Source organism: Bradyrhizobium sp. CSA112 (assembly GCF_029051645.1).
Taxonomy (GTDB): domain Bacteria; phylum Pseudomonadota; class Alphaproteobacteria; order Rhizobiales; family Xanthobacteraceae; genus Bradyrhizobium.
Window position 1 is genome coordinate 57,141 of the sequence record NZ_JAACFS010000008.1, and the last position, 112,214, is coordinate 169,354.

The 112,214-nt window shown below is 62.7% G+C and carries 116 protein-coding genes, 2 tRNA genes and 1 pseudogene (2 of these 119 cut by a window edge); 53 read left to right on the top strand and 66 right to left on the bottom strand.

The features are described 5' to 3' along the window. Positions 1-169: the start of a GntR family transcriptional regulator gene (locus tag GWE18_RS16965; protein ID WP_275186843.1), read on the bottom strand. The gene continues 500 nt to the left of window position 1, outside the view; 169 of the gene's 669 nt are visible here — the first part of the coding sequence; its start codon is at positions 167-169; its stop codon lies beyond the left edge, outside the window. Between the two features lie 183 nt (positions 170-352). Between GWE18_RS16965 and GWE18_RS16970 the strand changes: the two genes are divergently transcribed. The 4 genes from GWE18_RS16970 (at position 353) to GWE18_RS16985 (ending at position 4,256) form a co-directional block, all read left to right on the top strand. Next, positions 353-976: a TRAP transporter small permease gene (locus GWE18_RS16970; protein ID WP_275187003.1), complete on the top strand. Its 624-nt coding sequence runs from the start codon at positions 353-355 to the stop codon at positions 974-976. Beyond that, on the top strand, positions 976-2,241 hold the full coding sequence (locus GWE18_RS16975) for a TRAP transporter large permease (protein ID WP_275186844.1): 1,266 nt from the start codon (positions 976-978) through the stop codon (positions 2,239-2,241). The genes GWE18_RS16970 and GWE18_RS16975 overlap by 1 nt, the downstream gene beginning before the upstream one ends. A gap of 28 nt (positions 2,242-2,269) precedes the next feature. Next, complete coding sequence (locus tag GWE18_RS16980; protein WP_275186845.1) at positions 2,270-3,253, top strand: TRAP transporter substrate-binding protein; 984 nt, start codon at positions 2,270-2,272, stop codon at positions 3,251-3,253. A gap of 76 nt (positions 3,254-3,329) precedes the next feature. Beyond that, entirely contained in the window at positions 3,330-4,256 is a 927-nt protein-coding gene (locus tag GWE18_RS16985) for a dihydrodipicolinate synthase family protein (protein ID WP_275186846.1), read from the top strand. 5 nt (positions 4,257-4,261) lie between these two features. On the opposite strand, the gene GWE18_RS16990 is transcribed toward GWE18_RS16985, so the two are convergent. The 4 genes from GWE18_RS16990 to GWE18_RS17005 all read right to left on the bottom strand — a co-directional run bounded on the left by GWE18_RS16990 (position 4,262) and on the right by GWE18_RS17005 (position 10,070). Beyond that, positions 4,262-5,170: a hydroxymethylglutaryl-CoA lyase gene (locus GWE18_RS16990; RefSeq protein ID WP_275186847.1), complete on the bottom strand. Its 909-nt coding sequence runs from the start codon at positions 5,168-5,170 to the stop codon at positions 4,262-4,264. After that, positions 5,170-7,176, bottom strand: a complete 2,007-nt coding sequence (locus tag GWE18_RS16995) for an acetyl/propionyl/methylcrotonyl-CoA carboxylase subunit alpha (RefSeq protein ID WP_275186848.1) — start codon at positions 7,174-7,176, stop codon at positions 5,170-5,172. The genes GWE18_RS16990 and GWE18_RS16995 overlap by 1 nt, the downstream gene beginning before the upstream one ends. Positions 7,177-7,178: 2 nt before the next feature. Continuing rightward, complete coding sequence (locus GWE18_RS17000) at positions 7,179-8,783, bottom strand: carboxyl transferase domain-containing protein (protein WP_275186849.1); 1,605 nt, start codon at positions 8,781-8,783, stop codon at positions 7,179-7,181. A 114-nt stretch (positions 8,784-8,897) separates the two neighbouring features. Beyond that, positions 8,898-10,070, bottom strand: a complete 1,173-nt coding sequence (locus GWE18_RS17005; RefSeq protein WP_275186850.1) for an isovaleryl-CoA dehydrogenase — start codon at positions 10,068-10,070, stop codon at positions 8,898-8,900. Between the two features lie 184 nt (positions 10,071-10,254). Here GWE18_RS17005 and GWE18_RS17010 point away from each other — a divergent pair, with 184 nt between their 5' ends. Together GWE18_RS17010 and GWE18_RS17015 are read left to right on the top strand one after the other, a co-directional pair. Continuing rightward, positions 10,255-10,923 carry a TetR/AcrR family transcriptional regulator gene (locus GWE18_RS17010; protein WP_275186851.1) on the top strand — a complete coding sequence of 223 codons (669 nt, stop codon included), beginning with the start codon at positions 10,255-10,257 and terminating at the stop codon, positions 10,921-10,923. A gap of 18 nt (positions 10,924-10,941) precedes the next feature. Continuing rightward, the gene (locus tag GWE18_RS17015) at positions 10,942-11,439 is read left to right on the top strand and encodes an Lrp/AsnC family transcriptional regulator (RefSeq protein WP_275186852.1); all 498 of its coding nucleotides are present in this window, start codon (positions 10,942-10,944) and stop codon (positions 11,437-11,439) included. 53 nt (positions 11,440-11,492) lie between these two features. Here GWE18_RS17015 and GWE18_RS17020 read toward each other — a convergent pair whose 3' ends face one another. Further along, on the bottom strand, positions 11,493-11,798 hold the full coding sequence (locus GWE18_RS17020; protein ID WP_275186853.1) for an ETC complex I subunit: 306 nt from the start codon (positions 11,796-11,798) through the stop codon (positions 11,493-11,495). Positions 11,799-12,028: 230 nt separating this feature from the next. Between GWE18_RS17020 and GWE18_RS17025 the strand changes: the two genes are divergently transcribed. Continuing rightward, a complete protein-coding gene (locus tag GWE18_RS17025) occupies positions 12,029-13,174 on the top strand; it encodes an OpgC domain-containing protein (protein ID WP_275186854.1) in 1,146 nt (381 codons plus the stop codon). A gap of 31 nt (positions 13,175-13,205) precedes the next feature. On the opposite strand, the gene GWE18_RS17030 is transcribed toward GWE18_RS17025, so the two are convergent. After that, positions 13,206-15,020: a carbamoyltransferase C-terminal domain-containing protein gene (locus GWE18_RS17030; protein WP_275186855.1), complete on the bottom strand. Its 1,815-nt coding sequence runs from the start codon at positions 15,018-15,020 to the stop codon at positions 13,206-13,208. A gap of 338 nt (positions 15,021-15,358) precedes the next feature. On the opposite strand from GWE18_RS17030, the gene GWE18_RS17035 reads away from it, so the two are divergent. Further along, a complete protein-coding gene (locus GWE18_RS17035) occupies positions 15,359-15,640 on the top strand; it encodes a hypothetical protein (RefSeq protein WP_275186856.1) in 282 nt (93 codons plus the stop codon). Between the two features lie 140 nt (positions 15,641-15,780). On the opposite strand, the gene GWE18_RS17040 is transcribed toward GWE18_RS17035, so the two are convergent. The 3 genes from GWE18_RS17040 to GWE18_RS17050 are packed head-to-tail and all read right to left on the bottom strand — an operon-like array spanning position 15,781 to position 18,725. Then, positions 15,781-16,878: an amidohydrolase family protein gene (locus tag GWE18_RS17040; protein ID WP_275186857.1), complete on the bottom strand. Its 1,098-nt coding sequence runs from the start codon at positions 16,876-16,878 to the stop codon at positions 15,781-15,783. Between the two features lie 39 nt (positions 16,879-16,917). Further along, a complete protein-coding gene (locus tag GWE18_RS17045) occupies positions 16,918-17,694 on the bottom strand; it encodes a cyclase family protein (RefSeq protein WP_275186858.1) in 777 nt (258 codons plus the stop codon). Positions 17,695-17,741: 47 nt separating this feature from the next. Beyond that, positions 17,742-18,725, bottom strand: a complete 984-nt coding sequence (locus GWE18_RS17050; protein WP_275186859.1) for a fumarylacetoacetate hydrolase family protein — start codon at positions 18,723-18,725, stop codon at positions 17,742-17,744. An 87-nt stretch (positions 18,726-18,812) separates the two neighbouring features. Here GWE18_RS17050 and GWE18_RS17055 point away from each other — a divergent pair, with 87 nt between their 5' ends. From GWE18_RS17055 to GWE18_RS17075, 5 genes are read left to right on the top strand one after another with little or no spacing between them, the layout of a single operon-like run. After that, positions 18,813-19,736: an ABC transporter substrate-binding protein gene (locus tag GWE18_RS17055; protein ID WP_275186860.1), complete on the top strand. Its 924-nt coding sequence runs from the start codon at positions 18,813-18,815 to the stop codon at positions 19,734-19,736. Between the two features lie 11 nt (positions 19,737-19,747). Next, positions 19,748-20,446, top strand: a complete 699-nt coding sequence (locus GWE18_RS17060) for an FCD domain-containing protein (protein ID WP_275186861.1) — start codon at positions 19,748-19,750, stop codon at positions 20,444-20,446. Between the two features lie 42 nt (positions 20,447-20,488). Continuing rightward, entirely contained in the window at positions 20,489-21,253 is a 765-nt protein-coding gene (locus GWE18_RS17065) for an ABC transporter ATP-binding protein (protein ID WP_275187004.1), read from the top strand. After that, on the top strand, positions 21,250-22,014 hold the full coding sequence (locus GWE18_RS17070) for an ABC transporter permease (RefSeq protein WP_275186862.1): 765 nt from the start codon (positions 21,250-21,252) through the stop codon (positions 22,012-22,014). The genes GWE18_RS17065 and GWE18_RS17070 overlap by 4 nt, the downstream gene beginning before the upstream one ends. Further along, positions 22,011-22,778: an ABC transporter permease gene (locus tag GWE18_RS17075; RefSeq protein ID WP_275186863.1), complete on the top strand. Its 768-nt coding sequence runs from the start codon at positions 22,011-22,013 to the stop codon at positions 22,776-22,778. Before GWE18_RS17070 ends, GWE18_RS17075 begins: the two co-directional genes overlap by 4 nt. On the opposite strand, the gene GWE18_RS17080 is transcribed toward GWE18_RS17075, so the two are convergent. The 8 genes from GWE18_RS17080 to GWE18_RS17115 form a co-directional block, all read right to left on the bottom strand. Continuing rightward, positions 22,749-23,000: a hypothetical protein gene (locus GWE18_RS17080; RefSeq protein ID WP_275186864.1), complete on the bottom strand. Its 252-nt coding sequence runs from the start codon at positions 22,998-23,000 to the stop codon at positions 22,749-22,751. The genes GWE18_RS17075 and GWE18_RS17080 overlap by 30 nt on opposite strands. Before the next feature lie 124 nt (positions 23,001-23,124). Then, the gene (locus tag GWE18_RS17085; protein ID WP_275187016.1) at positions 23,125-23,349 is read right to left on the bottom strand and encodes a hypothetical protein; all 225 of its coding nucleotides are present in this window, start codon (positions 23,347-23,349) and stop codon (positions 23,125-23,127) included. A 73-nt stretch (positions 23,350-23,422) separates the two neighbouring features. Beyond that, on the bottom strand, positions 23,423-23,968 hold the full coding sequence (locus GWE18_RS17090; protein WP_275187005.1) for a CAP domain-containing protein: 546 nt from the start codon (positions 23,966-23,968) through the stop codon (positions 23,423-23,425). A 123-nt stretch (positions 23,969-24,091) separates the two neighbouring features. Continuing rightward, a tRNA-Pro gene (locus GWE18_RS17095) sits at positions 24,092-24,168 on the bottom strand. Positions 24,169-24,235: 67 nt separating this feature from the next. Continuing rightward, positions 24,236-24,682 (bottom strand): DUF192 domain-containing protein, encoded by a 447-nt coding sequence (locus GWE18_RS17100; protein ID WP_275187006.1) that lies wholly within the window; start codon positions 24,680-24,682, stop codon positions 24,236-24,238. Between the two features lie 180 nt (positions 24,683-24,862). After that, positions 24,863-25,528: a cold-shock protein gene (locus GWE18_RS17105; protein WP_275186865.1), complete on the bottom strand. Its 666-nt coding sequence runs from the start codon at positions 25,526-25,528 to the stop codon at positions 24,863-24,865. A 200-nt stretch (positions 25,529-25,728) separates the two neighbouring features. Next, positions 25,729-26,490, bottom strand: coding sequence for a Sir2 family NAD-dependent protein deacetylase (locus GWE18_RS17110; protein ID WP_275187007.1), 762 nt, complete (start codon positions 26,488-26,490; stop codon positions 25,729-25,731). 147 nt (positions 26,491-26,637) lie between these two features. Next, entirely contained in the window at positions 26,638-26,874 is a 237-nt protein-coding gene (locus GWE18_RS17115; RefSeq protein WP_275186866.1) for a hypothetical protein, read from the bottom strand. A gap of 187 nt (positions 26,875-27,061) precedes the next feature. Between GWE18_RS17115 and GWE18_RS17120 the strand changes: the two genes are divergently transcribed. Beyond that, positions 27,062-27,229 (top strand): hypothetical protein, encoded by a 168-nt coding sequence (locus GWE18_RS17120; RefSeq protein WP_275186867.1) that lies wholly within the window; start codon positions 27,062-27,064, stop codon positions 27,227-27,229. Between the two features lie 452 nt (positions 27,230-27,681). Here the strand turns inward: GWE18_RS17120 and GWE18_RS17125 are convergent, their stop codons facing one another. After that, entirely contained in the window at positions 27,682-27,867 is a 186-nt protein-coding gene (locus GWE18_RS17125; RefSeq protein ID WP_275186868.1) for a hypothetical protein, read from the bottom strand. Between the two features lie 353 nt (positions 27,868-28,220). On the opposite strand from GWE18_RS17125, the gene GWE18_RS17130 reads away from it, so the two are divergent. Next, positions 28,221-28,367: a hypothetical protein gene (locus GWE18_RS17130; RefSeq protein WP_275186869.1), complete on the top strand. Its 147-nt coding sequence runs from the start codon at positions 28,221-28,223 to the stop codon at positions 28,365-28,367. A 173-nt stretch (positions 28,368-28,540) separates the two neighbouring features. Further along, complete coding sequence (locus GWE18_RS17135) at positions 28,541-28,735, top strand: hypothetical protein (RefSeq protein WP_275186870.1); 195 nt, start codon at positions 28,541-28,543, stop codon at positions 28,733-28,735. Positions 28,736-28,787: 52 nt separating this feature from the next. On the opposite strand, the gene GWE18_RS17140 is transcribed toward GWE18_RS17135, so the two are convergent. Both GWE18_RS17140 and GWE18_RS17145 read right to left on the bottom strand, forming a co-directional pair. Then, positions 28,788-29,015 (bottom strand): hypothetical protein, encoded by a 228-nt coding sequence (locus GWE18_RS17140; RefSeq protein WP_275186871.1) that lies wholly within the window; start codon positions 29,013-29,015, stop codon positions 28,788-28,790. A 37-nt stretch (positions 29,016-29,052) separates the two neighbouring features. After that, the gene (locus tag GWE18_RS17145; RefSeq protein ID WP_275186872.1) at positions 29,053-29,208 is read right to left on the bottom strand and encodes a hypothetical protein; all 156 of its coding nucleotides are present in this window, start codon (positions 29,206-29,208) and stop codon (positions 29,053-29,055) included. Positions 29,209-29,453: 245 nt separating this feature from the next. Between GWE18_RS17145 and GWE18_RS17150 the strand changes: the two genes are divergently transcribed. The 4 genes from GWE18_RS17150 to GWE18_RS17165 all read left to right on the top strand — a co-directional run bounded on the left by GWE18_RS17150 (position 29,454) and on the right by GWE18_RS17165 (position 31,438). Next, positions 29,454-29,606: a Flp family type IVb pilin gene (locus tag GWE18_RS17150; RefSeq protein WP_275186873.1), complete on the top strand. Its 153-nt coding sequence runs from the start codon at positions 29,454-29,456 to the stop codon at positions 29,604-29,606. A gap of 277 nt (positions 29,607-29,883) precedes the next feature. Further along, the gene (locus GWE18_RS17155) at positions 29,884-30,336 is read left to right on the top strand and encodes a VOC family protein (RefSeq protein WP_275186874.1); all 453 of its coding nucleotides are present in this window, start codon (positions 29,884-29,886) and stop codon (positions 30,334-30,336) included. Between the two features lie 171 nt (positions 30,337-30,507). Further along, positions 30,508-30,633, top strand: coding sequence for a hypothetical protein (locus GWE18_RS17160; protein ID WP_275186875.1), 126 nt, complete (start codon positions 30,508-30,510; stop codon positions 30,631-30,633). Between the two features lie 157 nt (positions 30,634-30,790). After that, positions 30,791-31,438, top strand: a complete 648-nt coding sequence (locus tag GWE18_RS17165; RefSeq protein ID WP_275186876.1) for a glutathione S-transferase — start codon at positions 30,791-30,793, stop codon at positions 31,436-31,438. 1 nt (position 31,439) lies between these two features. Here the strand turns inward: GWE18_RS17165 and GWE18_RS17170 are convergent, their stop codons facing one another. Then, positions 31,440-31,691, bottom strand: coding sequence for a porin (locus GWE18_RS17170; protein WP_275186877.1), 252 nt, complete (start codon positions 31,689-31,691; stop codon positions 31,440-31,442). Between the two features lie 36 nt (positions 31,692-31,727). Further along, entirely contained in the window at positions 31,728-31,982 is a 255-nt protein-coding gene (locus GWE18_RS17175; RefSeq protein ID WP_275187008.1) for a PilZ domain-containing protein, read from the bottom strand. A gap of 236 nt (positions 31,983-32,218) precedes the next feature. Between GWE18_RS17175 and GWE18_RS17180 the strand changes: the two genes are divergently transcribed. From GWE18_RS17180 to GWE18_RS17205, 6 genes are all read left to right on the top strand, one after another. Further along, positions 32,219-32,293: transfer RNA gene (locus tag GWE18_RS17180), tRNA-Glu, on the top strand. A 66-nt stretch (positions 32,294-32,359) separates the two neighbouring features. Next, on the top strand, positions 32,360-32,584 hold the full coding sequence (locus GWE18_RS17185) for a hypothetical protein (RefSeq protein WP_275186878.1): 225 nt from the start codon (positions 32,360-32,362) through the stop codon (positions 32,582-32,584). A 333-nt stretch (positions 32,585-32,917) separates the two neighbouring features. Continuing rightward, entirely contained in the window at positions 32,918-34,150 is a 1,233-nt protein-coding gene (locus GWE18_RS17190) for a Zn-dependent hydrolase (protein ID WP_275186879.1), read from the top strand. Positions 34,151-34,168: 18 nt separating this feature from the next. Beyond that, a complete protein-coding gene (locus GWE18_RS17195) occupies positions 34,169-35,383 on the top strand; it encodes an MFS transporter (protein ID WP_275186880.1) in 1,215 nt (404 codons plus the stop codon). Positions 35,384-35,496: 113 nt separating this feature from the next. Beyond that, a complete protein-coding gene (locus GWE18_RS17200; RefSeq protein WP_275186881.1) occupies positions 35,497-36,534 on the top strand; it encodes a PrsW family glutamic-type intramembrane protease in 1,038 nt (345 codons plus the stop codon). A 291-nt stretch (positions 36,535-36,825) separates the two neighbouring features. After that, the gene (locus tag GWE18_RS17205) at positions 36,826-37,911 is read left to right on the top strand and encodes a 3-deoxy-7-phosphoheptulonate synthase (RefSeq protein WP_275186882.1); all 1,086 of its coding nucleotides are present in this window, start codon (positions 36,826-36,828) and stop codon (positions 37,909-37,911) included. 78 nt (positions 37,912-37,989) lie between these two features. Here the strand turns inward: GWE18_RS17205 and GWE18_RS17210 are convergent, their stop codons facing one another. Genes GWE18_RS17210 through epmA form a run of 4 tightly spaced genes read right to left on the bottom strand, consistent with a single transcriptional unit; the run spans position 37,990 to position 40,633 of the window. After that, positions 37,990-38,253 carry a hypothetical protein gene (locus GWE18_RS17210; RefSeq protein ID WP_275186883.1) on the bottom strand — a complete coding sequence of 88 codons (264 nt, stop codon included), beginning with the start codon at positions 38,251-38,253 and terminating at the stop codon, positions 37,990-37,992. Positions 38,254-38,279: 26 nt separating this feature from the next. Then, on the bottom strand, positions 38,280-38,486 hold the full coding sequence (locus GWE18_RS17215) for a hypothetical protein (protein WP_275186884.1): 207 nt from the start codon (positions 38,484-38,486) through the stop codon (positions 38,280-38,282). Positions 38,487-38,492: 6 nt separating this feature from the next. Further along, positions 38,493-39,584 (bottom strand): lysine-2,3-aminomutase-like protein, encoded by a 1,092-nt coding sequence (locus GWE18_RS17220; protein ID WP_275186885.1) that lies wholly within the window; start codon positions 39,582-39,584, stop codon positions 38,493-38,495. After that, positions 39,581-40,633 (bottom strand): EF-P lysine aminoacylase EpmA, encoded by a 1,053-nt coding sequence (gene epmA, locus GWE18_RS17225; RefSeq protein WP_275186886.1) that lies wholly within the window; start codon positions 40,631-40,633, stop codon positions 39,581-39,583. The genes GWE18_RS17220 and epmA overlap by 4 nt, the downstream gene beginning before the upstream one ends. 453 nt (positions 40,634-41,086) lie before the next feature. Here epmA and efp point away from each other — a divergent pair, with 453 nt between their 5' ends. Together efp and GWE18_RS17235 are read left to right on the top strand one after the other, a co-directional pair. Beyond that, a complete protein-coding gene (efp, locus tag GWE18_RS17230; RefSeq protein ID WP_275186887.1) occupies positions 41,087-41,653 on the top strand; it encodes an elongation factor P in 567 nt (188 codons plus the stop codon). A 43-nt stretch (positions 41,654-41,696) separates the two neighbouring features. Further along, complete coding sequence (locus tag GWE18_RS17235) at positions 41,697-43,268, top strand: peptidoglycan DD-metalloendopeptidase family protein (protein ID WP_275186888.1); 1,572 nt, start codon at positions 41,697-41,699, stop codon at positions 43,266-43,268. Between the two features lie 50 nt (positions 43,269-43,318). On the opposite strand, the gene GWE18_RS17240 is transcribed toward GWE18_RS17235, so the two are convergent. From GWE18_RS17240 to GWE18_RS17250, 3 genes are all read right to left on the bottom strand, one after another. Further along, positions 43,319-44,824, bottom strand: a complete 1,506-nt coding sequence (locus tag GWE18_RS17240; RefSeq protein WP_275186889.1) for a L,D-transpeptidase family protein — start codon at positions 44,822-44,824, stop codon at positions 43,319-43,321. A 22-nt stretch (positions 44,825-44,846) separates the two neighbouring features. Further along, positions 44,847-45,476: a L,D-transpeptidase gene (locus GWE18_RS17245; RefSeq protein ID WP_275187009.1), complete on the bottom strand. Its 630-nt coding sequence runs from the start codon at positions 45,474-45,476 to the stop codon at positions 44,847-44,849. Between the two features lie 178 nt (positions 45,477-45,654). Further along, positions 45,655-46,134, bottom strand: coding sequence for a carboxymuconolactone decarboxylase family protein (locus tag GWE18_RS17250; protein WP_275186890.1), 480 nt, complete (start codon positions 46,132-46,134; stop codon positions 45,655-45,657). A 50-nt stretch (positions 46,135-46,184) separates the two neighbouring features. Between GWE18_RS17250 and GWE18_RS17255 the strand changes: the two genes are divergently transcribed. Both GWE18_RS17255 and GWE18_RS17260 read left to right on the top strand, forming a co-directional pair. Continuing rightward, on the top strand, positions 46,185-46,775 hold the full coding sequence (locus GWE18_RS17255; protein WP_275186891.1) for a MarR family transcriptional regulator: 591 nt from the start codon (positions 46,185-46,187) through the stop codon (positions 46,773-46,775). Between the two features lie 66 nt (positions 46,776-46,841). After that, a complete protein-coding gene (locus GWE18_RS17260; protein WP_275186892.1) occupies positions 46,842-48,074 on the top strand; it encodes a lytic murein transglycosylase in 1,233 nt (410 codons plus the stop codon). A gap of 34 nt (positions 48,075-48,108) precedes the next feature. Here the strand turns inward: GWE18_RS17260 and GWE18_RS17265 are convergent, their stop codons facing one another. After that, positions 48,109-48,798 carry an NAD(P)H-dependent oxidoreductase gene (locus GWE18_RS17265; protein WP_275186893.1) on the bottom strand — a complete coding sequence of 230 codons (690 nt, stop codon included), beginning with the start codon at positions 48,796-48,798 and terminating at the stop codon, positions 48,109-48,111. Positions 48,799-48,924: 126 nt separating this feature from the next. On the opposite strand from GWE18_RS17265, the gene GWE18_RS17270 reads away from it, so the two are divergent. Continuing rightward, positions 48,925-49,797 carry a LysR substrate-binding domain-containing protein gene (locus GWE18_RS17270; protein ID WP_275186894.1) on the top strand — a complete coding sequence of 291 codons (873 nt, stop codon included), beginning with the start codon at positions 48,925-48,927 and terminating at the stop codon, positions 49,795-49,797. A 49-nt stretch (positions 49,798-49,846) separates the two neighbouring features. Here the strand turns inward: GWE18_RS17270 and GWE18_RS17275 are convergent, their stop codons facing one another. Then, positions 49,847-50,656, bottom strand: a complete 810-nt coding sequence (locus GWE18_RS17275; RefSeq protein WP_275186895.1) for a glucose 1-dehydrogenase — start codon at positions 50,654-50,656, stop codon at positions 49,847-49,849. Between the two features lie 33 nt (positions 50,657-50,689). Continuing rightward, positions 50,690-52,531, bottom strand: a complete 1,842-nt coding sequence (gene recJ, locus GWE18_RS17280; protein ID WP_275186896.1) for a single-stranded-DNA-specific exonuclease RecJ — start codon at positions 52,529-52,531, stop codon at positions 50,690-50,692. Between the two features lie 287 nt (positions 52,532-52,818). On the opposite strand from recJ, the gene GWE18_RS17285 reads away from it, so the two are divergent. Continuing rightward, positions 52,819-53,880, top strand: coding sequence for a methyl-accepting chemotaxis protein (locus GWE18_RS17285; protein WP_275187010.1), 1,062 nt, complete (start codon positions 52,819-52,821; stop codon positions 53,878-53,880). Positions 53,881-54,007: 127 nt separating this feature from the next. On the opposite strand, the gene GWE18_RS17290 is transcribed toward GWE18_RS17285, so the two are convergent. The 5 genes from GWE18_RS17290 to GWE18_RS17310 all read right to left on the bottom strand — a co-directional run bounded on the left by GWE18_RS17290 (position 54,008) and on the right by GWE18_RS17310 (position 59,075). Then, complete coding sequence (locus tag GWE18_RS17290) at positions 54,008-54,727, bottom strand: haloacid dehalogenase type II (protein ID WP_275186897.1); 720 nt, start codon at positions 54,725-54,727, stop codon at positions 54,008-54,010. Positions 54,728-54,854: 127 nt separating this feature from the next. After that, on the bottom strand, positions 54,855-55,856 hold the full coding sequence (glpX, locus tag GWE18_RS17295; protein ID WP_057850503.1) for a class II fructose-bisphosphatase: 1,002 nt from the start codon (positions 55,854-55,856) through the stop codon (positions 54,855-54,857). Positions 55,857-55,936: 80 nt separating this feature from the next. After that, complete coding sequence (locus GWE18_RS17300) at positions 55,937-57,256, bottom strand: homoserine dehydrogenase (protein ID WP_275186898.1); 1,320 nt, start codon at positions 57,254-57,256, stop codon at positions 55,937-55,939. A gap of 27 nt (positions 57,257-57,283) precedes the next feature. After that, positions 57,284-58,504 (bottom strand): LL-diaminopimelate aminotransferase, encoded by a 1,221-nt coding sequence (locus GWE18_RS17305; protein ID WP_275186899.1) that lies wholly within the window; start codon positions 58,502-58,504, stop codon positions 57,284-57,286. 277 nt (positions 58,505-58,781) lie between these two features. Continuing rightward, complete coding sequence (locus GWE18_RS17310; RefSeq protein ID WP_275186900.1) at positions 58,782-59,075, bottom strand: hypothetical protein; 294 nt, start codon at positions 59,073-59,075, stop codon at positions 58,782-58,784. 287 nt (positions 59,076-59,362) lie between these two features. On the opposite strand from GWE18_RS17310, the gene phaC reads away from it, so the two are divergent. The 3 genes from phaC to GWE18_RS17325 all read left to right on the top strand — a co-directional run bounded on the left by phaC (position 59,363) and on the right by GWE18_RS17325 (position 62,643). Then, positions 59,363-61,168 carry a class I poly(R)-hydroxyalkanoic acid synthase gene (gene phaC, locus GWE18_RS17315; RefSeq protein ID WP_275186901.1) on the top strand — a complete coding sequence of 602 codons (1,806 nt, stop codon included), beginning with the start codon at positions 59,363-59,365 and terminating at the stop codon, positions 61,166-61,168. 82 nt (positions 61,169-61,250) lie between these two features. Further along, the gene (locus GWE18_RS17320) at positions 61,251-61,649 is read left to right on the top strand and encodes an MAPEG family protein (protein ID WP_275187011.1); all 399 of its coding nucleotides are present in this window, start codon (positions 61,251-61,253) and stop codon (positions 61,647-61,649) included. Positions 61,650-61,770: 121 nt separating this feature from the next. Next, positions 61,771-62,643, top strand: a complete 873-nt coding sequence (locus GWE18_RS17325; RefSeq protein ID WP_275186902.1) for an ornithine carbamoyltransferase — start codon at positions 61,771-61,773, stop codon at positions 62,641-62,643. A 116-nt stretch (positions 62,644-62,759) separates the two neighbouring features. On the opposite strand, the gene GWE18_RS17330 is transcribed toward GWE18_RS17325, so the two are convergent. The 6 genes from GWE18_RS17330 to GWE18_RS17355 form a co-directional block, all read right to left on the bottom strand. Further along, positions 62,760-64,175, bottom strand: coding sequence for an outer membrane beta-barrel protein (locus tag GWE18_RS17330; protein WP_275187012.1), 1,416 nt, complete (start codon positions 64,173-64,175; stop codon positions 62,760-62,762). Positions 64,176-64,329: 154 nt separating this feature from the next. After that, on the bottom strand, positions 64,330-64,923 hold the full coding sequence (locus GWE18_RS17335; protein ID WP_275186903.1) for a class I SAM-dependent methyltransferase: 594 nt from the start codon (positions 64,921-64,923) through the stop codon (positions 64,330-64,332). Between the two features lie 14 nt (positions 64,924-64,937). Then, complete coding sequence (gene argC, locus GWE18_RS17340) at positions 64,938-65,987, bottom strand: N-acetyl-gamma-glutamyl-phosphate reductase (RefSeq protein ID WP_275186904.1); 1,050 nt, start codon at positions 65,985-65,987, stop codon at positions 64,938-64,940. After that, a complete protein-coding gene (locus tag GWE18_RS17345; protein WP_275186905.1) occupies positions 65,987-66,667 on the bottom strand; it encodes an FMN-binding negative transcriptional regulator in 681 nt (226 codons plus the stop codon). Before GWE18_RS17345 ends, argC begins: the two co-directional genes overlap by 1 nt. Positions 66,668-66,907: 240 nt before the next feature. Further along, the gene (locus tag GWE18_RS17350; RefSeq protein ID WP_275186906.1) at positions 66,908-67,897 is read right to left on the bottom strand and encodes an MBL fold metallo-hydrolase; all 990 of its coding nucleotides are present in this window, start codon (positions 67,895-67,897) and stop codon (positions 66,908-66,910) included. A gap of 196 nt (positions 67,898-68,093) precedes the next feature. Beyond that, positions 68,094-68,624, bottom strand: coding sequence for a DedA family protein (locus GWE18_RS17355; RefSeq protein ID WP_275186907.1), 531 nt, complete (start codon positions 68,622-68,624; stop codon positions 68,094-68,096). A gap of 501 nt (positions 68,625-69,125) precedes the next feature. Here GWE18_RS17355 and parE point away from each other — a divergent pair. Together parE and GWE18_RS17365 are read left to right on the top strand one after the other, a co-directional pair. Further along, positions 69,126-71,180 carry a DNA topoisomerase IV subunit B gene (gene parE / locus GWE18_RS17360; protein WP_275186908.1) on the top strand — a complete coding sequence of 685 codons (2,055 nt, stop codon included), beginning with the start codon at positions 69,126-69,128 and terminating at the stop codon, positions 71,178-71,180. Positions 71,181-71,412: 232 nt separating this feature from the next. Next, positions 71,413-72,228: a porin family protein gene (locus GWE18_RS17365; protein WP_275186909.1), complete on the top strand. Its 816-nt coding sequence runs from the start codon at positions 71,413-71,415 to the stop codon at positions 72,226-72,228. Positions 72,229-72,239: 11 nt separating this feature from the next. On the opposite strand, the gene GWE18_RS17370 is transcribed toward GWE18_RS17365, so the two are convergent. After that, positions 72,240-72,416: a hypothetical protein gene (locus tag GWE18_RS17370; RefSeq protein WP_275186911.1), complete on the bottom strand. Its 177-nt coding sequence runs from the start codon at positions 72,414-72,416 to the stop codon at positions 72,240-72,242. 161 nt (positions 72,417-72,577) lie between these two features. Here GWE18_RS17370 and GWE18_RS17375 point away from each other — a divergent pair, with 161 nt between their 5' ends. The 4 genes and pseudogenes from GWE18_RS17375 to GWE18_RS17390 all read left to right on the top strand — a co-directional run. Further along, complete coding sequence (locus GWE18_RS17375) at positions 72,578-72,763, top strand: hypothetical protein (protein WP_275186912.1); 186 nt, start codon at positions 72,578-72,580, stop codon at positions 72,761-72,763. Positions 72,764-72,879: 116 nt separating this feature from the next. Continuing rightward, positions 72,880-73,650: a glucose 1-dehydrogenase gene (locus GWE18_RS17380; RefSeq protein ID WP_275186913.1), complete on the top strand. Its 771-nt coding sequence runs from the start codon at positions 72,880-72,882 to the stop codon at positions 73,648-73,650. A 101-nt stretch (positions 73,651-73,751) separates the two neighbouring features. After that, positions 73,752-74,678, top strand: coding sequence for an outer membrane protein (locus tag GWE18_RS17385; protein ID WP_275186914.1), 927 nt, complete (start codon positions 73,752-73,754; stop codon positions 74,676-74,678). Positions 74,679-74,770: 92 nt separating this feature from the next. Further along, positions 74,771-75,110: pseudogene (locus GWE18_RS17390) on the top strand (SDR family oxidoreductase); the annotation flags it as partial. 92 nt (positions 75,111-75,202) lie between these two features. Here the strand turns inward: GWE18_RS17390 and GWE18_RS17395 are convergent. From GWE18_RS17395 to GWE18_RS17405, 3 genes are all read right to left on the bottom strand, one after another. Then, positions 75,203-75,985, bottom strand: coding sequence for an outer membrane beta-barrel protein (locus tag GWE18_RS17395; RefSeq protein WP_275186915.1), 783 nt, complete (start codon positions 75,983-75,985; stop codon positions 75,203-75,205). A 210-nt stretch (positions 75,986-76,195) separates the two neighbouring features. After that, on the bottom strand, positions 76,196-77,401 hold the full coding sequence (locus GWE18_RS17400) for an FAD-dependent oxidoreductase (RefSeq protein ID WP_275186916.1): 1,206 nt from the start codon (positions 77,399-77,401) through the stop codon (positions 76,196-76,198). Between the two features lie 524 nt (positions 77,402-77,925). Continuing rightward, positions 77,926-79,374 (bottom strand): caspase family protein, encoded by a 1,449-nt coding sequence (locus GWE18_RS17405; RefSeq protein WP_275187013.1) that lies wholly within the window; start codon positions 79,372-79,374, stop codon positions 77,926-77,928. 435 nt (positions 79,375-79,809) lie between these two features. Here GWE18_RS17405 and GWE18_RS17410 point away from each other — a divergent pair, with 435 nt between their 5' ends. Both GWE18_RS17410 and GWE18_RS17415 read left to right on the top strand, forming a co-directional pair. Then, positions 79,810-81,288, top strand: a complete 1,479-nt coding sequence (locus tag GWE18_RS17410; protein ID WP_275186917.1) for a DEAD/DEAH box helicase — start codon at positions 79,810-79,812, stop codon at positions 81,286-81,288. A gap of 140 nt (positions 81,289-81,428) precedes the next feature. Then, complete coding sequence (locus GWE18_RS17415; RefSeq protein WP_275186918.1) at positions 81,429-82,496, top strand: GGDEF domain-containing protein; 1,068 nt, start codon at positions 81,429-81,431, stop codon at positions 82,494-82,496. An 11-nt stretch (positions 82,497-82,507) separates the two neighbouring features. Here GWE18_RS17415 and GWE18_RS17420 read toward each other — a convergent pair whose 3' ends face one another. The 10 genes from GWE18_RS17420 to GWE18_RS17465 form a co-directional block, all read right to left on the bottom strand. Further along, positions 82,508-82,954, bottom strand: coding sequence for a TfoX/Sxy family protein (locus tag GWE18_RS17420; RefSeq protein WP_275186919.1), 447 nt, complete (start codon positions 82,952-82,954; stop codon positions 82,508-82,510). Positions 82,955-82,981: 27 nt separating this feature from the next. Beyond that, positions 82,982-83,371 carry an iron-sulfur cluster assembly accessory protein gene (locus GWE18_RS17425; RefSeq protein WP_275186920.1) on the bottom strand — a complete coding sequence of 130 codons (390 nt, stop codon included), beginning with the start codon at positions 83,369-83,371 and terminating at the stop codon, positions 82,982-82,984. A 129-nt stretch (positions 83,372-83,500) separates the two neighbouring features. Beyond that, on the bottom strand, positions 83,501-83,914 hold the full coding sequence (locus GWE18_RS17430) for a VOC family protein (RefSeq protein ID WP_275186921.1): 414 nt from the start codon (positions 83,912-83,914) through the stop codon (positions 83,501-83,503). A 9-nt stretch (positions 83,915-83,923) separates the two neighbouring features. Beyond that, entirely contained in the window at positions 83,924-84,295 is a 372-nt protein-coding gene (locus GWE18_RS17435) for an SUF system Fe-S cluster assembly protein (protein WP_057850527.1), read from the bottom strand. Beyond that, the gene (locus tag GWE18_RS17440; RefSeq protein WP_275186922.1) at positions 84,292-85,539 is read right to left on the bottom strand and encodes a cysteine desulfurase; all 1,248 of its coding nucleotides are present in this window, start codon (positions 85,537-85,539) and stop codon (positions 84,292-84,294) included. Before GWE18_RS17440 ends, GWE18_RS17435 begins: the two co-directional genes overlap by 4 nt. After that, positions 85,536-86,861 (bottom strand): Fe-S cluster assembly protein SufD, encoded by a 1,326-nt coding sequence (gene sufD, locus GWE18_RS17445; protein WP_275186923.1) that lies wholly within the window; start codon positions 86,859-86,861, stop codon positions 85,536-85,538. Before sufD ends, GWE18_RS17440 begins: the two co-directional genes overlap by 4 nt. 17 nt (positions 86,862-86,878) lie before the next feature. Beyond that, the gene (sufC, locus tag GWE18_RS17450; RefSeq protein ID WP_275186924.1) at positions 86,879-87,631 is read right to left on the bottom strand and encodes a Fe-S cluster assembly ATPase SufC; all 753 of its coding nucleotides are present in this window, start codon (positions 87,629-87,631) and stop codon (positions 86,879-86,881) included. A 23-nt stretch (positions 87,632-87,654) separates the two neighbouring features. After that, complete coding sequence (locus GWE18_RS17455; protein ID WP_275186925.1) at positions 87,655-87,960, bottom strand: hypothetical protein; 306 nt, start codon at positions 87,958-87,960, stop codon at positions 87,655-87,657. Between the two features lie 20 nt (positions 87,961-87,980). After that, on the bottom strand, positions 87,981-89,462 hold the full coding sequence (sufB, locus tag GWE18_RS17460; RefSeq protein WP_275186926.1) for a Fe-S cluster assembly protein SufB: 1,482 nt from the start codon (positions 89,460-89,462) through the stop codon (positions 87,981-87,983). A gap of 88 nt (positions 89,463-89,550) precedes the next feature. Further along, positions 89,551-90,705 (bottom strand): cysteine desulfurase family protein, encoded by a 1,155-nt coding sequence (locus GWE18_RS17465; protein WP_275186927.1) that lies wholly within the window; start codon positions 90,703-90,705, stop codon positions 89,551-89,553. Positions 90,706-90,982: 277 nt separating this feature from the next. On the opposite strand from GWE18_RS17465, the gene GWE18_RS17470 reads away from it, so the two are divergent. After that, complete coding sequence (locus GWE18_RS17470) at positions 90,983-91,630, top strand: alpha/beta hydrolase (protein ID WP_025589847.1); 648 nt, start codon at positions 90,983-90,985, stop codon at positions 91,628-91,630. Between the two features lie 163 nt (positions 91,631-91,793). On the opposite strand, the gene GWE18_RS17475 is transcribed toward GWE18_RS17470, so the two are convergent. Continuing rightward, a complete protein-coding gene (locus tag GWE18_RS17475; protein ID WP_275186928.1) occupies positions 91,794-92,471 on the bottom strand; it encodes a glutathione S-transferase family protein in 678 nt (225 codons plus the stop codon). A 116-nt stretch (positions 92,472-92,587) separates the two neighbouring features. Beyond that, positions 92,588-93,688, bottom strand: coding sequence for an anhydro-N-acetylmuramic acid kinase (locus GWE18_RS17480; protein WP_275186929.1), 1,101 nt, complete (start codon positions 93,686-93,688; stop codon positions 92,588-92,590). A gap of 175 nt (positions 93,689-93,863) precedes the next feature. Between GWE18_RS17480 and tyrS the strand changes: the two genes are divergently transcribed. Together tyrS and GWE18_RS17490 are read left to right on the top strand one after the other, a co-directional pair. Beyond that, complete coding sequence (tyrS, locus tag GWE18_RS17485; RefSeq protein ID WP_275186930.1) at positions 93,864-95,117, top strand: tyrosine--tRNA ligase; 1,254 nt, start codon at positions 93,864-93,866, stop codon at positions 95,115-95,117. 69 nt (positions 95,118-95,186) lie between these two features. Further along, positions 95,187-96,434 carry an MFS transporter gene (locus tag GWE18_RS17490; protein ID WP_275186931.1) on the top strand — a complete coding sequence of 416 codons (1,248 nt, stop codon included), beginning with the start codon at positions 95,187-95,189 and terminating at the stop codon, positions 96,432-96,434. On the opposite strand, the gene GWE18_RS17495 is transcribed toward GWE18_RS17490, so the two are convergent. Beyond that, the gene (locus GWE18_RS17495; RefSeq protein ID WP_275186932.1) at positions 96,435-97,349 is read right to left on the bottom strand and encodes a LysR family transcriptional regulator; all 915 of its coding nucleotides are present in this window, start codon (positions 97,347-97,349) and stop codon (positions 96,435-96,437) included. 102 nt (positions 97,350-97,451) lie between these two features. On the opposite strand from GWE18_RS17495, the gene bla reads away from it, so the two are divergent. Further along, entirely contained in the window at positions 97,452-98,345 is an 894-nt protein-coding gene (gene bla / locus GWE18_RS17500; protein WP_275186933.1) for a class A beta-lactamase, read from the top strand. A 175-nt stretch (positions 98,346-98,520) separates the two neighbouring features. Beyond that, complete coding sequence (locus tag GWE18_RS17505) at positions 98,521-98,775, top strand: hypothetical protein (RefSeq protein WP_275186934.1); 255 nt, start codon at positions 98,521-98,523, stop codon at positions 98,773-98,775. A gap of 71 nt (positions 98,776-98,846) precedes the next feature. On the opposite strand, the gene GWE18_RS17510 is transcribed toward GWE18_RS17505, so the two are convergent. Further along, entirely contained in the window at positions 98,847-102,527 is a 3,681-nt protein-coding gene (locus tag GWE18_RS17510; RefSeq protein ID WP_275186935.1) for a DUF3971 domain-containing protein, read from the bottom strand. Positions 102,528-102,743: 216 nt separating this feature from the next. Between GWE18_RS17510 and GWE18_RS17515 the strand changes: the two genes are divergently transcribed. Further along, positions 102,744-103,490, top strand: a complete 747-nt coding sequence (locus tag GWE18_RS17515) for a peroxiredoxin (protein WP_275186936.1) — start codon at positions 102,744-102,746, stop codon at positions 103,488-103,490. A 100-nt stretch (positions 103,491-103,590) separates the two neighbouring features. After that, complete coding sequence (locus GWE18_RS17520) at positions 103,591-104,946, top strand: M23 family metallopeptidase (protein ID WP_275186937.1); 1,356 nt, start codon at positions 103,591-103,593, stop codon at positions 104,944-104,946. 44 nt (positions 104,947-104,990) lie between these two features. Here GWE18_RS17520 and GWE18_RS17525 read toward each other — a convergent pair whose 3' ends face one another. Together GWE18_RS17525 and GWE18_RS17530 are read right to left on the bottom strand one after the other, a co-directional pair. Then, entirely contained in the window at positions 104,991-106,154 is a 1,164-nt protein-coding gene (locus GWE18_RS17525) for a DUF5666 domain-containing protein (RefSeq protein ID WP_275186938.1), read from the bottom strand. Further along, positions 106,154-107,023, bottom strand: coding sequence for a DUF6502 family protein (locus GWE18_RS17530; RefSeq protein WP_275186939.1), 870 nt, complete (start codon positions 107,021-107,023; stop codon positions 106,154-106,156). Before GWE18_RS17530 ends, GWE18_RS17525 begins: the two co-directional genes overlap by 1 nt. 114 nt (positions 107,024-107,137) lie before the next feature. Between GWE18_RS17530 and GWE18_RS17535 the strand changes: the two genes are divergently transcribed. Both GWE18_RS17535 and GWE18_RS17540 read left to right on the top strand, forming a co-directional pair. Further along, the gene (locus GWE18_RS17535; RefSeq protein WP_275186940.1) at positions 107,138-107,662 is read left to right on the top strand and encodes a hypothetical protein; all 525 of its coding nucleotides are present in this window, start codon (positions 107,138-107,140) and stop codon (positions 107,660-107,662) included. Positions 107,663-107,951: 289 nt separating this feature from the next. Beyond that, entirely contained in the window at positions 107,952-108,401 is a 450-nt protein-coding gene (locus GWE18_RS17540) for an SRPBCC family protein (protein WP_275186941.1), read from the top strand. A 42-nt stretch (positions 108,402-108,443) separates the two neighbouring features. Here the strand turns inward: GWE18_RS17540 and GWE18_RS17545 are convergent, their stop codons facing one another. Continuing rightward, a complete protein-coding gene (locus tag GWE18_RS17545) occupies positions 108,444-109,667 on the bottom strand; it encodes an ABC transporter substrate-binding protein (RefSeq protein WP_275186942.1) in 1,224 nt (407 codons plus the stop codon). Positions 109,668-109,854: 187 nt separating this feature from the next. Between GWE18_RS17545 and GWE18_RS17550 the strand changes: the two genes are divergently transcribed. After that, positions 109,855-112,017, top strand: coding sequence for a carbamoyltransferase C-terminal domain-containing protein (locus GWE18_RS17550; protein ID WP_275186943.1), 2,163 nt, complete (start codon positions 109,855-109,857; stop codon positions 112,015-112,017). 38 nt (positions 112,018-112,055) lie between these two features. Here the strand turns inward: GWE18_RS17550 and GWE18_RS17555 are convergent, their stop codons facing one another. Then, on the bottom strand, positions 112,056-112,214 hold the end of the coding sequence (locus tag GWE18_RS17555; RefSeq protein ID WP_275186944.1) for a hypothetical protein. It continues 339 nt past the right edge of the window; only the last 159 of its 498 coding nucleotides appear in the window; its start codon lies off the right edge, out of view; the stop codon is at positions 112,056-112,058.

Here is a 112,214-nt window from a genome sequence, read left to right on the forward strand (position 1 = left end):
CGAGCTGAAACAGCGCTTCGCGGACTGGAATGCGACTCACGCCGTAGGCCTCGCCCAGAGCATCCTGCCGCAACTGAGAGCCGGCCGGATAAGTCCCGTCGAGAATGGACTGACGGAGCTGGTCGACGATCGCGGCCGACAATGTCCGGTGTTTCAGAGGACCTTTCATTTCATCTTCCGTCGTCATCGCCAGCCTTCCGATCCCGATCCGAAGCGGCCCACTTTTCGCATGTTGACGTAGTCCCGACGCAGCAAAAGCTGATGAAGGGTCCCCGCAATCTCTATTTGACAAAAATGTATAAATTATACAATTCTGATTGGCACGATAAATCTCATGGCAGCGGAGCTCTTTATGGTCGAGCAGACGATTGCGGACGCGCCAGCGTTCAGCGCCCGGCGGATCGTTGTCAGGGCTTCGAGTCGCCTGCTCGCTTTCGAGCGCATCGCCTTGATGTCCTTGATGTATCTGCTGACGGCGCTGATCCTGGTGAACGTCGTCACCCGCTACTCGCACTTCCCGATCTATTGGATCGATGAATCGGCCGTCTATTGCGTGGTCTGGCTGACTTTCATCGGCGCCTCCGCCATGACGCGGCTGCGGCTCGATTTTGCGGTCACGATGATGACGGAGCGGCTCTCGGCGCGACATCAGAAGATCGCGAAGGTGATCGCGACGGCCATGGTCGTCGTGTTCGGCATGGCCCTGATCATCACCTGCTTCCTCTGGATGGATCCGATTGGCCTCGCCCGCGCCGGCTTCGACGCGCGCAAGCTCGCCGCCGAAACATTCAACTTCCTCTACACCGAGCGCACCCAAACGCTGAACTGGCCGACCTGGGTCGTCTATCTGACGCTGCCGATCTTCGCGGTGTCGATGACCGTCCATGGCCTCGCAAACCTGCTTGAGGACCTCGAACTGGTCCCGCGGACGCCGCCGAAGGGCTTTCAGCTCTCCGAACTCGACGGGGTCAACTAGTGATCACCTCGGCAGCGTTCATCGCCGTCATGCTGGTCGGGGTGCCGATCGGCCTTTGTCTCTGCCTGGCAGGCTTCGTCTACATCATCGCGTCGGGCAATCCGATCCTGTTCCAGTCCTACCCGCTGCAACTCTTCGGCGGCGTCGACAGCTACGGCCTCATCGCTATCCCGCTCTTCATCCTGATCGGCGAGATCATGAATGGCGGTGGCATTACGCGGCGCATCGTCGACATGGCGATGGCCTTTGTCGGCTCGCTGAAGGGTGGGCTGGCCTACGTCAATATCCTCGCCAACATGTTCATCTCCTCCATCCTGGGCTCGGCGACCGCGCAGGTCGCGATCATGGCGCAGATCATGGTGCCGGAGATGGAGAAGAAGGGCTACGACAAGACCTTTGCCGCAGGCCTGACCGCGTATGGCGGCATGCTCGGGCCGATCATTCCGCCATCGGTGATGTTCGTCGTCTACAGCGTACTGGCGCAGGTATCAGTCAGCGACATGCTGATTGCCGGCATCGTGCCGGGCGTGATCCTGACCGCGATGTTCTGCATCGTCATCGCGCTGATGGGATACGTCTACAATTACCCCAAGGCCGACTATCAGACGCCGCGGCAGCGGGTGGCGACGATCCTGCGGACATCGCCAACTCTGCTGATCCCCATCGTGATCGTCGGCAGCATCCTCGGCGGGCTGGCCAACGCCACCGAGTCCGCGGCCGTCGGCGCGGTGGCGGCGGCCCTGGTCGGAAAATACTGGACCAAGGAGTTCGAGTTTTCGCAACTGCCGCAGATGATGCTGCGCGCCGGCATCTACGCGGCCATCGTGCTGTTCCTGGTTGCCGCCGCGGCCGTATTCTCCTGGGTGCTGATCTTCGGCAAGGTGCCGCAGGAAACCGCCCGCTGGATTCAGTCGGTCGCCAGGGATCCGGTCAGCTTCATGCTCATCTGCAACGCGATCCTGCTGGTGATCGGCACTGTCATCGACGGCATTCCCGGCCTGATCATGACGGTGCCGATCCTGCTGCCGGTCGCGACCGACATCTATCACATCGATCCGCGCCAGTTCGGCGTCGTCGTGGTGATCAACCTGGTGCTCGGATTGCTGTCACCTCCGGTTGGCCTCTGCTTCTTCGTTGCGGCAGCCGTCACCGGCGCCAAGCCCGGAAAGATGTTCATGGTGACGCTGCCGCTGTTCGGCATCTCCTGCATCCTTCTGGTGCTGCTCTCGCTCTACCCGTCGCTTTCCCTCGCCCTCATCAAGTAAACCCGCAAAAACGCTCAGGAGCCTTGCCATGCCTATTTCACGTCGCCGCTTCCTTGCCGCCAGCGCGGCCGTGCCGCTGTTCGCGCCGTCGTTGGCGCTGGCGCAAGCCAAGGAATTCCGCCTCGGCCTGATCACGCCCAACGGTCATTCCTGGAACAAGGCGGCGCTGAAGCTCGGCGAAGATCTCAAGGCCGCCACCAACAGCCGCCTGACCATGACGGTGTTTCATTCCGGCCAGCTCGGCAACGAGCCGGCGATGATGCAGCAATTGCAGTCCGGCGCGCTCGACATGGGCTTCATTCAGGCGGCCGAGCTCGGCTCGCGCGTGCCGCATATCGCAGCGATCAATGCGCCCTACATCGTCCGCTCGACACCGTCAGTCGCGAAGTTCGTGCGCCATCCCGCGGCAATCAAGCTGTTCGAGGTGCTGCCGCAGGAAACCGGCACGATTGGCCTTGGCTGGGGCATCACCGGCATGCGCGCCATTTTCTCGGCGAAGGATTTGACTGGCCTCACCGATATCAAGGGCATGAAGCTGCGCATCAACCCGACGCCGGTCTATCGCGACTTCTATTCGTCGCTGGGCGCGGCACCGACGCCCATCCCGACACCGCAGGTGTTCGACGCCATGGCGAACGGCCAGGTCGACGGCCTCGAGGCGGATCTGGAATTCTCCTGGAATCAGCGCTTCGACAAAGTTTCAAAAGTCATCCTGCAGATGAACGCCGTCTTCATGCCGATGGCAGCGGTCGTCTCGGGCCGCGTCTGGCAATCGTTGCCTGCGGCCGATCGCGAGCTGATAACCAAGACCGTCAAATCGACGCTCGATACGCAGATCGATGAATTGGCGGGCAATGAGCCCAAGCTGATCGAGAACTTCAAGAACGCGCCGATCCCGATCCGACAGGTCCCGGCCGGGGATACCGAAGCGGTCATTGCCGAATTCGACAAGGTCTGGCTGCCCAAGGCCCCGGTCCTTGCCGAGTTGCGCAAAGTCGGCGCGACGCTCTGATCCCATCCCATCGTTTTCAAGCCAAAGCCCGGCGGATTCATCAGTCCGCCGGAACAATTCCAATGGAGCTAAACAAATGAGCCCACGCATTTCCTGGGAAGGCGTCTTCCCGGCCGTCACCACGCAATTCAATGACGACCTGTCGCTCAATATCGATGCGACTGCGAAAGTCATGGACGGCCTGATCCGCGACGGCGTTTCCGGACTGATCGTTTGCGGTTCCGTCGGCGAGAACACTTCGCTGGAGCGCAAGGAGAAGGTCGCGATCATGGAAACCGCGAAATCCGTCGCGGCCGGCCGCGTGCCCGTGCTGTGCGGCATTGCAGAATTCACCACGGCGTTTGCGGTCGAAACCGCCAAAGAAGCAGCACGTGTTGGCATCGACGGCGTGATGGTGATGCCGGCGCTGGTCTATTCCTCCAAGCCGCATGAGACCGCCGCACATTTCCGCGCGGTCGCCACGGCGACCGACCTGCCTGTCATGCTCTACAACAACCCGCCGATCTACAAGAACGACGTGACGCCGGACATTCTCGCCACCCTCGCCGACGTCGAGACGGTCGTCTGCTTCAAGGATTCTTCCGGCGACACACGGCGCTTCATCGACACCCGCAACATGGTCGGCGACCGCTTTGTGCTGTTCGCCGGCCTTGACGACGTCATTGTCGAGAGCGTGGCGATGGGCGCGGTGGGTTGGGTGTCCGGCATGTCGAACGCCTTCCCGCGCGAAGGCGAGACGCTGTTCCGCCTCGCCAAGGCGGGACGCTATACCGAGGCCATGCCGCTCTACGAATGGTTCATGCCGCTATTGCACCTCGATGCCCGCCCCGACCTCGTCCAGTGCATCAAGCTCTGCGAGCACATCATGGGCCGCGGCACCGCGCTGACCCGCCCGCCGCGGCTTGCGCTGCTGCCGCACGAGAGGGCCGAGGTCGAGGCGATGATGGCGAAAGCACTGAAGAACCGGCCGGTGCTGCCGAATGTCGGCCTTAAGGCCGCGTAGGCGGCCTACTTGGCTGCCCGCGCCTTCGCGTTCAGCGCCGCCGCGACGCGGCTGACGGACGGGCGGCCGATCAGCCCACTGACGACATTGGTTGCCGCCACTAGCTTTGCCATGTCGACGCCGGTCGCGATGCCCATGCCTTCGAGCATATAGACCACGTCCTCGGTTGCGACGTTTCCCGTCGCGCCGGGGGCGTAGGGGCAGCCGCCGAGACCACCGGCGGCGGAATCGATCACGCGGCAGCCTTCTTCCATCCCGGCGTAGAGGTTGGCGAGCGCCTGGCCATAAGTATCGTGGAAATGCATCGCCAGATTGGCCATCGGCACATGGCCGGCGACCGCGCGCAATAGCTGCCGCGCCTTCAAGGGCGTGCCGACGCCGATGGTGTCGCCGAGCGAGATTTCGTAACAGCCGAGATCCCACAACACCTTTGCGACATCGACCACCGCCTGCGGCTTGATCTCGCCCTCATAGGGACAGCCGAGCACGGTGGAAATGTAGCCGCGCACCCGGACGCCGTCCGCCCTGGCGCGGGCGAGCACCGGCTTGAAGCGCTCGATCGAATCAGCAATCGAGCAGTTGATATTGGCGCGCGAAAAACTTTCCGACGCTGCAGCGAATACCGCGATAAGTTTGGCGCCGGCGGCCTGCGAAGCCTCGTAGCCCTTCTCGTTCGGCACCAGTACCGGAAGTTCGCAATTCGTATGATGGCTGACGCCGCGCAGCACCTCGGCCGATCCGACCATCTGCGGGATCGCCTTGGGCGATACGAACGCGCCGACCTCCACCGCCTTGAGCCCGGCGCCGATCAACGCCTCAATAAACGCGATCCGGTCGGCGACGCTGATCGGGATTTTCTCGTTCTGCAGCCCGTCGCGCGGGCCGACCTCGACAATGTGAACGCTGTCGCTCATCACGCCACCGCCGGTTCGATTTCGGCGAGCTCGACGCCTTCGCCGACGATATCGCCGACCTTGCACCTGATTTTCTTCAACACGCCCGCAAACGGCGCACGCAGGGTCTGCTCCATCTTCATGACTTCCAGCGTCAGGATCGCCGCGCCCTTCTCCAGCGTCGCGCCTTCCTCGGCCAGCAGCGCCACCACGGTCCCCGGCAGCGGCGCCACAATCTTGTCCTCGCCGACCAACTCCTCGGTCTCGCCGCCGAACGGATCGACCCAGTGCAGGTCGAAGCGACCGTTGCGGGTGCGCAGGTAAAGCTCATGGCCCTCGATGACAGCCACAACGCGCGACTTCATGCCCTCGATTGTCAGATCGAAGCTGCCTTCTTCCGCGGGCGACGTCGCGAAAACGAACTCGTGCTTGCCGATGGTCAGCTTCGACGGACCATTACCATAGTGCAGCGCCACCTTGTGTTCGGCGCCCTGCCCCTGACGGAACGAGAACACCCGCTTGCGCTGGCCGACTGGCATCCAGCCAAACGTCTGCCAGGGCGAATGTGCTTCCGTGCGCGCAGCGTTCTGCTCATCGACAATGATTGCCGCTGCCGCGGCACAAAGCTCGAGATCTCCTGCCGTCCCCGTCGAGTCCGTCAGCTTCTTCAACTCGCGCTCGATGAAGCCGGTGTCGATGGTATTGGCGCGCACCTGCGGGTGCGTCACCAGCGCCGACAGGAACGGGATGTTGGTGACGATGCCCCTGACATCAGTCTCTTCCAGCCCGCGGTTGAGCCGCTCGATGGCGGCCTGGCGGGTCGGCGCCCACGCAATCACTTTTGCCAGCATGGCGTCGTAATACGGCGACACCGCATCGCCATCGCGATAGCCGGCATCGATCCGCAGGCCGTCGACGGCGTCCGGCGTGCGCCAGGTCCTGATCCGGCCGACCGAAGGCATAAAGTTGTTCTGCGGATTTTCGGCATAAACCCGCGCCTCGATGGCGTGGCCGTTCAGCTTGATCTCGTCCTGCGCCAGCGGCAGCTTTTCGCCGAACGCGACCCGCAATTGCCATTCGACGAGATCGACGCCGGTGATCAGCTCGGTCACGGGATGCTCGACCTGCAGGCGGGTATTCATCTCGATGAAGAACACCTCCTTGCCGTCGGAGACAAACTCGATGGTGCCGGCGCCGACATAGTTCACCGCACCAGCCGCCTTGCGCGCCGCCTCACATACCGTCTCGCGTTGTGTGGCGTTGAGCGTCGGCGACGGAGCCTCCTCGATCACCTTCTGGTGCCGCCGCTGCAGCGTGCATTCGCGCTCCCAGAGCGAGAGCAGATTACCGTGGCTGTCGCCGATGATCTGCACCTCGATATGCCGGGGATTCTGGACGTATTTCTCGATCAGCATGCGGTCGTCGCCGAACGCCGCCTTGGCCTCCCGCTTGGCGCTGACGATCGCCGCCGCAAGCTCGGCGGCGGAATTCACCACGCGCATGCCGCGCCCGCCGCCGCCGGCGGAGGCCTTCACCAGCACCGGGAAGCCGATCGCATCAGTAGCCTTCGCCAGCGTCGCCTCGTCCTGGGCCTCGCCGTGATAGCCGGGCACCAGCGGCACGCCGGCCTTTTCCATCAGCGCCTTTGAGCCGGACTTCGAGCCCATCGCAGTCATCATCTCCGCGGTCGGGCCAACGAACACCAACCCGGCATTCAGACAGGCCTGCGCGAATTCGGCATTTTCAGACAGGAAACCGTAGCCGGGATGGACGGCCTCGGCGCCGGTCAGGCGCGCGGCGTCGATCACGCGTTCGATGCTGAGATAGCTGTCGCGCGCCCGCGCAGGTCCCAGCAGCACGGCCTCGTCGGCCATCGCGACATGCATGGCGTCGCGGTCGGCTTCGGAATAGACGGCAACGGTACGCAGCCCCATGGCGCGGGCGGAGCGGATCACGCGGCAGGCGATCTCGCCGCGGTTGGCGATCAGGAGCGTGCGAAAACGCCGGTAGAGTTTCGAGCGGTCCATCATCACATCCTGAACAGGCCGAATTTGGTGGGTTCGATCGGCGCATTCGCCGCCGCCGACAATCCAAGACCGAGCACCAGCCTAGTATCGGCGGGATCGATCACGCCGTCGTCCCACAGCCGCGCGGTAGCGTAATAGGGATTGCCCTGGCTCTCGTACTGCGCGCGGATCGGCGCGCGGAATTTTTCTTCCTCTTCCGCCGACCAGGTCTCGCCCTTGGCCTCGATATTGTCGCGGCGGACCTGGCTCAGCACCATCGAAGCCTGCTCGCCGCCCATCACCGAGATGCGGGCATTTGGCCACAGCCAGAGAAAGCGCGGACTATAGGAGCGCCCGCACATGCCATAATTGCCGGCTCCGTAGGAGCCGCCGATCACGACCGTGAATTTCGGCACGCCGGCGGTTGCGACCGCCGTCACCAGCTTGGCGCCGTCACGCGCGATGCCGCCGGCTTCGTATTTCTTGCCGACCATGAAGCCGGTGATGTTCTGCAGGAACACCAGCGGGATATTGCGCTGGCAGCACAGTTCGATGAAGTGCGCGCCCTTCAGCGAACTCTCGCTGAACAGGATGCCGTTGTTGGCGATGATGCCAACCGGATAGCCCCAGATATGAGCAAAGCCGCAGATCAGCGTCGTGCCGTAGAGCTTCTTGAATTCGTCGAATTCGGAGCCGTCGACGATCCGCGCGATGATGTCGTGGACGTCGAACGGCTTGCGGCCGTCGGCGGAGACCACGCCGTAGATTTCCTCCGCGGGGAACAGCGGCTCCCGCGGCTCGCGCATGTTCAGCGCAGCGCGAGTCGGCTGCTTCAGCGTGGCGACAATGCGCCGGGCGATCCCGATCGCATGGGCGTCGTTCTGCGCGTAGTGATCGGTGACGCCTGAGTGGCGGGAATGCACGTCGGCGCCGCCCAGCTCTTCCGCCGTCACCACCTCGCCGGTCGCGGCCTTCACCAGCGGCGGGCCGCCGAGGAATATCGTGCCCTGGTTGCGCACGATGATACTCTCGTCCGACATTGCAGGCACATAGGCGCCGCCGGCGGTGCAGGAGCCCATCACGATAGCGATCTGGGGAATGCCCTGCGAGGACATCTGCGCCTGGTTGTAGAAGATGCGGCCGAAATGCCGCTCGTCGGGAAAGATTTCCTCCTGCATCGGCAGGAAGGCACCGCCGGAATCGACCATGTAGACGCAGGGCAGATTGTTCTGCCGCGCGATATCCTGTGCGCGCAGATGCTTCTTCACGGTCATCGGGTAGTAGGTGCCGCCCTTGATGGTGGCGTCGTTGGCGACGATGATGCATTCGCGCCCCGAAATACGTCCCACCCCGGTAATGACGCTGGCGGAATGGACGTCACCGCCATAGAGGCCATTGGCGGCGAGCGGCGACAATTCGAGAAAGGCGGTGCCGGGATCGACCAGCAGGTCAACGCGCTCGCGCGCCAGCATCTTGCCGCGCGAGGTATGCCGTTTGCGCGACGTCTCACCGCCGCCGCCGGAGACCACCTTCAGCTTCTCGCGCAGTTCGGCCACCAGGCCGCGCATCACGTCCGCGTTGCGGGCAAATTCTGAGGATGTGGGATCAATCGTGGAGTGAAGCGGCATGGTCGGCGTTTTCTTTTGGCTGCTGGAGGGCCGTTGGGATGGCTTCAGGACGGTCGGGACAGCACGTTCGAAGAGAGTGCGACAGCCTGTATCATCTCTGCCTCAATGTGAAGCTTAAGCGGTCTTTTCGAACAGTTCCCGCCCGATCAGCATGCGGCGGATTTCGCTGGTGCCGGCGCCGATCTCGTAGAGCTTGGCGTCGCGCAGCAGCCGCCCGGTCGGGTAGTCGTTGATGTAGCCGTTGCCGCCGAGGAGCTGGATGGCGTCGAGCGCGCATTGCGTGGCCTTCTCCGCGGCATAGAGGATCGCGCCGGCGGCGTCCTCGCGCGTGGTCTCGCCGCGGTCGCAGGCCTTTGCCACCGCGTAGACATAGGCCCGCGAGGCGTTCATCGTGGTGTACATGTCGGCGATCTTGCCCTGCACCAATTGGAAGGTGCCGATCGGCTCGCCGAACTGCTTGCGCTCGTGCACATAAGGCAGCACCACGTCCATGCAGGCCTGCATGATGCCGATCGGGCCGGCCGCCAGCACCGCGCGCTCGTAATCGAGGCCGCTCATCAGCACGTTGACGCCGCGGCCGACCTCGCTGAGCACGTTCTCCTCGGGCACCTCGCAATCCTCAAACAGCAGCTCACAGGTGTCGGAGCCGCGCATGCCGAGCTTGTCCAGCTTCTGCGCGGTGGAAAATCCCTTCATGCCCTTTTCGATGATGAAGGCGGTCATGCCGCGCGGGCCGGCGTTGGGATCGGTCTTGGCGTAGACCACCAGCGTATCGGCGACGGGGCCGTTGGTGATCCACATCTTGTTGCCGTTCAGCACAAAACGGTCGCCCTTTTTGTCGGCGCGGGTCTTCATCGACACCACGTCAGAGCCGGCACCGGGCTCCGACATTGCCAGCGAGCCGACATGCTCGCCCGAGATCAGCTTTGGCAGGTATTTGCGCTTCTGCGCCTCGTTGCCGTTGCGGCGGATCTGGTTGACGCAGAGGTTGGAATGCGCGCCGTAGGACAGGCCGACCGCGGCCGACGCCCGCGATATTTCTTCCAGCGCGATACAGTGCTCGAGATAGCCGAGGCCGGCGCCGCCATATTCCTCCTCCACGGTGATGCCGTGCAGGCCGAGCGATCCGATTCTGGGCCAGAGGTCGCGGGGGAATTGATTGCTGCGGTCGATTTCGGCGGCGCGCGGCGCAATTTCGTCTCTCGAAAACGCATGCACCGTCTCGCGAATCGCGTCCGCGGTCTCGCCGAGATCGAAGTTTAGAAGCAGCGCCCTGTTCGAGGCCATCATTCCACCCTTGGTTCTTCGAATTAAACGATCATACGTTTTTTTACTATCCTCGCAAGCGGAACTGTACAGACCTCAAAAGAAGCATACAGGCCATTGAAATAACTATTATTTCATGTCATTATTATACGATCGCTTGCTCGTTTACCGGGGGATGCGAGCCGCCTTCACTCCCAGAGACTCCATGGCACGGACGATCGGTTCTCACGGCCCGAAAACAATGGAGGCGATCCGGAAAGCCGGGCTGCGCCTGATCTTCGAGCACGGCTACGCCGCCATGAGCCTGCGCCAGCTCGCGGCGGAGGTCGGCATCCAGTCGGGCTCGCTCTATAACCACATCAGCACCAAGCAGGAATTGCTGTTCGACCTGATACGGGACCACATCAACGAGTTGCTGCGCCAGCTCGATCGCGCCCTGCAGGGGAAGGAGCGACCGGCCGACAAGCTCCGCGCCTTCACAGCCTTCCACGTCAGCTACCACATGACCAGGAAGCGCGAGGTCTTCATCGCCAATTCCGAGCTGCGGAGCCTGGAGCCGAAGAACTACGAAGAGATCGTGGCGTTGCGCGGCGCCTATGAGCGGCGGCTAGCGGAAATCCTCAGCCAGGGCGTCGCCGAAGGCGAGTTCGAGGTGGTCGATGTCCAGGTCGCGACCTTTGCGATACTGGCGTTGTTGACCGGCCTCACCACCTGGTATCGGCCCGGCGGGCGGCTGACCAAGGAGGCGATCGTCGCCGCCCACGAGAAGCTGGTGCTGTCGAGCGTTGCGCCGGGCACAACGCCGAACCAGGCGCAGTCCAAACGTCCCCTCTCCCGGAGCGCCGCAACGAGCGCCGAGCCGGAGCGCCGATAAGGTGCCCAAGAGGAGCCTATGACGGAACGTCACCCCCTGGACGAAATCGACCTGAAGATACTGTCCGAGTTGCAGAAGGATGGACGCATCCGCAACAACGAACTGGCGGATAGGGTCGGCCTCTCGGAGCCTCCATGCCGGCGGCGCGTTCGCACCTTACGCGACCGCGGCTACGTCAGCGCCATCCGCGCCACGCTCGACGAGAAGCTGCTCGGTTACGAGGTCATTTCCTACGTGTTGATCCAGTTGCAAAGCCAGGCCCAGGCGACGTTGCAGGAATTCGAGAAATCGGTTGCGGCGATACCGCTCATTCAGCAGAGCTGGCGGATTTCCGGTGACGCCGACTATCTGCTCAAATGCGTCGCGCGAAACGTCGAGGGCATGCACCAGCAGCTTCTGCAGTTTTCAGCGATGCCCGAGGTCCGCAACATCAGGACCTTCCCGGTGCTTGGCGTCGCGAAGGATGCGCCGCTGCCGATACCTCACCATCCGGCAGCATCTGACCCCGCGCAGTAGGCCTCGCCCGCAACTCCCCGAGTCGGGCGGCCGGAACAACGCCGGTCCGGCTCTTAGTGAGTCCAGGGTTCGACGCGCTTGAAAGCGAAATTGTCGGCGTAAGCGGCCGGCCGGCGCAACGGATCCTTGGGCTCGATCACCTGGTAGGCAATACCCTTGCGCTCGCAATAGGCGATCGCGTCTTCCTTGGTGTCGAAGTGCAGGGTGAGCTGCTGCTTCATATCGCCGGAAGAGGTCCATCCCATCAGCGGCTCGACGGCCCGAGGCTGCTCGGGCTCGTAATCGAGCTGCCATTCCCGGGTCATGGCCCTGCCCGATTGCATCGCGTTTTTGGCAGGCTTAAAAATGCGTGCGGTCATGGATGGTTGGATCCTCAAGCGATATGCGACATGGTAGCGTTTGGTGGAAACGGCCGGGATAGTATAGAGACACCTCTCAGGAAATTTGATCGGTGATTCCAGAACCGGATGTACCATTTCCGTACTGGTATAGTCATTATGCCGTACTGTGACAATCTAGGGCTATCCGGCGCCCGGGACCCCGTCTTTTGGCGCGATCTTCCCGAACGCATCACCTCGAAGCGGCACCCATGAAAATCAACGCCACCCTGCCCGACAAAGGACGCGACCTCCGGCTCGACCTGTTTCGCGGGGTCGCAAACTGGGCGATCTACCTCGACCACATCCCCGACAACGTCGTGAACTGGATCACCACCCGCAATTACGGGTTTAGCGACGCCGCCGACCTCTTCGTTTTCATTTCCGGCTATACTGCTTCCTTCGTCTATGCCCGGATGATGCTGGAACGCGGCTTCATCGTCGGCGCTACGCGGCTGACCAAGCGGGTCTGGCAGCTCTATGTGGCCCACATCATCCTGTTCGTGATCTATATCGCCTCGATCAGCTATCTCGCCCTGCGCTTCGGCGATTCCCAACTGGTCAACGACTTCAATGTGGTCGGCCTGATCGATAACGCCACCGAAACCCTGCGGCAGGGACTGTTCCTGAAGTTCAAGCCGGTCAATCTCGACGTGCTGCCGCTCTACATCGTGCTGATGGGTCTGTTCCCGCCGGTTCTCTGGATCATGCTGCGCCAGCCAAACTGGACCATGCTGGCCGCGATCGCGCTGTGGCTGGTGTCGCGGCAGACCGGCTGGAACCTGCCCGCTTACCCGGTCGGAACCTGGTACTTCAATCCGTTCGCCTGGCAGGTCCTGTTCGTATTCGGCGCATGGTGCGCGCTCGGCGGCGCCCGCAAAAACCTTGCGATCATCAACGCGCCGATCACGCTGTATCTGTGCATCGGCTATCTGATCTTCTCTCTCATCATGACGATGGCGGGCCGCTTTCCGACTTTCGGCGAAATGTTCCCGCAGTGGCTCTATTCGATGTTCAACCCGAACGACAAAACCAACCTCGCGCCCTACCGCTTCCTGCACTTTGTGGCGATCGTGATCCTCGTTATCCGCTTCGTGCCGAAGGAATGGCCCGGACTGGAATGGAGGATTTTCGATCCGCTGATCGTCTGCGGCCAGCAATCACTCGCGGTTTTCTGCGTCGGCGTGTTCCTGTCCTTTGTCGGGCATTTCCAACTATCGATGAGCTCAGGCTCGCTGCTCGTGCAGATCCTCGTTAGCGTGACCGGCATCGCGATCATGACAGTCGTCGCCTACTACATTTCCTGGTCAAAGCGGCAGGACAAGCCGCTGAAACCGGCGGCGCCGAAGGCCGCCTGAACGGCTCTCGGCCGGTCTCCGGCAGGCGGGTTCAGGCCGGCTGGGCGGTCGACGCCACCAGTGTCCGCACGTCGGTGTAGATATTGACCAGCGGCGCCACCACCTTGTGCATCGCGTTCTTCGACACGATCGTGTCGTGGATCACCAGATGATCGACGCCCGTAGTCAGAAAGCAGTTCACGGCATCCTGCGGCGCTTCCACGATGGGCTCGCCCTTGATGTTGAATGAGGTGTTGATCAGCACGGGAACGCCGGTCAGCGCCTCGAACTCCTTCAGCAAGCGATAGAGCATTGGATTGGTTTCTTCGCGCACGGTCTGCACGCGCGCGGTGCCGTCGACATGCACGATCGCCGGAATCTTGCCCCGCCATTCGGGGCGAACCGGCTTGGCGATCAGCATGAAGGGCGAATCCTCTTCGCCTTCAAAAATTTCCTTCATGCGCTCGGCCAGCACGATCGGCGCGAACGGCCGGAACGCCTGGCGGTGCTTGACGCGGCTGTTGAGGATATCCTTCATCTCGGGCTTGCGCGGGTCGGCCAGCAGGCTGCGGTTGCCGAGCGCGCGAGGTCCAAACTCCGAGCGGTCCTGAAACCAGCCGATGACCTTTTGATCAGCAAGCAGCTTTGCCGTGTCGCGGCAGACATTCTCGCTCTTGACGGCATCGACCTGGATACGGACGAGGAATTTCTGCAGTTGGGCGGCGGCCTCCTGATCGCTGTAGGCCCTGCCGACATAGGAATGATCCATGACGAAGCCACGCCGCTGCTTCAGGATTTCGAGCCAGCCATAATAGGCGCAACCGATCGCGATGCCGTCATCGCCGGCCGCCGGCTGAATCCAGACGTTCTCGAATCCGGCTTCGCGGGCCACCCGGCCGTTCGCCACGCAATTCAGTACGACGCCGCCGGCCATACAGAGGTTCTTCGCGCCAGTGGCTTCGCGCAGCCACCGGGCGCGGGCAAGCAGCACGTTTTCGGTGTCATCTTGCGTGCGCCAGGCGAGATCTTCCCAGTGCCGCATCGCGGGGTTCTTTTCCCAGTTGCTGCCGGCGTCGAACACATAAGGTTGCTTGAAGTCGGTAGCGTTCCAGTGCGGCACGTGCAGCTTGCCGTCGTTCAGTTCGAGCAGATGCTTGAACTGGTCACGGCGGCCATAGGGCGCCAGCCCCATCAGCTCGCCGCATTTATTCCAGTCGCCGAAAATGTAGGTCGAGGCGCGGCTGTAGAGCGCACCGAGACCGGGCATGTTGTAGAATTCATCGCTGAGGAAGCCGCGGTCGGGCTCCATCCAGACCTTTTTGAGGCACTCCAGCGTCGTGCCGCTGAACTTGTAGTAGCTCTCGGACTCACGTGCCAGCGGCGTCGCTGTATCGCTGGCGGGAAAGGCTTCCATGACGTCGGAGCGGTAGCTGCCGACGCCATCGACGATCATCACGACGCCATCCTCGAACGGCGACACCGCGAACGCGCTGTAGGCGTGCGCAAGATGGTGGGAGATCGTGACTACCTTTTCCTGACGCGACAGATACAGCGGGTGCTTGGCGGCGTCGCCGCGTTCGAAATCCGGCAGAAAACCCGGCGCGTCGAAATAGACCAGCCGCTCCTCCATTTCCGGGACCGGCAGGATGTAGCAATTGCGCACCACAAGATCGACGTCGTCGAGCGTTATGCCTTCGGCTTCGAGGCAATAATCGATCACTTCCTTGTAGAATCCCGATGCGTGCTTGGCCCGAGTGATCCGCTCCTTGGCGATCGCAAATGCGATGGCACCGTCGCGCAACAGGCAGGCGCTCACATCGTGGTCATAGGTGTTCAGGCCAAGGACATAAGTGTGTTTTTTGGGCATGGTTACTCGTCAGGAGAGGATCGTCTAGCGCTGAAAAATGGAGATCATGTCGATATCAAGTTGCCGGCGTGGCCTCGTTGAATTTTTCCAGCTCGAAGTTCTGCAGTGCACAACCCTAGTGTTCATCCAGCATTCAGAAAGATGAACAGCTCGATGCAAGAACCATCGATAGACCGGCTGTAAACTTGACCTTACCTACCCTTCTTAATAAAGTCCCGAAAGCTCGAAAGAACCTTGTAAAATATTGTCTTAACGCATCTGAACTGAAACCATTCTCGCGCGTCTAAGTGAGATGGTGCCGAAGTCCAGGTGTTCGGAAGTGACCGGGAGATTCTCGAATGGCTAAACGCTACAATATTCTGACCCGCTGCCTTGCAGCGCTGGCCTTGTTGTTCGTCTACGTGGCCAGCACGTCTGCGATTCTGGTAGGCGGCACGACCACGTCTGCGCAGGCGTATCGCGGCAGAGGCAGAGGCTATTATGGCGGCGGCCGTGGTTACTATCGCGGCGGTCGCGGCTTCTATCGCGGCGGTCGTGGCTTCTATGGTGGGCCGGTTGTTGTACGCCCTGGTCCGCGCTGCTGGTATAACGCCTACGGCGCCCGCGTTTGCAGGTGGTGATATAGGCCGATCGCCGTCGCCTTAGACGGGACCGGAGATAAGATAGAGGCGCACCGGAAAACCGGTGCGCCTTTTCTTTTTTGACGAATCTCCTTTGTGACGGATCGTGCCGCGACGTGGCGGGAAGCTCGGCTCCCGAACTAGCTGGCAAGCCGCGGCAGCAGCTTGAGTGCATTCCCCCGCTCGATCGCCGCCATCTGCTCCTCCGTGAACACACCCGCCTCGCGCAGCCCCTTCACATGATCGATGCCGGTCCGGTACGGGAAGTCGGTCCCGAACACGATCTGCGACGGAGGAATGATCGCTGCCAGCGCCGACATCGCACCGCGGTTGGACGTCTGCGCGGTGTCGTAGAAGAAGCGCTTGAGCTCGGTAAGCGTGCCGTCGGGCACCGTCTCCTTGGCCTTCGGCGCTAGCAACGGATGCCGCACGAAGCGCTCGATCAGGAACGGCATCGTCCCGCCGGCGTGCGAGAATATCCATCGAATATCGGAAAACCGCCGCGCATTGCCGGAGAAGATGATGTCGGCGATGGCGCGCGTCGTGTCGGTGCCGAACTCGATCATGACGGGCGGCTGCGTCGGCACCAGGTTCACGCAGCAATTCGCCGCGGTCGGATGAGTGTAGACCAGCACCTTTCGGCGATTGAGCTCTTCCATGACAGGAAGGAACACCGGATCGCCGAGCCATTTGTCGCCGTAGCTTGTCATCAAGGCAATGCCGTCGGCCTTGAGCGTGTCGAGCGCATACGTCAGTTCGCGCAGGCTACCTTCGGCGTCGGTGAGCGGCAGCATTGCGAAATTGCCGAACCGTCCGGGATAATCCGCGACGAGTTTTGCGGCATACTCATTCGACTCGCGGCAGAGCCTTCGCGCGGTATCGCCCTTGGTAAAATTGACGGCGGGCGTGGTGACGGACAGCATCGCGGTGGCGATGCCGGCCTTGTTCATGTCGGCCAGCGATTTCTCGATGGTCCAGTTCTTCATCAGGGGATCGCCGAAGCCGCTGTCGTTCGACGCGGTCACGTAAGTCGGCGGCGACAGATGATGATGGACGTCGATCCGGAACGGCTTTGTATCAGCAGTTTGTGCCACTGCCCCGTCGCGCCCGATGGCCGCGGTCAGCGCCAGCGCGCCGGCGCCGAGCATGAAGCCGCGCCGGCTTGGTGCGGAGCGCGACGAACTTGATGGGTCACAGCAGAAGCATCCCCGCAATCGCGGTGCGCGCAGATCCATCATCCGTTCTCTCCCTTTTGTTTGTTGTCGCGCGCCCAGCCTTCAGCCGTCGAGAATGGCGACCGCCCGGGTCCAGCCTGCGGATGCGCGCTCGATCTTCACCGGGAAGCATGACACCATGAACCCCGTCGACGGCAGTTGCTCGAGATTGTGCAGCTTCTCGAGATGGCAGTAGCCGATGTGGCGGCCGGCCTTGTGGCCTTCCCAGATCAGGCTGGCGTCTTTGGTCTCGGCATATTTTTTCGCCGTATAGACGAACGGCGCGTCCCAGCTCCAGCCGTCGATGCCGGTCAGCCGCACGCCGCGCTCCAACAGGTACATCGTCGCCTCATAGCCCATGCCGCAGCCGGAGGTGACGTAATCCTGCTGGCCATATCTGGCGCCGGCGCTGGTGTTGACGACGACGATTTCCAGCGGCGAAAGCGTATGGCCGATGCGCTTCAGCTCCGCTTCGACATCCTTGGCGGTGACGACATAGCCGTCCGGAAAATGCCGGAAGTCGAGCTTCACGCCCGGCTGCAGGCACCATTCCAGCGGCACCTCGTCGATGGTCCATGAACGCTCGCCGCGATTCATGGTGGGATGGAAATGCCAGGGCGCATCCAGATGCGTGCCGTTGTGGGTGGAGAGCGATACCTGCTCCACCGCCCAGCCCTGCCCGTCAGGCAGATCTTCCGCCTTCAGCCCATCGAAGAACTGCAACATCCGCGGCAGGCCCTGCTGGTGATCGATGTACTGGATGGTCGGGTGGTTGCCCGGCGGATCGGCCGGTACGTCGTTTTGCAGGGGGACAGAAATGTCGATCAACTTGCGCGCCATGGCGTTTCCTCGCTGGATGTTTTTGTTGGATAGCGTCGCGGAACGGCTTATTGCCGTTCGACCCGGTTCTTCAAAGTACCGATCTTTTCGACTTCGAGCTCGATGGTATCGCCATGTTCGAGATACCAGCCGAGCTCGAGGCCGCAACCATTGCCGACAGTGCCGGATCCGATGAATTCGCCGGGCATCAGGGTCTCGTCCTGGCTGACATAGGCGATGATCTCCTCGAACGAGAATAGCATGCCTTCGGTCACGCCCTGCGAGCGCATCTTGCCGTTGATGCGCGATTCCATCTTCAATTTGTAGGGATCGCCGATCTCGTCCGACGTGACGATCCACGGCCCCATCACGTTGCCGCCGTCAAAACTCTTGCCCTTCGCCGGGCCGAGCCGGCCCTCCATTTCGATGCGCTGGGCATCGCGGGCGGAAAAGTCGTTGAAGATCGTATAGCCGAAGATGTGATTTTTGGCCTTGGCCGCGGAGATGTTGGCGCCCTTGCTTTTGGTGATGATGCCGAACTCCAATTCGTAATCCATCACCTGGCTATAGCGCGGCCACTTCACGGTGGTGTTGGTGCCGCGCACACTGAAGCGGTTGGTGATGTAGTAGATCGGCTGTTTGCGGTAGATCTCCGGCAGTTCGCCGAGCGGCTCGGCCTCGATCCGCGCCAGCTCGGCCATGTCGCCCTTGGCGCGCGCAGCGAGCTTAAGCTGCCCGCGCGGCGCCTGCAGGATATGCAGCGGGAACGACATGCCGTCCCGCATCTGCCGCGGCTCCGGGATCGGCGCGAGAATCTCGGCCGCCTCGATCTTCATGGACAAGCTCTCGTCCTTGCCGTGCTTGTCGAACACCTTTGCCGCCTGTTCGAGCGCGGCGTCTCCGGCGTCGATCAATGCCAGCATCGAAGCGAAGGCGGGATTGGCGCTTCCGCTCCGGCCGGCGGCGGCCGCGAGATCGAAAACAAGCGTATCGCCCGTATGCACGATTCCGATCTTTTCCTGTCCGCCGGATTTGAATGTCGCGAGTTTCACTGGATCACCCCTTGTTTTCCGATGAAATATATGATCAAAAAAAATATCGATAAACAAGACAGAAAAATGTGTCATGGGGAGATTGTCGTGAAAAAGGTCCTTGCCGCCCTTGCGGTCAGCGTGGCGCTGACCGGAACCGCCTTTGCGCAGGCCAAGATCCAGGTCGGCTGCACGGCAACCTCGGACTGCGCCTCCGCGATGGTGGCGATCGACGAAGGCATTTTCAAAAAGCATGGGCTCGAGGTCGAGATGACGCCGATCGGCATCAACTCGAACATCCCGGCGGCGATCCTGTCGAACTCGATCCAGATCGGCGGGCCGACCTCGACTGTGTTTCTGCAGGCGGTCGACGGCGGGCTCGATCTCGTTGCGATTGCGGGCGCGACCGTCATGAGCCCGGTGAACCAGGACAGCATCGCCGCCTTCGTCCGCAACGGCATCACCATCAAGGAGCCGAAGGATTTCGCCGGCAAGAAGGTCGGCGCGCCCGGGCTGAATGCCTTCCTGCATGTATTGTTCGTCAAGTGGCTGGTGGAGAAAGGCGTCGACCCCAAGAGCGTCAATTTCGTCGAGGTCACCTTCCCGACCATGGCCGACATCATCAAATCCGGCGGCGTCGATGCCGTGCTGACCGCCGAACCGTTCGTGACCCGCATGACCAATGCCGGCCTCGGCTCGGTCGGCGCACGCTACGCAGTCGAACTGGCCCGCACCGATCCCATCATTTTCTACGCGGCCTCGCGCGAATGGGCCGACAAGAACGCCGCGGCGATCAAGAAATTCCGTGACGCGATCGCCGAGTCCGCCGTCATCGTCAACAACGACCGCGAAAAGGCATCGACCTCGATCTCAAAATTCACCAAGCAGCCGATCGAGCTGGTCAAGGCGACGCCGCCGAACCGCTCCGAACCGGCACTGAAGCCCGAGCAACTCGGCTGGTGGATCGAGGTGATGTCGTCGCAGAAGATGCTGCAATCCAAGCTCGACACATCGAAGCTTGTCCTGAAGTAGCGGATTGCGCGATGCCAGTCTCCGAGCGCCAACCGAACCGACCGGTGACCGAGGCCGCCACCTTGAGCGAGCGCGCGGCCATGCTGGTCGAGCAGGACATCCTTGCCGGCCATCTGGCGCCGGGATCGCGGCTCGGGATCGTCGATCTCGTGCAACGCTATGAGATCGGCGCCACGCCGCTGCGCGAGGGCCTGTCACGGCTGATGTCGCGGGGGCTGATCGTCGGCATCGGGCAGCGCGGCTTTCGCGTCGCCGACGTCAGCCGCGAGGATCTGCTCGACATCACCTGCATGCGCACGGCGGTCGAGGTCGAGGCCATCCGGCTGGCGATCATCCACGGCGACGATGCCTGGGAGGCCGGCATCGTCAGCGCGTTGCACCAGATGCGCCGCCACATCGAGCGGACCGGCGATGAGTTCCGCGAGGGCGCGGAGGATTTCGACCGGCTGCACAAGGGCTTTCACACCGCCCTGCTGGCGGCGTGCGGCTCGAAGCGTTTGCTGGCAGCCCATTCCGATCTCTACGACCAGGCCTACCGCTACCGCCGCGTGATGATGCGCTCCGTCGACAGCGGCAAGAAGTTCGTGCGCGCGCATCAATTACTGGCTGATCGGGCGATCGAGCGCGATATTCCCGGCTCGCAGGCAATGCTGGAAGCGCATCTGCGCTCGACCCTCAATTTCGTCTATCCTCCCGGCAGCGAGAGTTGAACCATGGCAAGCGCCGCAAAACGCCTCGAAGCCGTACCCGGCATGCCTGCGCCGCAGATCGCATTTGACGGAGTGACGCTCGTACTCGGCGGCAAAACCATCATCGAAAATCTGAGCCTGGGCGTGCGGCCCGGCGAATTCCTCTGCATCGTCGGCGCCTCCGGTTGCGGCAAGACCACGGCGCTGCGTCTGGCCGCAGGTCTGTACCAGCCGACCAACGGCAAGGTGAATTTCGACGGCCAGCCGATGGGCGAGCCGCGCCGCGAAATCGCGATCGTGTTCCAGGACTACGGCAAGGCGCTGCTGCCCTGGCGCACCGCGGCGGGCAACGTCTCGCTGGCGCTGGAAGCGGGCGGCATGCCCTCAGCCGAGCGCCCTGCCCGCATCGAGGAATTGCTGCGCACCGTCGGCCTGCCCGGGCATGCCGGCAAATATCCGTCCGAAATGTCCGGCGGCATGCAGCAGCGCCTGCAGATCGCCCGCTGCCTGGCGCAGGAGCCGAAGACGCTGCTGATGGACGAGCCGTTCGGCGCGCTTGATGCGATGACGCGGCAGGGATTGCAGGACGAGGTGTTGTCACTGGTTGCGGCGAGCGGCGCCACCGTGATCTTCGTAACCCACGACCTCGATGAGGCCATCTATCTCGGCGACCGCGTCATCGGCCTGCTGCCGCATCCGGGCCGGATCGGCATCGAACTTTCGGTCAACCTGCCGCGCCCGCGCGACCAGCTATCGACCCGCGAGCATCCGGAATTCCTGCGGCTGCGGCGGCAATTATTCGACTTCATCAAGGCGACCGAGCAGTGACGGGCAACTCCGCCAAGTCGCTGATCCTGCCCTTCGCGGTGCTGGCGGCGTTCGAAGTGTGGGCGCGCGCCACCCATCTGCAAAGCGACAGCCTTGCGCCGCCGAGCGAGATCGTCATGGCGCTGTTCGGCGCCTTCGCCGATCTCTCGATCCTGGCGGCCACCCGCGACACGCTGTTTTCAGCCTTCGCAGGCCTTGCGATCGGCACGATCATCGGCCTTGCGCTCGGCATCGCGTTCGGAATTTTCGACACCCTCAACCGCCTGATGGAAGTGACGGTCGAGGCTATCAGGCCGATCCCCTCGATCGCACTGCTGCCGATCGCGTTGATCGCGCTCGGCTTCGGCTATCGCATGGAAATCGTGATCGTGGCGTTTGCCTGCGTCTGGCCGATCTTGATCCTGTCGCGCGCCGCCGTGCGCAGCATCGAGCCGCGGCTGATGGAAGTGGCGCGGGCGCTGCGGCTGCCGCCGGCGCAACGGGTCTGGAAAATCATCATCCCGGCGGCGCTGCCGCGGATCTTCGTGGCCTTTCGGCTATCGGCCGGCATCGCCCTGATCGTCGCCGTGACGGTCGAAATCGCGATCAATCCACTCGGCCTCGGCGCCGGCATCATGCTGGCGCAGCAGGCGCTGCGTCCCGATTTGATGCTGGCCTATCTGGTGTGGATCGGCGCCATCGGCTACGCGCTGAATGTTCTCTTGGTCGTCGCCCAGAACCGCCTGTTCGGACGCGCCGCGTTGAGCGGAGACGGCGCATGAATCGGGCGGCCCTCCTCTGGCGTGTGGCGAGCTTTGCGGTCGCAGCCGGATTCATTGCGCTCTGGCAATTGATCGCCAATTTGAAACTGGTCTCGCCGGTGTTCCTGCCGGGGCCTGATCGGGCCTGGGCCTCGCTGGTGCGCGGATTTTCCTCCGGTGATCTCTGGAGCAAGCTCGCCGGCACGCTCGAGCACATGGCCTATGGCTGGCTCGCCGCGTCCATCGCCGGCATTGCCATTGGCGCGATCATCGGATCGTCGCGCACAATGCGGACTTATGTAGCGCCCTCGCTGGAGTTTTTACGGCCGCTACCGGTGTCGGCGATCATTCCGGTTGCGATCGCCATGCTCGGATTGACGCAGGCGATGGCGCTGTTCGTGATCTCCTTCGGCGCGATCTGGCCGATCATGCTGGCGACCATCCACGGCTTCGGCGCGGTCGAGCCGCGCCTCTATGAAGTGGCGCGGTCGCTGCAAATGTCGCGGCTCGCCGTGATCTTCAAAATCGCGCTTCCGTCCGCCAGCCCCGACATTCTCGCCGGCATGCGCCTCAGCCTGACGGTGGCGTTGATCCTTTCGGTGGTCTGCGAAATCCTGGCCGGCCTCGACGGCCTCGGCCACTGGGTGCTGCTGTCGGCCCGCGCGTTCCGCTCGGCCGACCTGTTCGCCGGCGTCATCCTGCTTGGTATCACCGGTTACGTGACGTCGGTGGCGATGTCACTCGCCGAGCACAGATTACTGGCGTGGCAGGCGGCGCAGCGGTGACGCAAGCAACTGGGGCTGCGAAGCATTCTCCGACAAGGGTTCCGGAACGCGTTGAAGCCAGGCCGAACGCTTCTTCGTTCCGACTGCCTCCCTGCCGGCGTCTCCCATCCACCGCCAGAGCGCCCGCAAACTGAAGGTGACGAGCACCTCATGGTGCCGCATTCCCTTGCCGCCCTTGACCAGCCCGAGATCGCGGATGACGCAGTACGTCCCGCTGCTCATGCGGGCGAACTTTGCACCTCGAAAATGATTGCGCACACGCGACAACATGCCTGCAGCATGCACCGCGCGTCGATTCCGTCAACCTTGACGGCCGCCGAATCAACCTCGCCGACGTGCTAAGCCGTCAAAGCGTTGCGTTGTTGCCGCGTTCGCCGATGCGATGTATTTGCGCGGTCCGAACCGGCACGCGACGGAGCACTGCGCGCCGCTCGTTCATGCGTGCGCTCGGCGAATCCGGCTGCGCAAAGCATTCCAGAATCTGAATGCGGATTTCCTCCGCGAGCGGGCCCTCGACCCTACGCATGCGATTCCAGAGCCGGATTACTTCCCGTTGCTTCTCGACATCCATTGGCCACCTCCGAAGGAACGACCTAAAGGAACATAACGAGAACGATATTGCAAGCCACAAAGTTGCGACTTCTCTAGAAGCAGATGCTGAGAATCTTCAGTCGGCAGGCCTCGGCGGCGCGCGATTTGGGCTTCGCAACGTTTGCCTGCTTCGAATCCTTCGGTGAACTCTTCGGCGAACTCTTCGGCGCTTTGGGACGCTCATAGTCGCCTGCGATCACCATGGCCCAATACATACGACCGGTCTTCGCGCTTTTGACGCTGGCAACACCAACGCGCGTGGCGCCGGGCAGCAGGAGGTTTTTTCGGTGCCCTGACGAATTGATCCACTGGTCGAGCGTCTTGGGGAAACCGTCATAGCCGTACGCAATGTTCTCTGCGGCTCGGCCGGCGCCTGCCGGACTGACACGCGAATTGAATCGGCCGAGGACATCGTGATCCAGTTGATCCTTTGCGGCCATCGCCTGGGCTTGATCGTGTGCAATCCGTGTGAGAGTTGCATCCAGCGTTACGCGCTTCTGCCCGTGCTTTAGCCGAAAGTCGGAAATCATCTGCGCGGGATTGGCCGCGGCCGTCTGGCCGAAGACGGTGGTGGCAAAACAAAGAACCAGCCCCAGCAGCAGAACCTGCCGCGCCAGAATGACTGTCTTCGTACCGGTCACAAGCTTTTCCCCCGCCTCTCCCAATCGGGATCGCTGGGAGAGATTCAACCCGAAAAAGACGCAGCAAATCATTGATTTTATTGGTCGGGGCAGCTGGATTCGAACCAACGACCTGCAGTACCCAAAACTGCCGCGCTACCAGGCTGCGCTATACCCCGATCCGGTACTTTAAGAAATGCGTCGATACACCGTTAAACCGGTGCCATCAAGGCGATGTCGGCCGGATTAGCGCTTGCTGAACAGCGGGTGCGCGACCCGGTCGCCGGGTTGAATTCCATATTTTTGTGCTGTGCCGGCGATCACTTCCAGCACCCCCCTGGCGAGCCCGCCCGAGGAGATGATCTTGGTAGAAAGTGGCTCAGTATTCTCGGCAATGCGCAGGATGCGGCCGTCGGCGCGGATGAAGATCATGTCCAGCGAGATATAGGTGTTCTTCATCCACATCGAGATCGGCTGCTCCGGCGAGAAATCGAACAGCATGCCTTTTCCGTCGGGCAGCTCCTTCCGATACATCAGCCCGTTGGTTTTCTCCTCTTCCGTGGTCGCCATCTCGACCGAGAACACATGCACACCTGACTTGGTGACGATCTCGAGCGGCTGAACGCTCGCCGCCCTCGCGGCGGGAGCGGTGTAGAGCGTGACGAGCACCGCGGATGCTGCCGCCAACGACATTATCAAGCGGCCGGAGATGCGAAGCCGCGCAACCATCAAAGCGAAATTCATCAAAGCACTCACGCCGGATATCTCAGGGAATTGCCGGGGAACCCTAACCCGAGGATTGCGGCAAATGCCAGAGGACGCCGCGCGGCTGCACGGCGTCCGGCTCACGTTTCCGTCAGCGCTGTGGTGGGATTAATGCGAGGACAGCGCCGACGGTCCGGTCTCGGGATGGATCTCGGCCGCCATCATGCCCTTGGACCCGGGCCCGAAGCGCACCAGCACGTACTGGCCAGGGCGCAGCTCGGTCATGCCGAAGCGGCGCAGCGTTTCCATGTGGACGAAAATGTCGGGCGTGCCCTCGCCGCAGGTCAGGAAGCCGAAACCGCGCAGCCGGTTGAACCATTTGACCTGCGCCCGCTCCAGCCCGCTTGTCGGCGTGACGCTTACATGAGTCCGGGGCGGCAGCATTTGCGCCGGATGGATCGCGGTGGACTCGTCCATCGAGACGATTCGAAAAGCCTGATAGCCCTTGGCCCGCTGCACGCATTCAACAACCACGCGTGCACCTTCATAGGCGGTCTGGTAGCCGTCGCGCCTGAGCACGGTGACGTGCAGCAGCACATCGGGCCAGCCGTTGTCGGGAACGATGAAGCCGTAACCCTTCGAGGCGTCGAACCATTTGATGACGCCGGATATTTCGACAAGGTTGGCTGCGGCATCGCCGAGCCCCGAAAACGCATCCAGCGCTGGATCGCGCTGCACGCCCGCTTCGTATTCACCCGGTCCAAGCCTGTTCTGCCCCGTCCCGCCTTGCGGCGGCCCCCCGAGCTTCTTGGACCCAAATTCGTCCGACCCCATGACCCCGGACCTCACACTTCAAAAAGCGGTCCGCCATCGCCCTGGCGGGACCGGAACACGCGCTCATCCATGACCACTCATGACAACGCCGCGCGAATCTCTCGAATCAAAGATAACACTCTCGACTGCGGCGCATAGCTAAAAAAAACAAAATTGCGGAGGCTATGAACAGGCTTGCACAACTGCGAATCAGTTGGAGATCAATTGCCTACGAACGGTCCGAGCGCTTCCCCGATGTCGTAACGGATCACCAGATCGGCGAGATCATCCTGTTCCGTAGGTTCATTATTGATAATGATGAGCTTCGCGCCGCAATTCTTGGCCATCAGAGGAAAACCCGCGGCCGGCCAAACCACTAGCGACGATCCGATCGCCAGGAACAGGTCGCACTGCTGCGACAATTCAGTGGCGCGGCGCATTGCATCTTCCGGCATTGCCTGTCCGAACGAGATCGTCGCCGTCTTCACCGGCTGCTCGCAAACAGAGCAGTCGGGCGCGATGCCGGTTTCTTCGAAACGCGCTTTTACCCACGGAAGATCATAGGCATGTCCGCAGCCGATGCAGCGGGCATAGGTCGTGTTGCCATGGAGTTCGACCACGTCGTCGGTCTTGAAGCCCGACGCCTGATGCAGATTGTCGATATTCTGGGTAATGATCGCCGGGGTCTTGCCGGCCTTGTAGAGCGAGGCCAGCGCGCGATGCCCGCGGCCGGGCTTGGCCGCCGCGAAGGTCTCTTCCATCGCAAAGCGCCGCCGCCAGGCCTCGGCCCGCGCGTCGGCACTGGAAACGAATTCGTCGAACGCAATCGGGCGGTTGCGAGTCCACAGGCCGCCGGGCGAGCGGAAATCCGGAATGCCGCATTCGGTGGAAATGCCGGCGCCGGTAAAGGGCACGATACATCCGGCTTCGGCAATCATGTTGCCGAGCTGCTCGATGCCGCTGCGCAAATCCTTGGCAATCACCGCTGACATTTCCGAATTGTTGGCCGTGCGGACTATAGCACGGCCATTCGGAATGCCAGATCGATGCGCCTGCCCGGCCGCGCAGCATGCGCGCTATTAAGCTGCCTTATCGCGCAGGCTCATCAAGCCGCCTTCTCGCAGCCTTTCTCAAGCAGCCTTGGCGACCGGTTCCTTCGGCTCTTTGGCTTCTTCGGTTTTCTTCGCCTTGGGTGCCGGTGCGCTTTCCATCTTCTTCACCGGCTTGCCGTACTGGGCCAGCTTTTCCAGCTCCGCTTCGAGCTCGGCGCGGCGCCGAGCTACCTTCTCGACCAGTTTGTCGGTGGCGTGTTCGCGCAAGCCCGCGAGTTCTTCGATGCTCAGTGAATCCAGATCGATCTTTGCCATTGGAACCTCCCGTTTGACCTTTCGCTAACGGGAACCCGCGTGAGCGACAAGAATGCAGCACATTTTATCCACCGCCTTCGCTTCGCAACGGCGCGATGGCAATGCTGCACCTCCGCTTCCCCAATCACGCCTCATTCGCTCGCGCCAATGATGGCGGGCACGAATCAAACAAGAAAACGGATGGGCGATGACAGAAAAGGAAGAAAGACTCGCGCGCGACCGCGCCGAAATCGCGGCGCGCGTCGCGAGCTTCAGGGAAACCCAGCAGAAGTTCGAACGCGAGCGTGAGGAATATTACGAGACGACCCTGGCCAACGCGGTGAACGGAGCCAGCCGGCCGTCGTACTGGCGTTGAGGCGGAACCGACAGGCCTTCGCGTTATCGCCGGCGGAATATGGCGCACGAAACCCGCGACGAGAATTCCATAAGAGAACCCGGGAGCGGCGGGAACGAAGCCGGCAGTTCGACGTTTTTGCCAGAAGTGCAGTAACCTTGCGAGAGGTGAGAGCACGAAAGACCCCGTCTGCATCTTCCGGATGTGGCGGGGTTTTTGTTTAACGAGCGGACAGCCTGCGACCCGCACGCGATCGCGAGCCATGCGATCGCGCGGGTCTGATCATCGAATTTCGCCGGAACTAACACGGCCCTTGCGGAGTTTGTCTCCAGGGAAAGGTGTGTCGTGTTATGCCCGCATGGATGGAAATTCTGATCAATGTAATCGGCTATGTGGGCTTCATCGCCATCGCGACCTATCACAAATCGCCCGACGAAAACTTTCCGGACCGTTGAGCGCGTAGGTCCCGCGCGCTAGTTCGCCCTCTGCGGTTCACCCGCAGTGCGGACGAGCCTGTCGGCCTTAACCAGCGCCTGGCCGCTTTCGGCTTGCGGCCGCAACGAAAAGCTGATGACGGCGAAGGCAAGGCAAAACAGCAGGCCGACCACCATGACTCGGCGGTGGGTCGGTTTGTCCGCGTTGTGAAACGAAGGGACCATGGCCTGTTTCCTGAAGCCATCCCTATCGCAACCCCGAATACGCACAACGCGATTTGGGTTTTAACCTAACTGAATAGGGTTATCTGCGTTTCCGAGAGGAACCGATCCGCATCGATCGCCTGTTGGCGAGATCGATAGCGTGTTGGGACTCCTTTTGTTCTCTTGGAACGAACAGGGGGCACGTTTTCCGGCGCCGTTACCTTGTTAAGATAGCGTTACCTCGCCGCCTCGTCCCCTCATCCGTCCGATCGATCCAGCGCGGATTTCCTCACTCCCTCATCCACCGTGACCGGTCGAGTGCCGGATGTCGAACCTTTTTGGCGCACCCCATACTCATCTGAAAAGGTGCTGCCATGACCCAAGCCGACCACTACCGCGACCAGTCCGACAGAGCCCGGCGGCTGGCCGAAGCCGTCAAGGATCCGGAAGCGTCGAAGAAACTGATCGAGATGGCCGAGGAATTCCGCCTCTATGCCGAGCGGCTGGAACAGATGCACTAAGGCCTTTCAGTTCTGATCCAGGGCAGGCTTTCGCGACGGCGCTTTTTTTGACGCCGGGCATGGAAACTTAAGCCTTCATTTACCCAACCTCCCTGAAGTGCAGCGCCGTTAACCCAATCTCTTTACAAAGCGTAAATAGGCGCCTGACAGGCTTGGCCCAGGAGGGTCATTCCATGGTCATTTATCCCATACCGGTTGAAGTGACACAGGCCAGAATACAACTCGTCGTCGATCAGAACGCCAAGGCGCCGCCGAACACGATCAACCAGGATCTTCGGGCCGTCTACCATGCCAAGGCGGCCGCCATGGAAGCGGCGCTTGCGGAAGTGCAGGCCGACGAACCGTCCCTGCTGGACGTCAAGGTCTGAGCAAAACCTGACGCGATTCCCGCGGGTGGCGAGCGGGCCGTTACGTATGTGGCTATCCGACGTGCCGCGCGCGCTGTTGCGCCTGCACGACGCGCCGCGTGACAATGCTGCCGACTTCGGCGAGCTCCGCTAACAAACCAGACCCATAGCGGTCGACGGCAAGCAGACCGACCATCGTGTGCGCGATTATGCTCCGCTTTCCTGGCGTACACGGAACGGCCGCAAAATGTTCGCGCAACGCCGCCTCATCAGTCCTTTGTTCGAAGACGACCAGCCGCATCGGATTCCGGCAGTCGACATGCACGTCATGCGAGATGTCAAGGCATCAGGCGCGGCACGACAACCGATACCGCCAGCAATACGCCGAGGCTGCTCACCACAGACAATTTCATCCGAACCGTCCTGGCGTCGGTAATCGGGAGAACGAAAAAGAAAATCATCGCGAGAATGAGCAGGCCATCGAACAGAAACATGGTTGATCCCTTCGTTGGCGCCACAATGGACGGGGGAAACCAATTGCGTATGTGTGAGGGATCACGCTGATGCCGCCGCGTTTTGGGTCGTCAGAGATATCCGCCCGAAACAGGGCCACGACCGAACACGATTAATCACGTCGTTTACCCCAGCGCCGCCAGCACTACAATTTTACGCTTTTGGTTGTTATAGCAGCAACTTGGACGTGCCACACCGTTTTCCGCCAAGATTCCAGGGAAAATGGATGCTTCGAAAATTTCTGCGCGACGAGTCCGCCGCCACCGCCATCGAATACAGCCTCATCGCTGGGTTCATTGCCCTGGCCATTATCGCCGCTGTCGAAATGACCGGCGAAAGGCTCGTTGCGCTGCTCGAGAGTCTCTTATCCCTGCTTTGACGCGCTGGGGCACCGCTTCTGCCGAGGCTGCAAGGCGCGCCGCGAACTGACCTCGATGCTGGCAGGACTTGCGGTCTGGATCTTGGCCGGCTTCGCAATCCTGGCCCTAGCGGTGTCGCTTGGCGGGTAGCGGCGCGCTTGACTCGATTTGATTGAATGCGGCGGGGGCACAGGGTAGCACGCAGCCCCTGCCCCCCGCTGCAATTTGCTGCTACTTATTGCCCTCGGGAGCAGAAACGAACTTCAATTTTCGTAAGACCGCAAGAGGACAAGAAACATGCGCTATCTCCACACCATGCTGCGCGTTCGCAATCTCGACACCGCGATGAAGTTTTATCAGGACGCGCTGGGGCTGAAGGAAGTACGCCGGGTCGACAACGACAAGGGCCGGTTCACGCTGGTGTTCCTGTGTGCGCCTGAGGACGAGGGCCTGTTCAAGGCCGCTCCGCAGAACCGCGGCGCGCCGCTGATTGAGCTCACCTACAATTGGGACGAGGAGAAATACGGCGAGGACCGCTATTTCGGCCACCTCGCCTACGAGGTCGACGACATCTACGCGACCTGCGACCGCCTGATGAAGGCCGGCATCACCATCAACCGGCCGCCGCGCGACGGCAACATGGCTTTCGTGCGCTCGCCGGATCTGCATTCGATCGAGCTGTTGCAGAAGGGCGAGCCGAAGCCGCCGGCGGAGCCGTGGAGCTCGATGCCGAACACCGGCCACTGGTAGGACCAAATGGCGACTGATGTCGCAGCCGCCATTCCGACGACGTCAACGCCGAAGTGCGCGAAGCCGTCGAGCAGGATGGTTACTCGCTATTTCCCGGATTGTCGCTCTCGCGAAATTCCGAACTCATAAAACGTTCCGACGCGCAGGCTTCTTTCTGCGCAGGAACAGGCCGTGACATGGCGCGTTTTCTCCCCGACGGATTTTGAGGAGGAGATGATGGGACGAGGAATTCTGCTTTGGGTGCTGGGCGTACCTATTCCGGTGATCATTCTGCTGTGGCTGTTCTTCGGTCAGTGACCGGCTGATGCAGGCCGCGCGCTATGCGAGAATCGGGGGCTCTGTCGCACTGCGGCGGAGCTTGAGTTTTGTTGGGCTTCAGCCCGCGCGAAGGCGCGCTTTTTCGCCGATCTTCGGCTATTAACGGCGATCGGAAGATCAGCGGGAGTAACAACGCGTGGCCAACAACAACAAACAACAACTCACCATCTGGGGCCGGGCCAATTCGGTCAACGTTCAAAAAGTGCTGTGGTGCCTGGCCGAACTTGACCTCCCCTATGAGCGCATCGACGCCGGCATGCAGTTCGGCAAGAACAACGAGGCGGCCTATCTGGCGATGAATCCGAACGGCCGCGTCCCCACGCTGGTCGATGGCGACTTCGTGCTGTGGGAATCCAATTCCGTGATGCGCTATCTCTGCATGGCCTATGGCGAGAATTCGCAGATCTATCCCTCGCAGCCGAAGGCGCGCGCCGGCGTCGATCGCTGGCTCGACTGGACGCTGTCGACGCTGCAGCCGGTCGACCGGCCGGTGTTCTGGGCGCTGGTGCGAACGCCGGTCGAAAAGCGCGACATGGTCGCGATCCAGAAGGATGTCGATGCCGAGGCCGCGGTGTGGCGGATCGTCGAGGCGCAACTGGCGACGCGGCGCTTTATCGAAGGCGATCGGTTCACGATCGCCGATATCGCGCTCGGCGCATTCGCGCGGCGCTGGTTCGGCGTCGAAGGCGTCACCAAGCCGAAACTGCCGAACCTCGAACGCTGGTTTGCGCAGTTCGCAGCCCGCCCGGGTTTCACGCAGTTTATCGCGCCGCCGATGAGTTAAGTCAGCGCGAGCCGCTGGAGACGCCGGCGCCGATGCTGACCGCGCCGCCGATCTTCATGCAAGTGTTGGTGCCTTCGATCTTGACGAAGCCCGCGCCATACTCCGCGCATGCATTGGCCGAGCTTGGGCGCTTCAGTGGAAGCGACTTGCCCGATGTTGCGGCCTTGTCGGGCTTCTGAAGACGGGGCTGTTCGGCGGAAGCGGCAACCGAAGCCAGCACTACAGCAAACATGACAAGGAGGGATTTTCGCATCCCGCCTTTTATCGCCACTCGCCGATCAGTGCCAGATTAGCGGACGAACTTCACGCCGACCGATTTGCCACGGCGCCAGACCACTTCGCAGCGGCGTCCGGTCCTGGCGTCGCGCGAAAACGCGAGCCGCAACTTCGCGGGCAGCGTGTTGGGATCGTCGATCGTGACCTTCGCCCCCGTCGCGGACATGTCCTGCACCACGCATTGCCGCGCGGCAAAACCGCCTTCGAGCGTGATCCACCCGGGCTGACTCAATGATTTGCGTGTGTCGCGTTTTTTGCCTGATCGCAAGGCCATGTCGGAAGCTCCCCCTCAACAGCCGTACAGCATGCGCCTTTAGAATCCGTTGCATGAGGTAGCGCGCTATTCGGCGGGGCGTCGACGGAGCTGCAAAACAGGTTTTCGAGCGGCTTGCCCACCCGGCCAAACGCCACTATACGTTCGCCCGTCGCCGCCTCCATGGAACATGGACGCTGGCGGCCAAACGGCCCATCAAGCGCATAACACCTTGATTTTCCGGTTGTTTTGCTCCCTTCGTCTATCGGTTAGGACGCCACCCTTTCACGGTGGAGAGAGCGGTTCGATTCCGCTAGGGAGCGCCATCACGTTCCAAACACTTTCACCTGGCCCTCGCATTCAGTCGATTGCCGGAACCGGCCATCTGGGCGATGATACTGCTCGGCTTCGCTGGCGCGGGCTTCCTTGCACATACGCAATACGGACGGGCGGCGGTGTGGGGGACGTTTCCAATAGCGCAAGAATCCCGCTTGCAAGAATTGGCCGATATCAAGCTGGCCCTTGCCGTCCTGGCCGTACAATTTCCCGACGATGCCGCGCCCGACAAGAATTTCGCCCAGCGGGCAGTTCTGGCGATGAAAAATCTCGGCAGTTGAACAACTTCGCCCGAGATCAAAAATATCCCTGTCGGGCGATCGCAGAATCCACGACATCAAGTTAGACGGCTGTTCGGCCGCGAGGGCCTGGACACACACTTTTTCCGAAAACAATGCGCGACTACACGTTAAAGGAGAAAGCAAAGATAACCGCCGGCGCGGTGGCGGCGCTCGTCATCGTGGCTTGGCTTGCCATCATCGCATTGGCGCTGCTCTCGGGAGGATAAGATAAGCGCGGCTAGCGGTATCTCTGGAACTTTGTTCTACTCACGCGAACATCATCCGGAACTTTGTTCTGCTCCGGAGAACTACGGACCCGCAGGTGCGCACGTCATGAATGATAATCCCGCACGCGTCGATGGCGCGCGTGTTCTCGCCGATCTTCACGCGCTGCGTGCAATCGGCCCGTACAAGACCGGTGTCCACAAGCCGACGTTTTCGGAACCGCATCTGCGTTCCCTGCAATGGCTGGTGCAGCGGCTTCCCGAGGCCGACCTCGCGGGCGAGATCGACGGCATCGGCAACATCCTCGGCACCAGCACGAAGCCCGGGCCGAAGCTCTTGGCGGGATCGCATCTCGAGAGCCAGAACCACGCGGGCTGGCTCGATGGACCGCTCGGCGTGGTCTATGCGCTCGAAGCAGCGCGCGTCATCAATCCCGATCCGAATACAAACGGCGCCGTCGAAGTCGCGTCCTGGTGCGACGAGGAAGGCCATTTCGGACACTTCCTTGGCAGCCGGTCCTATGTCGGCGGCGTCACCGAAGCCGATATCGACGCGGCGCGCGACCGCAATAACGACAGAAGCATGCGCGACGCGCTGAGCGATGCCGGCCTGGCCGGTCGCGCCCGCGCGCGCTACGAACGCGGACGGCATATCGGATATCTCGAAGCCCATATCGAACAGGGCGAGACGCTCGAAAGCAGCGACCTCAAGATTGGGATCGTCACGTCCATCGTCGGCATCTGGCAATACCGCATCACGTTCACGGGCGAACAAAACCACGCCGGCACCACGCGGATGGCCGTTCGCAAGGACGCCGGCCTCGCACTCGCCAGATTTTGCGTCGATATCGACGTCCGCTTCCCGGCCGTTTGCGGTCCGCGCACCGTGTGGACCACCGGCCGCATCACCCTCGATCCCGGTGCGCCCAGCATCATCCCGGGAGCGGCGGAAATGCTGTTCCAGATTCGCGACGACGATCCGGACGTGATTGCGCGGCTCGAGAATCTGCTCCGCAGCATGGCCGCAGAGGTCGACAAGCAGGGCCGCTGCACTGTCGTGGTGGAGCGCATTCGCACCGGCGCGCCCGCGCTGATGGATGTCTCGTTCCAGCAGGCCATCGAACAAGCCAGCGCAGCCTGTGCCGGCGGCAGGTCACTCCGCATGCCGAGCGGTGCCGGTCACGACGCCCAGATTCTCGCGACCGTCATGCCGGCGGGCATGCTGTTCGTGCCCTCGATCGGCGGCATCTCGCACCACTGGACCGAGAACACTGCAGACGCCGACATCGTCACGGGGGCCGAGGTCTTTGTCGAAGCGTGCCGGCGGCTGTTGGCGCGATAAGACGGCGCGCGAGGCGACATGACTGTTGAAAAAAAGCCGAACTATTCGATCAGGGATGTTCCGGCGAGCGTATGGGCCCTCGGTTTCGTCTCGATGCTGATGGACATCTCGTCGGAGATGATCCACGCCTTGCTGCCGATCTACCTGGTCTCGGTGCTGGGCGCGTCGATGGTGACGGTCGGCATCATCGAAGGCATCGCCGAGGCGACCGCCTCCATCACAAAAATATTCTCCGGCGCGCTCTCGGACTGGCTCGGCAAGCGCAAATGGCTTGCGGCTTTCGGCTACGGTCTTGCGGCCTTCACCAAGCCGGTCTTTCCGCTGGCGCCAACGGTTGCCTGGCTGGTGGCCGCGCGTTTCGTCGACCGGATCGGCAAGGGCATTCGCGGCGCCCCTCGCGATGCGCTGGTCGCAGACCTCGCGCCGGCCCATTTGCGCGGTGCGAGCTTTGGACTGCGCCAGTCGCTCGACACGATCGGCGCCTTCATGGGCCCCCTGCTCGCCATCGCCCTGATGTGGTGGACATCAGACAACTTCAAGGTCGTGTTCTGGTTTGCCGTGATTCCCGCTTTCCTTGCGCTGGCGCTGATCGTTTTCGCCGTGCGTGAGCCAGAGCGGCCGCAGACACTGCGTACGGTGCGCAATCCGATCAGCCTGGCCGAGATCAAAAACCTCGGAGCGGCCTATTGGTGGGTAGTGGCGGTGGCGAGCGTGTTCACGCTGGCGCGCTTCAGCGAGGCATTCCTCGTTCTGCGCGCCCAGAACGTCGGACTGCCGATCATGCTCGTACCAGCCGTGCTGGTGGCCATGAATGTCGTCTATGCCCTCGCGGCCTATCCGGCCGGCGTCATCTCGGATCGCATGAGCCGCACGGCCGTGCTGGCGAGCGGCATGCTGTTGCTGGTTGCCGCCGATATCGCGCTGGCCCTGCTGCCGTCGATTGGCGGCGTTGCGCTGGGCGTCGTCCTCTGGGGCCTGCACATGGGGCTGACGCAGGGCTTGCTGGCCGCGCTCGTGGCGGATACTGCGCCGGCGGAGTTGCGCGGCACGGCCTACGGATTCTTCAACCTGCTCGGCGGTCTGGCGATGCTCGCAGCCAGCATTATTGCCGGTGCGCTCTGGGACATCACGGGACCGCAGGGAACGTTCCTGGCCGGCGCCGGCTTCGCGCTGGTCGCGCTCGCGGGGTTACTGATGGTACATGGCAAGATCGGCGGCAAGGCCGCCGCTTAGCCCCCGGAAGCCCGGATTTCGAATTGCTCTTGGCGACAACGAGTCGCGTTCGGATTTCTTGCAAACAACTGAATTTGCGGCCATTTGAGCGCCTGATGAGGTAATTTCCCCACATGCTTTTGCTCCAGGCCCTCCCCACATCGATTGGCGTTGCCGCCATCGCACCGGCATTGCTGTTGCTTTGGCTGGTCATCGCTGCCGACGAGCGCCCGGGCCCGCCCGTACGGGTGTGGCTCGCCTTCATACTCGGGGCCGCCAGCATTTCTCTATTGGGAATTGCCCGCGCCCCCTTTGCCGCAATCCTCGCGGTGCCGGGAAACCCCTGGATGACGCAGGGACTGCGCTCGGTCTTCGGCGTCGCCGCGCCCGAAGAGATCGTGAAGGTCCTCGTGATCATTCTCGTCTCGATCCGTCGCCGCGCCTTTGCGGACCCGATGGACACCGTGGTCTACGGCGCGGCCGCGGGCCTCGGCTTCGCGGCTTACGAAAACCTCGCTTACCTCGTGCAGCACGCCGACATGTGGCGTTCGCTGGCCGCGTTGCGCAGCGTCCTGACTGTGCCGTTTCACGGCGCGCTCGGCATTATCGCAGGCGCCTATATCGCGATCGCGCGTGCTGGAACGGCGCTGGGCGCGCATCGCCATCATCGCGACTGGGCCCGCATCTCGAGCTGGTGCCTCGCGCTGTTTGCGCCGGTGGCGCTGCATGCCGCATTCGACTTTCCGCTGCTGACATTGCAGAAACATCCCGATCTCGGCCCCAATACGCGGATGCTGCTGGGGGCCGCAAGCCTTCTGATCGGCTTCAGTTCGATCGGGTTTGCCATACGGCTGGTACGGCGCGTCGGCCGCCACCATGCGCCGCGCACCGAGATCGCGCGGGAACGGCTCAGCCAGTTGCGGCGGATGTGGGCCTTGCTGCTCGTCGGCAGCGGTGCAGGCTTTGCCGGGGCTGCTTTCGTGCTGACCTCGCTCCATCACTGGTTCGTCAATCCGGAGCGCAACGCCTCGCTGCTTCTCATTCCGCTCGGCCTGACCTCCATTCTGATAGGCATGGCATTGTTGCTGGCGACGTCGGCGGTTTATGTGTTCGGCCGCAACCGCATCAGGACGTCCTCGGAGGGATTTTCGTCCGCGGCCAAGCCGGGTTGACCCTCGTCCTCCGTCGTTGACGCATACTTTCTGGCCGGGGCAGTCGGCATGGTGCTCGCCGCGCGCAAATCCTGACGCCGATTAAGGGATGACAAGGCCGGTCGGGTGCGCTATAGAGCCCGCCATGATCATGATCGCCACCAGCAACTTTTGGTATTTTAGCTACGACAGCTCGCTGGCGGTGGGAGGATCGCGCTCAATCTGACGAATTGAAGCCAAGAAGTCCGAACAGCCGCCAGACCTGGCGGCTTTTTTATTGGCCGGCAGGTTCTCAAAACAGGAGCCACAGCCGTGTTGAGCACCACCGACGATCTTCGAATTAGCGAACTGAAAGAGCTGAGTACGCCACAGGAGGTGATGCGTGAGATACCGCGCACCTTGACCGCGACGCGCGTGGTGATGGCGGGGCGCAACGCCATCCACGCCATCCTGAACGGGACCGACGATCGCCTGCTGGTCGTCGTCGGCCCCTGCTCGGTCCACGATCCGGTTGCAGCCGTCGAATACGCCGAGCGCCTCGCCGCCTTGCGGGAGAAGCTTGCCGACCGCCTCGAGATCGTGATGCGCGTCTATTTCGAGAAGCCCCGCACTACGGTTGGATGGAAGGGGCTGATCAACGATCCCGACCTTGATGGCAGTTTCAACATCAACAAGGGGCTGCGGCTTGCCCGCAACGTGCTTTCCGCCGTGAACAACCTCGGGCTGCCGGCCGGGACCGAATTCCTCGACATGACGACGCCGCAATACATTGCCGACCTGATGGCGTGGGCGGCGATCGGCGCGCGCACCACCGAGAGCCAGATTCATCGCGAACTGGCGTCGGGACTTTCCTGCCCGGTTGGCTTCAAGAACGGCACCGACGGCAATGTCCGCATCGCAGCGGATGCTGTGAAGTCGGCCTCGCATCCGCACCACTTCATGGCGGTGACCAAGGGCGGGCGCTCGGCGATCGCGGCGACCACCGGCAACGAGGACTGCCACATCATCCTGCGCGGCGGCCACAAGCCGAACTACGACCGGGAAAGCGTCGATGCCGCGTGCCTCGAACTTGCCCGCGCCGGCGTGGCGCCGCGGATCATGATCGACACCAGCCACGCCAACAGCAACAAGAAGCCGGAGAACCAGCCGCTTGTGGTGGCCGACATCGCGCAGCAGATCTCGAACGGCGAGCAGCGCATCACCGGCGTCATGATCGAGAGCAATCTGGTCGCCGGCCGCCAGGACGTAATGCCGGGCAAGAAGCTCGCCTACGGACAGAGCATCACCGACGGCTGCATCGACTGGGAGACGACGGTATCCGCGCTGAACGTGCTGGCCGATGCGGTCGGGACAAGACGGAACGGGCCGTCGCGCAAAATCCAGGAGCTATCGGCCTAGCCAACTGGACGAGAACGACCGTGAAGCAGGCACGCGGTCTGCGCGCCCTGCTTCACGGTTTCACGGAAACTCTCGAGCCTAACAGCCCCGGCAGATGCTCTTGATCTTGCGGTCGAGGGCTGCGTTTTCCTTGCTGAGCGGGTCGTTCGGATCGTTCATGGTCTTTTCGCTCGGCACATCGCTCGCGCGCGGCTGGCGATGACCGACCGGCGCCTGCGGTATCGGCCTGTCCGGGCTCTTCGTCACCGTCGACGATCCACCTTGCGCAAGGACCTGCGGGCTGCCGCCGATCAGAAACATCAGAGCCGCCATCGACAGCATCGACAGGATTGTTTTTCGCATCTTGGTTCTCCCGCTTTCCATTCTGCCTATCGCACTGGCGCGTCGATCGTTCCGCAATTGCGGCGTCCCTGGGCGGCGCAATCTTGCACCTTTCGTACATCGGCCATGGTGCTGAGCAACCAGATTCCGGCTGCGACCAGCACCGCGAAGAAGCCAAGCATCACAGCGTTTTCGATTGCGCGGCTGCCCTCGTCTTCGTGCGGCTTCGGTTTCTCCCCGCCTTCGTCCGTCATCACCGACTACGGCTTTGGCGGATAAAGATGCACATCACCGCAATAATCAACGATACGATAATGCGTTGCCGAGGATAGTTCACGTTTCCCGGAATTTGCATGCGACAAATAATTCGGTCCGATCGGCGCCTTTCCGTGGCCGCCGGGAATATCGAGCACATAATCCGGCTGGCACAGGCCGGAGACACGGCCCCGCAGGTTCCGCATCAGTTCCTGCCCCTCTGCAATCGTCGTGCGCAAATGCGCCGTTCCCGGCGCGAGATCGCCATGGTGCAGATAGTAAGGCTTGATTCTGCATTCAACGAAGGCACGCATCAGCGCTTCCAGCGTCGCGGCATCGTCATTGACGCCACGAAGCAGCACCGACTGGCTCACCAGCGGAACACCGGCGTCCGCGAGCCGCGCGCAGGCGTCGCGCGCCTCGCCCGACAGTTCGCGCGGATGATTGGCATGAACCGCGATCCAGGTGGTCAAGCCATGAGCCCGCAACGCCCTGATCATGTCGCCGTCAATGCGCGCAGGCGCCGCCACGGGCACGCGGGTGTGGATCCGGACGATCTTGACGTGCTCGATGGTTGCGAGGTCTGCAATGACCTCGGAAAGCCGCCGTGGCGACAACATCAGCGGGTCGCCGCCGGTCAGGATGACTTCCCAAATCTCGCTGTGCCGACGGATATAATCCAGCGCGCCGCGATAGGCGGCCTCCGACAGCGCCGTTGCCTTGCCCGGCCCGACCATCTCGCGGCGAAAGCAGAACCGGCAATACACCGCGCAGACATGCACCAGCTTGAACAGGACGCGATCGGGATAGCGATGGACGATGCCGGCGACCGGCGAATGCGCGTCGTCACCGATCGGATCGGCGTTCTCGCCGGGCGCTTCCACCAGTTCCAGCGCGCTCGGAATGAATTGGCGCGCGATCGGATCATCGGGATTTTCAGTGTCGATCAGGCCGGCGATGTCTGGCGTCACGGCAATGGCATAGCGCGCGGCGACCTGTTCGAGGTCGGCGAGATCGGTAGCCTTCGCCAGCCCGCGCTCGATGAGCTCGGCGGGCTGCCGCAGCGTTGCCGCCAGTTTCGGATCGATCCTGTTCATGTCTCTCCTGCCGGTGGCGTCCACACCACCTGATCGACGCGCAGCGCGCCGCTTGCCAGCATCACCAGCCGGTCGAAACCGAGCGCAACGCCGCTCGATGGCGGCATCGCCGCAACGGCCGCGAGAAAATCCTCATCCAGCGGATAGCGCTCGCCGTAGCGCCGCTCCTTCTCGTTCATATCAGCGACGAAACGGCGGCGCTGTTCGGCGGCGTCGGTCAATTCGCCAAATCCATTGGCGAGTTCGACGCCGCAAGCATAGACCTCAAAACGTTCGGCGACGCGGGGATCGGCCGCCTTCGCCCGCGCCAGCGCGGCTTCCGGCGCCGGATATTCGAACAAGACAGTCAAACGCCCCTGCCCCAGATTCGGTTCAACGTGCTCGACCAGCACCTTGGTGAAGATATCCGACCAGGTGTCGTCATCCGTGACCCGTATCAGCGGATTTGCCGCCGCCGCAAGTGCGGCGCAGTCGCCCTCGCCATGGCTGATCGTGGCCAAAAGATCGATCCCGGCAAAGCGCTCGAATGCCTGTGCCACCGTCAACAGTTCCGGGTCGGCGAAGGGGTCGGCGGTTCTACCCCGGAATGAAAACCGGCCGATTCCGGTCGCCTGCGCCGCGTGGGCGATCACGACGATGGTGTCGGCCATAACAGCGTCATAGCTTGCCGCGGCACGGTACCATTCCAGCATCGTGAATTCCGGCAGATGCAGATCGCCGCGCTCGCGGTCGCGGAACACGCGCGCGAACTCGAATATTTTGGCTTCGCCAGCGGCGAGCAGCTTCTTGGCGGCAAACTCCGGCGACGTTCGCAAATACCGTGTCGCACGGGTGCCGTCGTTGCTGGTCAGCTCAGTACGGGGAGCGTGCAGATGCGTCTCGTTGCCCGGCGAGACCTGGAGGATGGCGGTCTCCACCTCGCTGAAACCCTGCTCGTCGAACCAGGCCCGCACCGCCCTGGTGATCGCACCTCGCGCCATCAGGAACGGCTTTCGATCGGCGTGCCGCGCGGGCGACCACCATGGCGAAGGCTGGTCGATGTCTACCATCAGCAACTAGTCCGAGCCGACCACCGCGGCGGCGCGCCCACCGAACCAATCAATACGTGCAAGGCATCGACCAACACCATTGATATTATTCGACTTTCTTTGCATCGCAGCGATAAGCAACGGGACATGACGAGATTAAGCTCAACTCTGCCATTTCATGTCGAAAGATACGCACCTTGTCCATTCGCTTAGAAAGCCAGCGTAACTCGCTGAGCTTTCGGGCTTCTGCATGCTCTTGGAAATTTATTTGCGAGGCCATCTGTAGCGTTGCGGACCGTCAAATGAACGCGGTGAAATCGAGCTGTTTGCGGCCCCAGGCGGCCCGCCGGAATGGCCGTAAAACGCTGGCATCGACGGGCAAAATCAGTATGTTGCAGCCCGAAACCGCCCGATTTGGCCGCTTGGACACGATGTCCGGATAGGCCCGAAGGCCAGAAATTCAGGAAAACAGCTTTGAAAGTCATCGCCAGTTCTATTCGCAAGGGCAACATCATCGAGCAGGACGGCAGGCTCTATGTCGTGCTGTCGGCCGAAAACATCCATCCCGGCAAGGGAACCCCGGTCAGCCAGATCGAAATGCGCCGCATCGGCGACGGCGTGAAGGTGTCGGAACGCTACAAGACCACCGACCAGGTCGAGAAAGCGACCGTCGAGGACCAGAATTTCAACTACCTGTACGAGGATGCCGACGGCTTCCACTTCATGAACGCCGAGACCTATGACCAGGTTCAGGTGTCGAAGGAGATCGTTGGCTCGTCGGCGCCCTATCTGCAGGAAAACATGACCGTGAAGCTGTCGATGCACGACCTGAATCCGGTCGCCATCCAGCTCCCGCAGCGCGCGACGTTGGAAGTTGTGGAGACCGAGCCAGTCACCAAGGGCCAAACCGCTTCTTCCTCCTACAAACCTGCTATCCTCTCCAACGGCGTTCGCACCGCTGTGCCGCCGCATATCGGAACGGGAACGCGGATCGTGGTCATGACCGAAGACGGCTCTTACGTCGAGCGCGCGAAGGATTAAAATCGCGCATTAGAATACGGAGCACGCGCCGGGGGGCGATGCATTGAATACCGTGGCTGTCCGCTTGCTTGCGCGTTGGCTGGCAGCCCTTTGTTTGCTCCCGGCCGGGGTCACGGGCGCTGCCGCCGACGAGTTCAGGACACCGTCGATCACGGCCGTCCGCGTCGAATGGCGGGCGGTCGTCGATCAGCTCCGCACCGAGATCGGAACCCGGCCAGCGATCGCCTCCCGATTCACGTTCGCCGGCCAGCGGCGGGTGCCGGCATGGGATCCGCGCTCAACGCCCGCGCTGGTGCAACTGAACGCCATCAACGCGCCGCTGTTCAACGGGATCGGACGCAGTCCGGTGCCGGTGCTGTTGCCGTTCGACACCGCAGGCTACCTCGAAGGCCAAGCCGCCGGCACGCAGCTTCCGCTATCGCGATACCAGGCCGATTTCCGGCCCGCAGACCTGTTTCACGCCGGTCCTGCCGGGTACGACGCGGTGTTTTCGCTGCCATCAGGCACAGGCGGCTCGCGGACCTTCGCCAAGCCGGTCGAAGTGCAGATCACGGGCTCGATCCTGCTCTACGACCTCGCCGATCCGCTTGGCGGCAAGGGTGAGCCGGTCAAGGCGCTGGCGGCGCAGTTTCCCGACTTGCGCCGGTTCATCCGTGAAGGCTATGTGCGCTACGCCTTCACGCGCTTCGGCGTGCCCTATGTGGTGTCGGTCCAGTGTCTCGATTCAGCGCCGCGGGCGCGGCGGCTGGCCTGCCGCGAAGCCTATCCCATCGCCGAGCGCTTCCTGAAAGCCTTGCGCATCGCGGGCGGACAACCGGCGCGGCCGCGCCATGACATTTCGTCCGAGATCGCTGAACGACCGACGGCGGTTTCGCCCGCCTTCACCTATTACCCGGGCGGCGACATTATCTCCCGCAGCAGCGTGCGACGGCGCGGCGGACGCGCCGACTTTGCTGCCTACTCGCAGATCCGGTTTCCACTTGAAAAGGCGCCAGCCGCCATCCGCTCGCAATCCTTCGGCAGGAAGAGGACGGAGAGCGTCTATCCATGGCGGGACAATTTTTGCGAAGCCCGCAGCTTCCAGGTTGGGCAATGTGCCGCCGGCTTTGGGCATCAGGGCCAGGACGTCCGTCCGGCGCCCTGCCCACCGAACAGCAACAGCGAAAGCGCTTGTCATCCCAAGAAGCAGGCTGTGGTCGCCGTCCGCGACGGCATCGTGATCCGCGCACCAAAGCAGCAGGCCGCAACGCTGCAGATCAACACCCGCAACGAGCACATCCGCTTCCGCTACATGCACATGAACCCGTCAGCCATGGATGCCGACGGCATTCTGAGCGGGCGCCGGGTCGCCGAGGGCGAGAAGATCGGCGTGGTCTCCAACTATCTCGATTTCCCGAACGGCACGTCCTACCACCTTCACTTCGACGTGCAGGTGTTCACGCGCGACGGCTGGATCTGGGTCAATCCCTACACCACCCTGATCGCGTCCTATGAACGGCTGATCCGCGGCCGCGGCCGCGAGATCGGCACCGATCCGCCGGCCGTCGCCGCCATGGTGCACGATTTGCCGGCGGATGTCCTGCGTCGTAGCACGGCGCAAGGCCGGGCGAACTAGCTAGGCCCTGCACTCGACGTGAAGTTCGAGTTGCCGCGAGAAGAACGGGCTCACCAGGTGAAGGGACCCCCGAAAGGCGAGTGCCAAAGAGGCATGCCGCGTGGGCGCGCGTAGCGGAAGTCAGTCCCCGGCCTGCGTCGCCGGTTCTTGATGCCCCCTTGCGGCTCGCCGCTCATCAGCACCACGAATTCCGTTCCCTTGCCGGTTTCCGAACTCAACGCCTCGTCCGTGACGATCAGGGAAGATCGCGGCGTAATGTTGCCGATGCGATCCAATACGTCCTGCGGAATGGCGATGCGGTCGAGCGCGGCCTTTGCGCTGTCCGGGTCCGTCGGCACCGGCTCAACGTCGCGACCGCTGCTCCCGCGCGCCCGGTCGCGGGGCTCAACCGTGGCATTGGACGAACGGCCGCCCGCCAATGAGACAACGCTCCATCGCACCTTGGCATCGTCGGTCGCGTGCTCGATGGCGGTGAAGACATGCATACCGATTGGACGGTCGGGATCTGCGATCGTCACCGGACTTTCAAGGGTGGGCATGAATGCCTGACGGACATAAAGCCGCTGGCTCTTGCGGCTGATTAACACTGATACCGGCTGGAGTTCGCGTGCAATCTGGCGGACGGCCTCGGCGGCCGCGGCGCGCGCAGTCTCGGCCGCGGCGGCGGCTTCACGCGCCGACGTGACGGCATCGAGCCTCTGTTGCAGATCCACGTTGGCGACATCCCATTGCAACTGCAGCTCCGCGATTTTGGCGACGGCCTGCGCCTTGGCGTCCTCAGCCTGCTCCTTTGCCTCCGCCGAGATGATGCCAGAGCCAAGCTTGGTCTCGGCGGCCGCCAATTGCGCCTCGGCTCTGCGCTTCAGATTTTCCGCTGCGCGAACGGGCGCCTTGGCCTGCGTGGCCTCCCGCAAAGCCGTCCCGGCGGCGAGCCGCGCCTCGGCCGCTTTCCTCATCGCCTCTTGCGCCTCTGCCGTGCGCGCAGCGGCCATGGCGCCGGCTCCCGGCTTGGGTTGAAACGGAACCGGATGGGCAAACTCAACGGGCGCCACATCGGTTGGCGCCACGATCACCCGCATGCCCATCGCGGTCGCGTCGAACAGGCGTTCGGCGAACTCGAAAGGCAGCCGGATACAGCCATGGGACGCCGGACGCCCCGGCAGGACGCCGCCATGGAGTGCGATACCGGACCAGGTGATGCGCTGCATGTGCGGCATGTAGGCATCGTCATACAGGTTCGAGTAATGTTCCTCTACTTTCTGGATGACGCTGAAGATCCCGGCGGGCGTCTCGCGTCCTTTCGTGCCGCTCGACACCGGCGCCCGCAGGATCCACCCCTTGGCATCGTAGACGGTGATCCGCTGGTCGCGGAGCGAAACGATGGCCATGAGCGGCTCGCTGGCGCTGCGCGTCTCGATGGACTCGATCGAGCGTTCTCCGTTTCTGGCGCCCGCCTCGTCTCCCGCCGCGACCAGCAGCGCTAGACTCGCAACGGCAAGATACACAGGCCAGCGCAACGGGCCGCGAGCGACCTGTGGCGAGCCCTGATCAGTCACGGGAACCTGCGATAAGCGCCATCTACGCACTCCGGCCTGGCGGGAGGACGACGACGATCGCGCCTGGCTTCAACCGATTCACCAGATCGATCACGTCCTCGTTGGTCATGCGGATGCAGCCGGACGAGATGGCTTGGCCGATATATTCCGGCTGGTTGGTGCCGTGGATACGGTACAGGGTGTCCTTGTTGCCCTGGTAAAGGTAGATCGCCCGCGCGCCCAGCGGATTTTCCGGACCTCCGGCGACGCGCTTTGGATAAGGGCCGAGCCGAGCCTGGATTTCCGCCGTCGGAATCCAGTCAGGCCATTCAGCCACACGGCCAACGGTCGCGACACCGGACCAGGCCAGCGCTTCCTCTCCCACCGTCACGCCGTAGCGGACGGCCTTGCCTCCCGGCAGGACGTAATACAGATAACGCGCATTAGTATCGACCAGGATCGTGCCCGGCTGTTCTTTGCGCATGTAGTCGACAATATGCCGGCGATAGGTCTCGGGAATGTCCGCCCGCGCATAAGGTGGACGGGCCAGCAACTGCCGGTCCCTTGGGGTCAAGCTGGCATTCGACGTCGGTGCGAGCGTCGCTTGCATGCAACCCCCGAGCACAAACCCCAGTAACCCCACTAGCAACAACGCCACCCCGGACTTCGGCACCGCCAGCCCTCCAAAAAGCGTCACATTGGGCTATCTGCTGCTCAAATAGTGCAGAAATCAAGGCGAAGTTGGAAAGTGTCGTGACGCGATACGATAAGCCGGCAGCCAACTATCTGGCCTTCCTCAGCGCACACCGATCGGTGTTTGGTTCGGTGCCAATGAGCCCGCGCCTTGATTTCTATGAAGCGGCCGCGCCGACAGCCTGTTTCCGCGCGGGCGGGGTCCAGCGAAACGCTGCGCCGAACCGGTTCCAGACATTGATCGAGGCAACTGCGGAGGTGAGATAGGCGAGCTCCTTCTCGGAGAACTCGCTACTTGCCTGCGCATAGACCTCGTCGCTGACGCCGTCGCTGAGCAAGGTCAGCGCCTCCGTCCAGGCCAGCGCCGCGCGCTCGCGCGCGGTGAACTGCGGTGCCTCGCGCCAGACCACCACGAGATTGAGCTTGTCGGTGGGCACGCCGAGCTTCTCGCTTTCCAGGATGTGATACTGCACGCAGAAGGCACAGCCATTGATCTGCGAGGCGCGCAGCTTGATCAGCTCGAGCAGTTGCTTGTCCATGCCCGCTTTGCCCGCGACCTGGCTAAGCGCCAGCACGGCGTCATAGGCGTCCGGCGTCAGCGACATAAAGTCTTTGTACTCTTTGCGGGCGTGTGACATCGTTTGTGCCTCATGTTATCAGTGCTCTGATTGATTATCAGAGCACTGATATGTTGCGCAAGATCGGCACTGCAGCACACGCGCAATCGCGAAAAGCGCGAGCCCAAAAATCGAAAACCCGTCGAGAACCGGCTGCGCCAAAAGCGCCTGCCCGCCGCCGGAAAAAATCCGGCGAAAATCCTGCGTCGGCGTTGATCCGCCCGCCGCCGCCCGGCGAGGGCAAGCGCGGCGAGCAAGGCTACCTCGCCTATCTCTTGCGGCAGGCCCAGGCCGCGACGCGGCTCGCGATGGAGCGGGCGTTGGCCGAGCTCAGCGTGACCCCGCCGCAATTTGTTGTCCTGACCATGCTGCGCGCCTATCCCGGCCTGTCCGGTGCTGATCTTGCGCGGGTGGCGATGCTGACGCCGCAGACCGTAGGCGTCATCATCCGCAATCTCGAGCGGGACGGCGCCATCAAGAAGACCCCGCACCCGGTCCATGGCCGGACGCTGCAGTGGACGGTGACGCGGCGCGGCGCTGCCCTGCTCGACAAGAGCCGACGCCACGCGCAGGCGATCGAGCGGCGGCTGGTGGCCGGGCTCTCCGCCAACGCCCAGATCATGATCCGCCGCTGGCTGGCCCGAATCGCCGCTGACTTGTGAGGAACCGCCGGTTCCCGCGGCGTCATGGCTTTTGGCGCAGGCCCGCCGCGCCGCTAGACTGCTGGCATGAAACAGCCTGATTCCCCTGATGCCCCGACCCGCCGTGCCCTGCTGCAAGGCGGCATCGGCGCCGGTGCCCTGCTCGCAGCGGGGCTTGACGCGTTTGCGGCGCCGCCCGGCTTCGACCAGTGGCGCGATAATTTTCACGTCCGCGCCCGCGCCAAAGGCATTTCGGACGCGACATGGACCCGGGTGATGGGCCGCATCGAGCCCGACATGAGCGTATTCCGGCAGATGCAGAAGCAGCCGGAATTCCATGAGCAGATCTGGCAATACATCAATCGCCGCGTCTCGGACTGGCGCATCATCAACGGCCGTGAGGCGCTGAAGAAACACGAGGCACTGTTCACACGGATCGAGCAGGATTTCGGCGTCGAGCGCGGCACGCTGCTGGCCTTGTGGGGCGTCGAGTCAGCCTATGGCGATCCGCTGGTGCAGCAGAATCACATGCGCCCGATCTTTCCCGCGCTCGCAGCACTGGCCTGGAACGAGCCGCGCCGCCGCGCCTATTGGGAAACCGAGCTGCTCAACGCCTTGAAGATCGTCGACCGCGGCTGGGGCACGCCGGAGGAAATGCGCGGCTCCTGGGCCGGCGCGATGGGTCACACACAATGGATGCCGGAAGTCTGGCTCAATGTCGGCATGGACTATGACAAGGACGGCCGCGTTTCGCCGTTCGGCAAGCCCGACGACGCGCTCGGCTCCAGCGCGCGCTATCTGCTCAACCGCGGCAAATATCACCGCGGCGAGCATTGGGGCTATGAAGTTCGCAGCTCAGGAGGCGCTTCGAGCGGAAGCCGGACCTATTCGGCATGGGCCGGCGCCGGCGTCACGCGTGCCGACGGCAAGCCTTTCCCGCAGCCGAACGCGTCGGCGCAGATGTGGGTGCCGGTCGCCGGCGGACCTTCGTTCCTGCTGGGCCCGAACTTCTATTCGGTCAAAAGCTACAACCCGTCGATGAACTACGCGCTCGCGATCTGCCATCTCGGCGATCGCATTCTCGGTGCCCCGCCGTTCATCCAGCCCTTCCCCGGCTCCGAACGCGCGCTGACGCTTGCCGAAGTACAGGAACTGCAGACGCGATTGACAAAGGCCGGTTTCGACACCGGCGGCACCGATGGGCGCGTCGGCAACGACACCATGAAGGCTGTGAAGGATTATCAGACCAGGATGGGGCTATTGCCCGCCGATGGCTACGGCGGCCTGAAGGTGCTGGCCCGGTTACGGCAAGGCGGCTAGCGCGACCAGAAGCGCCCCGGGATTCGACGCCCGCTCACGCCGCCCGCCGCGGCTCCGCTTCCTCCACCAGCCGGTCGACCAGATCATCGACGGCGCGTTCGGCCGCCGCAATCGACGCCTGCAACCGATCGCCGCCGAACTCATCATATTCGATTGCAACGCTGTGAAAAGCGGTGACGCCGAGAAATGCGAACATGTCGCGGACAGCGCCTTCCACATGATTGATGTGAGCGATGCGTCCGCCGGGATCGTACCCGTAGTCGCCTCGCGAACCGAGCAGGATGAGGCGCTTATCCATGCCTGCCAACAGCGGCGTATACGGATCGTCCGGCCGTGAACGGTCAAAGCCGAACGTGCGGCCGACCCGCACAACATTGTCGATATAGGCCTTGAACTGCGCGGGCATGCCAAAATTGTACATGGGCACGCCAGCCACGATCAGATCGGCTGCGATCAGCTCATCGATCAGCGCGTCGCTTTCCGCCAGTGCCTCGTTCATCCAGGGCTCGCGTTGGTCGGGCTTCGTGAAGGCGGCGCCGATCCACTTTTCGGTGACCGGATGCGGCGGCGATTGGCCAACATCGCGACTGACCAGCAAATCATTCGGCCGGTGTTGCAGCCAGCGCCGGGTAAACCGCTCGGTAAGCCTGCGTGTATGCGATCCCCGCGGACTCCGGTCTGAGCTTTGGGAACGCGCGCTGGCATCAATTCGTAACAATTTCATGACTTAGGTTCCTTCATCTGTTGGATACAAATTGTGCCCGTCAATCCGCGCTGACAAACGCAAATTACTCAGCCTATGGCTGAGCTGAATTCATCCGTAGGCTTAGCGATGAGACGATTGCCGCCATTGACTGGTCTGCGCGCGTTCGAGGCCGCCGCGCGACATCTGAGCTTCAAGCGCGCAGCCCACGAACTGCACGTCACGCCAACGGCGATCAGTCATCAGGTGCGGCAGTTGGAGGAAGCGATCGGCGCAAGCCTGTTCGAACGGCGCACGCGCCAGGTGGTGCTCACGGCGGAAGGGCAAGTCTTGCTGCCGGTTCTGCGCGACGGCTTCGATTCCTTTGCGCGGGTCATCTATGGCTTGAGCCGCAGGCAGCGGCGCACCGCGGTCACGCTCTCCGCGACGCCTGCTTTCACGGCCAAGTGGCTGGTGCCGCGCATCGCTGCCTTTCGCAAGGCCCGGCCGGACATCGATCTCACATTGCTCGCGTCGCTGGAAGTCGTCGGCCTCGGTTCGGGCGCCGCGGATCTCGCGCTGCGCTACGGCCCCGGACCCTATCCCGATCTGGTCGCCGAGACCCTGACCGTCGATCGCTTTGCGCCGGTCGCAAGTCCGCGTCTTGGTATCAAGAAAGCGAGCGACCTGCGATCAGCAACCCTGCTGCATTTCGACTGGTATCGTCGCGATTCCCGCAATCCGACCTGGCGTCGCTGGCTGAAAATTGCCGGCATTGACGGCGTCGATGCGCGGGCGGGCCTGCGCTTCAGCGATGAGACTCATGCGATCCAGGCGACCGTCGCCGGCGCCGGGATCGCGCTGCATAGCCTGCTGCTCGTCTCCGACGAACTGGCGCAGGGCACGCTGGTGGTCCCGTTCGGGCCGGAACTTGAGGGCTTCGCCTTGCACCTGGTGCGCGACCCTAACAGGCCGCTGACTGAGCCGGTCGAGGCGGTGCAGGCCTGGCTGCGGGCGCAATTCACCGCAGCGCCCCAATAGTGCTCTGGCGCGTGCTGCAGCGAAGAAACGTCTCGCGACTGTTACGCGCTCACGCCCGCCGCGCGACGCCGCCGGCATTCATGCCGCCGTCGATGACGAGCTCCGTCCCCGTCACGTAGCGCGATGCATCGGAGGCCAGATACAACACGCCCTGCGCGATTTCGGCCGCTTCCCCGGCGCGCCCGAGCGGGGTCGCCATTTTCGCACGCTCCTCCGGATCGATCGGCGCGTTCTGCCCGCTCCCTCCTGCTTCGGTCGGGATCTTGCCCCAGATCGGCGTGTCGATGATCCCGGGATGCACCGAGTTGACGCGGATGCCGTCGCCGAACGTCGCGCACTCCATCGCGATTGCTTTCGCAAACAGCCGCACCCCGCCCTTGGTCGCGCAATAGCCGGAAAGACCGGCCGCGCCGCGCAGGCCCGCCAGCGACGACATCATGATGACGGAGCCGCCGCCGGTCTTGCGCATCGCAGGCAAGCAGTGCTTCACCGACAGGAACACGCCGTCGAGATTGATCGCCGTCTGCCGCCGCCAATCCGCCAGCGACATCTCGGTAATCGACGGCACCGAGATGCCAATGCCGGCATTCGAGACCAACACGTCGAGCCGGCCATAGCGATTCATGACATCGGCCACGACCTCGATCCAGCGCTCCTCGCTGGTGACGTCGTGATGCCAAAAGCTCGCCTCGCCACCGGCCTTCCTGATCCGCGCGACGACCTCAGGCCCCCTGAGATCGTCGACATCGGTCACCGCAACCGAGGCGCCTTCACGTGCCAGCAATTCGGAAACCGCTTCGCCAATGCCGGACGCGCCGCCCGTCACCAGCGCGACCTTGCCCTGAACCTGCCCTGTCATTTCTTCTCCCGTTTGTTGTTCTTGGTTGTCGAATTACCTGATGACGGCCGGTCCCGGATCCGGCACCGCTACATCGAGCACTCGCATCTGGACGCGTTCCGAACCCTGAAAACGATCGACCGCAAGCGTAGCAGCGACATGCAGGGGCTGGCCGCGGTTTTGCGTCAGCGCATGGCCGAGCTTTTGTCCGACCGAGCGGAACGCGATGCCGTTGACGATGGCGCCATCGCCCGACTTGAAGCGCACGCGCAGATGCGCCTGTCCCACTTCGTCGGCATAGACGAGCTGATGCGCCGGCAGCGCAATCACGGGCTCGGGATTGGCCGCACCGAACGGCCCGGCACGATTCAGCGTATTGGCGAATTCCACGGTCACGCTACGCGCGCTGACGGCGCCATCGATGAACAGCTCGTTCTCGTGCCGGGAACTGGCGACGTCCTCGGCCAGCGCGCTTTCCATGAAGGCGCGAAACTCCGCCAGCTTCTCCTTGCGCAGTGTCACGCCGGCAGCCATGGCGTGGCCGCCGCCCTTCATCAACAGCCGCTCCTTCACCGCCTGCCGCACGGCCTTGCCGAGATCGACGCCCGAGATCGAGCGGCCCGAGCCGGTGCCGATGCCGCCGGGCTCCAGCGCTATGGCAAAGGCGGGACGCGCAAATTTCTCCTTCAGTCGCGAGGCGACGAGGCCGACGATGCCGGGATGCCAGCCTTCGGCGGCGGTCACGATCACCGCGCCCTTGTCTTCGAGCCCGAGCGACGCCAGCGCTTCGGCTTCCGCCTGCGCCTCTGCCGCCTGCTCGATGACGCGGCGCTCGCTGTTGAGCCGGTCGAGTTCGGCGGCAATACGCGCGGCCTCCGAGATGTCGCCTTCCAAGAGCAGCCGCACCCCGAGATCGGCGCGCCCGATCCGGCCGCCCGCATTGATGCGCGGCCCCAGCATGAAGCCGAGATGCCAGGCTTCGGGCGGGCCGTTCAGCCGCGCCACATCCATCAGCGCGGTATGGCCGACATGGTCGCGGCGGCGCATCGCGATCAGGCCCTTGGCGACGAAGGCGCGGTTCAGCCCGATCAGGGGCGCGACATCGGCCACGGTGCCGAGCGCCACATGGTGCAACATGCCCAGAAGATCCGGCTCCGGCCGTTCGGCATTCCAGAAGCCGCGGCCGCGCAATTCCCGGTTCACCGCCACCAGCGTGATCAGCACGAGACCGACGGCGGCGAGATGACCAAGGCCGGAAAGGTCGTCGGGCCGGTTCGGGTTCACCAGCGCATCGACTTCGGGCAATTCCTCAGCCGTCTGGTGATGGTCGATGACGACGACAGACATGCCGAGCTTTCGCGCCTCCGCCAGCGGTTCGAGACTGGTGGTGCCGCAGTCGACCGTCACCAGCAGCGTCGCGCCCTTCCCCGCGAGCGCGCGCACCGCCTCGGTATTGGGCCCGTAGCCCTCGAAGATGCGGTCGGGGATATGGATCAGCGGATCGAGCCCGCAATGGCGCAGATGCCAGGCCAAGAGCGCCGCCGAGGTCGCACCATCGACGTCGTAATCGCCGAAGATCGCAACCTTCTCGGAGCGCTGGGCCGCGTCCGCGATCCGTTTGGCCGCCGTCTCCATCGCCGTCACGGTATGGGGATCGGGCATCAGCTTGCGGATGGTCGGATCGAGAAAATCCTCGACCCCGTCGATCCCGACGTCGCGGCCGGCGAGCACGCGTGCCAGCATCTCCGGCAACTGGTAGCGCTGCGTGATCGCCAGCGCCCGCGCCGCCCTCCTGGCGTCGAGCCGGTCGCGCCACAATTTGCCGGTCGCCGAACGCAAGACGCCGAGAAACGCCGGCGGCAGTTCAACAGGCAGAGCGGAAGGGGGAGGCGTCATGATGCCCTCGAAAAATACGGGCAAAGCGCCCCTTCGGCAAACGCAAACGGGACGACGCCCGCCCGGGCTCTGCCGACAAAAACAACTTGCACAAAGAAGATGCAACTTGTTCCGGTGAAACTACCCGCACCTCGGGAGAACTTAAACCAATCGTTAGCCATGATCCCCGACAAAGGAGTCAAATACGCTCTCGCTTGAGTCCCGCCGATCCGCAGAAGATCGACATCTGCACAAAGACTGAGGAATTCCCGCCAATGTCCGTCGCGCTTCGTTCCCAGACCGCAACGATGTCGAAGCTGCCCGCCAAATCGGCGGGCGCCGAGGATGAAGCCGACGTTTCCGCCCTGATCGCGAGGCTGACCGCCGAGGTCAACCAGGTCGCCTGCGAGAAGACCAAATCGATCCAGAAGATCACCAATCAGATGAAGATGCTGGCGCTGAACGCGCTGATCGAAAGCTCGCGCGCCGGCGCACAAGGCGCTGGCTTCGCCGTGGTGGCGCAGGAAGTCCGCAATGTCGGCCAGCAGGTCGAAACCATCGCCCGCGAGCTCGAAAGCCAGCTCACCAACCGGACCGGCAATCTGATGAACTCGATCGCGCAGATGGCCGACCGCTCGCGCGGCGAGCGCATGGTCGACCTGTCGCTGAACGCGATCGAGCTGATCGACCGCAACCTCTATGAGCGCACCTGCGACGTGCGCTGGTGGGCGACTGATTCGGCCGTCGCCGATTGCGCGGCGGCGCCGGAGGCTGCCGCGGTCGCGCATGCGTCGGAACGGATGGCCGTGATTCTGGGCGCCTATACCGTCTATCTCGATCTCTGGCTTTGCGATCTCGACGGCAATGTGGTCGCCAACGGCCGCGCCGATCGCTTCCACGTCATCGGTCAGAACGTGGCCTCGACCAAGTGGTTTCGCGCGGCGCGGGGCCTGCGAACCGGCGACGACTACGCCGTCGGCGACGTCGAATGCCAGCCACTGCTCGGCAACGCCCAGGTCGTGACCTATTGCGCCAGCGTTCGCGCCGGCGGCAAGGCGAACGGCAAACCGACCGGCGTGCTCGCGGTTCATTTCGACTGGGAACCGCAAGCCCGCGCCATCGTTCAGGGCGTGCGCGTCGGCGCCGCCGACAAGGCCCGCGTGCTGCTGGTCGATTCGAATTTCCGGGTGATCGCAGCGTCCGACGGCCAGGGACTGCTCGCCGAACGCGTCTCGCTTCCACTGGAGGGGCGGCGCTCCGGCTTCCATCAGGACCGCTCCGGTGGACTGGTGGCGTTCCACGCCACGCCCGGCTACGAAACCTACAGAGGCCTCGGCTGGTTCGGCGTGATCCAGGCCGGCGCGGGGTAGGCGCTCGCGGAGTTCAGCGACCCAGCGTAGGATGGGTGGAGCGAAGCGATACCCATCAACTACGGTGCGCGAAGGCGATGGGTATCGCTGCGCTCCACCCATCCTACGTCCGGGCCACGAGTAAGGACTAGCACCCCAGCCGGTCGGCGATCTCGCCAAAATCCTTGGCGACGATGTCCCAATCGCCCTTGGCCTCGAAATCGTATTTCTGGTGCGGACCGTATTCGGTGGGACGCGCGACGAAGGCGGTTTTCAGGCCGTTCTGCTGTGCCGCTTTCAAATCGTTGTTGTGGGCGGCGACCATCATGACCTGCTCCGGCGGCAGGCAGAGCAGCTTCGCCGCGCCGAGATAGGTCTCGGGATCGGGCTTGTAGTGCTCGAACAATTCCGCCGACATGATGAGGTCCCACGGCAGCCCAGCGAACTTTGCCATATTGGTCAGTAGCGCGACGTTGCCGTTGGAGAGCGGCGAGATGATGTATTTCTTCTTCAGCCGCACTAGTCCCGGCACGCTGTCGGGCCACGGATGCAGCCGGTGCCAGCCCATGGTGAGGTAATGCAGGTCGGCGTCGCTCAAGCCTTGTATCGAAAACTGCGCCACCAGTTTTTCCAGCGACCGCCGGTGCAGCGTATCCAGGATCTGGTAGCCGCGTTCGGGATGTTTGCGCACCTCGTCCATCGAGGCCATGTAGACGCCGCGCCAGCCGTCGACGAGTGCGGTCCAGTCGGCCTCGATGCCTGAGGTTTCCGACCATTTGGTGAAATCGTTGATGAGGCTGGTGCGCCAGTCGACGACGGTGCCGAACACGTCGAACACCAGCGCTTTTACCGCGGAGATGTCGGACATCGTGCGCCTCCCCTTTTTTGTCATTCCGGGGCGATGCGAAGCATCGAACCCGGAATCTCGAGATTCCCCGATGCGCAATTGCGCATCTGTGGTCTGGTCCTTCGGACCATCCCGGAATGACGGCTCGTTAGTCCAGATGAAACTTATCCAACTGCCGGTGCTCGGCCTTGATGTAGCGCACCGTGCCGGTCACCGAGCGCATCACCACTGTTTCGGTCTCGATCACGCCATCCTTGCGGAATTTGACGCCTGTGAGCAGCGAGCCGGTGGTGACGCCGGTGGCCGCGAACAGGCAATCGCCCCGCACCATGTCCTCGATGCCGTAGATCATCTTCGGATCAGTTACGCCCATCTTGTGCGCGCGCTCGCGCTTCTCCTCGCTATCGAGGATCAGCCGGCACTGCATCTGGCCGCCGATGCAGCGCAGCGCCGCCGCCGCCAGCACGCCCTCGGGCGCGCCGCCGGTGCCGATATACATGTCGACGCCGGTGTTGTCAGGGTCGGCGCAATGGATCACGCCGGCCACATCGCCGTCGGTGATCAGCCGCACCGCCGCACCGGTCGAGCGGATGCTGGCGATGATATCAGCGTGGCGCGGGCGATCGAGCACCAGCACCGTGATTGCGCCGGGCTCGACGCCCTTGGCTTTCGCGAGCCGGCGGACATTGTCGGCAGGCGACGCGTCGAGCTCGACCACGCCCTTGGCGTAGCCCGGGCCGACCGCGAGCTTCTCCATGTAGACGTCGGGCGCGTGCAACAGCGTGCCGCCATCTGCCATTGCCATGGTCGCGATCGCGCCCGGCATGTTCTTGGCGCAGAGCGTGGTGCCTTCCAGCGGATCGACGGCGATATCGACCTGCGGACCGGCGTTCAGCCCGACCTTCTCGCCGATGAACAGCATCGGCGCCTCGTCGCGCTCGCCCTCGCCGATCACGATGGTGCCTTCGATCGGCAGCTTGTTGAGTTCGCGGCGCATCGCGTCGACCGCAGCCTGGTCCGCCGCCTTCTCCTGGCCGTGGCCGCGCAGACGCGCGGCCGAAACCGCGGCACGTTCCGTCACCCGCACGATTTCAAGCGTCAGGATGCGCTCAAGCAGCAATTGCGGCGGAACGGAAATATGGGTCGTCATCGGCTCACTCCTTTAAACCTGCACGGGCAGCTCGGCCCGCAAATCAAACCTTTTGGCGCGCGATCCGTTTCGATCCCGCGTCAGTTCTTCTCGATCCGTATCACCTGCGGCCGGCCGCTGATCACCTTGTCGCGCTGAACGGCCTCCAGCGCACGATACACCGCATCCTCGGAGGTGGCGTAGGTAATCAGAATGACCGGAACCGGTGACGGCTTCTTCGCGGCACCGTTCGCATCGACGCCCTCGGGATGGCGCTGCACGATCGATTCCAGCGAAATCTTCTGTTCGGCAAGGCGGGTGGCGATGGTGGCGGCGGTGCCGGCGAGGTCACGCGCCATCAGGCGGATGTAGTAGCCGCCCTCGTGGCGCTCCATCGGCGCCTTGGTGATGTCGCGCAGCCGCTCCACCGGGCGGCCGAACGGTTTTGCGCGAATGCCACGCGCCACGTCGGCGATATCGGCCACGACGGCGGACGCCGTCGCAGCACCGCCGGCGCCGGGCCCCACCAGCGTGATCGCGGGAATGCCCTCGCCGTCGATGGTCACTGCGTTGGTGACGCCCATTACCTGCGCGATCGAGGACGATTTGGGCACCATGGTCGGGTGCACGCGCTGCTCGATGCCCTTGGCGGTGCGCACCGCGACCCCGAGCAGCTTGACGCGGTAGCCGAGCTCTTCGGCCGCGCGCAGATCTTCCGGCGCGATCGAGGAGATGCCTTCGACATAGACCGCGCTCTGCGCCACCTTGGTGCCGAAGGCGAGGCTCGCCAGGATCGCAAGCTTCTGCGCGGTATCATGGCCGTCGACATCAAAGGACGGATTGGCCTCGGCATAGCCGAGCCGCTGCGCATCCTTCAGGCATTCGGCAAACGACAGGCCCTCATGCTCCATCCGGGTCAGGATGTAATTGCAGGTGCCGTTGAGGATGCCGTAGACGCGGTTGACGCCGGTGCCGCAAAGCCCCTCGCGCAGGGTTTTGATGACGGGAATGGCGGCGCCGACCGCCGCCTCGAAGTTCAGGGCGCCGCCGTGCTTTTCGGCGGCCTTCGCCAGCCGCAATCCGTGCCTGGCAATCAGGGCCTTGTTGGCGGTTACCACGGACTTGCCGGACTTCAGCGCGGCCTCGATCGCCGACAGCGCCGGCTCGCCGGAGCCGCCCATCAGTTCGACGAAGCAATCGACGTTGGGGTCAGAGGCCAGCGCCAGAGGGCTTTTGGCCCAGTCGATGCCGCGCAGATCAAGCGAGCGCTTTTTCGCTTTCGAGCGGGCGGTGACGGCAACCACGCGCACGCCGCGCCCGCTGCGCTCGGACAGCATCCGCGACTGCTCTTCGATAAGGCGGACGACTTCGGCGCCAACGGTGCCGAGCCCCGCGATACCCACTCTCAGGGGTGCGACCATGAATGAGAGAACCTGCAATAAAAGGGATTAGCGCCGGTTGGCGAGAGGAACCACGTTGTGCAACGTTTCAATGCCGCTTTCAAGGAAGCGGCGCACCCCGCGTGCGGCCTGGCGGATACGCTGCTCGTTTTCCACCATCGCGATGCGGACATAGCCCTCGCCATGCTCGCCAAAGGCGACGCCGGGCGAAACCACCACGCCGGATTTCTCCACCATCAGGGTCGCGAACTGCATGCTGCCGACGCCCTCGAAGGCCTTGGGCAGCGGCGCCCAGGCAAACATCGAGGCCAGCGGCGGCGGAATCTCCCAGCCCGCCCGGCCAAATGATTCGACCAGCGCGTCGCGCCGCCTGCGGTAGGTGTCGCGCATTTCCTTGATGCAATCGTCGGGCCCGTTCAGCGCGGCGGTGGTCGCCACCTGGATCGGCGTGAACGCGCCGTAGTCGAGATAGGATTTCACCCGCGCCAGCGCGGCGATGATCCGCTCGTTGCCGACGGCAAAACCCATGCGCCAGCCGGCCATCGAGAACGTCTTCGACATCGAGGTGAATTCGACGGTGACGTCGATCGCGCCGGGAACCTGCAGCACCGATGGCGGCGGGTTGTTGTCGTCGAAATAGACTTCGGCATAGGCCAAATCCGACAGGATGAAGATCTCGTGCTTTTTCGCGAACGCCACCAGATCCCTGTAGAAATCGAGGTCGGCGACACAGGCGGTCGGATTCGAGGGATAGCAGACGATCAGCGCGATCGGCTTCGGGATCGAATGGATGATCGCGCGTTCCACCGCCTCGAAAAACTGCGGCGTCGGTTCCGAGGGCACCGAGCGGATCACGCCGCCCGCCATCAGGAAGCCGAAGGCATGAATTGGATAGCTCGGATTGGGGCACAGCACGACGTCGCCGGGCGCGGTGATCGCCTGCGCCACATTGGCAAAGCCTTCCTTGGATCCCAGCGTCGCAACGATCTGGGTGTCCGGATTGAGCTTCACGCCGAACCGCCGCCCATAATACGCGGCTTGCGCCTTGCGCAGGCCGTTGATGCCGCGCGAGGCTGAGTAGCGATCGGTCCGCGGTTTGCCCAGCGTCTCCTTGAGCTTCTCGAGCACGTGGGGTGGCGTCGGCAGGTCCGGATTGCCCATGCCCATGTCAATGATGTCGGCCCCGGCATTGCGCGCGGCCGCCTTGGCCTGGTTGACCTTCTCGAACACGTAAGGCGGCAGACGGCGGATGCGATAAAAATCTTCCATGGGACCTTGCTCCGACAACCGGCAGGGCAGAATCGGGGAACCTTCGCAGCTATCGAAACCGGACTGGGTTTCGTTCAGAAATCGCGCTCAATCAAGGATTTAGAGCGAGTTCAGGCGCGAGGTCCTTCAGCTCTGGACCCGCAATGCGGTTGAATTGGGTTCTTTTACCACGGGAGCCCGGTGGCGCTATGGCGTTTTCAAGCGAAAGCCTGCCCTGGACCTGATCCGGGACGGTGATCGGTTCACGTGAAGAAAACGCGTCAAAAAGACGGCAAGGTCACTTCTTGGCCGGCTTTGGCGGGCTACCCGCGGCCGCCTGACGGTCCCGGGCGGCCGTCAACTCTGACTGAATTTTAGCCAGTTCGGCCGGCTTCATCGCCTCCTCGTTGCGGTCCGGCGGCAGGTCATGGACCGGCAGATAGCCACCGGCTTCCTTCGGACGCTCGGGCGCGCCCGCTGGCAGGCCAACGCCCGGCATATCCGCGATCTGGGTCGAGCAGCCGCCGAGCGCGAACGCTGACGCGAACAGCGCGGCAATCGACCACAGCCTTATCGTTCGACTTACCGGCATCCGTCCGGAAATCCCCAACTACCTGCGCACCATCAGCGCATCGCGATGGTATCGATGTGCTGGTACGAGCTTTGCAACGCCAAACCGTCCCGCAGCGTTGATTTCGCTGTAACCGTTCAAACCATTGTCGCCCGAAACGATTAAAGCCCAAAGATCAAATGCCACTGGTGCGGCTGCAATGTGTCTGAACACGCAAACTTTATCGCAGTGCAACAGGGTTAACCCCAACCCCGTTGCCATCGATCCCCGCGGTGACGAACGCGAAATGAAGCTATAGTGTCCTTGATATGAGTGACGTCAACACCGAAACCCAGGCTTCCAACACATTCAATGCCGAAGCCTTCGCCATGAACATCGCGAAAGCGATGGAGACGAGCGGCCAGGCGCTCGCGGCCTATCTCCAGCCGCGCGCGGACGGAGAACCGAAGGACAAGCCGCCCAGCGAAATCGGTGAGGTCATCAAGACATTCTCTGCGGTTGCAGAATACTGGCTTTCGGACCAGAACCGCGCCGCGGAGCTGCAGACCAAATTGGGCAAGGCCTATCTCGACCTCTGGGGCTCGGCCGCGCGCCGCATGGCCGGCGAAGCGGCCAAGCCTGCGATCGAGCCGTCACCGCGCGACAAGCGCTTCAAGGATCCGGAGTGGAGGTCGAACCAGTTCTTCGATTTCGTCCTGCAGCTCTATCTGCTCACCGCGCAATGGGCGCAAGAGCTGGTGAAGAACGCCGAGGGCGTCGATCCGCATACCCGCAAGAAGGCCGAATTCTACGTTCAGCAGATCACCAACGCGATCGCGCCGTCGAATTTCGTTCTCACCAATCCGGAAGTGCTGCGCGAGACGCTGGCTTCGAACGGCGACAATCTCGTTCGCGGCATGAAGATGCTCGCCGAGGACATCGAAGCCGGACGCGGCACGTTGCGCATCCGCCAGTCCGACCCGTCGAATCTCGTCGTCGGCGTCAACATGGCGACGACGCCGGGCAAGGTGATCTTCCAGAACGAGCTGATGCAGCTTATCCAGTACACGCCGGCCACGGAGACGGTGCTGCGCACGCCGCTGCTGATCGTGCCGCCCTGGATCAACAAGTTCTACATTCTCGATCTCAAGCCGGAAAAATCCTACATCAAATGGTGCGTCGACCAGGGCATCACGGTGTTCGTGATCTCCTGGGTCAATCCCGACAAGGAGCTCGGCAAGAAGACCTTCGACGACTACATGAAGCAAGGCCCGCTCACCGCGATGGATGTCATCGAAAAGGTGACGGGCGAGATGAAGGTCCATACCGCCGGCTATTGCGTCGGCGGCACGCTGCTTGCCTCGACGCTGGCCTGGCTCGCCGAGAAACGGCGCCAGCGCGTCACCTCGGCGACGTTCTTTGCGGCGCAGGTCGACTTCACCCACGCCGGCGATCTCTTGGTGTTCGTCGACGAAGATCAGATCTCGACGCTGGAGCGCGAGATGGAAGCTAGGGGCGTTCTCGAAGGCAGCAAGATGGCGATGGCCTTCAACATGCTGCGCTCCAACGACCTGATCTGGTCGTATGTCGTCAGCAACTATCTGAAGGGACAGGCGCCCTCCTCGTTCGACCTGCTGCACTGGAATTCCGACGCCACGCGGATGCCGGCGGCCAACCATTCCTATTACTTGCGCAACTGCTATCTGGAGAACCGGCTCTCTTCCGGCAGCATGGTGCTCGACAACACGCTGCTCGACCTGTCGAAGGTCAAGGTGCCCGTCTACAATCTGGCAACGCGCGAGGATCACATCGCGCCGGCGGATTCGGTGCTCTACGGTTCGCAGTTTTTCGGCGGCCCGGTTAAATATGTGCTGTCCGGATCAGGCCACATCGCAGGCGTGGTGAACCCGCCGGAGGCGGGCAAATACCAGTATTGGACCAACGATAACGTCAAGGACGTCTCGCTCGCCGACTGGATGAAGAACGCGACCGAACACAAGGGTTCGTGGTGGCCGGACTGGCTGCAATGGCTGGAGGGCCTCGACGCCGAGCGCGTGCCCGCGCGCGCCGTCGGCTCCGAGGAGATGCCGCCGATCGAGGACGCGCCCGGCAGCTACGTCAAGGTCCGCGCATAGCGCGGCCGCGGGCGGTTGGGTATAACCCGATATCCCGTGCCGGGAATCGAAATCGATTGAGGGGAGACCGATGACGCAACCAATCACGCGCGAATTGTTCTGGCTGACTCTGACCGTGATTTTGACCGGGCTGATGTGGATCCCCTACATGATCAATCGCTATCAGGTGCGCGGCTTCTCCGGTGGCATGGCCAACCCCTCGCGCAACGACAAGCCGCAATCCGAATGGGCGACGCGGCTGATGTTCGCCCATGACAACGCGGTCGAAAATTTGATCATCTTCGCGCCGCTGGTCTTGATCCTCAACGTCATCGACTATTCCGACAGGTGGACCGTGTTGGCCTGCGCCGTCTATTTCTGGTCGCGTGTCGCGCACCTGATCGTCTACACGCTGGGCCTGCCGATCTTCCGCACGCTGGCCTTCACCGTCGGCTTCCTGGCGCAAGCCGTGCTGGCGCTCGCGATCTTCAGGGTGGTGTGAGACGGCTACCTCGGGCATTCATCGCCCTACATCGTTATCCGGGGCGCCGAAGGGCGAGCTACGGTGTGCGCAATCGCGCACCTGATTCCGGGTTGGCTGTAGCGAGGCCCTTGAGGCGAGAATGCGCATGGAATCCAACAAGGACTTTCTTGAATTCCACGGATTGCCAAAAGAAATCATCCTTTCCATCATCGATCGCGCTCAGTCGCTGGCGACAGCCTGGAACGATCGCGCCATGCCGCAGAGCTTGTCAGGCAAACGTGTTGCCCTCATTGCCGACGATAGTGGATGGAGGAATACGACTGCTTTTGATCTGGGCGTACAGGCCATGGGTGGCATCTGCGTCCAATCGCCAATCAGGTTCAATATCCATGAAACCACGGCGGATTTAGCGAGCTACCTCGACAACTGGTTCGACATTTTGGTTGTCCGCACCAAAGAGCTATCGACCTTGAATGAGCTCGCATCAATTGCCAAAGCTGCCGTGATAAATGCGAGAACGAGGTCCAATCACCCTTGCGAAACACTTGGCGATCTCGCCTATATCCAAAGCAAGAAAGGGACTCTTGAGGGAATGAAAGTCGTTGGCGTTGCTCCGGACGCCAACATCCTCCGATCGTGGGTAGAAGCTTCCATCTCGATGCCTATCCAGGTGAGACAGGTCTATCCGGAAAACTGGCACGTCAAAGACGTCTCCCTATTGGGCCCAAACTTCGCTGCGAGTACTGATCTCGCAGAGCTGTGGGATGCGGACGTTATCATTACCGACTCACGGCCAGGTGACGCCAATGAAGAGCAGATGCGGGAATACCAGATTTCGACGTCTATTCTGGAGAAATGCCGTCCCGACGCCATCTTCCTTCCATGCCCGCCTGTTTCCAGGGAAAAGGAAGTCACCGCTGATGCAATGCGTCATCCGGCTTGCCAGAGTGCCGCTGCAAAGGCTTATCTTCTACACGCGCAAAACGCCCTGCTCGAATGGATCGCCACATAGCCATATGAGCCGCCTGCAGCCATGTGGTGGTTGAGGCCCCTTCCGCATCTCGAATGTCAATGAAAAACCCCGGAGCATCCGCCCCGGGGTTTTTCATTGGCGCTTTGAAACAGCGCTCAGTACTTGGCAACGACCGGCGAATTGAAGTGGTAGTTGATGCCGGTGCGGAAGACGTGCTCGGTAACCGAACGGGTTGTCGTCGCCGGAACCGCGCCGAAGATGAAAGAGTCCGACGTCGAGCCGAGATCGACGTAGAGATATTCGGTCTTCGTCGTCCAGTTCGGGCCCAGCAATCCCAGCAGGTTGAAGGGCGTTTCGATGCCCGCACCCGCGGTCCAGCCGGTATTGGTGTGCGAGAACGATTGCGTCACCGGACCGACGAAGGAGTTGGTGTCGATCTTGGTCTTGATGCTGCCATAAGCGAGACCGCCGGTCGCATAGAACAAGGTCGAGCCGACCGAATAACCCAGCCGTCCGCGAACCGTGCCGAACCATGGCAGGGTGGCATCGTAAGCCGCGCTCACTCCTGCCAGTCCGCATCCCAATACACACGTCTTGTCGTCTTGCAGGGTCGACCCCTGGATATCCGCCTCCAAGCCGAACACCCAGTTAGCGGCCTGCCAGTTGTAGCCCGCCTGCACGCCGCCAATGAAACCGTCGGAGGCCAGATTGAAGGTGTCCACGAACGGGCCCGGCACGCTCAGCGAGCTTCGGTCACGGCCGTATCCGGACCCAAAATTGCCGCCGAGATAGAAACCGCTCCAATTGGCCGCAGCCACCGGCTGGTAATTCGAGTTGCCGCCGATCCGGTAGTTCAGGCCGGCGCGGAAGATGTTTTGGCGGATCTCGGTATTCACGTTGCTTGGGAAGAACAAGGGTGCGGCGAAGTCGGTCCGGTTGCCGAGATTCAGGTAGAGATGTTCGATCTTTCCGGTCCAATTGCCGCCGAGCGCAGCCTCCACACCACTGCCCACCACCCATCCGCCTTGGGTGCGATCGGTTGAAAATGTTACCGGAACCGGACCCGGACCCGATAGAGTTATCGTGGTGTTGACGTTGCCATAGGCAAAGCCGGCCGTCACATAGCTCAGTACCGGTCCTTTGGCCAGGCCGACACGCCCGCGAACGGTACCAAACCAGTCGAGTTCCTGGCTGTAGTTCGTAAGCAAGCCGCCGCCGAAATTCAGATTGGTGCGGTCGTCGCTGAGGCCGGCTCCCTGGAGATCCGCTTCAACACCAAAAACGATCTGCCCGAGGACGGAATTCGTCTGCCAGTTGTATCCGATCTGCCCGCCACCGAACCCGCCTTGAGGCTGCAGGTAAAGCGAATAGTTTTGCCCCGGAAGCGGCTGATGTTGCGTCCTATCGCGTCCGAGTCCCCCTCCGGCGTTGACGCCGACATAGAAGCCGGTCCAGTCGTAGACGGCGGCCAGTGCGGGGGCTTTGGTGGAGGGACGGGCGGCGAGGTCTGCGGCGAGCGTCGGGGCGGATCCCAGGCCAACGAGAGCGGTGGCCAACAGGTACTTCTTCATTTTCATTTACGGCATTCCCAGTCCGGCATTCCCAGCACGTCCGACAAACGTGCTGCCGGTGCTCACCATGTCCTTACCGGATTCGTATCTTAAAGCTGTAGCCGAGCAACCACATCCTTCGGGATTTCTCTCACGCGACGAACTGCGGCATTCCTCAGCCGCTTTTCTTGGCAACGGCGAACAGCATCGACGCCATCTTGTCATCAAATCCTATGACTTCGCCGGTTTCGATCGACAACGAACCCCATCTGCCCGCCACGGCGTAGGTCGCACGCAGCCAGTCCTGCGAGGGATAGTTGTAATAGCGATCGAGCGTATCGCGGCCATCGCCATCGCCTTCCTTGTAACTTGCGAAGAAATAACCCGCAGGCTTTAGCGCGCGCCAAATCCGCGCCAGAACATCCGCAAGTTCCGGCCTGGGCACATGAAGCAGGCAGGCATTGGCCCAAACAGCATCATAGGCCTCGACCTCGTCGAGTTCATGAAACAGCAGCGTCTCGACGGTGCGGCCGAGATGCTTTGACGCGACATCAGCCATTTCCGGCGACCCGTCCGTCGCGCGCACATCGAACCCTCGCGCCAGCATTTCCGCGGTGTCGCCGCCGGCGCCGCAGCCGAGTTCGAGAATAGAGGCGCCCGGCGGAAGCTGCGCCAGAAACGCCGTCAGCCGCGCCTGACGCGAGGTGAACGTGCGTTTGGCATAGGCTTCCGCGTTGCCGCGGTAGAATTGCAGCGTCGTTTCGTCCACCGCAGCACCTCGTGTCACGGGAACAGCGCGATCTGTTCCAGCCCCGCGGTCTCGGGCAGCCCGAACATCAGGTTCATGTTCTGGATCGCCTGTCCGGCCGACCCCTTCACCAGGTTGTCGAGCGTCGAGATGACGATCGCCCGGTTCTTGATGCGATCGGCGACGACGCCGATTTGCACATAGTTGGAGCCGCGCACGTTCTGGGTCTGCGGCAGTACGCCCTTCTTGGCCACATGCACGAAGGGCTCGTTGGCGTAGGCCTGCTCCAGCGCCGCCCGCAAGTCGTCCGGTGTCGCGCCGTTGAGCTTGACATAGGACGTGCAGAGTTCGCCCCGCGCCATCGGAATCAGATGCGGCGTGAAGTTCACCGTCACCGTGGAGCCCGCGGCGACGCCGATCTCCTGCTCGATTTCAGGCGCGTGCCGGTGGGTGCCGACCGAATAGGGCGACAGCCCCTCGCCCGCCTCGCTGAACAGCGTGTTCTGCTTCAGCCCGCGTCCGGCGCCGGTGACGCCCGATTTCGCGTCGATGACGATGTCGTCGACGTCGATCAGCTTGGCTTTCGCCAGCGGCACCAGCGCCAGCAGCGCCGCCGTCGGATAGCAGCCGGGACAGGCGACGAGCCGCGCGGCCGAGATCTTCTCCCGGTAGAACTCGGTGAGGCCATAGACGGCCTCGCCCTGTAGTTCGAGCGCCCGGTGCTCATGGCCGTACCATTGCGCATAGGTGTCCTTGTTGCGCAGCCGGAAATCGGCGGACATGTCGAGGACCTTGATGTCAGGATTGGCCTTGAGGACCGCGGCGATGATGTCCTGCGTGGTGCCGTGCGGCAGCCCGCAGAACACCGCGTCAAGCGTGGTCCAATCGACCTTCTCCCATTCGATGAGCTTTGGCAGATCCAGCATGAAGAAATGCGGAAACACGTCGCCCATCGACTTGCCGGCGTGGGTATTGGCGGTGAGCGCGGTGATCTCGGCATTCGGATGCCGCGCCAACAGGCGCACCGCGTCGGCTCCGGTGTATCCGGAGGCGCCGAGAATGCCGATCTTCTTCTTCGAGCTCATCACGCGTTCCTTTCAGGCGTCATTTGGTTGTCTTGTATCGTTTCGGCGGCGAATGCCAGCGGCCGCGCCGCGCGCATCAGGGCTGCGATTTCGCGCGCGTCCGCGTCGCCTTGCGTGGCGAGCGCTTGTGCCAGCGCCGTATAGTCGGCGTCGGACTTGTGCTGGTTCAGCTTGAAACTGCCTTCGACCTCCTCGACAGTCATCTCAAAGCCCACAATCGCCTTCTTCATCGCCTCCAGCCGCCCGGCCGTCATCTTCGACGACAGCCAGGGCTTTTTCGGCAACAGCCGCTCCTCGAACTTGGCGCTGAGCGTGTCGATCTGATCAGCGAGTTCGTCGTCGGACAGTTTTCGCACCGAACCTGTGAGATGCACCGCCTGATAGAGCCAGGTCGGCACCTGGTCGGCCGAGACATACCAGTCCGGCGACACATAGGTGTCAGCGCCGTTGACGGCCAACAGCCACGGCGTCGTCCCGTCCGCCAGTCCTACCAGCGGATTGTGACGGGCGACATGAAACAGCGCACGCGGCGTGCCGTCATTGGCCGAGGTCAGATAAAACGGCAGCGGCGAGGCGACCGGCTTCTTGCCGTCCCACGCGCAAGCCAAACCGAAGCCGCGCGCTTCCGCAAACGCGAGGCTCGCGGCGCGGTCGGACTTGAACAGTGGTGGCGTATACATCTCAAACTCCTGCTTGACGTAGGAGCCGCCAGTTCAGACCGCGTTTTTCGAAGAAGGGAGAAGCCGCGGGACCCGATCCGGCGGCAGGGGCGACGATCTCAAACGCAGACGTCCGCCCATACCGCGATAGTGCGGCGGCGGCGAGCGATGGTCATGGTCGCGGCGATATTCATGGGCGCGGCTATAAGGCCGCGCCCCTCTGGCGTCAAGTTATGGCTGCCATTCCGGCAATGTCCGGCGTCAGATCACCGGATTCCACGGCGCCGGGACCAGCCGGTAACCGTTGCCGTCCTTCTCGACGAAGCCGTTGGCCGGGAACGGATAGTGGAAGCCCTGGACCCGCATCTTGTCGGCGACCAGCATGTCATAGACCCGGCGGCGGGTCTTTTCCGCCAGCGCCGGATCCTGGTCGAACATCAGGTGCCAGCCCGGATTGGTGGCGAACAACGCCGGGTGGTTGGTGACATCGGACTGGATGAACACCTTGTCGGAGCCTGACGCGAGAACGTAGGAGGTGTGGCCCGGCGTGTGACCGATGGTTTCTACCGCCGTCAGCCCCGGCGCGACTTCCTTGCCCCACTCATAGGGCGTCACCTTCTTCTTCAGCCCGGCCTCGAGCACGCGGCGGGCGTTCTTGAACACGGTCTGCATTCGCCCTTCGGGCGCGCGGCTCATTTCGCCGTCGTCCATGAAGTATTTCCATTCCGTCGCCGGCACGAGCACCTCTGCATTAGGGAATGCCAACGTGTTCTCGGCGGTCAGAAGGCCGTTGATGTGATCGCCGTGGAAATGTGAGATGACAACCAGGTCGACATTCTTGGGATCAATGCCGGCAGCCGCCATGTTGGTTGCGAACTGCCCGACATTGCCCTTGCTCGACGCGAAGGCGGCGGCACCGTTGCCGGTGTCGACCACCACGAGCTTGCCGCCGGTGTTGATGACGAGCGGCGCGAACTGGATCGACACCTTGTCCTTCGGCATGAAGGCCTTCTCGAGCGCCGCGTTGACCTCATCCTTCTTGGCATTGAGCACGAAGGTGTCGGGTAGCGCCATGGTGTTGACGCCGTCGGAGATCGCCGTCACCTGGGCATCGCCCACCTTGTAGCGATAGAAGCTCGGCGCCTGCTTGTCCGCCGCCGGCGCAGCGGCCTTGGCGGGCGCTTGCGACAGCAAGGGCGTAGCGGCGAGCGCAGCGGCTCCCACGAGTGCGTGACGACGTGACAATTCCATGGTGATGTCCTTCCACTGAGACGATGGATTTGGTTCGCGGGATTGACCCGCTTTGAAGCGCGCCCTTGGTTCGGTTGCCGCTGAATCCATCAGCGTTTCTGCGATAGCGCGGCGACGGCAATGCGAAGATGCTCCGGTCGGTCTACGCATCTTGGGAGCTAACACCCCCGTCATCGGCTTATTCCGGCCAGGCTGCCTACGCCACCCGCCACAGCCATTCGGCAAGTTTTCCCATCACGTCGCCGACCAGCAGCAGGGCGGCCGACCAGACCAGCGCCGAGACGAAATTGGCGATCTGGAAAGGCCAGTAGGACATCTCGAAAATGCCGGCGGCGAGCGGCACCGAGGCTCGCAGCGGCCCGAAGAAGCGACCGATGAAGATCGAAGGCACGCCCCATTTTTTCACGAATTCTTCGCCGCGCGGCAGGATCTCGGGATAGCGCGAGAGCGGCCACATCTCGGCGACATGCTCCTTGTACCGGTAGCCGAACCAATAGGAGACCCAGTCGCCGAGCGCCGCGCCCAAGCCGCCGGCCAGCCAGACCGGCCAGAAGCTGATGCCGCTGACGCCGATCAGCGCGCCGATCGCGACCAGCGCGCCCCAGGCCGGCACCAGCAGCGAGACGAAGGCAAGCGATTCGCCGAACGCCAGCACCAGGACGATCGGAGCGGCCCAGACCTGATTGTCACGCACGAAATCGGCCAGAGCGCGCACATAATCATCCATTCCGAGCCCTTTCCGCCCCGATTCCTGTCTTTGAACCCTTCTTACCGGTTCCGCCGGGAAGAACAGGTAAGCCAGCCCCTTCCGCGACATCAAGTCACAAAGCCGGGGGCCGGTGCGTGAACCGACACCGGATGGGCAAGCGGCCTGAGCCAAAGATCTGAGCTGTGGCGATCAGCTCTGGGGCGGCGCTGTCCGCCTCGGCGGACGCGTTACCGACGCACAGCCAACACACGGCGCCGCGAGTGCGGCGGCCAACAGCAATCTGATCATTGGATTTATTCCCCCTGCCCGCCGCAACCTTCACGCAACCTCAGGCTGAAGGCAAGTCCGGGTCACGCCGGCCGGCTTGCTTATTGTTAATCGGACGCGATCCCTTTATTGGCTGCCGCGCCGCCCCCGACGCACCCTGCCCGGTCTGGGCCGTCACTTTTTGAGCCCATCCGTGGCATAGTCACAGCAACCGATTCGCTGCCGCGCGCTGCGCGCAACACCTAAAGAGCCATGTCCAAGCCATTGAAATCAGCTACAAAACCTAAATCCGCCAACGATCTCTTTGGAGCGGAGCCGAAGGGCCGCGCTGCGCCCAAGGCCGCGTCGCGGGCGATCAGCGCCGAGGCCGGCTATACCGCCGCCGACATCGAGGTGCTGGAAGGACTGGAGCCAGTACGGCGCCGCCCCGGCATGTATATCGGCGGCACCGACGAAAAGGCGCTGCACCACCTGTTCGCCGAAGTCATCGACAACGCGATGGACGAGGCGCTGGCCGGGCATGCCTCGTTCATCGAAGTGGAATTGAGCTCCGACGGCTTTCTGACCGTCACCGACAACGGCCGCGGCATCCCGGTCGATCCGCATCCGAAATTTCCGAAGAAGTCCGCGCTCGAAGTCATCATGTGCACGCTGCATTCCGGCGGCAAGTTCGACTCCAAGGTCTACGAGACCTCGGGCGGCCTGCACGGCGTCGGCGTCTCCGTGGTCAACGCCCTCTCCTCGCGGCTCGAGGTAGAAGTCGCGCGCAGCCAAAAGCTCTACCGGATGAGTTTTGAGCGCGGTCACCCCAAGGGCAAGCTCGAGGACCTCGGCAAGATCAACAATCGCCGCGGCACCCGCATCCGCTTCAAGCCGGACACCGACATCTTCGGCGCCAAGGCGGCCTTCAAGCCGCAGCGGCTGTTCAAGATGACGCGCTCGAAAGCCTACCTGTTCGGCGGCGTCGAAATCCGCTGGCGCTGCGATCCCGCGCTGCTCAAGGGCATCGAGGATGTGCCGGCCGAGGATAGCTTCCACTTCCCGGGCGGCCTGAAGGATTATCTCGGCGCCGCCATCCACGCCGACACGCTGGTGCACCCGGATATCTTCTCCGGCAAATCGGGACGCAACGGCGCCCATGGCGCATGTGAATGGGCTGTTGCGTGGACCGCAGATGCCGACGGTTTCCTCTCCTCTTACTGCAACACCGTGCCGACGCCCGACGGCGGCACTCATGAATCCGGCATGCGCAGCGCGATGCTGCGCGGCCTGAAAGACCACGCCGAGCGCATCGGCCAGGGCAAGCGCGCCGCGCCGATCACGTCGGAAGACGTTATGGTGGGCGCCGCCGTAATGCTCTCGGTGTTCGTGCGCGAACCGGAATTCCAGGGCCAGACCAAGGATCGTCTCGCCACGGCAGAAGCACAGAAGATCGTCGAGCAGGCGATCAAGGACCCGTTCGATCACTGGCTGTCGGGCAATCCGCTGCAGGCCAACAAGCTTCTCGACTTCGTCATCGAACGTGCCGACGAGCGGCTGCGCCGCCGCGCCGAGAAGGAAATCTCGCGCAAGACCGCGGTGAAGAAGCTGCGCCTGCCGGGCAAGCTCACCGATTGCACCAATACGGCCGCGGAAGGCTCCGAGCTGTTCATCGTCGAGGGCGACTCGGCCGGCGGCACCGCCAAGCACGCCCGCGACCGAAAGACCCAGGCCGTTCTGCCTCTACGCGGAAAAATCCTCAACGTTGCATCCGCCGGCAAGGACAAGCTCACCGCCAACGCCCAGCTCTCCGACCTGATGCAGGCGATCGGCTGTGGTACGCTTGCGCATTATCGCGAAGAGGATTTGCGCTATTCCCGCATCATCATCATGACCGATGCCGACGTCGACGGCGCGCATATCGCCTCGTTGTTGATTACGTTCTTCTACCGGCTCACGCCGCGGTTGATCGACGAGGGCCACCTCTATCTGGCGGTGCCGCCGCTGTACAAGCTGACCCACGGCAGCAAAACGATCTACGCCCGCGACGACGCCCACAAGGAAGCGCTGCTGAAGAGCGAGTTCAACGCCAATGCCAAGGTGGATGTCAGCCGGTTCAAGGGGCTTGGCGAGATGATGTCGGCCCAGCTCAAGGAAACCACCATGGACCCGGCCAAGCGCACGCTGCTCCGCGTGGTGCTTCTGGCCGACGACCGCGACGGCACCGCCGATTCTGTCGAGCGGCTGATGGGAACCAAGGCCGAGGCCCGGTTCGCGTTCATCTCCGACAAGGCAGAGTTTGCCAGTGACGACCTGCTGGACGTCTAACTTCACTCGTCGAGGCGACTTTCGGGCGATTTCCGGCATTTTTGTCCGGTTAGTGCCCGAATTTGCCCATTTTCCGGGCATTTCCCGGTCATTCGTTTTCCGGTGGCTGTGCTCCCCCCGCAACAGCTTTTTGGGCGGAACTGCGTATAGTCACGACACTGGGTTTTGGGAATCGGGTGCTCGCGCTTCTTAGAGCGATCGAATTTGACGCTTCTGGACTGAGGAATTGGAAATGAAAAAGGTACTGCTCGCTCTGACTGCGCTGGCGGCTTTCACCGGATCGGCCGCTGCGGCTGACCTAGGAGCTCGTCCCTACACCAAGGCTCCGGTGCCGGTCGCGCCGACCTACAACTGGACAGGCTTCTACATCTTCGGTGGCGCCGGCGGCGGCATCTGGTCTGCCAACGGCGGCGTGGATGACACCTTGACGGGGGCTTGCATCGTTTGCACCAACACCCGGACGGGCGGAGATGGCTGGTTCGGCACGGTGGGTGCCGGCTATGATTGGCAGACCGGCCCGTCGTGGGTGGTCGGCATCTTCGGCGACGGTACGTTCGGCAGCCTGAAGGGCAACATCGGGGATGCGGGCGTATTCGCTGGCGGCGCGTCCACGGGTATCGTCGGTACCACTAAGATGGAGACGGCTTGGGCAGCCGGTGCTCGTATCGGCTACCTCGTCGCTCCAAACGTTCTCTCCTATGTCAACGGCGGTTACACCGGGACCTACTGGTCGGGCAGCACGTTGCTGGGCTCCAGCACCGGCACTCCCTCCGGCCTGCACACTGACAGCTTCGAGACCAGCGGCTGGTTCGTCGGCGGCGGCGTCGAGAACAACCTGAACATCTTCGGAATCAACGCTCCCGGCTGGTTCATGAAGACGGAATATCGTGCTGCCTTTCTTGACAGCAAGCGTCTTCAGGAACGGGTCGACGGCACCAACGCGCTGTTCGGCCGCGACATCACCGTCAAGCCCTATGTGCAGACCATCAGCACCTCGCTGGTCTACCGCTTCAACTGGGGTGGCCCTCCGGTCGCCGCAAAGTACTGATCTCTGCTAAATCAGCAGCTCAAGAGCCCCGGCATCGCCCGGGGCTTTTTTGTGCTTTGGTGATAGCCGCCGCCACCGAGCGGCCCGCGCTTGAAGCGGCGCAGATCCGCGTTCCGCGGCCATGCCGCGTAGGCGTCGATCGCGACGGCGATAAGCGCGAGCGTGAGGATGACCGTTCTGCGGCTCATGGTGTCCCCTAGAATGGCGGTGCAATGAGTTCCGGCCTTGCGTCGCAGGCCTGCTTTGTATTCGATCGGAAGCTACGGTCGCCGCCGGCAATGGTTTCCTGCGGCGGCTCACGATAAGCGGCGCGGCGTCCAGGGCCGGAATGGCGACAGGGAGGAAATCCATGGCCAGATCGCTTTCGATCATCGGCTTTCTGGCGCTTGCAATCGGTCTGCTGTGGATCGGTCAGGGCACCGGCGTGATTTCCTGGCCGCCATCGAGCTTCATGATCAATCAGCTGCAATGGGCCGGATACGGCGCGGTGCTCGTCGCCGTCGGCCTGATCCTGATCTGGCAAGGCAACCGCTAGCTGTCGCCGTCATGGCCGGGCTTGTCCCGGCCATCTACGTCTTCAGTCAGTCGCGATCAAGAAAAGACGTGGATGCCCGGGACAAGCCCGGGCATGACGAAGAAAGGACAACCGCCATGAACACAAAACCCTTCGATCTCACCGGCAAGGTAGCCATCGTCACCGGCGGCAATGGCGGCATCGGGCTCGGCATGGCCCGCGGCCTCGCGCAGGCCGGCGCGGCGATCGCAGTGGTGGGCCGCAACGAGGCCAAATCGGCGGCCGCAGTCGCGGAGCTTGCAGAAGGCGGCGCCAAGGCGATTGCAGTCGCGGCCGACGTCACCGACAAGGCAGCAGTCGCTGCCATGGTCAGCCGCGTCGCCGGCGAACTCGGCCGGATCGACATCCTCATCAACAATGCCGGCATCAATATCCGCAAGCCGCCGCACGCGCTCGACATCGCCGAGTGGAACAGCGTGATCCAGACCAACCTCACCAGCGCGTTCCTGTGCTCGCAGGCGGTATATCCCGCCATGAAGGCGGCCGGCGGCGGCAAGATCATCAACATCGGCTCGATGATGTCGATCTTCGGCGCCAGCTTCACGCCGGCCTATGCCGCCAGCAAGGGCGGCATCGTGCAGTTCACCCGTTCCTGCGCCTGCGCCTGGGCGGCCGACAACATCCAGGCCAACGCCGTGCTGCCGGGCTGGATCGATACCGATCTCACCAAACGCGCCCGCAAGGAGATCGATGGCTTGCACGACCGGGTACTGGCGCGCACCCCGGCAGCGCGCTGGGGCGCCATCGATGATTTTGCCGGCATCGCGGTGTTCCTCGCCTCGCCTGCGTCTGACTTCGTCACCGGCACTGCGATTCCCGTCGACGGCGGGTATTCCATTATGGGATAGGCGGTTTTCTCGTTAGGCGCCCTTTAACGCTCCGCGCAAATGCTTCCCAGCCGAAGACGATTTAAAACGCCGCCCGAGCCCGCCGCATCGTTGAAATATCGATGTCTTGCCTGCTTATGAGCCGAAAAGCGGCAGCCAACCGGCGATGTCTTGGTGTGGAAGTGACGAAGATCTGCCACTGTGGCGTGCAGGTGACAGCCTTTCCGACAATTCCCGATTATCAACATAGTCAGGATTCATCGCGGACACTTTGCTTCGTCACTTTATTTAAGGGAAAGATCATGAAGAAAATCACTCTTGCCGCTGCCGCCTTGGTCATGGGCATTGCCAGCGCCTCGGCCGCGGATCTGGCCGCTCGGCCGTACACGAAGGCTCCCGCGCCGATCGCCGCCGTCTATAACTGGACCGGCTTATACATCGGTGCCGACGTCGGTTACGGCTGGGGCCGCTCGACCGGCATCTCGACCAACGCAGCTGGATTTTTCCCGGCCCCCTACAGCATCGACCCGAGCGGCGTTATCGGTGGCGGGTTTGTGGGATACAACTGGCAGGTCAGCAATGTCGTGCTCGGCATCGAGGCGGACTGGCAGGCTGCCGATTTGAACGATTCTGCGATTTTCCCGAATAGCGCTGGGACGCTTTATAACATTGGAACCAGCGTCAAGGATTATGGCTCGGTTAGGGGACGGGTGGGCTTGGCCTTTGATCGCTGGATGGTGTTCGGCACTGCCGGCTGGGCGTGGGGAAGCTGGGATACCTCGTATGGGTTTGCCGGCGCCGCCAATCCCTTTGTAACCATGAATGTCAATTCGAGCGATGGCTGGACGGCCGGCGCCGGCATCGAATACGCCTTCGCCGATAACTGGCTGGGTCGTGTCGAATATCGTTACACCGACCTCGGTCGCGCCAGCTTTGTTTCCCTCCTCACGAACAGTGCGGAAGTCGGAAACCGGGTGACCATCAACGACGTTCGCGTGGGCATCGCCTACAAGTTCGGTGGTCCCGCCCCGGTTGTCGCGAAGTACTGATCTTCGTCAACCCTCGACAGCTCAAAGCCCCGGCATCGTGCGGGGCTTTTTGTTGCGGTCGCGCGGACAACTGCCCCCGTCAACGCACTTGCTCTATCGGCTCTATGATGTCGACCTTCGGGCGCCAGCTCGACGCCGGCCTGTGCCGCCAGCAAGGGCGGCATAGTGCAGTTCATCCGATCCTGCGCCTGGGTGGCCGGCAACATCCAGGCCAACGCCGTGCTGCCGGGCTGGATCGACACCGATTTGACCAAGCGCGCCCGCAAGGAGATCGACGGCCTGCACGACCGGGTGCTGGCGCGAACGCCCGCGGCGCGCTGGGGCGGGATAGACGAATTTGCGGGCATCGCGGTATTTCTATCCTCGGCAGCGTCGGATTTCGTCACGGGCACGGCGCTTCCAATTGATGGCGGCTATTCAATCATGGGGTAGCCAAAGACGGCTTGCCGGATCCTTCGCCTGTACGAAAAAAGCCCCGGCCAAGGCCGGGGCTTTTCCATCGTCTCTGGATTTCAGTACGTGGATCAGTACCTCGCCACGACCGGCGCGGTCGGCCACGGATTGAACTTGTAGCTCACCCGGGCCATCACAGCGTCGACATCCGCATCGACGTTGCGATTGTTGAACGGATTGCAGGTGATCAACGCCAGATTACAATTGTGTTGCTTGCTGTCGAACTCGTAGTGCTTGTAGTCGATGCCGATGATCAGGTTGTCGAGAACCGCGTATTCGGCACCAACGCCGGCATACCAGCCGCCATGCGAAGCGCCGGCATGGTCGAACGTAACGCCGGTCACATTGACGAGGGTCTGGGTGTCGATATCAGCTTGCGCGTAGCCGCCTTGGCCATAAACCATGAAGCGGTTCCAAGCATAACCGACCCGCCCACCGATATACCAGATGTCATTGATACGGCTTTGGCAGGAAAGGCCAGCACCTAGCCCGCAGCGCTCACCGATCAGGCCGGCGCTGCTGGTGGTGTTAAAGCCGTTGTCGAGGGCATTAAAGCCGCCTTCGATACCGAGGACGAAATTGCCCCACTGCTTCTGGATTCCGGCAAAGCCGCCGTAGATCAAAGCGGTGTCGCTGTTACCGGTGCCCCAGAGGAAGGGCGGAGTATTGTAGAGGTCTCCGGCGGTGTCGTGCCAGGCGCCGCCAACCGCGCCGCCGACATAGATACCGGACCAGTCATAGGTAACGACCGGAGGCACCACGGGCGCCTTCGCGATGCGGGCCGGCATGTCTGCGGCGAACGCGCTCACCGCGCTGGCGGCAAGGATGGAAGCAGCGAGTACCACTTTCTTCATTGTCATTCCCCTCTGTAAGTTGCGCCGGCGACCTGCGCGGATGGAGCATCGGAACTGCGGATGAAGCATCGGAAAGCCTGATCAAAATCTACCCGGATTCTGGCTCAAAAACTGTCACCCGGTTGCGACAGTTGCGAGCAATGTGTTCCGACTACATGGAACCGGTTGCATTGGATGGTATAAAAACACCTTCCAAGGTCGCCTAGCAGCTCAACTGCCGGATCGCACGTGCTCGGGCCGCACACCTAAGCCCACAAACCGCGCCGTAATTCCCTGCAGCCAAGGCACGGCGGTGACCAGCCGCATGACGAGCGGAACCCTCAGCGGCTGATTGCCGGGCTTGAGCGCGGCGCTGACGATGTTGTTCTGGACGACGACCTGCATTCGCTGCGTCATCTTCACCGGAAACTCGCGGCGGCGGCGCACGGCGTCGAGTTCTTCCTCCGATGGACACCCGTGCGTCAGCTTCGCTGCCAGCAGATTCGCGGCCGCGACCGCGTCCTGCACCGCGAGGTTGACGCCGACGCCGCCGATCGGCGACATCGCGTGCGCGGCGTCGCCGATGCACAAGAGCCCTGGCCGCGTCCAGCGCTTCAGCCGGTTGACTGCAACCGTCAGCAGCTTGACGTCGTCCCAGCTTTTCACCTCGGCCAGGCCACGCTTGAGGATCGGCGCCATCCGCGCGACGTCGTCGAGCAATGCAGGCAATCCCCTCGCCTTCACGGCGTCATACTGCCCCTTGGGAATGACGAAGGCGCATTGCCAGTAGTCGCCGCGGTTGAAAGTCACCATCATCTTGCCGGGGTCAACCCGCGCGAACAGGTTTTCGCTTTCGTCTCCACGCTTGCCGGCGCGAAACCACAGCACATCCATCGGCGCGCCGATTTCCTCGACTTCGAGGCCAGCGCGTTGGCGCACCAGCGAATGGCGCCCGTCGCAGGCAATGGTCAGGTCCGCCTCGACGTCGATCACGCCATCAGGCGTCCTCGCCGTTACGCCGGTGATGCGCTCGCCGTCACGGATCAGATCGATAGCTTCCGTCGACATCATGACTTTCAGCGATGCAAACCGCTTGCCGCTCTCGCGCAGGAAATTGAGAAAGTCCCACTGCGGCATGAAGGCGATGAAGGGATACTTCGCATGGAGCCGGCTCAGATCGGCGAGCCGCACTTTTTCGCCGCCGAACATCCCCTCCATCTTCTGCAGGCGCTGATGCGGCAGTTTCAGGAAACCTTCGATCAGCCCTAGCTCGTCCATCACCTGCAGCGTCGAGGGATGCACGGTGTCGCCGCGAAAATCGCGGAAGAAATCCGCATGCTTCTCCAGCACCACGACATCGATGCCGGCGCGCCCGAGCAGGTATCCCAACATCATGCCGGCCGGCCCGCCGCCGACGATGCAGCAACGCACCTTCATCGCTCGCTCCGCTCCGATTTGTCCGACGTGCACAATCGACCATCTGCCCCAGACCGGCAACACCCTATGCGGCACGAAAACCGCTGCGCCAAAAGAGTAGTGTGCGTTTTTGATGCGCACTTTTCCACACGAGACCGCGGGTGCAACGAGCACCCGGCATTCCCTGCTCCCTCCGTTGGGAGACAAGTTTGACGCAAACTCGGGCTAAACGCGCCGCGAGAACGCCGACACATATTCGGTTGTCGTCACCCGCCTTGTGCGCAATTGCGCACTGGGGCGGGTGATCCAGTATCCTAGAGACAGCAATGATTGAACCGAGAAGCCGCGGCGTACTGGATACTCCGCGTTCGCGGAGTATGACAGTCATTGTGGCGCCTCGGTATTTCACCGTCATTGCGAGCTAAGCGAAGCAATCCACTCTTTGTTTGTGCGGCTAAATGGATTGCTTCGCAGAGCCTGTCATCCGGCGGCGCTTTGCACCGACCGGGTGGCTCGCGATGACGCGGATAGGCCGCAGCGGAGCACTACCGCCGAAAACTCTTGATCTCCGAGACGCTGCCGTCGCGGTAGGTCAGTTCCACCGAGACCGATTTGGTCGCCGGCGTGAGCTTCAAATAGGGCTGCGCGTCGTGCGGAATGACACTGGGATCCCTGGGATCGCAGGGCGGCATTTTCAACACCTTGTCGGGCACCGTGCTGTCGATGCCGACGCGTACTTCGCGGATCGCGCAGCGATAGGACATCAGGTGCGTATAGTAGACCAGAAGCCCGTTGTATTCGCGGAACGACAGCCAGCTCGTCGCAGTCATGTCGAGGATCTTGCGCTGGTCGCGGATCAGCGCGGCCTCGGGATCGAACCGGATCGGGAATGGCCCTTGCAGCTCGCCATTGGTATCGACATAGCGGACCTGGATGATGGCCGCAGGTGCATCGGCCGGCAGTTCGATCGACGGATTGGGCATCCGCTTGCGGGTCCGCGGGTCGAGCGTATCCATGAAGCCGGTCTCGCGGAAATCGCCGCCCTCTCCAATCCGCCAGGAAATGCCGAGCGTCGGGTCGGCAATCGAGAACACCACGGTCCAGCCGCCATTGTGACGCGAGAACATCGCGATCGGCGCGTTGACGGAATCGTTCTGCGGCTTGAGTTGCTGCACCGGCGGCAACGCCGCCAGCTTCTGCAACGGCTCGGCGGGCTTCGCCGCCACTTCCGCCGGGCCTTTCGCAATGCCGTTGAGGAACACGTCGTCGACCATCTGGTCGAAATAGACCGGGATCTGCTTGTGACGAACCGTCTCTGCCAGTTCGCTGACCGAGCGCCGCGTGCGCTGCGCGACCTGAACGAGGTTCGCGCCGGGCTGCGTCAATTCCTTGGAGAAGGTTCGCGTGAACACCGAATTGGGATTGGCGTCGTCATTGGAAAGCCGGTCGAGCGCGGTCTGCCGCGGCCCCGCAGAGAAGATCGAGAACACGCCTTCCGGCAATTGCGTCATCGGCGCAAGGCCGCCGCCACCCGCCACCGCACGCGTGCCCGCGCGTTCGAACGGATTGTTGCGGCAGGCATCAAACACCAAAATGGCGGTGCGCACTTTCCGGTTTTGCAGCCGCTCGATGATGCGGTCGGCCAGGATCGAAGCGTCGCGCACCAGCTCTTCCTGGCCTTCGGTCGCCGCCGGCACGTCAGTCGGCAGCAGGAAATTCTGGCCGGCGATTTCAAAACCGTGGCCGGCATAGAAGAAGAACGCGGTGTCGCCGGCGTCGACCGCCTTGTCGAAGGCCAGCAACGTCTGGCTGAACGCCTGCCGGTTCTGGTTTTCCGCCACCATCACCGTGAAGCCGAGCTGCTTGAGCGTATCGCCCATGGTGCGGGCGTCGTTGACCGCCTTCTGCAGCCTGGGCACGTTCCGGTAGTCGTTGTTGCCGACCACGAGCGCAACGCGCTTTTCGGCATAGGCCGGGACCGCGAAGGCCGCCATGCAAGCTGCAAGGCCCGTCACCGCGAGCAATCTGGAAAGCCAACCCTTCATCGAAATCCCCCAGCGCACGAATGGTCCTGGTTCAGGCCGTGCAAAGCCGCTTCATGCCATAGTCAGCATCCCGATGCCCACGGTTCAACGGCTCCGGTTGATAGGAATACAGCGGCTCGGTTTGACGGCCAAATGACGGTTTTCGCCGTTATTTGTGCGAAAACATTAAGCTTTTTCGCTATATGGTCAGTTCCCAGATTGACTTTGGCCATTTCGACCCTATGTTCGCGCTCAACGCGGCCTTGGATCGAAACGCGATTCTTTAGGTTAGCCGCTCGTCTGCGTAAGTCAGAGCCCCCAGCTTTTCAAAGCGCGCCGTTTCGGGGCAAAACGCGACAGCCTTTTTACCCTCGATTCCGAACGGCGGTGTCGACTAGAGGCTCAATGTCTTTTTCCCATCTCGGACTTTCCGATAAGGTCCTCGCCGCAGTTGCGGCCACCGGCTACACTACCCCTACCCCCATCCAGGAACAGGCGATCCCCCACGTTCTGGCCCGCCGCGACGTTCTCGGCATCGCCCAGACCGGCACCGGCAAAACCGCCGCCTTCGTCCTGCCCATGCTCACACTTCTGGAAAAGGGCCGCGCCCGGGCTCGGATGCCCCGCACCCTGATCCTTGAACCGACCCGCGAACTCGCCGCCCAGGTCAAAGAGAATTTCGACAAATACGGCGCCGGCCAGAAACTCAACGTCGCACTCCTGATCGGCGGCGTCTCGTTCGGCGACCAGGACAGTAAGCTGACCCGCGGCGTCGACGTCTTGATCGCAACCCCCGGCCGCCTGCTCGACCACACCGAGCGCGGCGGTCTCCTGCTTACCGGCGTCGAACTGCTGGTCATCGACGAAGCCGACCGCATGCTGGACATGGGCTTCATCCCCGACATCGAACGGATCTGCAAGCTGGTGCCGTTCACGCGGCAAACCCTGTTCTTCACCGCGACGATGCCGCCGGAAATCAGCCGCATCAGCGAAACCTTCCTGCACAATCCCGAACGGATCGAAGTTTCGAAGCCCGCCACGACTGCGACAGGCGTGTCGCAGTTCCAGGTTCGCGGCGGTCGCGAGCCGCACGAGAAGCGTGAGTTGCTTCGCTGCCTCCTGCGCGACGCCAAGGACCTCAACAACGCGATCATCTTCTGCAATCGCAAGCGCGAAGTCGCCGTCGTTTACAAATCGCTGCAGAAACACGGCTTCAGCGTCGGCGCCCTGCATGGCGACATGGATCAGTCGGCGCGCACCGCGGCGCTCGATCAATTCCGCAAGGGCGAGATTCCGTTGCTGGTGGCCTCCGACGTCGCCGCCCGCGGCCTCGACATTCCCGCCGTCAGCCACGTCTTCAATTTCGACGTGCCGCATCATGCCGACGATTACGTGCACCGCATCGGCCGTACCGGACGCGCCGGTCGCGCCGGCACCGCGATCTCGATCGTCACCTCGCTCGACAGCAAATCGATCGCTGCGATCGAACGGTTGATCGGGCAAACCATTCCGCCCGCCGAAGGCGATTACGCCGTACACCCGGATGCATCCGGCGAGACCGATCAGCCGCGCGAACATCGCTCACGCGAGGGCTCCCGGGACGGTTCGCGCGGAGGCCGCAAACCGCGCCGCGAACGCGAGCCGCGACAGCCCAAAACGGCCGATCGCGAACCGCGGCAGGCCAAGGGTGCTGGCCGCAGCGCCAAGCCCCAGCCGGAGTCGCCGGCCGCACTCTTCACGCCGCCGGCTTCTGCACAGCCTTCGCGCGTGCCCTCGATCGGCCGGCCCGAGCCGCGGCGTGCCCAGCGCGAGGTCGAATCGGAGCCCGCCGATCACTCGCACCTTCCCGCATTCCTGTTGCGGCCCGTGCGCGCCCGCGTCTGATTGGACGTCGATATCGACGTCGATCCTTGCGGCCGGAAGCATTTACCGGCCGTTCATCCTCCTCCGTTAACTTGGCAGCATAATTTAAATCATTGCCGCACGGCAACGACCGGCGCTGCTCGCTATTGGGGACGGGATCAGTGGTCAAGCTGCTGGACGAACACGAACGCACGATGGCGTTTGCCGAAGTCGCATTGGGCCAGATCAAATCCCTCCGGCAGACCGCCGTCCCGCGCAACTATGAAATCTGGTACGTCTACGCGACCGGATACAACGCCCCCCTCAACAAGATCATCAACGAGACGCTGGCGCGCAACGGCAGGCTGAGCGAGTCAGATCTCGAACAGATCTACGAAACCTATCTGTCCCACATCAAGGCCTCCGACCGCATCGACAAGGTCGGTGCGCGCGTGATCGGCGAGATCGACGACGTGATGGCCCTCATCACCGAGGCGCTCGGCATGTCGGAGAGCTACGACGCCAAGCTGAGCGGCGCCAACGAGAAACTCAGGAATGCCAAGAGCCGCGATCAGATCAAGGCAATCGTCGACGGCCTGGTGAAGTCAACCCGCGAGATGCGCGACACCAACAAGGCGCTGGAAAACCGGCTGTCGCTGTCGAGGACCGAGATCAGCAACCTCCAGCACAGCCTCGAGGCGATCCGCACCGAGAGCCTGACCGATCCACTGACCGGATTGGGCAACCGCAAATATTTCGACCGCTCGATCGAGATGGCGGTGCAGACGGCGCTGGCGAACGGCGAACCGCTGTCGCTGTTGATGTTCGACATCGACCATTTCAAATCGTTCAACGATTCCTACGGCCATCTCACGGGCGATCAGGTGCTGCGGCTGGTTGCGATGTCGTTGAAGCAAACCATCAAGGGCCAGGACATCACCGCCCGCTACGGCGGTGAGGAGTTCGCGGTCGTGCTGCCCAATACCGGGCTGCGCCAGGCGCTGACGGTCGCCGACCACATCCGGCGCGCGGTAATGGCGAAGGAATTGAAGAAGAAGTCGACCGGCGAGATTCTCGGGCGCGTCACCATCTCGGTCGGCGTCTCCATGCTCAAGCCGGACGACGACACGGATTCATTGATCGAACGCGCCGATGCGTGCCTGTACGCAGCCAAGCGCAACGGCCGCAACCGCGTGATCTGCGAAGTCGATCCCGAATACGCCGACGAGACTCGCATCCAGGTCGCGTAATGGGATGGGAACTATCGGCGCGGCGCCTTCGCCTTTGTCGCCGGCTTCCTCGCCACCGGATTCTTCGTCGGCGCCTTACGGCCCGCAGCCGGCTTGGTCGCGGCCCGCTTCGCTGCCTGACGCGCCTTGGGACGCTTGCGCAAAGCGGCGCGCTGCGCCGCCGCCAGTGCGGCCCTCGCCCATTCCGCTAATTCCTCGGAATCGTCAAACAGACGCGCCGGCAATTGCCAGTAGGAGTTCACGGTGACCGTCTTGGCCCGCGTCTGGTACTGGAATGGTGTCGATCCCTCGGCTTCGAATTGCGGGATCGTTTGTTCGTCGGCGCGAAGATAAAGCCCGGCGCGCAGCGCGAGCGCGAAGTTGGTGCCGTCGGCGGAGATGCCGAAGCCGGAAAACATCTTGCGGATGGTGACCGGGCCGAAATCGGCGAACAGATCGATCAGGAAATCACGGTCCATCGCTCACCGCCCCCGGCGATGCGGTTGTTAGCCCTTCGCCGGCGTCAGTTGCACCGACTCGCCGCAGCCACAGGCCGAGACCTGGTTCGGGTTGTTGAAGATGAACTGGGCCTGCATCTTGTCGGCCTTGTAGTCCATCTCGGTGCCGAGCAGGAACAAGACCGCCTTGGGGTCGACCAGGATTTTCACGCCCTTGTCCTCGACCACTTCGTCGGTCGGACGGACCTCATGGGCATATTCCACCGTGTACGACTGCCCGGCGCAGCCGCCGTTTTTGATCCCGACGCGCAAGCCGACGATCTCGGAATCGGCGCGCTTGGTCAGCTCCGTGATCCGCGCAGCCGCCGCCTCGGTCAGTTTCATGACCTGCGGGCGCGGCCGCGGCTTCGGCTTGGAAGACTGTACGGTGGTATCCATTGCACTCGATCTCCCGCGTCGCATTGTGGCGACGAGCTATCATGGCATTAAAATAACAACGAAAATCCCGCTGTGAAGGCCTCTCGTCATGAACTCGATCAGAACCCGTCGAAACCAGCCGCAAGTATCCTAGTAAATCGCCCAAATTCCCGGTGTTGCCAATTCCAGCAGGTGATTGTCCGGGTCGCGGAAGTAGACGCTCTTGCCGCCGCGCGGCCAGTCCGTCCTGCCTTCGATCGCCACTTGGTGCTCGCCAAGCGACTTTTCCCAAACCGGCAACTCGGCTGCCTCGACGGCAAAGGCCAAGTGAATGGGGCCACTGCCGTCATGCGGCGGAATGGTGCCGCCGGGGAGCTGGATCGTCTCAGGTGTCGAGCCGCGGAGAAACAGCAGCAGCACGCTCCGGCCGCCGATATCGTACGCCAGAAACCGCGAGTCTGCAGTCAGTGGCACAAGCCCGAGCACCTTCTCGTAAAACGCGCGGGCGCGGTCGAGGTCATCGACATAAAGCGCGGTCTCGATGACACCGGATAGTTTAGGCAACGGGTCCCTTCACCACATGTTGAGGACGAGGCGTGCCTCGTCGGACATCCGATCGGGCGTCCAAGCCGGATCCCATACCAGGTTGACATTGACGACGCCGACGCCGGGAACGCTGGCGATCGCGTTCTCCACCATGGTCGGCAGCTCGCCGGCCGCCGGACAGTTCGGCGTAGTGAGCGTCATCGTCACGTCGACGCCGCGGTCGTCCTTGAGGTCGACCTTATAGATCAGGCCGAGCTCATAGATGTCGGCGGGAATTTCCGGGTCGAACACCGTCTTCAGCGCCGCGACGATTTCGGTCCCCAGCCGCTCGGTCTCCTCGGGCGGCAGCGCCGACTGGGTTTCCATATTGGCTGACTTGACTTCGGCCGTATCACTCATGAGAACAAATCCCGCGCCTTGATCAGCGCCTGTGCCAGATGGTCGACTTCTTCCCGGGTATTATACATCCCAAACGACGCGCGGCAGGTGGCTGTGACATTGAACCGCTCTAAAAGCGGCATCACGCAATGGGTGCCCGCACGCACCGCGATGCCCTGCCGGTCGATCACGGTCGAAACGTCGTGGGCATGGGCACCCTTCATCTCGAAGGAAATCACGGGGCCCTTGTTGCGCGCAGTGCCGATCAACCGCAGCGAATTGATTTCCCGCAGGCGCTCCTGCGCATAGGAAAGCAGGTCATGCTCATGCGCGGCAATGCGCTCCTTGCCGATCGAGTTGACGTAGTCAATCGCAGCGCCCAGCCCGATCGCCTCGACGATCGGCGGCGTGCCGGCCTCGAACTTGTGCGGCGGATCGCCATAGGTGACCCAGTCCTTTGCCACCTCGCGGATCATCTCGCCGCCGCCATTATAGGGCCGCATCGCGACCAGGTGCTCATGCTTGGCGTAGAGCGCGCCAATCCCGGTCGGGCCATAGATCTTGTGGCCGGTGAAGGCGTAGAAATCGCAATCAAGGTCCTGCACGTCGATCGGCAGATGCACCGCGCCTTGCGCTCCGTCGATCAGCACCGGAATGCCGCGGTCATGGGCGAGCTTCACGACCTCCTTGACCGGGACGAAAGTGCCGAGCGCGTTCGACATCTGGGTGATGGCGACGAGCTTGGTGCGCGGCGTCAGCAGCTTCTCGAATTCCTCGATCAGGAAATTGCCGTCGTCGTCGACCGGCGCCCATTTGATCACGGCCCCATGGCGCTCGCGCAGGAAGTGCCAGGGTACGATGTTGGAGTGATGCTCCATGATCGAGAGCACGATCTCGTCGCCCTGCTTGATGTTCGGCTCGCCGAAGGACGACGCCACGAGATTGATGGCTTCGGTGACATTGCGGGTGAAGATGATTTCTTCGCTACGCCCTGCATTGACGAATTTCGCCACCTTGGCACGGGCGCCCTCGTAAGCCTCGGTCGCGGCATTGGCTAGGTAATGCAGGCCGCGATGCACGTTGGCGTATTCGCTTGTGTAAGCCTCCGTCATGCGGTCGAGCACGGCGGTCGGCTTCTGCGCGGAGGCGGCGTTGTCGAGATAGACCAGCGGCTTGCCATAGACCTTCATCGCCAGCGCGGGGAAATCCTCCCGCACGCGGGCCACGTCATAGGCACCATTCCTGACCGCCGGGTGCTGCGTCATGCCCGTGCCTCCAGCCAGCGCTGCGCGGCTGCAATTGCGAGTTCTCGCAGATGGTCGTTGACGATGGATTCAATCGCCTCGCCCACGAAGGCCTGAATCAGCAGCGCCTGTGCTTCCTTCTCGGAAAGGCCGCGGGCGCGCAGATAGAACAAGAGGCTCTCGTCGAGCGCGCCGGTGGTCGCGCCATGACCACAGGTGACGTCGTCAGCGAAGATTTCGAGCTCCGGCTTGTTGTCGGCCTCGGCGTCGTCGGACAACAGCAGCGCCCGCGTCATCATCTTGGCGTCGGTCTTCTGCGCGTCGGGACGCACGATGATGCGGCCCTGGAACACCGAATGGCCGCGGTCGTCGGCGACGGCGCGGAACACCTCGCGGCTGGCGCAATGCGGCACCGCGTGGTCCATCAATAGGGTCGTGTCGGCGTGCTGGCGGCCGTTGAGCAGATTGACGCCATTGGTCTCGACCCGGGAGTGTTCTCCCGCGAACGCAATCGTCGCCTGGTAGCGGCTGACAGCAGCGCCCGAGGTCAGGCCAAAGGTGTTGAAATGCGCATGCGCACCCAGCGTCACCACGGCGGAGGAGATATTGAAGGCCTCACGGCCGTCCTCGACCAGTCGAACATGGTCGAGCCGCGAATTGTCGCCGATCGCGAGAACCAGCGAGTCGTGGGCCTGATAGATCTTGGCACCGTCGGCCGCAATGTAGCTTTCGACCAGCGTCGCGCCGGCATCCTTGCCGAGACGCAGCAGGGAGCGCGTAAACATCGCCGCGGGCACAGGCCCACTGGCGACATGAATGATTTGCAGCGGCTGCTTCAGCACGATGCCGTTGGCGATCTCGATCACCACGCCATCGGTCATCATCGCGCTGTTGAGCGCCACCATCGGATTGGTGTCGTCGGGCGTGAACAACTGCGTCTGCAGCGCGGCATCACCGGCCTCCAGCACTTCCTGCAAGGTGCGGACGGTAACGCCATTCTCCAGGCCGCCGAGCTCGGAAAGCTTTGGCGCGAACACGCCATCTACCAGCACCAGCCGGCGCGCGCCCTTGACCGCCTGCAGTTTCACAGCCGTCGCAGCCCGCGTCAGCGCGGCGGCATCCGGCGCAGGCGCCAGCGGCAGCAGCTCGCGCATCAGCGCGCGCAGATCGGTGTATTTCCAGTCCTCGATCCGGCGATGCGGCAGGCCTGCACGTTCATAGGCTTCGAAGGCGACACTTCGTGCTTCGGCCACCTTGCCGGCGCCGGGCAACCGGCCGCGCGCGATCGCAAAGCTGTCGCTCAGCGCCCGTCCGGTCTCGTTCTTTGCCAATACCAGGTTCATCACAAATCCGCTTTGCGTCAGGCCGCGTCTTCGAACTGGGTATAGCCGGAAGCCTCGAGCTCCAGCGCCAGATCCTTGCCGCCGCTTTTGACGACCCGGCCCTTCGACATCACGTGCACGAAGTCAGGTATGATGTAATTCAACAGCCGCTGGTAGTGGGTGATGACCACCATGGCGCGCTCCGGCGAACGCAGCGCGTTGACGCCATCAGCCGCGATCCTGAGCGCGTCGATGTCGAGGCCTGAATCCATTTCATCGAGGATGCAGACGGCCGGCTCAAACAGCGCCATCTGTAAGATCTCGTTGCGCTTCTTCTCGCCGCCGGAAAAGCCGACATTGACGCCGCGCTTGAGCATGTCCTGCGGGATGTTCAGCGACTTTGCGACTTCGCGAACCTTCTTGAGAAACTCCGGAGACGAAAGCTGGCTTTCGCCGCGCGCCTTGCGCTGGGCATTCAATGCGGTGTGCAGGAAATTCCAGGTGGTGACGCCGGGGATTTCGACCGGGTACTGGAACGCCAGGAACACGCCCTTGGCGGCGCGCTCATCCGGCTCCATCTCCAGGAGATCCTCGCCCCTGAACAGGATCTCGCCGTCGGTGACGTCATAGCCCGGCTTGCCGGCGATGACGTGCGACAGCGTCGATTTGCCGGAGCCGTTCGGCCCCATGATCGCGTGCACCTCGCCCGGATTCACGGTGAGCGTCAGCCCGTGGAGAATTTCGTTATCCTCGACACGAACTTTCAGATTTTTGACTTCGAGTAATGACATGGCTTTCCCTGGTCGAAATTCGTTTAGTGGCGCCGCCGGATCGGGCGTTCATAGGCGACAATCGCGGCGTCCGGGCACGCTTTTTCCAGACTTGCGATCTCGCCAAGCTTGGCCGCATCGAGCTCCGCCACTGCGATCAAATTGCAAAGTCCATCGCCGACGCCCGCGCGGCAGTTCACCCGATAGGCCATCAGATAAACATCCATCCTGTCGGCGGCGGCCTCAAGGCGGCGCGCCTGCGCGGCGCTTGGCCTGAACCACTCTGAACGGTCGAGCCGCGACAAACTGGGTTCGTCGATCTCGTTCAAGATCGGCAGCAGCGTGCGCATCTCGCTGATATCAGGCGCGATCATCCCACGCTGCCTTCCAGCGAGATCGAGATCAGCTTCTGCGCCTCAACCGCAAACTCCATCGGCAGTTGCTGCAGCACGTCCTTTACGAAGCCGTTGACCACGAGGCCGACCGCTTCTTCCTGGCTGAGACCGCGCTGGGTGCAGTAGAACAGCACGTCCTCGGAAATCTTCGACGTGGTCGCTTCGTGCTCGAAGGTCGCCGACGAATTCTTCGCCTCGACGTAAGGAACGGTGTGCGCACCGCACTTATCGCCGATCAACAGCGAGTCGCAGGCGGTGTAGTTGCGCGCGCCAGTGGCCTTGCGGTGAGCGGTGACCAGCCCGCGATAGGTGTTCTGCGAGACGCCCGCCGCGATACCCTTGGAGATGATCCGGCTGGTCGTGTTCTTGCCGAGATGCAGCATCTTGGTGCCGCTATCGACCTGCTGGTGACCGTTCGAGATCGCGATCGAGTAGAACTCGCCGCGCGAATTGTCGCCGCGCAGGATGCAGCTCGGATATTTCCAGGTGATCGCCGACCCGGTCTCGACCTGGGTCCAGGAGATCTTCGAATGGTTGCCGCGGCAGTCGCCACGCTTGGTGACGAAATTGTAGATGCCGCCGAGGCCCTCGGAATTGCCCGGGTACCAGTTCTGCACCGTCGAGTATTTGATCTCGGCGTCATCGAGCGCGACGAGTTCGACGACGGCGGCATGGAGCTGGTTCTCGTCGCGCTGCGGCGCGGTGCAGCCTTCGAGATAACTGACGTAGGAGCCCTTGTCGGCGATGATCAGCGTGCGCTCGAACTGGCCGGTGTTGCGCTCGTTGATGCGGAAATAGGTCGACAATTCCATCGGGCAGCGCACCCCCGGGGGCACGTAGACGAACGAGCCATCCGAGAACACCGCCGAGTTCAGCGTCGCGAAATAATTGTCCGAGGTCGGTACGACCGAGCCGAGATACTTCTGCACCAGCTCAGGATGCTCGCGGATCGCTTCCGAGATCGGCATGAAGATCACGCCGGCCGCCTTCAGCTCCTTCTGGAACGTGGTCGCCACGGAAACTGAGTCGAACACGGCGTCGACGGCGATCTTGCGCTCGCCTTCCGGCTTCACGACGCCTTCGAGCACCTCGACTTCCCGCAGGGGGATGCCGAGCTTCTCGTAGGTCTTGAGGATTTCCGGATCGATCTCGTCGAGCGAGCCGATCTGCTTCTTCGGCTTCGGCGCCGAGTAGTAATAGAGTTCCTGATAGTCGATCTTGGGATAGTTGACGCGGGCCCAGGTCGGCTCGGTCATGGTCAGCCAGCGGCGATAGGCCTCCAGCCGCCATTCCAGCATCCAGGCCGGCTCGTTCTTTTTCGCTGAAATGAAGCGGACGGTGTCTTCCGACAGCCCCTTTGGGGCCTTGTCGGACTCGATCAGCGTCTCAAACCCATATCGATATTGATCGACGTCGATGCGCCTGACGCGCTCGACCGTCTCTTGAACGGCTGGCATTCCATCCTCCGCTCGCGGTTTCAAGGACCGCGGTGGAACAATTGCTAAACAGTGACGAAGCGTTCCGGCGAAACTCACTTAGAACGTTTCAAGCCGTGTTTCGTCGCCCTCTAAGTAAGGCATCGGCAAGCTTTCGCCAAGCCTCAAGGGCCAAATCAATGTCTACCTGGGAGGTAGACCAGCCCATACTGAGCCGCACCGCTCCCTGAGCCAGGTCCTTACCGAACCCCATGGCGGCGACGACGTGCGAAGGCTGGACCTTGCCGGAGGAACAGGCGGAACCGGAGGACACGGCGATACCGCCGAGATCGAAGCCAATCACGGCTGTTTCGGCCTTCAAACCGGGAACCGTGAACAGCGTGGTATTCGGCAACCGCGGGGTATCAGCCGAAAATACAATCATACCAGGGGTTTGCATCAACCCCTTCTCAAGCCGCTCGCGCAGTGCTTGCAACCGCACAGCGTCGCCAGCCAGCGCGTCCATTGCGACGGTGGTCGCCGCGCCAAAGGCCGCGATACCAGCGACATTCTCGGTGCCGGCGCGGCGTCCCAATTCCTGTCCGCCGCCGCGCAGCAGCGGCTCCAGCCCCTGCACGCCCTCGGCCATCACAAGAGCACCGACGCCCTTGGGACCGCCGATCTTGTGCGCAGACAGCGTGACCAGATCGGCTCTTATCAAATTGATATCAAATGGTATTTTTCCCAAGGCCTGGATCGCATCGACGTGCAGCAGCCCGCCTGCTTGATGCACGATGTCAGCGACTTCGCCGACCGGTTGAACGGCGCCGGTCTCGTTGTTGGCCAGCATCACCGACACCAGCGCGGGCGGCCCGTCAGCGAGCAAAATACGCAGATGGTCGAGGTCGACCAGGCCGGAGCCAGTGACCTTGATCGTCCGGATCGCGCCCGCGGAAAACCGTCCCCCTGACAGCACCGAGGTATGTTCGATAGCCGAGACCAGCAGCCGCGTGACCGGCTCTGCCGAGCCCCGGCGCAGCCCCGGCGTCAGCGCCAGCGCGTTCGCCTCCGTCCCGCAGGACGCAAACACCACATCCTGCGACCGGGCGCCGACGGCCACCGCGATGGCGGCACGCGCATCCTCAACCAGCCGGCGCGCCTGACGCCCTTCGGTATGAACCGAGGACGGGTTGCCGGCCATGTTCCAGGCGGCTGCCATCGCCTGCCTCGCCTCGGGGCGAAGTGGCGTGGTTGCATTCCAGTCGAGATAGATCCGGTCAGCCATTGCTGTATAATATTACCTATATCGGCAGACAGCTCCCGCCAGCAGTGGCCTCGCGCCTGCGCGAGACGTCTTATGGCAATTGGGGATCGCGCCGTCTCTTACAATCGGAGGCTAACGCGTTGAACAGCCTTCCAGATGTTCAATATGCTTGCTTTTTGCCCCTCGCCTCATGCTAGAAGGCCGCAACCAGTTCACGGGAGCGCCCGTTCGCGCATCGCCCAACGACGCATGATCACATTTTCGCCGCCGGATCACGTCCGTTGCCTAGGGATCATCAATGCCTGAAGTAATTTTCACCGGCCCCGCGGGCCGCCTCGAAGGCCGTTATCATCCGGCCAAGCAGAAGAACGCGCCGATCGCGATGATCCTGCATCCGCACCCGCAGTTCCACGGCACGATGAATCACCAGATCGTCTACCAGTGCTACTACGCATTTGCGCATCGCGGCTTCTCTGTATTGCGATTCAATTTTCGCGGTGTCGGCCGCAGCCAGGGCTCGTTCGACCACGGCACCGGCGAACTCTCGGACGCCGCTTCCGCGCTCGACTGGGCGCAGACTATCAACCCCGAAGCGCGCGCCTGCTGGGTCGCGGGCTTTTCGTTCGGCGCCTGGATCGGCATGCAACTCCTGATGCGCCGGCCCGAGGTCGAAGGCTTCATCTCGATCGCGCCGCCTGCCAACCTCTATGACTTCTCCTTCCTCGCGCCCTGCCCGTCGTCAGGCCTGATCGTGCACGGCGAGAAGGATGCGGTGGTACCGCCAAAAGACGTCAACACGCTGGTGGAGAAGCTCAAGACCCAAAAGGGCATCGTGATCGATCAGCAGATCATCCCCGGTGCCAACCACTTCTTCGACGGCAAGCTGGAGCCGCTGATGGAGACGGTGACCGGCTATCTCGACATGCGGCTCGCCAACGTCCGCTAGTGCTGTTCGTGCCCCGGACGCGGTGCAACACGAAGTGGTGCACCGCAGAACCTATCCTTTCTGCTGTTTCCGTTATCAGCATGGGTCCCGGTTCTGCGAAGCAACGCTACGCGCTGCATCGCGCCCGGGACACGCGGGCCCACGCTACCATCCCGGCAAAGCGCTACGCTGCCAGTTTCAGCATATGCGCGTTATGGCGCACCAGGAACGCGTGCAGCAATTGCGGATAGTCCGGCCCGACTGCCGTGCGCACGCTCGGCCGCTGTGCCAGCGCCTTTCGCCATGCACGGACCTTCGGCGTGTCGGCGAAGACCGAGAGATCGATCAATTGATCGAACACGTCGAAATAACGGAAGATCGGCGCGAACACCGCGTCCACCAGGCTGAACTTTTCTCCCGCAAAATATGGACCCGCGCCCAGCGCCTCCTCGACCCGTGCGAATTTTTCGGCAACGGCCTTCCGCTTGCTTTCAAACACCGCGGGATCGCCGGTCGTCTCCAGGCCCCATAGTTCGCCGAGAATCGTCGAGCCGAACTCCATCCACGCGCGGTGCTGCGCGCGCTTGAGCGCATCCTGCGGGTGCAGCTTCGCGCCTCCTTGTGTCTCCTCGATGTATTCGCAGATGACGTTGCTCTCAAACAGCGCAGCCTCGCCGTCGCCGGTTTCGACAAGCAATACCGGCACCTTGCCGAGCGGCGAAATCTTCAAAAACCAGTCGGGCTTGTTGGCGAGATCGATGTCGAGCCGCTCAAACGGAACGCCCTTTTCGGTGAGCGCGATCACGGCGCGCTGCACATAGGGGCAAAGCTTGTGGCTGATCAGCGTGAGTTTTGGTGCCATGACGACCTCCCAGGCGAAGCCCGGGCAGGCTTCGCTCCATGCATCTGCATCTAATTAGATGCATTTGCATGCAGTCGTCAAGATCGATGCAGTTGCATCAACAGATCTTGAACCGGTCACGGTCGCGCGATGATGCCCCCGGTCATCGGGAATGCCACCCCCGTGGTGGCGGGGTAGCTGAGCGGCAGGCCCTTCAGGCCCCGTGCCGCCAGAAAGCCGAAGGCCTGCGCCTCGATGGCGTCGGACGCCCAGCCCAGCGTGTCCGCCGCGCGGACTGTCGCCGGGGCCAGACACTCACGCAGCATCCGCAGAATGGTCAGGTTGCGGGCGCCGCCGCCGGCCACGATCCAGTTCTTGGGTTCCTTCGGCAGCAGCGGCACCACCCTGGCGATCGCGGCTGCGGTAAACGCGGTCAGCGTCGCCGCGCCATCCTCGGGCGGCACATCGCCAAGCTTCAGCCCCGCAAAATCGTTGCGATCGAGCGATTTCGGCGGGGGCAGCGAAAAGAACGGCATCTGCAGCGCGCGGGAGATCCAGGCCGCATCGACCTTACCCAACGCAGCAGTGCGGCCCTCGGTATCGAAACGCTGGTTCAGCCAGCGGAACATGTAGTCGTCGAGCAGCGCATTACCTGGGCCAGTGTCGCAGGCGATTAGCGTATCGCCGTCGATATAGGTGATGTTGGCGACCCCGCCGATATTGACCACGACAGTCGGCCCCTCCCAGTCCAGCGATTGGGCGAGCGCGCGGTGATACACCGGCACAAAGGGCGCGCCCTGCCCGCCAGCTTCGACGTCGGCAGCGCGGAAATCGTACATGACCGGAATGTGGATCGACTTGGCAAGCGCGGCCGCGTCGCCAATCTGGACGGTCAACTTTCTGTCGGGCCGATGCAGCACGGTCTGGCCGTGAAAGCCGACGATGTCGATGTCGTCAAAACGCAACCGGTGTTGCGCGGTAAAGGCGGCCACCGCCTCGACATGCGCTGAGGTGACGATCCGCTCGGCCTCGCGCAGGCAACCGGGCCGCGCCGCACGGTCCGGCAGGTCGGCGGCCTCGTACAGCGCCTGCCGCAGCAAGCTGCGCTCCATTTCGGTATAGGGCCGGTAGCCGGACGGCCCTAGGGCATTCACCCGGCGGCCGTCGGTCTCGATCAAAGCGACATCGACCCCGTCGAGCGAGGTGCCGCTCATCAGACCAAGTGCCGTCAACATCATTTTAAATCGTGCCTTTGCAACGCCCTGCTCGATCGTCCCGCCGACGACGATCAGCTTGTGCCAAACACGGACATCTTATAATGCCACAGCGCCCGGGTTTGCGGCAGCCTGTTCCGCGATGGTTCCGCTAACAGTTACAATTACAGTGAAAATAGAATGATCAAAGCAGCCCGCCATGACCGCATTTAAATCAGATTTCCTGAACATTTTACAGGAGCGCGGCTTCATCCACCAATGCTCCGATTTCGAGGGCCTCGACGCGCTGGCCGCGAAGGGCCAGGCGACCGCCTATGTCGGCTACGACTGCACGGCGCCGTCGCTGCATATCGGCAATTACCTCACCATGATGATGCTGCATTGGCTGCAGCAGAGCGGCAACAAGCCGATCACCCTGATGGGCGGCGGCACCACCATGGTTGGCGACCCCTCCGGCAAGGATGAATCGCGCGCAATCCGCTCGATCGAGGAAATCGAGGCCAACAAGGCCTCGATCCGCGGCGTGTTCGCGAAGGTACTGCGCTACGGTTCGGGCCCGAGCGATGCCATCATGCTCGACAATGCCGAGTGGCTGACGAAACTGAACTACATCGAAATGCTGCGCGACGTCGGCCGGCACTTCTCCGTCAACCGCATGCTGACGATGGACTCGGTGCGGCTCCGTCTCGAGCGCGAGCAGGAGATGAGCTTCATCGAATTCAACTACATGGTCTGCCAGGCCTACGACTTCGTCGAGTTGGCACGGCGCACCGGATGCCGGTTGCAGATGGGCGGCTCCGATCAATGGGGCAACATCGTCAACGGCGTCGATCTCGGCCGCCGCATGGGCACGCCGCAATTGTTCGCGCTGACGACGCCGCTGCTGACGACTGCCTCCGGCGCCAAGATGGGCAAGACCGCGCAGGGCGCGGTGTGGCTCAATGCCGATCAGTTCAGCCCTTACGATTTCTGGCAATACTGGCGCAACGTTGAGGACGCCGACGTCGTCAAATTTCTAAAGCTGTTCACGGTCCTGCCGATGAGCGAGATCGCAAAGCTCGCGGCATTGCAGGGCGGCGAGATCAACGAGGCCAAGAAGGTGCTGGCGACGGAAGCGACCGCGCTGTTGCACGGCCGCGAGGCCGCCAACACGGCGGCCGAAACCGCCCGGCAGACTTTTGAGCAAGGCGCGATCGCGGAGTCGCTTCCGACGGTGCAAGTTTCGCGCGGCGAACTCGATGCCGGCATCGGCGTCCCGGGCGCCTTCGTCAAGGCCGGCCTCGTGGCCTCGAACGGCGAAGCACGTCGCCAGATCAAGGGCGGCGGCTTGCGCGTCAACGATGCGGCCGTGACCGACGACAAGATGGTGCTGACGCCGTCCAACCTCACGCCGGAAGGCGTCATCAAACTTTCCATGGGGAAGAAAAAGCACGTCCTGCTGAAGCCGGCTTGAGCCTACCTGCATAGGCGCATTCGTTTTTGAGGCTTGCGGCTATCAGCGGAAACGCGCTCCCATGCTCGCATGGATAACAAGACCCGCGGGGAGGATATCGCGACGCAACCGCTCGAGCCGGGGCGGGTTGCACTCAACGTGCTGGCGCTGTGCTTTACTCTGGCGCTCCTCGGCCGCGGCCTCGGCGAGAGCTTTACGGTTTTTCTCAAACCGATCTCGGAGAATTTCGGCTGGGACCGCGCCCAGGTGGTCTCGGTCTATTCGCTGACCTGGCTGGCCGGCGGGCTGATGGCGCCGGTAGTCGGCCGGCTGTTCGACCGCTACGGCCCCCGCGCCGTCTATTCGCTGGGACTGCTGCTGCTCGGCGGCGCGTTCCTGGTGGCCTCGCAGGCGCAAGCACTGTGGCAATTCCAGTTGAGCGTTGGTCTCTGCGTCGGGATCGGCATCGCCTTCATCGGCAACGTACCGAATTCCATCCTGCTCGGGCGCTGGTTCGGCCCGCGGTTGCCGACGGCGATGGCGATTGTCTATTCCGCAACCGGTGCAGGCGTATTGGTGCTGCTGCCGGCGTCGCAGCTTCTGATCGATCACATCGGCTGGCGCGGCGCCTACCAGATCTTCGGCCTCATTGCGCTATGCCTGCTGGTACCGTTGTTGCTGCTACCGTGGCGGCTGTTCGCCACGGGCTCGCCGCACATCGCCAAAAAAGCCGATCCCGATTTCGTCGACAGAGGCTGGACGCTTGTGAGCGCTATGCGCCACCACGCGTTCTGGGCGCTGTTTTCAACCTTCTTCTTCACGGCAATCGGCATGTACGCGATCTCGGCGCAGATCGTCGCCTATCTGATCGACGCCGGCTTTCCGCCACTGCAGGCCGCGACCGCCTGGGGCTTTTCCGGCATCGTGCTGCTGTTCGGCATGCTGGGCGTGACCCAGCTCGATGCGATGATCGGACGAAGGCCGTCCGTGCTGCTCAGTTACGCCATCTCGATTCTAGGCATCATCCTGCTGTGGCTGCTGCAGTACTATCCGAACTTCTGGCTGCTCGGCGCCTTTGTCGTGACCTTCGGCAGCATGATCGGCTCGCGCGGTCCGCTGATCACGGCGACCGCGATGAGGATCTTTCGCGGCGAACGGGTCGGCACCATCTACGGCACCATTTCGATCGGCAGCGGCCTTGGCTCGGGATTCGGCGCATGGGCCGGCGGCCTGATCCACGACTGGACCCACAGCTATAATCCCGTGATCGCGTTCGCGCTGGTCGCCGTGGTGCTCGGGATGATCCCGTTCCTCGTAGTGCCGGCGCTGCGGCGGTAGCTAGGTCTCGGCCTGCCTGCCGGGGCTCTTCTTGGTTGCCGCGATCGTTTCAAGCAGCCAGCTTTTGAATGAGAGCATCGCGGGTGATGGTTGCCTTGAATGCAGCGACGTAATCCAGTAATCGCCAAGCGCCACTTCGATCTTGAAAGGACGTACCAGCCGCCGTTGACGAACCTCGTCCTGGAATAACGCCGCCGGCAACAACGCAACGCCGAAGCCGCGCGCCGCTGCGCTGGCGATCGTGATCGATGAATCGAACACCATTCCTTTGAGGACCGGGCTCTGCAGTCCCGCTGCAGTAAACCAGCGCGGCCATTCCTCCTGCCGGTAGGAACGCAGCAGCACCTCGCGCTTGAGATCGGCCGGCCGGCTCAGCCTGCGAGCCAGCGAAGGCGCGCAGAATGGGGTAAATGGCGCCCCCATCAAGTGGGTCGCTTCGGTGCCGTGCCATAGGCCATCGCCAAACCTGATCGCGTAATCGAGGCCTTCGCCCGCAATGTCGATACGGTTATTGTTGGTGAACAGGCGCAAATCGATCTTCGGATACGCCCTCCTAAAAGCGTCGAGCCGCGGCAGCAACCATCCCGAAGCGAAGGTACCGACCACGCCGACCGCGATGACCTCCTGATAGCGACCGTCTTCAAAGCGGTTGAGCGTTTCGGTGAGCCGGCCGAAGGCCTCGACAATGCTCGGCAGCAGCAATTGTCCTTCATCAGTGAGCGCGACGCCGCGCGGTAGCCGGCGAAACAACTGTACGCCAAGCCGGTCCTCGAGCACCTTTACGTGCTGGCTGACGGCCGCCTGCGTGACTCGAAGTTCCAGGCCAGCGCGGGTGAAACTGAGATGGCGCGCCGTCGCTTCAAAGGCCCGTAGTGCATTGAGCGGAAGGTGCGAAAGCTTCGTCCGGCGCCGCATTGCTCGTCCCTAGTTTTTCTTATGCCTGCCCGCAGAACTGATCGTTTGTCAAGACGACGACCTATCGGCACCTTCCCGCCCGCAATACGGAGGGATTCGAAAGTGATCACCAGAAGACAGTTCCAGCTTGGATGCGGTGCAGCGCTGATAACGACTGCGCTGAGCGGCCGGCAAGCGATATGTGCGTCGACCGCAAATCAACGACTGATCGACGAAATCAGGCGTCTGGAGCGCGAGAGCGGCGGCCGGCTCGGTGTTTGCGTCCTGGACACGGCAACGGGTGCTCGTCATGTCCACCGGGGTGACGAACGCTTTCCGATGTGCAGCACCTTCAAGATGCTGGCAGCCGCCGCGATCCTGGCGCGGGTAGATGCCGGCAAGGAACAATTGACGCGGCGCATAACCTTCGACGCATCCGCACTCATCGTGTACTCACCCGTAACCGAGAAGCGCGTCGGCGGCGACGGCATGACGCTCGCCGAGGTTTGCGAAGCGGCGGTGACGTTGAGCGACAACACGGCCGGCAATCTCCTGCTTGCCGGCATCGGCGGACCGCCGGGGCTGACGGCCTTCGTGCGGAGCCTCGGCGACCAAGTCACGCGGCTGGACCGGGATGAGCCCTCGCTCAACGAGGCTTTGCCCGACGATCTCCGCGATACCACGACACCGAATGCGATGGCTTCGAATTTGCAAGCGCTGATCCTTGGGACTAAAGCGCTATCGGCGGCATCGCGCGAGCAACTGACGGCATGGTTGGTCGCCAACAAGACCGGCGACGCCCGACTGCGTGCAGGTTTTGCGAAAGACTGGCGCGTCGGCGACAAGACCGGTACTGGTGCCCGAGGCACCAACAATGACGTTGCTGTGATCTGGCCACCCCGCAAGGCGCCCATCGTGATCACCGCCTATCTGACTGGCGCCACCGTTTCTGCCGCGCAGCAAAACGCCATTTTGGCTTCGGTCGCGCGGGCGGTCTCGGCCATGGCCTCTGGCTAGGTGCTGAATGCACGCAGCAACTGGCGGATTATCGGTAGCAACCATTGTCCTGTGCTTTGCAGTGCCGAGCTCGACTCCGTCAATCGCGTCGAACGATATATTTGCCGACCGGCCGGCATTTTCCGTAGCGGAGCAGCCCGCGCGGATGCCGGCCGACTGCAAGGATGTCAGGCGGATGGCGGATGGCATTCCTGAACGCGACTACCGGATCGATCTCTCGGTGGTCGGCAACCTCACGGCGGTGCAGACGGATCAAGTCTTGTGGTATCTCGTGCTGTGCTCACCGCCGGATATCAGGATCATGTGCGTGACCTACCAATCCAACGGCCTAGCGGTTGGCGACAGGGTCATCGTGAGAGGCGGATATCGACGACGCGACGTCAACCATGTCCTGCTGGATCCATGTCTGGCGAGCAGACCAGAGCAGTGAATTCTACCGAGAGAAAGCTTCCCATCCCGAAGCTTCCATTCGATCATCCACCAACCTGCGACGCGGCCTGCCTAATTGTTCGGCGGCAATTCGACCGGAGTGTTGTTCTGCTTGCCGGTATTGAACTCGAAGATCTTCCGCAACACACCGGGCATCACCGCCGAAATCGGATTGACGCGAAGTACCGGCTGGCCCGGCGTGCCAACCACTTCATAGGTGACGCCGATCAGGCCCTCGTTGCTGCCGCCGCCGAGGAACAGGCCGAGCACGGGAATCTGACCGAACATGTTGTTCAATCCATACATCGGAACGAAGGTGCCGCTCATGCGAACTTGATTGGCCACGGTATCGATGCTGCCTTCGATCGTTGCCCCGACCATCGGTCCTTTCACGACACCATCGCGGATCGTGAGCTGTCCATTCTGCCGGGTGAATTCGGCCCGCAACGCGGTAAAGGAAACGCCGCTCTGAGTGCCAGAAGAGCCACCTGCGGCCACTCGGTCGAGCGAAGCCTCACCCTTGATGGAGAAGTCGCGGACGTTGATCAGGCCTTCCTTGGCGCTCGGTTCGACCGTCGGCGGCTCCATCGCGAGCGAGAGCTGGCCACCAATTACCTTGGAGTACATGTCAGTGAAGCGTAAGAAGGCGCCCGCATCGTTGCTCTGCAGGATAATGATGTCCCGGCCATGCCCCTGCCCGCGGCCGCGCAGATCGGCGGTCAGAGGCGTGTCGCGCCCGACTTTGCCGGACAGCGTAAAGTTTCGGACAATGCCGTTGCGGCGGGAGAACTTGCTATCGACGCTGCGCAACGCCTCACCGTTGAAGCCTGCCACCGCGCCGAGCTTGAGGTCGATGTCGAGGTCGATATTCCTGGACTTGTTCTTGGGATCGGAGTCCTTGCCCGAGATCGCCGATTTGAGGAAGCCGCGGCCGTCGAACACGTCGCCGCGCATCGTGACCTTCACGACGCCGTCGGCGCCGCGTTCGGCCTTCAGCGTGGTCCTGTCGCCATCCGACGGGGCGTAGGTCGGGAAGCTCGCCATCAGCAGGTCGCCATTCTGGTCAACTTCGAGCGATCCCTTGATCGAAACGCCGCCGCCTTCGACCACGATGTCCTGGAACAACGTCGATTGTTCCTTCTTCACCACAGTGAACGTCGCCTTGCCCGACTTGCCGGGCACCTTGACCCAACCCGGCAGGATGTTGTCGAGCCGTAGCGAGGTCAGATCGGCCTCGATGCCGACGCGGCTGTCATTCTCGCCGATCTTGCCGATCACCTTGATCGGAATTGCGCCGCTCACGGCAGATCCAAGGTCGATCCCGAGGCGTGCACGGCTGGCGTCGTCAAGCGTGGCCTGCAGCCTGATATCGGCGTCGCCCTCGTTCGGCTTGCGATAGTCGAGCGAGGCCGCCTGCCCATTAATCTTGACGTCGCCCCTCACCTGATAGCCGGCGTTGTTGGCGACCACCTTCAGCGTATTGGCTTCCAGCTTCTGGTTCATCACGAGCTTGTCGGCGGCAAATCCGCCGATGTCGGCCGTGACGGTGTAGGTGGTATCGGCTTTGGTCATTGAGCCCTTGACGGGCATGCCGAGCAAGACGGTAGCGGTAACGTTGCCCTTGCTGGAATTCGGATCGATCAGATTGCCTGATACGTCGCTGATGCGGTCGGAAGCCAGAATCTCGGCCGCCGCCGGCACCGGACAATCCACCCTGAACTTCACCCGCGAGGGCGACGGCTTCGGCGCCATGTCCGGCACCTCGAACGTGAAATCGGAAATGTTGATCTTGCGCCCGGCGGGCGTGTCGGCAATCCCTTGCCCGATCGTCACCGTTGCCGTTCGCCCGGTAACCCGCGCTTTCAAGTCCGCATCGCGGACCGCGGGCATGTCATCGACCGGACGCGCCGTGACGCCGGAGGCTACGATGTTGACGGCCAGACCATCGTCCGGAATCGGCGGCCCCTTGCGCGACAAATTGCGCACCGGCGAATTGACGCCGACCTCGATGCGCTGGAGCGTGCCGCGCTCGATCCGCTCGATCACCCATTCGCGCACTTCGGGCACGATCAGGATCGGCCACATCCGCTTCAGTGCGGATGCCGACATCGGCGTTCCCGCGAAACCAAGCTGGAGCCGCGCCTCGTTCGCATAGTCGATGCTGCCGGTACCGGCGATGCCGATCTCGCCGTTGCTGATATCGGCCTGGGTGAGCAGCACCCGTTTCCGGTCGGTGTCGAAGCGCATGCCGATGTTGATACGGTTGAAGATCAGCGGCGGTTCATTGTCGGTGCCCGCCAGCAGAATCGTGCCACCGCTAAAGCCCGCCTGCCATTCGGTGGTGGCGCCGTTCGGCGGTTCGAGATGGGCGAGCAGCGTGATCCGGTTCGCGCCGGAAACGACCTTGAAGGGCGCGACCAGCACACGACGTCCGGAATCCCATTCGACGCTCACCTCGGCCGAATCGATCGCCATCGGATAGTCAGGCGTATCGGTATCAATGAGGTTGCCGGCGCCGGCGCTGATCTTGCCGCGGAAATAGGTCGGCAGGCCGTCGCGGCCCAATTCGCCCTTCAGCTCGCCGGAGAGCGGCAATTCCGCGCTGTAGGTCAGATCCTTGACCCGCATCGCCAGCAGAATATTGGCGGCCGGTACCTTGTCGGCGCGAAGATCGACCGACCGCACGCCGTTCTGCTGCGGGCCGACCGCGACCTTGAGTGACCATGGGTGCGCGCCCTCCTCGCCAAGGCTTACCGCGACCCCGCCGCCGCGCGGCCGGCGCATGCTGAGGCTGATATTCTCGAACGTCCATTTGTTGCCGCGCTGCTGGTCGTCGACAACGAGATTGCCGTTCTTGAGGCCGATCTCGTTCAGATTCTGTCCGTCGAGGCCGGTCAGGCTGAGGCTGTCGAGCCAGTCCAGGCCGGCCAGCAATCCGCTCTGCGTCGTGTCGGGAGCCGTCGCCGCCGAGCCCTGGGCGGGTGCGGGCGCCTGGCGCGGGAATGTCGGCGCCATGCCGGCATCGCGCTTGGAGGCGACGCCCGTCGCCAGCGGCTTGGCGGTGTCGCCGGCAGACACCGTCACCTGGCCGTCCGGCGTGATTCGCACGGCGAGTTCGGCGTCGACCAGATTGAGGCTTTCAGCGCGCAGCCGCCCCAGCAGAAGCGCGGTGCCTGATAGTTTCACCTCGGCCTTCGGCGCGGTGGCGACGACAACCTGATCGCGATCGCGGACCACGATGTCACGGATGCGCACCGCGATTCGAATCCGACCGGCCCGCTCGATCTGCGTACCGCCGACCGCAACCGTATTGCCGTGCCCGATATTTTCTTCGATGGCGGCTGCGAGCCAGGGCGTCGCCACGTCGAGATTGATCGGCCCGGCGCCGAGCCGCCACCACAGCCCGCCGAAGCAGCCGATGAAAATCACGGCCAGTACGGCGATTACAATCGCCACGCGCTTGACCCAGCGCTCGCCGGTCAGCCAGCGCTGCAGCCCTGCAAACCTGTCGCCCAGCCGATGGAATCTGGAATTGGAACGCGACAACAGCCGCTTTGTCCGATGGCGCGCCGCCTCGTCAGGCTCTTGATCCCAGCCGGCCGCATCATCCCACTGAGAGATGTGGGCCTCGGCACCCGGATTCGACCCCTTGGGCGAAGTATTCCTAGCCATTGCCTCTCGGTGCCGGCGCTGAGGTTGATCGCCGCCAACGGCGCGCTCTTCGATTCGTATCGAGCGCTCCTGTGCCGGCATCGCTGCCAATCCTCGATTAATACTGTTACTCGTGGTCGGGCCCAAGGATTCATTGGGCGGCCCCATCGACGAGCGGACGGGTGTAGCGTCGAATTCCTTGTAACCATACTCCGGGGTCATCAAAGTTGCCCAGCAGCCGGAGCGAATCCGACGGTCAAGGGCGAGACCCGCAATACCCTAATGGTTGATCTGCGGAAAGCGACGAAAGGAAGGCGTATGTCCAAGAAAACGCGCAAGAAATCCTCCAAGCCATCCCCCAAAAGCCGCAAGACGCCCGCCCGCAAACCATCCGTGGCCAAGACTGCTGGCCGCCGTGCTGCGGCATCGGTCAAAAAGCCTGCCGCCAAGGTAGCCAAAACCGCCGCCACGACGGCTACCAAGGCGGCCGTCGGAAAACCGGACAAGACGGCCAAATCCGCGTCGGTCAAAGCGTCGCACAAGCCGCCATCGAAACAGTTAAAATCCAATCTATCGGTCCCGCCCAAACCGGCTACCGGAACCGGACTGGTCGAGGGCGCAATGGCTCCCGGCTTCAGCCTGCCGCGCGATGGCGGCGGCAGCGTCTCGCTGGCCGACTATGCGGCCAAGAAACTGGTGCTGTTTTTCTACCCCAGGGCCGATACCCCGGGCTGCACCCGGGAGGCGATCGACTTCACGCGGCTGAGCAGCGCGTTTGCCGAAGAGGGAGCCGCGGTGCTCGGCATCTCGGCCGACACCGTAAAGGCCCAGGAATCCTTCCGCAGCAAGCATCAGCTTTCGGTTCCTCTGATCTCAGATGAGCAACATGAGATGCTGGAGGCCTATGGCGCCTGGGGCGAAAAATCGATGTACGGCAGGAGCTTCATGGGAATCATTCGAACGACGGTTCTGATCGGCGCCGACGGGCGGATCGCCAAGATCTGGCGCAATGTGCGGGTCGATGGCCATGCCGACGAGGTGCTGGCCGCCGTCCGCGCCATGTGATTGGCAGGTTCCATTTCCCAAAAATTAACCATGAAAGGGTCAAATCGGCACCGCAAATTGAGCCGTACGGAATTGGTGTCCGACCGGCGCGGGAGTGCCGATGTCGTACCGTTCCGGTCATCATTATTCCGATCACCACCATCCCCATGACCACGGCCGGACGCCGCCCCGGCGTCCCGCCCCCCATGCGGCAAAGGCCGCAGCACTGGACGCCGACGGCTACACCATCGTCCATGCCGGCAAGCAGGTCCGGTTCGGCCCTGTCGTGTTCTGGATCGTTGTCGGCACAATCGTGCTGCTCGGCATGTGGTCGGCGGCGACCGCCACCTATTTCGCGTTCCGCGACGACGTCCTGACCCGGCTGATCTCCCGTCAGGCCGAGATGCAATACGCCTATGAAGACCGAATTGCGGAGCTACGCGCCAAGGTCGACCGCACCACCAGCCGCCAGTTGCTCGATCAGGAACAGTTCGACCAGAAGCTCGACCAGATCATGCGCCGCCAGACCGCGCTCGAATCGCGCGCCACTGCGCTTGGCGCGATTCCGGATAGCGCGGCCACCGGTTCGCTTCGGCCTCCGGCCCGCGGCGCGGCCTCGGAGACGCCGGCTTCCGGCACCCTGAAACCCTCCCCGATCAGCGACACCGTCATCTTCGTGGCGCCGCCGGATCGCGAAGCGCGACTGGAATCGCGCGCGCCCATCGTCATCAAGCCGCAGCCAAATCAGTTCGCCAAGGTTCAGGGCATCGACAACGTTCTGGTCCGTCTGCAGACCTCGCTCGATTCGGTCGAGCGGCGGCAGATGGCGGCGTTGAGCTCGGTCGAGGACGGCATGGAATCGCGCCTCCGCCGCATGCGCGGCGTGTTCACCGATCTCGGCCTCGACATGGCGCAGCTCGAAGCGGCAACGCCTCGTTCCGCCATCGGCGGCCCGTTCGTGCCGGTGAAGCTTTCGGCCGACGCCGGCACGTTCGAGCGCCAGCTCTACCGGATCAACGTCACCCGTGCCCAGATGCAGCGCCTCAACGCGACGCTGGCGCTGGTCCCCTATCGCAAGCCCGTTGTCGGCGAGGTCGAATTCACCTCGGGCTTCGGTGTTCGCAGCGATCCGTTCCTCGGCCGCCCGGCCATGCACACCGGTCTCGACTTTCGCGCCGCCACCGGCGATCCCGTGCGCGCCACCGCGAACGGCAAGGTCGTCTCATCGGGATGGATGGGCGGTTACGGCCGCATGGTGGAGATCGATCATGGCAACGGGTTGTCGACCCGCTATGGCCATCTGTCGGAAATTCACGTCAGGGTCGGCGACGCCGTCAGGATCGGCCAGGTGATCGGCGCCGTCGGCTCGACCGGCCGCTCCACCGGCCCACATCTGCATTATGAAACGCGGATCGACGGCGACGCGGTCGACCCGCAGAAGTTTTTGCGCGCGGGCGTCAGGTTGAGCGCGGGCTGAGAGCTCATCTCCGAAAGAAGCCCGCGCCACGCTGAGACCAGCCGTCAGTGTCGCCCGCCTCTGCCGAAGCCGCCGCCACCGTGACCGCCGCCGAAGCCACCAGGACCGCCTCCCGGAGGGCCAACGCCGCCTAGTCCGGGGGGACCGCCGCCTGGGGGCTCGCCTGGACCGAGGCCTCCGTGGCCGCCGCGCCCGCCGTGCGCATCAGGGCGGCTGCCACCGGGGACATTGGATCCACCGCCACCACTGTGCCCTGGCGCTCCGCCGGGTGTCCGATCGGGCCCGGGCGGACCCTGCATCGAAGATCCCGGGAAATGACTTACCGACTGGACCGATTCAACGCGCAAACCCTGGACGCCATCGCGAACGGCATTCACCACCACGCGCATGTCCTTGCCCGGCTCGAAGCGCGACGTGTCGCGCGCCACATATCCTGAACCGAGCTGCAGATTGGGACCGACGCGCCGCACATAAGCTTCAATCGACAAGCGCGTGGCGCCGGACAAATCAGAGAGGTCATCGGCTCTCGCGCGCGCGACCTGCATTGTGCCTTGCAGAATACTTCCTTCGACCTGAACGCGTTGACCAACCAGCGCGGCATCGACGCCGCCGAGCCGCAAGCCACCGATCCTCAAGCCGTCGCGACCCCGTTCCAACGGTCCCGTCACACGCGTGGTGACGTTGCGACGCTGCTCGACCAGGCTTGCGACAATCACGCCGTCGGTGCGCCGAAGCCCTGAGACAGCCACTTGCGTACCAACGCGACGCCAGCTTTCACGACCCGTCGACACGACGTTCTGGCCGAGGACGGTCATCTCGCCGCCCTTGATACTTTCAATCGGCCCTATGACTTCGCTGACCGCGTCGATGCGCCTGGTGGTCAGCGTGCCGTTCGACTGGCGCTGCGCCACGACGCGCGCAACATGCCCGATCCGCAACGCCTTCACTGACGCAGCCTCGCCGTCGATCCTCACCGGCACGTCCGGTGCGTAGCCGATGCGCTCGCCGTTGACGAAGATGCTGCCGAAACGCTGGATGACGCCGACAATGCCGGTGCCGCCGATCCCGTGATCATCGCCGCGCGAGATCCCGGTGCCACCGATGCCCTGGTCGTTGCCGCGCTTGACCTGTGCCCATAGTGGGGACGTTCCGGCGAGCCAAAATCCCGCCAGCAGCAAGCGACGCGTGATGATTGGGGGCTTCGTCATCACTGACCGCCTTCACCTGCATCATCAGCCGCACCGTCCGGATCTTCGGAATAGATGTAGACGCCGAAATTCCACCGGCTGTTGCCGCCCTTGTCCTTGGCCAGCGCGCGGTTGGCTTCGCGGTTCGCGACCTTCAATGCCTCCATCGCAAGTTCGCGCGAGCGCGCCTCCAGCCGTTTCGCCAATTTCGGCGAGAGACCGTCGTAATGCACTGCGCGTTCGAGGAAGCGCGGCGCCGGCCCGGAAACGTTCTCCGCTGCCGCCGCAACGTGATCATGTAGGTTGCGGCCGAGATAGTGCCATTTGCGATCGTCGTCGCCCCGCGGCACAAAGCCGGTGTCGACCAGCACGATCTCATCGTCGCCATTGATGGTGACGAGCTTGCGATCCTGCCATTCGTCAAGCACCGCGCGCGGGCGCACGTCCTTTGTGATGGACTCGACGAGCTGCTCGAACGACGGCGCGTCGCCTTCCGCGGTGCGCGGCAGCGGCAGCGGCTCGCCTTTCGCATCGGTGAACTCAGGCGCGGCGAGCCAGCGCGCGATGATCGCGCTGGTGCGCGACAGCGTGGTCGGCGCCTCATGGACCGGCGCGCCAGCGCCGCGCAACCGTGCCACCTCCTTGCGATGGATCCCGGTGAGCAGGCTGACGCGGCTGTCGGTCTGCTCCTTGCCCTCCAGCTCGAAGTCGTGCTCGGCGACGTTGACAAAGAGCTCGCGCAACAACTGCGCCAGTGCCGGAAATGTCATGCCGCTGCGGATGCAAAGCCGGACCAGCGGACGCAATAGCCGCGCCAGCGGCGCATGCAGCTTCGCCGCGGCGTTCGGCTGGTGCGAGGCCGGCTTCGAAATCCCGGATTTGGCATTCATGGCAAATTGTACCGGCACGCGGCGTGGGACACAATCCCACATTTTTCTGAATCATGATTGACGTGTGAAATATTCCCACATATTAAAAACCGTCAACCGCGGGGAAATCGACGCATGTCTGGCCGTTCGGTCCGAGTTTCCGCCTCCACCACCAGCGATGTCCTGACCGAGCGCGACAGGCGCGACGGTGGGTTAACCAACGGTGATAGTTCTATGTGCTTTGACTTGTGGCTGGCGGATGCGTGCAGGACGGCGGACGTCTCCTATGACGACTTCATCTTGACGATCGCTATCGGTGGTTACCCCTGCCTGCCGGGTACTGCCCCCGGCTCTCCCCGCACCTTCGACGAAACCGATCTGCTCGCACTCTACGTCTATGGCCGGTTGCTTGCCTTCGGTCTCAACGTCCTGCGGGCTGGCGAATATGCTAGTCGCGTGCATGACGCGCTGAGAGCCAACGCGGACACGACATCCGTCGCTATCGTCGCCACGTCACACGGCGGCAAGCGTGTGGTGGTCGAGCTCGAATCACAGGCGCCGGCGCGATCCGAGAAGATCGAGTTCGACATCTCCGAGATTCAGAAATTCCTGAACAGGCGGATCGAACGCCCCCGCGAAGAGCAAACCCAAGATCAATGAGCTGTCTGATCCCAGTACACCACACCGCCCGGCGCCTGTCGGTGCTTCATATCCACTATCCCGACCTGTTTGGCAGGACGCACTCGGTGCAATGGGACTGGCCGGCGTCGCGCTTCTAACCTCGCCGTTCCACAGTCACCTAACGTGGAACCGGCGCGCGCCCGCGTCGGTGAAATTTTTTGGGCCCCGTGTCGGCTCGCAGGGAGGCCAGGCGTCCTTGGGGCAGAGACTGAGCCAACCCAACCAAATCCTCCGATATACTCCGCTCAGTAATGGAGAAAGTAACGTCATGTCCCAAGGCAATACCGTTCGTTTGCACCGTGTCTTCGCCACCAAGCCGGAGAAGGTTTTTCGCGCCTTCCTCGACGCGGAAGCCATGGCCAAGTGGCTGCCGCCCTACGGCTTCACCTGCAAGGTCCACCATTTGGAGGCGAAGGTTGGCGGCACATTCAGGATGTCGTTCACGAATTTCACCACGAATGCGGGCCATTCGTTCGGCGGAGAATATCTGGAGATCGTCCCAAACGAGCGTATCCGCTACACCGATCGCTTCGACGATCCCAATCTGCCCGGCGTTATTGAGGTCACCGTGACCCTCAAGGCAGTGTCGGTCGGTACCGAAATCAACATCGAACAGACAAACCTGCCGACGGTGATTCCGGTCGAAGCCTGCTATCTCGGCTGGCAACAATCGCTTTCCCAGCTCGCGTCACTCGTGGAGCCGGATATTCCGGAATAGTAACGGCCTGAGGAGAGGCACCACGCTGTGGTGCCTTATCCTCTAATGCCCGACCTCGCCCGTAATGGTGTCGCCGAACAATTCCCACGCCTCGCCGTTGAACTTCATCAACTGCATCTGCTCGATCGGGAAGAAATCATTCGGCGCCGTGTTGATCTTGATACCCGGCAGCAGCACGTCGCTGGTGAAATCCTTCAGGTTCGCGGCCTGCTTCATCACGTTCTCACGGGTGAGGTTGTCGCCGCACTGCTTCAGCACCTGGACCATGGTCTGCGCCGTTGCATAGCCGTAGATGTTATTATTGTTGGTCTTGTCGCCGTCGGGGAAATATTTCTCCATGAAGGTGATCCAGGTCTTGATGCCCGGATCGTCCTTCCACAATGGATCGGTCGGGTCCTTCAGGTAGGCCGTCGAGATGATGCCTTTGGCATTGTCGAGACCCGCGGGCTTCAGCACCGTTGCTACCGAGGTCGAGACGTTGCCGAGGAAATAGACCGGCTTCCAGCCGAGCTCGGCGACTTTGCGGATCGCCTGCGCCGCGCCCTTGGGCGCCGCCCAGGTCACGAGGATATTGGCGCCGGAATCCTTCAGCGCCACGATCTGCGAGTCGATGGTGGGATCCTGGACCTCATAAGACTTGTCGGCGATGATCATGCTGGCCTTGTCACCAAGGCCGTCGCGCAATCCCTTCATCTGGTCTTTGCCGGCGTCGTCGTTCTGCCAGAGTGCGGCGATCTTGCCGTTGGGATAATTCTTCAGGATGTAGGCGGCGTAGATGCGGCCCTCGCTCTGGTAGTTCGGCTGCCAGCCCATCGTCCACGGAAAATTTTGCGGATCGCCCCATTTGGTGGCGCCGGTCGCGACAAAGAGCTGCGGCACCTTCTTGGCGTTCATGTATTTCTGGGTCGCCGAGTTCGACTGCGTACCGAGCGGCTGGAAGATCAGGAGCACCTCGTCGCTTTCCACCAGCTTGCGCGCCTGCTCGACGGCTTTCGGTGGACTGAAGGCGTCGTCATAGCTGATGAAGTTGATCGTGCGGCCGTTGATGCCGCCTTCAGCGTTGACCTTGTTGAAATAGGCCGCCTGCGCCTTGCCGATCGTGCCATACGTCGACGCCGGGCCGCTATAGGGCATGATGTTGCCGACTTTGATTTCGGTATCGCTGGCGCCGGGATCATATTTCTTCTGTGCGTCGGCCGTGGTGGCGACCATTGCAGCGACGGCGAACGCCGTCAGGGCACCAAGGTTCTGCAAGCGAACCGGCATCGTTTTCTCCCGTCGTTTCTTGTTCTGACCAGATCCTGTTTTGACGAAGTCTCGCAAGCCGCTGCAACGCTTGCAAGCATGTGCTTATTCCGCATGACGAAACAGCATTGTTGCCCGGCGCAAATTGTGATTGATGCGGATGGCGCCATGACTTGGCGTAATTGCAAGGCCCAGAGGTTGGACAGGATTGAAACAGAACACACGAATTGGTCCGCGACACCCCAGGCTCGCGGCCGGGGGTTTCCGCTTCGCACGCTGGCTGGCGGCGAAGACCATGGGGCTTGCGGGATTTCACCAACTCGGATCTGATTTCGCCGACGCGCAGATTGCGCATGTTCGCGAGAAGCTCGCGCGAGGCGAAGCCGTCTATCTCGCTGGCCTCGGCGCACCCGGCACGCATAATTCAGGCCTGGCGCTGGTCGAGGTGACGCAGGCGGAAGGGCCACGGCTGATCGTCAGCAACGAGGAAGAGCGCTTTTCCGGCAACAAGCACACGACCGAATATCCGAAGCTGTCGATCGACGCTGCGGTGGCGACGCTGCGAGGCATGGGCCGCGATATCGGCGATATCGATGCCTGGCTCACGAGCTGGGATTACCCGACGCTCGCCGGCACGCTGGCACGCTCGGTGCTGGAGGAATTGCCGCAGAGCTTTAAGCTCGCGCGCACCACCGAGGCCGCCGGCTTCGACGGCCGCCGCCTCGACCAGATGACGCGGACACCGAAGATCCTCGCGCGCCAGCTCGGACTTGCCGAGCGCGTGCCGCTGATCTGCCTGCCGCATCATGACAACCATGCCTGGTTTTCCTATGCGGCCTCGCCGTTCACCGATGACAGTGAACCAACGGCGGTTGCGGTGCTCGACGGCACCGGCGACCAGGGCTCAATCTCGCTTTACGTCGTCGAGAACGGCGCGCTGCGCCAGCTCTACTGCAACGACAGCATGTTCGATTCACTCGGCGCGTTCTACAGCGTGATCTCGTCGACGCAGGGCGGCTGGACCTGGCTTTCCAGCGAGGGCCGATACATGGGCGCCGCCGCGTGGGGTGACATGGACCGTGCGAGCAATCCCTATTATGCGCGGTTGCGAGACGTGCTGCATTTCGGCAGCAACGGCGATATCAGGCTTAATCGTGCAATGGCCAACTGGTATTGCGACCCCTTCGATCATCCCTACAAGCAGGCGCTCACCGATATCCTCGGCGAACCGCTCAGGCCGGACCAGCTCTGGAATCCGGATGCGGTGCTGCGTGTCGAGGACATCCATCACCGCCCCGACACCAAAGACCGCCTCGACAAGGCGGCCGCGACCCAACTGGTGTTCGAAGACGCCATGATCCACGTCGTCGACCATCTGTTACGCGTCACCGGCGCCCGCCGGCTGGTCCTGACCGGCGGCGTGGCGTTGAACGCGGTCGGCAATATGCGATTGCTCGAGCATTTCAATGAGGCCTGGTTCGCCGAGGCGCAGCAGCGCAATGCGCGGCTCCATCTGTGGGTGCCGCCGGTTCCCGGCGATCCCGGCGTTACCATCGGCGCCGCCTGGCTGTTTGCGCATCTGGCGGGCGCGCCGCGCGGTGCGCCGATGACGCACGCCTTCTATTGCGGCACGCCGCCATCGCAAGACGACATCGTCCGCGCCGTCGGGGCTGATGACATCGCCTCGCAACGGATCGGCGATATCTCGACCTCTGACGGCCTCGACGCGATCGCCGACCTGATGGCATTCATGGTGGCGCAAAGCGGCGTTATCGCGCTGTATCAGGGGGCGGCCGAAACTGGCCCCCGTGCGCTCGGCCACCGTTCGATCCTCGCCAACCCCTGCGACCCCAAAGCGCGCGAGCGCCTCAACGAGCGCGTCAAATACCGCGAGGCCATTCGCCCGCTGGCACCGATGGCGACGCTGGAGGCGGCACAACAGTATTTCGAACTGCTGCCCGGCGCCGCGGATGGCGGCTACAACGCCTACAATTACATGGTGCTGACGGCGCATTCGAAGCCGCATGCCCGCGAAAAAATTCCGGCGGTCATTCATGCCGACGGCACCGGCCGCATCCAGATCGTGCGCGCAGGCGACGATCCCCTCACCTACGCCTATCTGAAGGCGCTCGGGCGCCATATCGGCGTCGAACTGTCCGTCAACACCTCATTCAATGTCGCAGGTCCCATCGCGCAAACGCCGCAGCAGGCGATCGACACGCTGCGCCGCTCAAAAGGGCTCGATGCCGTCATCATGGTTGCCGACGACGGCACCGTGCACGCGGCCTGGCATGGCGGCGAGCGCGACAGCGGAAGGTTCAGAAACTGGCTTGCTGACTGGAAGGCATCAGCTTCCAGCCAGCCTGCCTGATAATTCGCTTCTTCCCTGAGATCGGGTGATCCACCGGTTCAGAGATCGACGCGTTCGCTCGCAACAGCCTTGCGTTCCGCCATGTTGAACCGGCCGCTATAGATCGGGCGCTCACCGGTCGTCGGACCAGGATACTGGACGATGAATATCTCCCCGCCCGTCTCGGTGCGGAATTCGCCTTCAAAGTGCGGGTCGGG

Bases quoted from the DNA above. Each gene is read 5' to 3' on its own strand.
- GWE18_RS17435 (WP_057850527.1), bottom strand. From the start codon at position 84,295: ATGAGTGATACGGCCGAAGTCAAGTCAGCCAATATGGAAACCCAGTCG.
- GWE18_RS17440 (WP_275186922.1), bottom strand. From the start codon at position 85,539: ATGACGCAGCACCCGGCGGTCAGGAATGGTGCCTATGACGTGGCCCGC.
- GWE18_RS17510 (WP_275186935.1), bottom strand. From the start codon at position 102,527: ATGCCGGCACAGGAGCGCTCGATACGAATCGAAGAGCGCGCCGTTGGC.
- GWE18_RS17140 (WP_275186871.1), bottom strand. From the start codon at position 29,015: ATGCGGCTGGTCGTCTTCGAACAAAGGACTGATGAGGCGGCGTTGCGC.
- GWE18_RS17000 (WP_275186849.1), bottom strand. From the start codon at position 8,783: ATGCCGCTTCACTCCACGATTGATCCCACATCCTCAGAATTTGCCCGC.
- GWE18_RS17520 (WP_275186937.1), top strand. From the start codon at position 103,591: ATGTCGTACCGTTCCGGTCATCATTATTCCGATCACCACCATCCCCAT.
- GWE18_RS17465 (WP_275186927.1), bottom strand. From the start codon at position 90,705: ATGGCTGACCGGATCTATCTCGACTGGAATGCAACCACGCCACTTCGC.
- GWE18_RS17470 (WP_025589847.1), top strand. From the start codon at position 90,983: ATGCCTGAAGTAATTTTCACCGGCCCCGCGGGCCGCCTCGAAGGCCGT.
- GWE18_RS17385 (WP_275186914.1), top strand. From the start codon at position 73,752: ATGTCTTGCCTGCTTATGAGCCGAAAAGCGGCAGCCAACCGGCGATGT.
- GWE18_RS17080 (WP_275186864.1), bottom strand. From the start codon at position 23,000: ATGAGCAGCGGGACGTACTGCGTCATCCGCGATCTCGGGCTGGTCAAG.
- GWE18_RS17365 (WP_275186909.1), top strand. From the start codon at position 71,413: ATGAAAAAGGTACTGCTCGCTCTGACTGCGCTGGCGGCTTTCACCGGA.
- GWE18_RS17495 (WP_275186932.1), bottom strand. From the start codon at position 97,349: ATGCGGCGCCGGACGAAGCTTTCGCACCTTCCGCTCAATGCACTACGG.
- GWE18_RS17290 (WP_275186897.1), bottom strand. From the start codon at position 54,727: ATGTCCGACATCTCCGCGGTAAAAGCGCTGGTGTTCGACGTGTTCGGC.
- epmA (WP_275186886.1), bottom strand. From the start codon at position 40,633: ATGGTAGACATCGACCAGCCTTCGCCATGGTGGTCGCCCGCGCGGCAC.
- GWE18_RS17305 (WP_275186899.1), bottom strand. From the start codon at position 58,504: ATGGAAGATTTTTATCGCATCCGCCGTCTGCCGCCTTACGTGTTCGAG.
- GWE18_RS17010 (WP_275186851.1), top strand. From the start codon at position 10,255: ATGGCACGGACGATCGGTTCTCACGGCCCGAAAACAATGGAGGCGATC.
- GWE18_RS17410 (WP_275186917.1), top strand. From the start codon at position 79,810: ATGTCTTTTTCCCATCTCGGACTTTCCGATAAGGTCCTCGCCGCAGTT.
- GWE18_RS17155 (WP_275186874.1), top strand. From the start codon at position 29,884: ATGCGCTATCTCCACACCATGCTGCGCGTTCGCAATCTCGACACCGCG.
- glpX (WP_057850503.1), bottom strand. From the start codon at position 55,856: ATGACGACCCATATTTCCGTTCCGCCGCAATTGCTGCTTGAGCGCATC.
- GWE18_RS17075 (WP_275186863.1), top strand. From the start codon at position 22,011: ATGAATCGGGCGGCCCTCCTCTGGCGTGTGGCGAGCTTTGCGGTCGCA.
- parE (WP_275186908.1), top strand. From the start codon at position 69,126: ATGTCCAAGCCATTGAAATCAGCTACAAAACCTAAATCCGCCAACGAT.
- GWE18_RS17375 (WP_275186912.1), top strand. From the start codon at position 72,578: ATGGCCAGATCGCTTTCGATCATCGGCTTTCTGGCGCTTGCAATCGGT.
- GWE18_RS17150 (WP_275186873.1), top strand. From the start codon at position 29,454: ATGCTTCGAAAATTTCTGCGCGACGAGTCCGCCGCCACCGCCATCGAA.
- GWE18_RS17545 (WP_275186942.1), bottom strand. From the start codon at position 109,667: ATGCCGGTTCGCTTGCAGAACCTTGGTGCCCTGACGGCGTTCGCCGTC.
- GWE18_RS16985 (WP_275186846.1), top strand. From the start codon at position 3,330: ATGAGCCCACGCATTTCCTGGGAAGGCGTCTTCCCGGCCGTCACCACG.
- sufB (WP_275186926.1), bottom strand. From the start codon at position 89,462: ATGCCAGCCGTTCAAGAGACGGTCGAGCGCGTCAGGCGCATCGACGTC.
- GWE18_RS17515 (WP_275186936.1), top strand. From the start codon at position 102,744: ATGTCCAAGAAAACGCGCAAGAAATCCTCCAAGCCATCCCCCAAAAGC.
- GWE18_RS17350 (WP_275186906.1), bottom strand. From the start codon at position 67,897: ATGGAATTGTCACGTCGTCACGCACTCGTGGGAGCCGCTGCGCTCGCC.
- GWE18_RS17185 (WP_275186878.1), top strand. From the start codon at position 32,360: ATGATACTGCTCGGCTTCGCTGGCGCGGGCTTCCTTGCACATACGCAA.
- GWE18_RS17170 (WP_275186877.1), bottom strand. From the start codon at position 31,691: ATGCGAAAATCCCTCCTTGTCATGTTTGCTGTAGTGCTGGCTTCGGTT.
- GWE18_RS17275 (WP_275186895.1), bottom strand. From the start codon at position 50,656: ATGACAGGGCAGGTTCAGGGCAAGGTCGCGCTGGTGACGGGCGGCGCG.
- GWE18_RS17355 (WP_275186907.1), bottom strand. From the start codon at position 68,624: ATGGATGATTATGTGCGCGCTCTGGCCGATTTCGTGCGTGACAATCAG.
- GWE18_RS17490 (WP_275186931.1), top strand. From the start codon at position 95,187: ATGGATAACAAGACCCGCGGGGAGGATATCGCGACGCAACCGCTCGAG.
- recJ (WP_275186896.1), bottom strand. From the start codon at position 52,531: ATGACGCCTCCCCCTTCCGCTCTGCCTGTTGAACTGCCGCCGGCGTTT.
- GWE18_RS17025 (WP_275186854.1), top strand. From the start codon at position 12,029: ATGAAAATCAACGCCACCCTGCCCGACAAAGGACGCGACCTCCGGCTC.
- GWE18_RS17200 (WP_275186881.1), top strand. From the start codon at position 35,497: ATGCTTTTGCTCCAGGCCCTCCCCACATCGATTGGCGTTGCCGCCATC.
- GWE18_RS16980 (WP_275186845.1), top strand. From the start codon at position 2,270: ATGCCTATTTCACGTCGCCGCTTCCTTGCCGCCAGCGCGGCCGTGCCG.
- phaC (WP_275186901.1), top strand. From the start codon at position 59,363: ATGAGTGACGTCAACACCGAAACCCAGGCTTCCAACACATTCAATGCC.
- GWE18_RS16990 (WP_275186847.1), bottom strand. From the start codon at position 5,170: ATGAGCGACAGCGTTCACATTGTCGAGGTCGGCCCGCGCGACGGGCTG.
- GWE18_RS17400 (WP_275186916.1), bottom strand. From the start codon at position 77,401: ATGAAGGTGCGTTGCTGCATCGTCGGCGGCGGGCCGGCCGGCATGATG.
- GWE18_RS17420 (WP_275186919.1), bottom strand. From the start codon at position 82,954: ATGGACCGTGATTTCCTGATCGATCTGTTCGCCGATTTCGGCCCGGTC.
- GWE18_RS17220 (WP_275186885.1), bottom strand. From the start codon at position 39,584: ATGAACAGGATCGATCCGAAACTGGCGGCAACGCTGCGGCAGCCCGCC.
- GWE18_RS17370 (WP_275186911.1), bottom strand. From the start codon at position 72,416: ATGAGCCGCAGAACGGTCATCCTCACGCTCGCGCTTATCGCCGTCGCG.
- GWE18_RS17255 (WP_275186891.1), top strand. From the start codon at position 46,185: ATGTTGCGCAAGATCGGCACTGCAGCACACGCGCAATCGCGAAAAGCG.
- GWE18_RS17475 (WP_275186928.1), bottom strand. From the start codon at position 92,471: ATGGCACCAAAACTCACGCTGATCAGCCACAAGCTTTGCCCCTATGTG.
- GWE18_RS17015 (WP_275186852.1), top strand. From the start codon at position 10,942: ATGACGGAACGTCACCCCCTGGACGAAATCGACCTGAAGATACTGTCC.
- GWE18_RS17020 (WP_275186853.1), bottom strand. From the start codon at position 11,798: ATGACCGCACGCATTTTTAAGCCTGCCAAAAACGCGATGCAATCGGGC.
- GWE18_RS17130 (WP_275186869.1), top strand. From the start codon at position 28,221: ATGACCCAAGCCGACCACTACCGCGACCAGTCCGACAGAGCCCGGCGG.
- GWE18_RS17115 (WP_275186866.1), bottom strand. From the start codon at position 26,874: ATGGCAAAGATCGATCTGGATTCACTGAGCATCGAAGAACTCGCGGGC.
- GWE18_RS17425 (WP_275186920.1), bottom strand. From the start codon at position 83,371: ATGGATACCACCGTACAGTCTTCCAAGCCGAAGCCGCGGCCGCGCCCG.
- GWE18_RS17380 (WP_275186913.1), top strand. From the start codon at position 72,880: ATGAACACAAAACCCTTCGATCTCACCGGCAAGGTAGCCATCGTCACC.
- GWE18_RS17395 (WP_275186915.1), bottom strand. From the start codon at position 75,985: ATGAAGAAAGTGGTACTCGCTGCTTCCATCCTTGCCGCCAGCGCGGTG.
- GWE18_RS16995 (WP_275186848.1), bottom strand. From the start codon at position 7,176: ATGGACCGCTCGAAACTCTACCGGCGTTTTCGCACGCTCCTGATCGCC.
- GWE18_RS17530 (WP_275186939.1), bottom strand. From the start codon at position 107,023: ATGAATGCCAAATCCGGGATTTCGAAGCCGGCCTCGCACCAGCCGAAC.
- GWE18_RS17030 (WP_275186855.1), bottom strand. From the start codon at position 15,020: ATGCCCAAAAAACACACTTATGTCCTTGGCCTGAACACCTATGACCAC.
- GWE18_RS17540 (WP_275186941.1), top strand. From the start codon at position 107,952: ATGTCCCAAGGCAATACCGTTCGTTTGCACCGTGTCTTCGCCACCAAG.
- GWE18_RS17525 (WP_275186938.1), bottom strand. From the start codon at position 106,154: ATGACGAAGCCCCCAATCATCACGCGTCGCTTGCTGCTGGCGGGATTT.
- GWE18_RS17480 (WP_275186929.1), bottom strand. From the start codon at position 93,688: ATGATGTTGACGGCACTTGGTCTGATGAGCGGCACCTCGCTCGACGGG.
- argC (WP_275186904.1), bottom strand. From the start codon at position 65,987: ATGAGCTCGAAGAAGAAGATCGGCATTCTCGGCGCCTCCGGATACACC.
- GWE18_RS17330 (WP_275187012.1), bottom strand. From the start codon at position 64,175: ATGAAGAAGTACCTGTTGGCCACCGCTCTCGTTGGCCTGGGATCCGCC.
- GWE18_RS17300 (WP_275186898.1), bottom strand. From the start codon at position 57,256: ATGGTCGCACCCCTGAGAGTGGGTATCGCGGGGCTCGGCACCGTTGGC.
- GWE18_RS17285 (WP_275187010.1), top strand. From the start codon at position 52,819: ATGTCGAAGCTGCCCGCCAAATCGGCGGGCGCCGAGGATGAAGCCGAC.
- GWE18_RS17105 (WP_275186865.1), bottom strand. From the start codon at position 25,528: ATGGGGTCGGACGAATTTGGGTCCAAGAAGCTCGGGGGGCCGCCGCAA.
- GWE18_RS17535 (WP_275186940.1), top strand. From the start codon at position 107,138: ATGTCTGGCCGTTCGGTCCGAGTTTCCGCCTCCACCACCAGCGATGTC.
- GWE18_RS17120 (WP_275186867.1), top strand. From the start codon at position 27,062: ATGACAGAAAAGGAAGAAAGACTCGCGCGCGACCGCGCCGAAATCGCG.
- GWE18_RS16970 (WP_275187003.1), top strand. From the start codon at position 353: ATGGTCGAGCAGACGATTGCGGACGCGCCAGCGTTCAGCGCCCGGCGG.
- GWE18_RS17505 (WP_275186934.1), top strand. From the start codon at position 98,521: ATGGCGGATGGCATTCCTGAACGCGACTACCGGATCGATCTCTCGGTG.
- GWE18_RS17195 (WP_275186880.1), top strand. From the start codon at position 34,169: ATGACTGTTGAAAAAAAGCCGAACTATTCGATCAGGGATGTTCCGGCG.
- GWE18_RS17005 (WP_275186850.1), bottom strand. From the start codon at position 10,070: ATGGCCTCGAACAGGGCGCTGCTTCTAAACTTCGATCTCGGCGAGACC.
- GWE18_RS17045 (WP_275186858.1), bottom strand. From the start codon at position 17,694: ATGGCGCGCAAGTTGATCGACATTTCTGTCCCCCTGCAAAACGACGTA.
- tyrS (WP_275186930.1), top strand. From the start codon at position 93,864: ATGACCGCATTTAAATCAGATTTCCTGAACATTTTACAGGAGCGCGGC.
- GWE18_RS17040 (WP_275186857.1), bottom strand. From the start codon at position 16,878: ATGATGGATCTGCGCGCACCGCGATTGCGGGGATGCTTCTGCTGTGAC.
- GWE18_RS17190 (WP_275186879.1), top strand. From the start codon at position 32,918: ATGAATGATAATCCCGCACGCGTCGATGGCGCGCGTGTTCTCGCCGAT.
- sufC (WP_275186924.1), bottom strand. From the start codon at position 87,631: ATGTCATTACTCGAAGTCAAAAATCTGAAAGTTCGTGTCGAGGATAAC.
- GWE18_RS17325 (WP_275186902.1), top strand. From the start codon at position 61,771: ATGCGCATGGAATCCAACAAGGACTTTCTTGAATTCCACGGATTGCCA.
- GWE18_RS17215 (WP_275186884.1), bottom strand. From the start codon at position 38,486: ATGACGGACGAAGGCGGGGAGAAACCGAAGCCGCACGAAGACGAGGGC.
- GWE18_RS17455 (WP_275186925.1), bottom strand. From the start codon at position 87,960: ATGCGCACGCTGCTGCCGATCTTGAACGAGATCGACGAACCCAGTTTG.
- sufD (WP_275186923.1), bottom strand. From the start codon at position 86,861: ATGAACCTGGTATTGGCAAAGAACGAGACCGGACGGGCGCTGAGCGAC.
- GWE18_RS17145 (WP_275186872.1), bottom strand. From the start codon at position 29,208: ATGTTTCTGTTCGATGGCCTGCTCATTCTCGCGATGATTTTCTTTTTC.
- GWE18_RS17060 (WP_275186861.1), top strand. From the start codon at position 19,748: ATGCCAGTCTCCGAGCGCCAACCGAACCGACCGGTGACCGAGGCCGCC.
- GWE18_RS17405 (WP_275187013.1), bottom strand. From the start codon at position 79,374: ATGGCGGCCTTCGCGGTCCCGGCCTATGCCGAAAAGCGCGTTGCGCTC.
- GWE18_RS17265 (WP_275186893.1), bottom strand. From the start codon at position 48,798: ATGAAATTGTTACGAATTGATGCCAGCGCGCGTTCCCAAAGCTCAGAC.
- GWE18_RS17100 (WP_275187006.1), bottom strand. From the start codon at position 24,682: ATGTCGTTGGCGGCAGCATCCGCGGTGCTCGTCACGCTCTACACCGCT.
- GWE18_RS17035 (WP_275186856.1), top strand. From the start codon at position 15,359: ATGGCTAAACGCTACAATATTCTGACCCGCTGCCTTGCAGCGCTGGCC.
- GWE18_RS17250 (WP_275186890.1), bottom strand. From the start codon at position 46,134: ATGTCACACGCCCGCAAAGAGTACAAAGACTTTATGTCGCTGACGCCG.
- GWE18_RS17260 (WP_275186892.1), top strand. From the start codon at position 46,842: ATGAAACAGCCTGATTCCCCTGATGCCCCGACCCGCCGTGCCCTGCTG.
- GWE18_RS17210 (WP_275186883.1), bottom strand. From the start codon at position 38,253: ATGCGAAAAACAATCCTGTCGATGCTGTCGATGGCGGCTCTGATGTTT.
- GWE18_RS17125 (WP_275186868.1), bottom strand. From the start codon at position 27,867: ATGGTCCCTTCGTTTCACAACGCGGACAAACCGACCCACCGCCGAGTC.
- GWE18_RS17135 (WP_275186870.1), top strand. From the start codon at position 28,541: ATGGTCATTTATCCCATACCGGTTGAAGTGACACAGGCCAGAATACAA.
- GWE18_RS17310 (WP_275186900.1), bottom strand. From the start codon at position 59,075: ATGCCGGTAAGTCGAACGATAAGGCTGTGGTCGATTGCCGCGCTGTTC.
- GWE18_RS17345 (WP_275186905.1), bottom strand. From the start codon at position 66,667: ATGTATACGCCACCACTGTTCAAGTCCGACCGCGCCGCGAGCCTCGCG.
- GWE18_RS17085 (WP_275187016.1), bottom strand. From the start codon at position 23,349: ATGGATGTCGAGAAGCAACGGGAAGTAATCCGGCTCTGGAATCGCATG.
- GWE18_RS17065 (WP_275187004.1), top strand. From the start codon at position 20,489: ATGCCTGCGCCGCAGATCGCATTTGACGGAGTGACGCTCGTACTCGGC.